At 61.9% G+C, this 113882-nt stretch carries 106 protein-coding genes and 10 pseudogenes (1 of these 116 only partly in view); 52 read left to right on the top strand and 64 right to left on the bottom strand.

Annotated elements, in window-relative coordinates:
* The first annotated feature begins 805 nt into the window (after nt 1–805).
* Nucleotides 806–1942, top strand: a complete 1137-nt coding sequence (locus BB934_RS22610) for a glycosyltransferase family 2 protein (protein ID WP_099511662.1) — start codon at nt 806–808, stop codon at nt 1940–1942.
* A gap of 13 nt (nt 1943–1955) precedes the next feature.
* A complete protein-coding gene (locus BB934_RS47260; protein ID WP_157934276.1) occupies nt 1956–3491 on the top strand; it encodes a hypothetical protein in 1536 nt (511 codons plus the stop codon).
* Between the two features lie 75 nt (nt 3492–3566).
* On the opposite strand, the pseudogene BB934_RS22605 reads toward BB934_RS47260, so the two are convergent.
* The 4 genes and pseudogenes from BB934_RS22605 to BB934_RS47255 all read right to left on the bottom strand — a co-directional run.
* Nucleotides 3567–3971 (bottom strand): annotated as a pseudogene (locus BB934_RS22605) (transposase); the annotation flags it as partial.
* A gap of 27 nt (nt 3972–3998) precedes the next feature.
* A pseudogene (locus BB934_RS22600) lies at nt 3999–4886 on the bottom strand (IS256 family transposase); the annotation flags it as partial.
* Between the two features lie 33 nt (nt 4887–4919).
* Nucleotides 4920–5129 (bottom strand): annotated as a pseudogene (locus tag BB934_RS22595) (IS66 family transposase); the annotation flags it as partial.
* The gene (locus BB934_RS47255; protein ID WP_157934275.1) at nt 5104–5253 is read right to left on the bottom strand and encodes a hypothetical protein; all 150 of its coding nucleotides are present in this window, start codon (nt 5251–5253) and stop codon (nt 5104–5106) included. The gene BB934_RS47255 and the pseudogene BB934_RS22595, both read right to left, overlap by 26 nt.
* A gap of 178 nt (nt 5254–5431) precedes the next feature.
* Here BB934_RS47255 and BB934_RS22590 point away from each other — a divergent pair, with 178 nt between their 5' ends.
* Nucleotides 5432–6508, top strand: coding sequence for an AraC family transcriptional regulator (locus BB934_RS22590; protein ID WP_162299183.1), 1077 nt, complete (start codon nt 5432–5434; stop codon nt 6506–6508).
* A gap of 139 nt (nt 6509–6647) precedes the next feature.
* On the opposite strand, the pseudogene BB934_RS22585 reads toward BB934_RS22590, so the two are convergent.
* Together BB934_RS22585 and BB934_RS22580 are read right to left on the bottom strand one after the other, a co-directional pair.
* Nucleotides 6648–7605, bottom strand: a pseudogene (locus BB934_RS22585) (IS630 family transposase).
* A 99-nt stretch (nt 7606–7704) separates the two neighbouring features.
* The gene (locus BB934_RS22580; RefSeq protein ID WP_099511657.1) at nt 7705–8844 is read right to left on the bottom strand and encodes an IS630 family transposase; all 1140 of its coding nucleotides are present in this window, start codon (nt 8842–8844) and stop codon (nt 7705–7707) included.
* 58 nt (nt 8845–8902) lie between these two features.
* Between BB934_RS22580 and BB934_RS22575 the strand changes: the two genes are divergently transcribed.
* From BB934_RS22575 to BB934_RS50255, 3 genes are all read left to right on the top strand, one after another.
* On the top strand, nt 8903–9181 hold the full coding sequence (locus BB934_RS22575; RefSeq protein WP_099508982.1) for a LexA family protein: 279 nt from the start codon (nt 8903–8905) through the stop codon (nt 9179–9181).
* A 262-nt stretch (nt 9182–9443) separates the two neighbouring features.
* The gene (locus tag BB934_RS22570) at nt 9444–10565 is read left to right on the top strand and encodes a calcium-binding protein (RefSeq protein ID WP_099511656.1); all 1122 of its coding nucleotides are present in this window, start codon (nt 9444–9446) and stop codon (nt 10563–10565) included.
* Nucleotides 10566–10789: 224 nt separating this feature from the next.
* The gene (locus tag BB934_RS50255; RefSeq protein ID WP_257792363.1) at nt 10790–10918 is read left to right on the top strand and encodes a hypothetical protein; all 129 of its coding nucleotides are present in this window, start codon (nt 10790–10792) and stop codon (nt 10916–10918) included.
* Between the two features lie 314 nt (nt 10919–11232).
* Here BB934_RS50255 and BB934_RS22565 read toward each other — a convergent pair whose 3' ends face one another.
* On the bottom strand, nt 11233–12528 hold the full coding sequence (locus tag BB934_RS22565) for an ISNCY family transposase (protein WP_099511638.1): 1296 nt from the start codon (nt 12526–12528) through the stop codon (nt 11233–11235).
* Nucleotides 12529–12933: 405 nt separating this feature from the next.
* Here BB934_RS22565 and BB934_RS22560 point away from each other — a divergent pair, with 405 nt between their 5' ends.
* Nucleotides 12934–13716 carry an outer membrane protein gene (locus tag BB934_RS22560; protein WP_237050057.1) on the top strand — a complete coding sequence of 261 codons (783 nt, stop codon included), beginning with the start codon at nt 12934–12936 and terminating at the stop codon, nt 13714–13716.
* Between the two features lie 102 nt (nt 13717–13818).
* On the opposite strand, the gene BB934_RS22555 is transcribed toward BB934_RS22560, so the two are convergent.
* From BB934_RS22555 to BB934_RS22540, 3 genes are all read right to left on the bottom strand, one after another.
* Nucleotides 13819–14262 (bottom strand): GFA family protein, encoded by a 444-nt coding sequence (locus BB934_RS22555; protein WP_099511654.1) that lies wholly within the window; start codon nt 14260–14262, stop codon nt 13819–13821.
* A 92-nt stretch (nt 14263–14354) separates the two neighbouring features.
* Nucleotides 14355–14708 (bottom strand): hypothetical protein, encoded by a 354-nt coding sequence (locus BB934_RS22550; protein WP_099511652.1) that lies wholly within the window; start codon nt 14706–14708, stop codon nt 14355–14357.
* A 1188-nt stretch (nt 14709–15896) separates the two neighbouring features.
* Nucleotides 15897–16199 (bottom strand): hypothetical protein, encoded by a 303-nt coding sequence (locus tag BB934_RS22540; protein ID WP_157934273.1) that lies wholly within the window; start codon nt 16197–16199, stop codon nt 15897–15899.
* 327 nt (nt 16200–16526) lie between these two features.
* On the opposite strand from BB934_RS22540, the gene BB934_RS22535 reads away from it, so the two are divergent.
* From BB934_RS22535 to BB934_RS22510, 5 genes are all read left to right on the top strand, one after another.
* Nucleotides 16527–16931: a hypothetical protein gene (locus tag BB934_RS22535; RefSeq protein WP_157934272.1), complete on the top strand. Its 405-nt coding sequence runs from the start codon at nt 16527–16529 to the stop codon at nt 16929–16931.
* 140 nt (nt 16932–17071) lie between these two features.
* The gene (locus BB934_RS50620; protein ID WP_335645585.1) at nt 17072–17203 is read left to right on the top strand and encodes a WGR domain-containing protein; all 132 of its coding nucleotides are present in this window, start codon (nt 17072–17074) and stop codon (nt 17201–17203) included.
* Between the two features lie 40 nt (nt 17204–17243).
* A complete protein-coding gene (locus BB934_RS22525; protein ID WP_099511646.1) occupies nt 17244–17429 on the top strand; it encodes a hypothetical protein in 186 nt (61 codons plus the stop codon).
* A gap of 505 nt (nt 17430–17934) precedes the next feature.
* Nucleotides 17935–18141 (top strand): hypothetical protein, encoded by a 207-nt coding sequence (locus BB934_RS22515; RefSeq protein WP_099511642.1) that lies wholly within the window; start codon nt 17935–17937, stop codon nt 18139–18141.
* Nucleotides 18142–18259: 118 nt separating this feature from the next.
* On the top strand, nt 18260–18484 hold the full coding sequence (locus BB934_RS22510; protein WP_099511641.1) for a hypothetical protein: 225 nt from the start codon (nt 18260–18262) through the stop codon (nt 18482–18484).
* 44 nt (nt 18485–18528) lie between these two features.
* On the opposite strand, the gene BB934_RS22505 is transcribed toward BB934_RS22510, so the two are convergent.
* Nucleotides 18529–18855, bottom strand: a complete 327-nt coding sequence (locus tag BB934_RS22505; RefSeq protein WP_099511639.1) for a YnfA family protein — start codon at nt 18853–18855, stop codon at nt 18529–18531.
* Nucleotides 18856–19298: 443 nt separating this feature from the next.
* Between BB934_RS22505 and BB934_RS22500 the strand changes: the two genes are divergently transcribed.
* Nucleotides 19299–20594 (top strand): ISNCY family transposase, encoded by a 1296-nt coding sequence (locus tag BB934_RS22500; RefSeq protein WP_099511638.1) that lies wholly within the window; start codon nt 19299–19301, stop codon nt 20592–20594.
* 192 nt (nt 20595–20786) lie between these two features.
* Here BB934_RS22500 and BB934_RS49255 read toward each other — a convergent pair whose 3' ends face one another.
* A complete protein-coding gene (locus BB934_RS49255; protein ID WP_237050055.1) occupies nt 20787–20924 on the bottom strand; it encodes a hypothetical protein in 138 nt (45 codons plus the stop codon).
* A gap of 1111 nt (nt 20925–22035) precedes the next feature.
* A complete protein-coding gene (locus BB934_RS22480; protein WP_099511633.1) occupies nt 22036–22221 on the bottom strand; it encodes a hypothetical protein in 186 nt (61 codons plus the stop codon).
* Nucleotides 22222–22369: 148 nt separating this feature from the next.
* On the opposite strand from BB934_RS22480, the pseudogene BB934_RS22475 reads away from it, so the two are divergent.
* Nucleotides 22370–23598, top strand: a pseudogene (locus BB934_RS22475) (IS3 family transposase).
* A gap of 665 nt (nt 23599–24263) precedes the next feature.
* Nucleotides 24264–25769: an adenylate/guanylate cyclase domain-containing protein gene (locus BB934_RS22470; RefSeq protein WP_099511630.1), complete on the top strand. Its 1506-nt coding sequence runs from the start codon at nt 24264–24266 to the stop codon at nt 25767–25769.
* Between the two features lie 184 nt (nt 25770–25953).
* Here the strand turns inward: BB934_RS22470 and BB934_RS22465 are convergent, their stop codons facing one another.
* Nucleotides 25954–26160 (bottom strand): hypothetical protein, encoded by a 207-nt coding sequence (locus BB934_RS22465; protein ID WP_099511629.1) that lies wholly within the window; start codon nt 26158–26160, stop codon nt 25954–25956.
* A gap of 200 nt (nt 26161–26360) precedes the next feature.
* On the opposite strand from BB934_RS22465, the gene lhpI reads away from it, so the two are divergent.
* The 5 genes from lhpI to BB934_RS22440 all read left to right on the top strand — a co-directional run bounded on the left by lhpI (nt 26361) and on the right by BB934_RS22440 (nt 34756).
* Complete coding sequence (gene lhpI / locus BB934_RS22460; protein WP_099511627.1) at nt 26361–28076, top strand: cis-3-hydroxy-L-proline dehydratase; 1716 nt, start codon at nt 26361–26363, stop codon at nt 28074–28076.
* Nucleotides 28077–28236: 160 nt separating this feature from the next.
* Nucleotides 28237–28572 carry a DUF6665 family protein gene (locus BB934_RS22455; protein ID WP_099511626.1) on the top strand — a complete coding sequence of 112 codons (336 nt, stop codon included), beginning with the start codon at nt 28237–28239 and terminating at the stop codon, nt 28570–28572.
* A 390-nt stretch (nt 28573–28962) separates the two neighbouring features.
* The gene (gene hemA, locus BB934_RS22450; protein ID WP_237050054.1) at nt 28963–30408 is read left to right on the top strand and encodes a 5-aminolevulinate synthase; all 1446 of its coding nucleotides are present in this window, start codon (nt 28963–28965) and stop codon (nt 30406–30408) included.
* Entirely contained in the window at nt 30318–31658 is a 1341-nt protein-coding gene (locus tag BB934_RS22445; RefSeq protein ID WP_099511624.1) for an efflux RND transporter periplasmic adaptor subunit, read from the top strand. Before hemA ends, BB934_RS22445 begins: the two co-directional genes overlap by 91 nt.
* 29 nt (nt 31659–31687) lie before the next feature.
* Nucleotides 31688–34756 carry an efflux RND transporter permease subunit gene (locus BB934_RS22440; RefSeq protein ID WP_237050053.1) on the top strand — a complete coding sequence of 1023 codons (3069 nt, stop codon included), beginning with the start codon at nt 31688–31690 and terminating at the stop codon, nt 34754–34756.
* Between the two features lie 49 nt (nt 34757–34805).
* On the opposite strand, the gene BB934_RS22435 is transcribed toward BB934_RS22440, so the two are convergent.
* The 11 genes from BB934_RS22435 to BB934_RS22385 form a co-directional block, all read right to left on the bottom strand.
* Nucleotides 34806–35471, bottom strand: coding sequence for a 3-oxoacid CoA-transferase subunit B (locus tag BB934_RS22435; protein WP_099511621.1), 666 nt, complete (start codon nt 35469–35471; stop codon nt 34806–34808).
* Complete coding sequence (locus tag BB934_RS22430; protein WP_099511619.1) at nt 35471–36205, bottom strand: CoA transferase subunit A; 735 nt, start codon at nt 36203–36205, stop codon at nt 35471–35473. Before BB934_RS22430 ends, BB934_RS22435 begins: the two co-directional genes overlap by 1 nt.
* Before the next feature lie 29 nt (nt 36206–36234).
* Nucleotides 36235–37419, bottom strand: coding sequence for a bifunctional 3-oxoadipate enol-lactonase/4-carboxymuconolactone decarboxylase PcaDC (pcaDC, locus tag BB934_RS22425; protein ID WP_099511618.1), 1185 nt, complete (start codon nt 37417–37419; stop codon nt 36235–36237).
* 40 nt (nt 37420–37459) lie between these two features.
* Entirely contained in the window at nt 37460–38308 is an 849-nt protein-coding gene (locus BB934_RS22420) for a 3-oxoadipate:acetyl-CoA acetyltransferase (RefSeq protein ID WP_099511616.1), read from the bottom strand.
* Nucleotides 38309–38331: 23 nt separating this feature from the next.
* Nucleotides 38332–38958 (bottom strand): protocatechuate 3,4-dioxygenase subunit alpha, encoded by a 627-nt coding sequence (gene pcaG, locus BB934_RS22415; RefSeq protein WP_099507824.1) that lies wholly within the window; start codon nt 38956–38958, stop codon nt 38332–38334.
* Nucleotides 38958–39686 (bottom strand): protocatechuate 3,4-dioxygenase subunit beta, encoded by a 729-nt coding sequence (gene pcaH / locus BB934_RS22410; RefSeq protein WP_099513149.1) that lies wholly within the window; start codon nt 39684–39686, stop codon nt 38958–38960. The genes pcaG and pcaH overlap by 1 nt, the downstream gene beginning before the upstream one ends.
* 69 nt (nt 39687–39755) lie before the next feature.
* Nucleotides 39756–41648, bottom strand: a complete 1893-nt coding sequence (locus tag BB934_RS22405) for a bifunctional sugar phosphate isomerase/epimerase/4-hydroxyphenylpyruvate dioxygenase family protein (protein WP_099511614.1) — start codon at nt 41646–41648, stop codon at nt 39756–39758.
* A gap of 95 nt (nt 41649–41743) precedes the next feature.
* Nucleotides 41744–42760, bottom strand: coding sequence for a TRAP transporter substrate-binding protein (locus tag BB934_RS22400; protein ID WP_099511613.1), 1017 nt, complete (start codon nt 42758–42760; stop codon nt 41744–41746).
* Between the two features lie 73 nt (nt 42761–42833).
* The gene (locus BB934_RS22395) at nt 42834–44114 is read right to left on the bottom strand and encodes a TRAP transporter large permease (RefSeq protein WP_099511611.1); all 1281 of its coding nucleotides are present in this window, start codon (nt 44112–44114) and stop codon (nt 42834–42836) included.
* Nucleotides 44111–44716 carry a TRAP transporter small permease gene (locus BB934_RS22390; RefSeq protein WP_099511609.1) on the bottom strand — a complete coding sequence of 202 codons (606 nt, stop codon included), beginning with the start codon at nt 44714–44716 and terminating at the stop codon, nt 44111–44113. The genes BB934_RS22395 and BB934_RS22390 overlap by 4 nt, the downstream gene beginning before the upstream one ends.
* Before the next feature lie 50 nt (nt 44717–44766).
* The gene (locus BB934_RS22385; protein WP_237050052.1) at nt 44767–45735 is read right to left on the bottom strand and encodes a shikimate dehydrogenase; all 969 of its coding nucleotides are present in this window, start codon (nt 45733–45735) and stop codon (nt 44767–44769) included.
* Nucleotides 45736–46101: 366 nt separating this feature from the next.
* Between BB934_RS22385 and BB934_RS22380 the strand changes: the two genes are divergently transcribed.
* The gene (locus BB934_RS22380) at nt 46102–46743 is read left to right on the top strand and encodes a TetR/AcrR family transcriptional regulator (RefSeq protein WP_173909522.1); all 642 of its coding nucleotides are present in this window, start codon (nt 46102–46104) and stop codon (nt 46741–46743) included.
* Between the two features lie 37 nt (nt 46744–46780).
* Here the strand turns inward: BB934_RS22380 and BB934_RS47250 are convergent, their stop codons facing one another.
* Nucleotides 46781–46957 (bottom strand): hypothetical protein, encoded by a 177-nt coding sequence (locus BB934_RS47250; RefSeq protein ID WP_157934270.1) that lies wholly within the window; start codon nt 46955–46957, stop codon nt 46781–46783.
* A 354-nt stretch (nt 46958–47311) separates the two neighbouring features.
* Here BB934_RS47250 and aroQ point away from each other — a divergent pair, with 354 nt between their 5' ends.
* Nucleotides 47312–47767 carry a type II 3-dehydroquinate dehydratase gene (aroQ, locus tag BB934_RS22375; protein ID WP_099511605.1) on the top strand — a complete coding sequence of 152 codons (456 nt, stop codon included), beginning with the start codon at nt 47312–47314 and terminating at the stop codon, nt 47765–47767.
* 149 nt (nt 47768–47916) lie between these two features.
* Nucleotides 47917–48270, top strand: coding sequence for a RidA family protein (locus BB934_RS22370; RefSeq protein WP_099511604.1), 354 nt, complete (start codon nt 47917–47919; stop codon nt 48268–48270).
* Nucleotides 48271–48273: 3 nt separating this feature from the next.
* Here the strand turns inward: BB934_RS22370 and BB934_RS22365 are convergent, their stop codons facing one another.
* From BB934_RS22365 to BB934_RS22355, 3 genes are all read right to left on the bottom strand, one after another.
* Nucleotides 48274–49089, bottom strand: a complete 816-nt coding sequence (locus BB934_RS22365) for a glycosyltransferase family 2 protein (protein WP_099511603.1) — start codon at nt 49087–49089, stop codon at nt 48274–48276.
* 58 nt (nt 49090–49147) lie between these two features.
* Nucleotides 49148–49762: a glutathione transferase GstA gene (gene gstA / locus BB934_RS22360; protein WP_099511602.1), complete on the bottom strand. Its 615-nt coding sequence runs from the start codon at nt 49760–49762 to the stop codon at nt 49148–49150.
* A 137-nt stretch (nt 49763–49899) separates the two neighbouring features.
* Nucleotides 49900–50709, bottom strand: a complete 810-nt coding sequence (locus BB934_RS22355) for an endonuclease/exonuclease/phosphatase family protein (RefSeq protein WP_099511600.1) — start codon at nt 50707–50709, stop codon at nt 49900–49902.
* Nucleotides 50710–50961: 252 nt separating this feature from the next.
* Between BB934_RS22355 and BB934_RS22350 the strand changes: the two genes are divergently transcribed.
* Nucleotides 50962–53487, top strand: coding sequence for a heavy metal translocating P-type ATPase (locus BB934_RS22350; protein ID WP_099511598.1), 2526 nt, complete (start codon nt 50962–50964; stop codon nt 53485–53487).
* Nucleotides 53484–53939, top strand: coding sequence for a Cu(I)-responsive transcriptional regulator (gene cueR, locus BB934_RS22345; protein ID WP_099511596.1), 456 nt, complete (start codon nt 53484–53486; stop codon nt 53937–53939). Before BB934_RS22350 ends, cueR begins: the two co-directional genes overlap by 4 nt.
* A gap of 187 nt (nt 53940–54126) precedes the next feature.
* Here the strand turns inward: cueR and BB934_RS22340 are convergent, their stop codons facing one another.
* Nucleotides 54127–54699 carry a tyrosine phosphatase family protein gene (locus BB934_RS22340; RefSeq protein ID WP_099511595.1) on the bottom strand — a complete coding sequence of 191 codons (573 nt, stop codon included), beginning with the start codon at nt 54697–54699 and terminating at the stop codon, nt 54127–54129.
* Nucleotides 54700–54958: 259 nt separating this feature from the next.
* Between BB934_RS22340 and BB934_RS22335 the strand changes: the two genes are divergently transcribed.
* The 3 genes from BB934_RS22335 to BB934_RS22325 all read left to right on the top strand — a co-directional run bounded on the left by BB934_RS22335 (nt 54959) and on the right by BB934_RS22325 (nt 56471).
* Nucleotides 54959–55690: a L,D-transpeptidase gene (locus tag BB934_RS22335; protein ID WP_099513146.1), complete on the top strand. Its 732-nt coding sequence runs from the start codon at nt 54959–54961 to the stop codon at nt 55688–55690.
* A gap of 109 nt (nt 55691–55799) precedes the next feature.
* Entirely contained in the window at nt 55800–56003 is a 204-nt protein-coding gene (locus tag BB934_RS22330) for a YgaP family membrane protein (protein ID WP_099511594.1), read from the top strand.
* 84 nt (nt 56004–56087) lie between these two features.
* Entirely contained in the window at nt 56088–56471 is a 384-nt protein-coding gene (locus BB934_RS22325; RefSeq protein ID WP_173909485.1) for a DUF1622 domain-containing protein, read from the top strand.
* Here the strand turns inward: BB934_RS22325 and BB934_RS22320 are convergent.
* The 6 genes from BB934_RS22320 to galE form a co-directional block, all read right to left on the bottom strand.
* Nucleotides 56454–57413, bottom strand: coding sequence for a homocysteine S-methyltransferase family protein (locus BB934_RS22320; RefSeq protein WP_099511593.1), 960 nt, complete (start codon nt 57411–57413; stop codon nt 56454–56456). The two genes, BB934_RS22325 and BB934_RS22320, sit on opposite strands and share 18 nt — an antisense overlap.
* Nucleotides 57414–57588: 175 nt before the next feature.
* Entirely contained in the window at nt 57589–58842 is a 1254-nt protein-coding gene (gene tyrS, locus BB934_RS22315) for a tyrosine--tRNA ligase (protein WP_099511592.1), read from the bottom strand.
* Nucleotides 58843–59050: 208 nt separating this feature from the next.
* On the bottom strand, nt 59051–60025 hold the full coding sequence (locus BB934_RS22310; RefSeq protein WP_099511590.1) for a phosphoribosylaminoimidazolesuccinocarboxamide synthase: 975 nt from the start codon (nt 60023–60025) through the stop codon (nt 59051–59053).
* 178 nt (nt 60026–60203) lie between these two features.
* Nucleotides 60204–61286 carry a LolA family protein gene (locus tag BB934_RS22305; protein WP_099511588.1) on the bottom strand — a complete coding sequence of 361 codons (1083 nt, stop codon included), beginning with the start codon at nt 61284–61286 and terminating at the stop codon, nt 60204–60206.
* 105 nt (nt 61287–61391) lie between these two features.
* Nucleotides 61392–61940, bottom strand: a complete 549-nt coding sequence (locus BB934_RS22300) for a DoxX family protein (RefSeq protein WP_099511587.1) — start codon at nt 61938–61940, stop codon at nt 61392–61394.
* A gap of 114 nt (nt 61941–62054) precedes the next feature.
* Complete coding sequence (gene galE / locus BB934_RS22295) at nt 62055–63047, bottom strand: UDP-glucose 4-epimerase GalE (protein WP_099511586.1); 993 nt, start codon at nt 63045–63047, stop codon at nt 62055–62057.
* A gap of 121 nt (nt 63048–63168) precedes the next feature.
* On the opposite strand from galE, the gene BB934_RS22290 reads away from it, so the two are divergent.
* From BB934_RS22290 to BB934_RS22275, 4 genes are all read left to right on the top strand, one after another.
* Nucleotides 63169–63477: a hypothetical protein gene (locus BB934_RS22290; RefSeq protein WP_099511585.1), complete on the top strand. Its 309-nt coding sequence runs from the start codon at nt 63169–63171 to the stop codon at nt 63475–63477.
* A gap of 89 nt (nt 63478–63566) precedes the next feature.
* Nucleotides 63567–63806 carry a YjiS-like domain-containing protein gene (locus BB934_RS22285; RefSeq protein WP_099511583.1) on the top strand — a complete coding sequence of 80 codons (240 nt, stop codon included), beginning with the start codon at nt 63567–63569 and terminating at the stop codon, nt 63804–63806.
* A complete protein-coding gene (locus BB934_RS22280; protein WP_099511581.1) occupies nt 63803–64582 on the top strand; it encodes a sulfite exporter TauE/SafE family protein in 780 nt (259 codons plus the stop codon). Before BB934_RS22285 ends, BB934_RS22280 begins: the two co-directional genes overlap by 4 nt.
* Nucleotides 64583–64678: 96 nt before the next feature.
* Nucleotides 64679–65152 carry a MaoC family dehydratase gene (locus tag BB934_RS22275; RefSeq protein WP_099511580.1) on the top strand — a complete coding sequence of 158 codons (474 nt, stop codon included), beginning with the start codon at nt 64679–64681 and terminating at the stop codon, nt 65150–65152.
* Nucleotides 65153–65155: 3 nt separating this feature from the next.
* Here BB934_RS22275 and BB934_RS47245 read toward each other — a convergent pair.
* The 4 genes and pseudogenes from BB934_RS47245 to BB934_RS22260 all read right to left on the bottom strand — a co-directional run.
* Nucleotides 65156–65365: pseudogene (locus BB934_RS47245) on the bottom strand (TetR/AcrR family transcriptional regulator C-terminal domain-containing protein); the annotation flags it as partial.
* Between the two features lie 22 nt (nt 65366–65387).
* Nucleotides 65388–65957, bottom strand: coding sequence for a hypothetical protein (locus BB934_RS50615; protein WP_335645583.1), 570 nt, complete (start codon nt 65955–65957; stop codon nt 65388–65390).
* Nucleotides 65906–66694, bottom strand: a complete 789-nt coding sequence (locus BB934_RS50610; RefSeq protein WP_335645582.1) for a family 1 glycosylhydrolase — start codon at nt 66692–66694, stop codon at nt 65906–65908. The genes BB934_RS50615 and BB934_RS50610 overlap by 52 nt, the downstream gene beginning before the upstream one ends.
* A gap of 90 nt (nt 66695–66784) precedes the next feature.
* The gene (locus BB934_RS22260) at nt 66785–67309 is read right to left on the bottom strand and encodes a cytochrome P460 family protein (RefSeq protein WP_099511575.1); all 525 of its coding nucleotides are present in this window, start codon (nt 67307–67309) and stop codon (nt 66785–66787) included.
* Nucleotides 67310–67598: 289 nt separating this feature from the next.
* Here BB934_RS22260 and BB934_RS47235 point away from each other — a divergent pair, with 289 nt between their 5' ends.
* A complete protein-coding gene (locus tag BB934_RS47235) occupies nt 67599–67931 on the top strand; it encodes a hypothetical protein (RefSeq protein ID WP_157934268.1) in 333 nt (110 codons plus the stop codon).
* A gap of 400 nt (nt 67932–68331) precedes the next feature.
* The gene (locus tag BB934_RS22250; protein WP_099511573.1) at nt 68332–69093 is read left to right on the top strand and encodes an alpha/beta hydrolase; all 762 of its coding nucleotides are present in this window, start codon (nt 68332–68334) and stop codon (nt 69091–69093) included.
* 492 nt (nt 69094–69585) lie between these two features.
* Here the strand turns inward: BB934_RS22250 and BB934_RS49250 are convergent.
* The 4 genes and pseudogenes from BB934_RS49250 to BB934_RS22230 all read right to left on the bottom strand — a co-directional run.
* A pseudogene (locus BB934_RS49250) lies at nt 69586–69934 on the bottom strand (transposase); the annotation flags it as partial.
* 193 nt (nt 69935–70127) lie between these two features.
* A complete protein-coding gene (locus tag BB934_RS22240) occupies nt 70128–71087 on the bottom strand; it encodes a substrate-binding domain-containing protein (RefSeq protein WP_099511572.1) in 960 nt (319 codons plus the stop codon).
* A gap of 16 nt (nt 71088–71103) precedes the next feature.
* Entirely contained in the window at nt 71104–72501 is a 1398-nt protein-coding gene (locus BB934_RS22235; RefSeq protein WP_237050051.1) for an ABC transporter permease, read from the bottom strand.
* Between the two features lie 23 nt (nt 72502–72524).
* Nucleotides 72525–74141: a sugar ABC transporter ATP-binding protein gene (locus tag BB934_RS22230; RefSeq protein WP_157934267.1), complete on the bottom strand. Its 1617-nt coding sequence runs from the start codon at nt 74139–74141 to the stop codon at nt 72525–72527.
* 358 nt (nt 74142–74499) lie between these two features.
* Between BB934_RS22230 and BB934_RS22225 the strand changes: the two are divergent.
* Nucleotides 74500–75147, top strand: a pseudogene (locus tag BB934_RS22225) (transposase).
* Nucleotides 75148–75491: 344 nt separating this feature from the next.
* Here BB934_RS22225 and BB934_RS50605 read toward each other — a convergent pair.
* The 3 genes from BB934_RS50605 to BB934_RS22215 all read right to left on the bottom strand — a co-directional run bounded on the left by BB934_RS50605 (nt 75492) and on the right by BB934_RS22215 (nt 76958).
* Nucleotides 75492–75653 (bottom strand): hypothetical protein, encoded by a 162-nt coding sequence (locus BB934_RS50605; RefSeq protein ID WP_335645628.1) that lies wholly within the window; start codon nt 75651–75653, stop codon nt 75492–75494.
* Nucleotides 75654–76032: 379 nt separating this feature from the next.
* Nucleotides 76033–76206 carry a hypothetical protein gene (locus BB934_RS47230; protein ID WP_157934266.1) on the bottom strand — a complete coding sequence of 58 codons (174 nt, stop codon included), beginning with the start codon at nt 76204–76206 and terminating at the stop codon, nt 76033–76035.
* Between the two features lie 467 nt (nt 76207–76673).
* Nucleotides 76674–76958: a hypothetical protein gene (locus tag BB934_RS22215; RefSeq protein ID WP_157934265.1), complete on the bottom strand. Its 285-nt coding sequence runs from the start codon at nt 76956–76958 to the stop codon at nt 76674–76676.
* A 425-nt stretch (nt 76959–77383) separates the two neighbouring features.
* Between BB934_RS22215 and BB934_RS47225 the strand changes: the two genes are divergently transcribed.
* Nucleotides 77384–77854, top strand: coding sequence for a hypothetical protein (locus tag BB934_RS47225; RefSeq protein ID WP_157934264.1), 471 nt, complete (start codon nt 77384–77386; stop codon nt 77852–77854).
* A gap of 9 nt (nt 77855–77863) precedes the next feature.
* Here BB934_RS47225 and BB934_RS22205 read toward each other — a convergent pair whose 3' ends face one another.
* On the bottom strand, nt 77864–78493 hold the full coding sequence (locus tag BB934_RS22205; protein WP_210422118.1) for a carboxylesterase family protein: 630 nt from the start codon (nt 78491–78493) through the stop codon (nt 77864–77866).
* Nucleotides 78494–80080: 1587 nt separating this feature from the next.
* Here BB934_RS22205 and BB934_RS22195 point away from each other — a divergent pair.
* Nucleotides 80081–81943 (top strand): C1 family peptidase, encoded by a 1863-nt coding sequence (locus BB934_RS22195; RefSeq protein WP_237050050.1) that lies wholly within the window; start codon nt 80081–80083, stop codon nt 81941–81943.
* A gap of 89 nt (nt 81944–82032) precedes the next feature.
* On the opposite strand, the gene BB934_RS22190 is transcribed toward BB934_RS22195, so the two are convergent.
* Nucleotides 82033–83544, bottom strand: a complete 1512-nt coding sequence (locus BB934_RS22190) for a serine hydrolase (RefSeq protein ID WP_099513140.1) — start codon at nt 83542–83544, stop codon at nt 82033–82035.
* A 494-nt stretch (nt 83545–84038) separates the two neighbouring features.
* Nucleotides 84039–85253, bottom strand: coding sequence for a TAXI family TRAP transporter solute-binding subunit (locus BB934_RS22185; protein ID WP_418294718.1), 1215 nt, complete (start codon nt 85251–85253; stop codon nt 84039–84041).
* A 521-nt stretch (nt 85254–85774) separates the two neighbouring features.
* Here BB934_RS22185 and BB934_RS22180 point away from each other — a divergent pair.
* The 9 genes from BB934_RS22180 (at nt 85775) to BB934_RS22140 (ending at nt 92800) form a co-directional block, all read left to right on the top strand.
* Complete coding sequence (locus BB934_RS22180) at nt 85775–86527, top strand: FadR/GntR family transcriptional regulator (protein ID WP_099511559.1); 753 nt, start codon at nt 85775–85777, stop codon at nt 86525–86527.
* 26 nt (nt 86528–86553) lie between these two features.
* Nucleotides 86554–87456, top strand: a complete 903-nt coding sequence (locus BB934_RS22175) for an NAD(P)-dependent oxidoreductase (protein WP_237050359.1) — start codon at nt 86554–86556, stop codon at nt 87454–87456.
* 16 nt (nt 87457–87472) lie between these two features.
* The gene (locus tag BB934_RS22170; RefSeq protein WP_099511555.1) at nt 87473–88156 is read left to right on the top strand and encodes an amino acid ABC transporter permease; all 684 of its coding nucleotides are present in this window, start codon (nt 87473–87475) and stop codon (nt 88154–88156) included.
* A gap of 7 nt (nt 88157–88163) precedes the next feature.
* A complete protein-coding gene (locus BB934_RS22165) occupies nt 88164–88832 on the top strand; it encodes an amino acid ABC transporter permease (RefSeq protein ID WP_099511554.1) in 669 nt (222 codons plus the stop codon).
* A gap of 1 nt (nt 88833) precedes the next feature.
* Nucleotides 88834–89589 (top strand): amino acid ABC transporter ATP-binding protein, encoded by a 756-nt coding sequence (locus tag BB934_RS22160; RefSeq protein WP_099511552.1) that lies wholly within the window; start codon nt 88834–88836, stop codon nt 89587–89589.
* 34 nt (nt 89590–89623) lie between these two features.
* A complete protein-coding gene (locus BB934_RS22155) occupies nt 89624–90415 on the top strand; it encodes a transporter substrate-binding domain-containing protein (protein WP_418294762.1) in 792 nt (263 codons plus the stop codon).
* Nucleotides 90416–90479: 64 nt separating this feature from the next.
* A complete protein-coding gene (gene rpiB / locus BB934_RS22150; RefSeq protein ID WP_099511551.1) occupies nt 90480–90926 on the top strand; it encodes a ribose 5-phosphate isomerase B in 447 nt (148 codons plus the stop codon).
* A 32-nt stretch (nt 90927–90958) separates the two neighbouring features.
* A complete protein-coding gene (locus BB934_RS22145; RefSeq protein WP_099511549.1) occupies nt 90959–91870 on the top strand; it encodes a ribokinase in 912 nt (303 codons plus the stop codon).
* Between the two features lie 111 nt (nt 91871–91981).
* On the top strand, nt 91982–92800 hold the full coding sequence (locus BB934_RS22140) for an aldo/keto reductase (protein WP_099511548.1): 819 nt from the start codon (nt 91982–91984) through the stop codon (nt 92798–92800).
* 97 nt (nt 92801–92897) lie between these two features.
* Here the strand turns inward: BB934_RS22140 and BB934_RS22135 are convergent.
* From BB934_RS22135 to BB934_RS22085, 11 genes and pseudogenes are all read right to left on the bottom strand, one after another.
* Nucleotides 92898–93314 (bottom strand): annotated as a pseudogene (locus BB934_RS22135) (transposase); the annotation flags it as partial.
* Between the two features lie 10 nt (nt 93315–93324).
* Nucleotides 93325–93555 carry a hypothetical protein gene (locus tag BB934_RS22130; RefSeq protein WP_099511547.1) on the bottom strand — a complete coding sequence of 77 codons (231 nt, stop codon included), beginning with the start codon at nt 93553–93555 and terminating at the stop codon, nt 93325–93327.
* A 26-nt stretch (nt 93556–93581) separates the two neighbouring features.
* Nucleotides 93582–94733, bottom strand: coding sequence for a potassium channel family protein (locus BB934_RS22125; RefSeq protein ID WP_099511546.1), 1152 nt, complete (start codon nt 94731–94733; stop codon nt 93582–93584).
* Nucleotides 94734–94762: 29 nt separating this feature from the next.
* Entirely contained in the window at nt 94763–95923 is a 1161-nt protein-coding gene (locus tag BB934_RS22120; protein ID WP_099513136.1) for an SMP-30/gluconolactonase/LRE family protein, read from the bottom strand.
* 91 nt (nt 95924–96014) lie between these two features.
* Nucleotides 96015–96614, bottom strand: coding sequence for a hypothetical protein (locus BB934_RS22115; RefSeq protein WP_099511545.1), 600 nt, complete (start codon nt 96612–96614; stop codon nt 96015–96017).
* 18 nt (nt 96615–96632) lie between these two features.
* Nucleotides 96633–97808, bottom strand: a complete 1176-nt coding sequence (locus tag BB934_RS22110; protein WP_099513134.1) for a zinc-dependent alcohol dehydrogenase — start codon at nt 97806–97808, stop codon at nt 96633–96635.
* A 145-nt stretch (nt 97809–97953) separates the two neighbouring features.
* Entirely contained in the window at nt 97954–100215 is a 2262-nt protein-coding gene (locus tag BB934_RS22105; RefSeq protein WP_099511544.1) for a PAS domain S-box protein, read from the bottom strand.
* A gap of 341 nt (nt 100216–100556) precedes the next feature.
* The gene (locus BB934_RS22100) at nt 100557–101126 is read right to left on the bottom strand and encodes a hypothetical protein (protein ID WP_099511543.1); all 570 of its coding nucleotides are present in this window, start codon (nt 101124–101126) and stop codon (nt 100557–100559) included.
* Nucleotides 101127–101348: 222 nt separating this feature from the next.
* Nucleotides 101349–101657 (bottom strand): hypothetical protein, encoded by a 309-nt coding sequence (locus tag BB934_RS22095; protein WP_210422116.1) that lies wholly within the window; start codon nt 101655–101657, stop codon nt 101349–101351.
* A gap of 61 nt (nt 101658–101718) precedes the next feature.
* On the bottom strand, nt 101719–104130 hold the full coding sequence (gene lon / locus BB934_RS22090; protein WP_099511542.1) for an endopeptidase La: 2412 nt from the start codon (nt 104128–104130) through the stop codon (nt 101719–101721).
* Nucleotides 104131–104142: 12 nt separating this feature from the next.
* A complete protein-coding gene (locus BB934_RS22085; protein WP_099511541.1) occupies nt 104143–104547 on the bottom strand; it encodes an Hsp20/alpha crystallin family protein in 405 nt (134 codons plus the stop codon).
* A 385-nt stretch (nt 104548–104932) separates the two neighbouring features.
* Here BB934_RS22085 and BB934_RS22080 point away from each other — a divergent pair, with 385 nt between their 5' ends.
* Together BB934_RS22080 and BB934_RS22075 are read left to right on the top strand one after the other, a co-directional pair.
* Nucleotides 104933–107800: an ATP-dependent Clp protease ATP-binding subunit gene (locus BB934_RS22080; RefSeq protein WP_099511540.1), complete on the top strand. Its 2868-nt coding sequence runs from the start codon at nt 104933–104935 to the stop codon at nt 107798–107800.
* A 126-nt stretch (nt 107801–107926) separates the two neighbouring features.
* On the top strand, nt 107927–109123 hold the full coding sequence (locus BB934_RS22075) for a glutathione-independent formaldehyde dehydrogenase (RefSeq protein ID WP_210422115.1): 1197 nt from the start codon (nt 107927–107929) through the stop codon (nt 109121–109123).
* Between the two features lie 93 nt (nt 109124–109216).
* Here the strand turns inward: BB934_RS22075 and BB934_RS50985 are convergent, their stop codons facing one another.
* Nucleotides 109217–109456 carry an FmdB family zinc ribbon protein gene (locus BB934_RS50985; protein WP_099511538.1) on the bottom strand — a complete coding sequence of 80 codons (240 nt, stop codon included), beginning with the start codon at nt 109454–109456 and terminating at the stop codon, nt 109217–109219.
* Nucleotides 109457–109744: 288 nt separating this feature from the next.
* Between BB934_RS50985 and BB934_RS49230 the strand changes: the two are divergent.
* From BB934_RS49230 to BB934_RS22055, 4 genes and pseudogenes are all read left to right on the top strand, one after another.
* Nucleotides 109745–109917: pseudogene (locus BB934_RS49230) on the top strand (aldo/keto reductase); the annotation flags it as partial.
* A 39-nt stretch (nt 109918–109956) separates the two neighbouring features.
* Nucleotides 109957–110268 carry an Hsp20/alpha crystallin family protein gene (locus BB934_RS22065; RefSeq protein ID WP_237050357.1) on the top strand — a complete coding sequence of 104 codons (312 nt, stop codon included), beginning with the start codon at nt 109957–109959 and terminating at the stop codon, nt 110266–110268.
* Between the two features lie 79 nt (nt 110269–110347).
* Nucleotides 110348–110842 (top strand): phosphate-starvation-inducible PsiE family protein, encoded by a 495-nt coding sequence (locus tag BB934_RS22060; protein WP_173909521.1) that lies wholly within the window; start codon nt 110348–110350, stop codon nt 110840–110842.
* Nucleotides 110843–110915: 73 nt separating this feature from the next.
* Complete coding sequence (locus tag BB934_RS22055; RefSeq protein ID WP_099511536.1) at nt 110916–112625, top strand: FAD-dependent oxidoreductase; 1710 nt, start codon at nt 110916–110918, stop codon at nt 112623–112625.
* A 67-nt stretch (nt 112626–112692) separates the two neighbouring features.
* Here BB934_RS22055 and BB934_RS22050 read toward each other — a convergent pair whose 3' ends face one another.
* Both BB934_RS22050 and BB934_RS22045 read right to left on the bottom strand, forming a co-directional pair.
* The gene (locus BB934_RS22050; protein ID WP_099511535.1) at nt 112693–113322 is read right to left on the bottom strand and encodes a hypothetical protein; all 630 of its coding nucleotides are present in this window, start codon (nt 113320–113322) and stop codon (nt 112693–112695) included.
* 193 nt (nt 113323–113515) lie between these two features.
* Nucleotides 113516–113882, bottom strand: partial view of an AraC-like ligand-binding domain-containing protein gene (locus BB934_RS22045; RefSeq protein WP_099511534.1) — the 3' end only. Its footprint extends 590 nt past the window's final position; the window shows 367 of its 957 coding nt (coding positions 591–957); the start codon falls outside the window, past its right edge; its stop codon occupies nt 113516–113518.

Raw genomic sequence — 113882 nt, 5'->3', positions numbered from 1 at the left:
TTGGGGTTGCTCTGGTAACCGCGTCTCGCGCTACCTGCCACTCAAAGCTGAGCATCCAATATCCCTTTGTTCAACTTGCCGGGTTTAGTCTCGGCTTGCCAAGTTGGAACGCGAGGTCCTTGCCCGTACTCTCCGGTCAGTTCGTGGCCGCCCCTCCAGACCTAGCTGAGCAGTATCCCCACCTGAGGCTGGTGGGCTCCGCCAACGACGGTGACCCTCTAAATTAGCACTCCAGCTAGGCCCCGCAGGAGCGTGCGTGACGGCCGCTACTGCCTCCTGAGGGCATCCACCCTGCGCCGCTGAAGCGGCCCCAGCGGGTTCGCTGTCACGCGCTCTCAGGCTCTGTTATCACTGGCCAGCGTATCCCTAAACCGTTGGTCGGAGTTACAGAAACATCTTTACTGGTTCGGCGCCGGATATGGAGCGCATGACGCTGGTATGCCGCCAATGGAGTTTGGTGTAGCGGCGCAAAGAAGATAACAAGACCCTATTACAGGGGCGCCGTCAGATGTGGACATTGGGTAATCGCGACACATAGTCATATGTGGACGCTCCCACTTGGCAAGGAATTTCTCGACGTGTTCGCAAGGCGGTCAGGTGCAGTCCTATTTCAGGAATAGTACTTCTACCTCGTTTGCATACAAGCAAGAATTCAAAACTGGCGTACGGTTGAGGTGAAGTTAAGAGGTTGCTTTGCTTGCGTTAACATGCGGTCGCATGCGAACTCTACCCAAATAGTGATAGGATAAGAGGCAATCATCCCCCCATTGGGCCATCCCCCATTGGGCCTCGAGGAGGCTATATTATGGATGAAATCTCTCAATCTACTACAATTGAACTCCAATCACCGATTGTATGTCCCATAGAACTGAGTTTGGTTGTTCCAACCTTCAATGAGGTTGATAATATCTTGCCTCTTATCGAGAAGGTCGAATGCCTCCTAGATGGGACAATAAATTGGGAGTTGATTTTCGTCGACGACAACTCGCCGGATGGTACGAGTGAAACAGTAAGAGCAATAGCTCAGAGGAATCGTCACATACGCGTTGTGCAACGTGTGGGACGTCGTGGTCTTTCATCAGCCGTCGTAGAGGGAATACTTGCATCGTCAGCCTCAGTTATCGGAGTGATGGATGCCGACATGCAGCACGACGAGAATATTCTTCCACTACTTTGGAAGGCCGTAGCGCAAGATGGCTTCGATTTAGCCGTTGCCTCGCGGTATGCAGATGGTGGCGGGATGGGCGAGTGGAACCAGCGTCGGCAGTCGATCAGCCGAGGCGCAACGTGGCTTGCCACTTTCGTTCTCAAAGTGCCTGTTTCTGATCCAATGAGCGGCTTTTTTGTAATCTCCCGGCAAGCCTTCATGGCATCATTGCCTAAGCTGTCCACAATAGGCTTTAAGATCCTCGTAGATATTTTGGCTTCAGCGCCGCGGCGGCCCAGCATAAAAGAGGTTCCGTACGAATTCCGCGCACGAAAATTTGGTAGCAGTAAATTGGATAGCGCAGTTGAATGGGAATACATCGTATTGCTTACAGACAAACTGTTAGGACGTTTCTTTCCAATAAGATTTATTCTTTTCTCGTTTGTTGGTTCAATTGGGGTAATAGTACATCTATCCGCACTAGGTGTATCTTTAAATCTATTTGGAATGAGATTTATCGTTGCTCAAAGCATAGCTGTATTAACAGCGATGACGTTTAACTTTTTAGTTAACAACTTTCTTACTTACAGGGACCGGCGACTAAGAGGTGTTAAGCTCCTCTATGGGCTATTTTCTTTTTATGTAGTCTGTTTGATTGGAGCAGCAGCAAATGTAGGCGTTGGAGCGTACATCTACAACGCTCAATGGACTTGGTGGCTTGCCGGCATTGCGGGCGCTGCTGTGGGCGCTGTCTGGAATTATGCAGTCTCAGCGGCATTCACTTGGAAGAAGTAAGGCAAGAAAGAAGATGTCCGGCGTGCATCTACAACGGTACTGGATATGGGCTGCGGTTGGGAGCGCAATTAGCCTTGCGCTTTGGCCTCTGACGCTTGTCACATACCCTCCACTGCAAGATTTGCCCAATCATCTCGCACGGATCGCTGTACTGAACGCGTCAGAAAATCACCCTATACTTGAATATTATTCCTCGAACTGGAACGTTTTGCCCAACCTAGCATCAGATGTAATGTTATTAACAGTGAGTTTTGTTTTCTCTCCAGCAGTAAGCTCTAAGCTGTTTGTGGCTATAGCTGTAATTTTATGGATCATATCACCTTTTTTTCTGCACTATGCTCTATATAGGCGGCACTCACCCGTAGCGATCCTCGGCTCAATTACGGTTTTAAATTCGGCTTTTCATAAGGGCTTCCTAAACTTCTTCTTAGGAAGTGGTTTAGTCGTAATTTTATTCTCGATTTGGATCCTTATGTCTCACAAATCCACTTTGTCGCGTATCATAGCTGGCATCGCGATGAGCTTTGCTCTGTTTTTTTGCCACCTCTTTGTATTTGCTATTTTCGCAATATGCGTATTTCTCTGGGAAGCCTTGGACACAACCAACTTTCACGCTTCAAGTCGCAAAATTATAATCCAAAAAGCTTGCTTATTGCTGCCGACGCTTGCTTTGCCAGCACTTGCTTTCTTACTTTTTAGTCCTACAGCCGGTGCCAGTGGGTGGGATGCACAGAAGGGACTCTGGGATGACGGCATTTATCAAGCTTTATTGTTCAAATTCCAGCACGTGAGAACTCTATTCACCCTTGGGTGGCCAGGGATCCTTGCTTCTCTTGCGGTTGTTTCTACGACCTTAGGATTAGCATTCTATCAAGCGTTCCCAGGAATGCTTTGGCGCATGGTTGCAATCAACGCGACTCTGCTTGCTTTCTTTTTCCTACTTCCTCCCAAATTTATGAGCGGAGCAAATGTAGATTGGCGAATGCTAGGTCCACTTTCATTGTTCGTTGCCGGGTCAGCAAGGCTGCCTAAGTCTCCCTATATAGCAGCGACACTTGTGCCAGTGGTCCTATTAATTCTCGGTCCTCAGAGCTGGTATGTCGCTAATCTCTGGCGCAAATCTGAACAGATCTACCTAAATTTCTCGGAGATCTTAGCTTCTATCCCTCGTGGTAGTCGACTGTTCTACTCTACCGTTGGAATGCCGTACTCGGACGTGATCGGTCCTCCGTCCATACTTCACCTAGGCAGCTTGGCTGTTATAGAACGCTCGGCAATCGTGCCTTCGTTATTCGCCTATCCAACTCAGCAGCCGATCCGTGTCAAACCTAATTATTCTCGGCGGCATCAAGCCGTGGCAAACCCATTCGCAAGGACATTGCGCGATATCGATTGGGGCACAGTTCAGAAGGACTTCGATTTCGTTGTACTGGCTTCGTCGTCGCGGCCCGAGAACACAACCGAATTTGACTGGCTTCAAGAGATAGAGACAACAGGCACATTTCACCTCTATCGCGTCGTTGCCACAAGTGGACTTGCTTCACCTTAGATACAGCTGGCGAATTAAATGTTCACGCTTCAGTCGCAGCCAGAAACGACCACTCATGCACTCGTGTTGTGACTCTAACGCTTGTTTCGCGCGGGCGACCTTTTCCAAGATAGCCGAGGCCGGAGCCGTCCAGACAAAGGGTTTGGGATCCGCATTGTGGTGCTCCAGGTAGTCCATGATAGCACTCTCCAGATCGATCACGCTCGTGAAGGCGCCCCGCCGGATGCGCTGCTGCGTGATCAGGGCAAAGAACCGCTCGACCTGGTTGAGCCATGAGGCCGAGGTCGGCGTGAAGTGCAGGTGAAAGCGCGGATGCTTTGCCAGCCAAGCCTTCACCTTCGGGTACTTGTGAGTGGCGTGGTTGTCCACGATCAGGTGCAGGTCGAGGCGCTTGTCGGTGTTGCGATGGATGACGCGCAGGAAGCGCAAAAACTCCTGATGGCGATGGCGCTTCATGCCAGAGCCCGACCGGGGACCGTCAGAATTTGCGTGTACGGGCCGGGTTCATCATCCCAGCCGGAAGCGGCCTTCAAAGAGAATGGCGAACTGGGCTTTCGCCATGCCCCACTCCCGTGGCGGCATCTTCCACTCTTTCTGCATCTGCCTCAAGACCAGGAACAGCAGCTTGAACGCACTCTCATCGGTGGGAAAGTGCCCGCGGGCCCGCACCGCTCGACGCAGTTTGGCATTGAGCGCTTCGATGGCGTTGGTCGTGTAGATGATCCGGCGCACCTCGTCGGGAAAGGCAAAGAACGGGATCACCGCGGTCCAGTTGCGCCGCCAGGCGGCCGCGATGGCTTCATACTTGCGGCCCCAGACGGAGGTCGCGAACGCCTTCAGGGCCGCCTGGCCGGCCTCGGCATCCTTGGCCCGGTAGATCGCCTTCAGGGCTCCCGCGACGGCTCTGCGGTCCTTGTACGAGACAAAGGCCAGTGACGAGCGGATCAGATGCACGATGCAGGTCTGGACCTGGGTCTCGGGAAACACCGCCGTGATTGCCTCGGGAAAGCCCTTCAAGCCATCCACCACCGCAATCAGCACGTCCTCGACGCCGCGGGTCTTGAGCTCGTTCATCACCCGCAGCCAGAACCTGGCGCCCTCGCTCTGCTCGATCCAGAGCCCGAGGATCTCCTTGCCCCCGTCCGGCCGCACGCCCAAAGCCAGGTAGACGGCCTTGTTGCGCACCGTGCCTTCATCGCGCACCTTGACCCGGATCGCGTCGAAGAACACCAGGGCATAGAGCGCCTCCAGAGGGCGGTTCTGCCACTCCGAGATCTCCTCGAGCACCGCATCGGTGACGGCGCTGACCAGATCCGGCGAGACCTCGATGCCATAGAGATCGCGCAGGTGGCCCTGGATCTCGCGCACGCTCATGCCGCGGGCGTACATCGACACGCAATTACCCACGCCCTTATTTCGCACTGAGGTTCAGGCGGACACAGTCTGAAGGATTGTGTTGAACGCATTGGTGGCCGGACCGAGACGAGCCGTGTCAACGACCGTGCGTATGTCCGCTTCGCCCTCGGCGGCCCACATGGAGCGATAGCCGTTGGTCACCTTGCGCTGAATGACGGCGGGTCTGAGGGCGCGTTCGCAAGCGTTGTTGGTCGCATCAACCAGTCCAGGCCAGTGGGCGAAGGTCAGAATAAATCAGGGTTTCCGTGATGGATGGATTGGCCTCGACGAACGCAAAACCAGATCCATTGGTCGTGGACATATCAAAGCCGCACCCAGCAGCGTTCGAGAGGGTGAAGGTCGCCATTTCAGGTCCTTGGGGTGGCAAAGTGAAATTTTTGCTGGAAGCAGCGACCGGTGCCAGACACCCGCTCGCGTGACGGCCCAGTCATAGCGGCCCCGTCCACGTGTCGAATTGCTCACCATTGCCATTTTTTGCGATTTCCTGCCAAAGTATGGGGCCGAACAGCATTGGGGGGCGTCGCATGGGCACCAGCCAAGTCACGGATGCGTCGACTGGCAGTCACAGGCATTCGGCCCGGTCGTTGGCGCGGATGCCAACAGCAAGTGGGGCAATTCTCCGCCTCGCGGCGGCGCGGGTCCGGGATGCTGGCCAGAATGTCGAGGCTCTGCTGAAAGTGAATGATCTAGCTGCACTCGTCCTGGATGATCGGGCCGCCCGGGTCGGTGCCGAAGCCCAGATCAGATTCCTGGTTGCGGTGTCCAAGGCGTTGAAGGATGATTTGCTCGGTTTCCACTTGGCCCAGGACGTGGACCTCCGATTGGCGGGAAGGCTGTACTATGCAGTTGCCTCCGCGGCCCGGTTGGGCGAAGGCCTGGAAAGGCTGCAACGCTACTGTCAGGTAACAAACAAGGCGGTGCAGATAACCTATTCGAACAGCGAAGAATGCTCGATCACGATCGCGTACTCCGGTGTCTCCCGACACCTCGATCGCCACCAGATCGAGTTCATTATGACGCTCTTGCTTGGGATGTGTCGTTCATTGACGGGACGGCAGCTGATCCCGAGCCGAGTCAGCTTCGCGCACCACCGAAAAGGTGAGGCCTCACCCATGAGGCACTTCTTCGGCACCGAGATCGAGTATGACGGCTGGAGCGATAAACTTGCATTCGACGCCAGCGTCCATGAACTCCCACTGGTAAGCGCGGACGCTTATCTGAGCGAACTGATGCAGGAATCCTGCGAAGAGATTCTGGCGCGGCGCGCTTCGAACACTAGTGCGCTACGAACAAGCGTCGAGAATATCCTCGCTCCCATGCTGCCTCACGCGAAAACCCAGAGCCGAGAGGTGGCCCGTCGGTTGGGCCTGAGCGATCGGACCTTTGCGCGTCGCCTTGCGGCGGAAGGGACAACGTATGGCGAAATCCTGGACAAGCTTCGTCATGAACTCGCCATGACCTATCTCGGCGAACGCGATCTGCAGATATCACAAATCGCATGGCTTCTGGGCTTCCATGAGGTGAGCGCCCTGACACATGCGTGCCGACGCTGGAATGGCAAGACCCCACGTGCGGTGCGCGCCTCTCTCATCGCGACCTAAGTTTTTGCTCAGTTTGACGGCAGGGGGAGCGTAGGACGGGTTCTTTCCTCGTCCTTGACGACACAGACACGATGCTCGCCCTCCTAACACCTTCGCCTCGCACTCAGAGGGCTGCAAGGTACGCTAGAGCATCGGACGGTTAAACGGACGCATATCCGGCAGCCTTAAGGTAGTTCCAGCACTCTTGTGGTTCGAACAGGTTGCAGATCTCACCGAGCGCTCGCCAGAGCGCGTCGAACGTTCGGGCCTCGGCCTTGCGCAAGTGCGCTTTGATCTTGGCAAAGGCCTGTTCAATTGGATTAAGATCAGGCGAATAAGCAGGTAGAAACAGGAACCAGGCTCCGCGTTGCTTCAGACACTGAGCGGCCTTCTCGCTCTTGTGGACAGCCAGGTTGTCGAGAATCACCACATCGCCTTTGCGCAGCGTCGGCGCGAGCTGCGTCTCAATGTAAGCCTCGAACGCCAACCGGGTGATCGGGCCATCGATGATCCACGGCGCGCACAACTCGTTGCACCGTAGCCCAGCCAGAAAGGTATGGGTTTTCCAGTGTCCAAAGGGAGCTTTCATGCGTAGGCGCTGGCCCCTGCGGCTCCGCCCGCGCAGGCGCGTCATCTTGGTGTTGACATACGTCTCGTCCAGGAACACCAGCCGGTGCGTCTCCTGGCGCATGCGCGGCTGGCGCTGGGCATGCCAGACCCGGCGCTCATCCCGCACATCGGCGCGTGCGCACTCCGCCGCCATCAGGCATTTTTTTATATGAGAAGCCGTGCCGGCACAGGAAGCGCGAGAGCATCGCGGGAGCCGCAACGATCCCATGCTCAGTCAGCAGCCTTGCGGCCAGCTCGGGCATGGTGATGGCCGGCTCGGCCTCGACCGTCTGGATCAAGAAGCTCTCATAGGGCACCAGCTTGCCGCGTCCGGGCGGACGGCCTTGCCGGGCCGGTGCCGGCGAGCCGAACCGCCGCTTCCGCTGCACCAGCTTGATGGCGAAACTCTCGCTGACGTCAAAGTGCTGGGCTGCCGCCCGGCAGGAATGACCTGCATCGACAAAGTCGGCGACGCGCACCCGCAGATCCAGGGAATAGCAATGACCCATAATCCACCTCCCAGTCCAGGCAGTGAATCACAGCTCGGCCTCGCACAGAAGCCAGGAGTCTCATTTCCGGTCCGAGGCCCTAGATCCTCGGCACAGTGATCATGACCTTTTGGCGAGTGGCTCGAGAGGGCCGGGTTTGGGATAGGCGCGGCCCATTTTGGCCCGGGCCTTTTCGGTCGTGAACATCCAGGTGATGCGTGCGCCGGCGGCGTTACGCTCGCGCTCCCAGGCAGCGATTTCCCGCTCGAGCTCCTCGCGCGTGTCAATACGCCGATCCAGGCACTGGCCCTTGAGCACCCCAATCTCGATCTCGACCATGTTCAACCAACTCGCATGCTTGGGGGTGTAGTGGAACTCCAGATGCTGCAGGAGGCGATGCGCCTCGTCAGGCGGGAAAGCCTGGTAGAGCGAACCGGGCGTGTGCGTCGACAGGTTGTCCATCACGACCCGGATCCGCTCGGCCTGCGGAAAGTCGACATCTACAAGTTCGCGCATGCACCGGGCGAAGTCGCATGCCGTGCGTTGCTCGCTGACCTTGACCCGGCGCCAGGGCCGATGCGCGTCAAGGACTACGAACAGGTTCACCGTACCACAGCGGCGATACTCATAATCGACCCGCTCGATCTGCCCGGGCGTGGCCGGGAGCGGCTGACGCGTCTCGCCGATGAGCTGGACTGGGCTCTCATCAAAGCAAACCACCGGGTGCTGCGGATCGGACGGCTCGGCGTAGAGATCAAGCACGTCCTCCATGCGGGCGACGTATTCGCCATCAATCTTCGGAACGCACCACATCTTCTGCCGCCAGGGCTTGAGCGCGTTCTCGCAGAGTCGCCGGCGCAGCGTCTCCCGCGACAGGCTCTCATGTTGGGTGAGCCGCACGATCTCGCCGGCCAAGAGTTCCAGCGTCCAGCGGGCCCGGCCCGCGGGCGGCTTTGCGCAGGCGGTTGCCACCAGCAGCGCCTCCTCCGGGCCTGAGAGCTTGCGGGCGGCGCCGGGACGGGGCTCCTCGCTGAGGGCCCGCTCCAGGTTGCCCTCCACGAAGCGGCGCTTGGTCCGATACACGGTCGCGCCGCCGACCGCGATACTTTGGGCAATCGTCTCGTCTGGCACGCCAGCATCGGCCGCCAGCAGGATCTGCGCGCGCTTGAGCGTGCGAGCGGCCTGCTTGCCGCCGCTGAGCATCGCCTGGAGGTTGGCACGCTCGGCCTCGCTCAGCTCAACCCGGTAGCATATGTTCATCTCGGCCTCCCGCATGAGAGACCCAGCTGAATCAGCCGATGAATCGAGCGTGTGGCGAATGTCTGAGAAAAGCTTCACTGACAGGCAGGGCCAGTACCTGGCCTTCATTGATGCCTACACCCGCGTCCATGGCCGTCCCCCGGCCGAAACCGACATGCAGAGCCATTTCCAGGTCACTCCGCCTTCCGTGCACCAGATGATCCTGACCTTGGAACGCGCCGGCTTGATCCGCCGTCAGCCCGGAGTGGCGCGAAGTATCGAGGTGTTAGTCGCCCCCGAATGCCTGCCCCTCCTCCGCCATCCCCAACCCGTCAAATCCTCTGGGCCGAGGATCTAGTGGCAGTCAGCACAAAAAGAGTGGCTGATTACGACAAGTCCACGAGAGCCGATCCGCCGTAGATCATTGTGGATTTGCAGGGAACACGCTTGAAAGACGGTTCCCGGCCTCGTCCAGGATTTTCAGCCTATTGCGATGCCGACCAGGCCAAGCGCACCGGCCGGAAGTCCTGGGACGAGGATTGCCTCGACCAACTGCCTTGCGGCTTCTCCACAGACGGCGACGGCCGTTAATCCCCAACTCCCTGATAAGGACTACTCCAATGGCTCATTTCGTTATCGAGAACATCGCTGGCAGAGGCGGTTATGTCCCCTTTGCCAATACCACCCTGGCCGACATGACAGGCAGTTATGCGCTTCCTGACCTGATCGCCGACAACGGTTCCTTCGCCAGCTTCCACATGGTCGGCACCGCTTTCGACATTGGCTCGAACTACACGTGGCACACTGGGTCGACCTATACCTTCCATGACATCGGGGTCTTTTCCGGCGGCACGATTATCGGCGGCATCATCGGTCTCAACATGACCGTCAATCACGCCACGGGCGCAACGATCTCGAACACCGTTGTCAACAGTGGCAACGACTGGTTCGAGGGCAACGACTACGCCGATCTCATTCACGGCGGCGCGGGCGACGACGCCATCGAGGGCTGGGGCGACAACGATTCGCTCTACGGCGACGGCGGCAACGACGCTTTCTTTGGCGGTGCTGGCAACGACTATATCGACGGCGGCATTGGCCTCGACGGCGTCAAGTATCACGGCAGTTCCTCGGACTACTCCTTTGCGGTCCAGGGGAACGGCGATGTCGTTGTCACCGACAAGCGCGGTCTTGCGGGCTCTGACTATCTGACCAGCGTCGAGGTGTTTCAGTTCGAGAACGGCTCGTTCTCGCTCGGTCAGTTGGTGACGCCGTCCGCACCGCCAGTACCGCCAACACCGCCCGCGCAGCCTGTGCTGCCGGTTGAGATCAACGGCACTGGTGGCAACGACTATCTCATCGGCAATGCCCTCGACAACGTCATCGTGGGTGGGGCCGGGCGCGACACGATGTGGGGTAAGGCCGGGCGCGATGCCTTCGTGTTCGACACCTCGCCCAAGAGCGGCAGGGACTTCATCAAGGACTTCCGCATCGTGGATGATACGATCATGCTCGACAACGCCGACTTCACCAAAGTCGGTGGCAACGGCAAACTCAAGGCAGGCGCGTTCCACATCAACCTGACCGGCAAGGCTCACGACGCCAGCGATCGCGCGATTTACGACAAGTACACCGGCAAACTCTATTACGATAGCGATGGCACCGGAGCCAAGGCGGGCATCTGCTTCAGCGACATTAGCAAGAACCTCAAGCTCACCGCCGCCGATTTCTATGTCCTTTAACCAGTTTTTTCGCCGGAGGGCTCGTGCGCTCTCCGGCGGGCAACCCCCGCCCCGGCATTGCAGGCATGATGTCGCGGCCGGTAGATGAAGGGGGGATTGGTATGCCCTTCGTCTTGCACCGCGCCACCCTGCAGGCCACGTTGACCCGCTAAGGTCCGGGATCTGGGCTCGAAGACCGAAATCGGGACGGGCCGGTCCCTTTCCCTTACCAGATGGGCCATCCAATGGCCGAGAACCGCAACGGTTTGGCAGGTTCCAGCACGATTAAATCACAGCGTTTTTCTGCCAACGAGTCGGCCGAGGCGGCAGGCGCGGTTTTTCTCATTCGCGAAGGAGCGGTTTCCATCCCCTGATCTGCCGATCAGAGCAGAAGCGCGGCGGATCGCCAAAGAAGCGCCAGTAGCCGATCCCGGCCTTGGGATTCAGGGTCCAAAACCCCACGGTCAGCGGGACCTCAGGTGGGGTCTCGTCCTCGATCATCAAGAGGATTACGGGCGTGCCGTCGCGCGGCGCGGTGCTGATTGGGGACCAGCCTTCCCTTAGAGGCCCTACCGACATAGTCAGTTGGATCTCTAGCGTGACTGTGGCGTTTGTGTCAGAACTCGTTAGACAAGTCTCTGATTGTCCTCATTAGAGATGTCACCTCCGGGGAGTGACTGCTGAGAGCTCAACCCACCTTGAACAGGCTCTTGCCTTGGCCGCGCCGCCGCGGGGCGCTGTTGCTCCGGCTCATGTCGAGCTCCTTCTGCCGCTCGGCGATATAGGCCAGAACCGGGCCCAGCCGCTTGTTCTCGACGACCGCCGCCTGATCCACCTGCTGACGGCGGTCAAAGGGCCTGTAGGGCAGCTCCAGGCCCTTGTGCTTGATGGCAAAGCGCCCATCCGGATAGTCATAGACGGTCACCCGCTGGCGGGCGAGGGACAGCGTGATCGCGTTCGGCTCGAGAATGAACAGCACCTGGTCGTACTGCAGGGTCAGATTGCGCGAGACCGTCCGCTCCTCGCGCCAGGCGAACACGTCATCCAGCTCATCGTCCTCGCTGAGCGGGCGATGCAGGTCCTTGTCGCTGTAGGGCGCCTTGGCAAAGCGGCGGTTGAAGTCCGCCATGAATGCCGGCAGGAAGGCATTGCCCGCCTCAAGGGTCGAGATCCCAGCCAGTCGCATCTCCTTGACCAGGCGGTCCTGCAAGGTGCCGTTGGCGCGCTCGACGCGGCCTTTGGCTTGGGGCGAGTTGGCGCAGATGATGTCGATGTTGAGCTGATGCAGGGCTCGCCCGAACTGGGTCATGCCGTCACCGCCCACCGCTCCTTTGCCGTTGACGCGGAAGACGGCATGCTTGTCGGAGTAGAACGCCACCGGCTTGCCGTAGGCCTCCAGGTACTCCCGGGTCGATCGGAAATAATCAAAGGTCGACTCGGTCTCGACGAACTTCAGGTGCATCAGCCGGCTGGTGGCATCGTCAATGTAGACCAGAAGCGTGCAGGGTGGGCCGCGATCCTCGAACCAGGAGTGCTCGGAGCCGTCGATCTGGACGAGTTCGCCGACGCAGTCGCGCCGATAGCGCGGCTGGTGCACCCCTTTGAGCTTCTGCCGGCGCTCCTGCCAGAGACCCGCCGCGATCATCCAGCGCCGGATCGTCTCGACACCCAGATCGATGCCGTGCCGCTCGGCGAGCTTCTCGCAGGCGAGCGTCGGGCCGAAATCGGCATAGTTGGCTGTGATCAGCGCCAGCACCTCGGTCCGCAGCGCCGCCGGGTAGGAGCGGTTGCTGGGCTTGCCGCGCCGGCGCGACACCAAGGCCGTGGGACCACCGGTCTGATAGGCCTTGAGTAATCGGAACACTTGGCGCCGTGTGATCCGCAGCAGTTGGGCAGCTTCGCGCACCGTAATTCGCTCCGCCACGACGTCCCGCAGAATGTGAACCCGATCGATCTCCGGCCGGCTCATCCCGATCACCGTCATCAGACCCAATCTCCCCAGCACCATCACCCAGGGAGAGTGACATTTGTAACGGGGAGAGGAGTGACCTTTCTAACGGGGTTCTACACGCGTAATGCCGATAAGGCCGTTTATGGAACTGGGTGGTCGAATCGAGTGTGCCATCAAAAAACCCTGCCCCGGGAAGGGCAGGGTTTTTCGGTGATGTCCTCGCCTTCGGGGGTTACTCCGAGGCCAAGCCAGTAGGCCATGCCACGCCCTGCTTGTCAAATCCGACAAATGTATTCATGGACTGAAAGGCATGTATTCACATCAGCGATACTGACGTAAATAGCAGAAACCAACGAAGTGTTGCATCTTTGCTATAGGCCTTCTTGGCCATTGGTCCATACTCCCCCCGTGTGGATCTTCGCACACAGGGGATTGCTCATGAAAACTCGTATACTTAGTCTACTTGCTGCAACAGCCCTCGCAACGGCGGCTGTCTCCGCAGCTTCCGCTGCCGATCTTCCCAGCCAGGCTCCGCCTCCGGCGCCGATTCTCGCGCCGATCTTCACCTGGACCGGCTTCTATGTCGGTGGCAACCTCGGCGCAGGCTGGCGTGACAGCAACAACGACCCGGTGATCCTGACAGGCCCCGGCATTCCGGGCGGCCTGGAGGGAGGTACACTCATCTTCGGCAATAACAACGACGCCACCTTCACCGGCGGTGGCCAGATCGGCTACAACTACCAGATCGGCTCGTGGGTGATCGGTGCCGAGGCCGACATCCAGGGGATTGATAGCGGCAACAACTCCAATGTGGTGTTCATCCCCGGCCCGGGCTTTGCTGGCGGGGACTTTGTGGCCGGCGAGTTCGAGAACGGTGTGGATTGGTGGGGCTCGGCGCGCCTGCGCGCCGGTGTCGCCTTCGACCGCTTCCTGGTCTACGCTACCGGTGGTCTGGCCTACACGGAGGACAACACCGGCTGGACGGTCGGCGGCGGTGTCGAGTGGGCCCTGCCGGTGAACTGGTTCGGCTCCTCGGCGGTGACCTTCGGCCTCGAGGGTCTGTGGGTCAGCATCGATCAAGACGATGACAGCACTCGCCCCATCGGGACCTTTACTCCGGTTGGCGGAGGGCCGGTCAATGTGTTCCTGCCGCAGAACAATGACGAGCAGGAATTCTTCGTCGCCCGCGCCAAGCTGAACTTCAAGTTCGGCACCTACTAAGATCGCCGCAGCAACAGCTGCACAAGAGGCCCGGGGCAACCCGGGCCTTTTTGCTGCTTGGACAGCAAGAAATGGTAGCCCGCAAAAGTCGCGGAAGGCCGTTTATGGAACACGCCCAGTGACGGTTTGTGAACGCCCATCTGGACCCATTTCATAACGCTCTTGGGTCTTGATGTCGGTGGTCCAGGGCAGGGCCGAACGGCACCAAATCTGCGTTCGTGGCACCAGTTCGCGACGCTGATGGATCGTTCCGACCCGAAGATTGTAGACCTTTGGTCCAGCATCCTCCGACGTCGAGTAGATGGGCGATCCGCATTCGGGGCAGAACCCGTGACGTCGTCTCGCTCCACTCGTTCCAATCTTCACGTAGTTCTTCACCTCGCCCGAGCGCAGTGTGAATGCACCCTGGCGTGTAGGAACCGTAGCGCGGAAGGCTGACCCCGAAAGCGTCTGGCAATCGGTGCAGTGGCAGAGCCGCACCTCCTCCGGATCGACGTCAGCCTCAAAGGTGATGAAGCCACAGTGGCAGCGCCCATTAATCTCCATGGCATATCTCCTAAACAGACGACGATCCTACTCCTGGTTCAAACTCATGTCGCGCGCGTGGAAAATCGTCCGCGAATTGCGCGTAAGCCCCTTTATGGGGTAGCGGCTAAGTCGTTGAACTTGCGTTGGCCGAGGAGGTCCTCGTTACAAAGCTCTTCGGCTCCATCGACAGCAGGCAGGAAATCCGCCGGATCAATCTCCGGCGGTGCCAATGTCCCGGTCGCATCGACGCAGCCATCCCGGTCACCGTCAAGGAAGAACTCGTTGGAACGGAAGTCCATCATCAGAAACGGTTTCCGTTCGAGGAGCCGATCACAGGCCATGTAGAAGGCCGCCATGGCGTTCATCCCTTTCGGGACCTCGGCGTAGTAGAGGCCCTTGATCAGGCGGCCGGTCGCGAACACGCGTGGGCTGCTGCGCAGGATGAGCGCATTCAGGTTCGGCATGGGCTGCCGTCCTGAACGGCATGATTGTGAGGCCACTGGATAGCGGAGGGGACGGGCCAGACAGACGCTTGTCAGCATCAGGAGGACTGGAAGGCAGAGTAGGACTGCAAACATCACAGCCTCCTCTCAAGGTCAGCCAGTATGCGCCTCCTCGGATCCGAGGGTTAGCTCTTTGTGCGGTAGCCGCGAATTTCGCATAACGCCCAGTATGGAACTGGTGTAGGCGAGGCGGGGCAGCCGCGATCTGTGAGACCGCTCGTCCTGAAACATCCCATCTTGGCAAAAGAAAGCGCCCTCTCTTCCCACGAGGGCGCTTTAAAGGTTCGGCCCGTAGGGATAAAAGTAACGGTGCCGATCCCACCTCACTATCCGATCTGATCCGCTGTGTCTGCTCGGGCAATCCCTACGTACATCTCCGCTTTCAGCGCCCTCATGTTCCAGCATATCTAACTCGCAGGGGGTAAATGCTAAGGTAAAGCATAAGAAATGCTGCTGAACGGGTGAAAATATGCTTTGTCATAGAGGAAAAAAGGTGGTCGGGGTGTCGGGGGCGGATCGGAGGACTGATCGCAAGCCATCCGATCGTCGGGCTGTCGCCGAAACCTTGATTGCGGAGGCGCAGGCCGCACGGGTCAAGGCTCATGTTCAAGTCATGCTCTCCCACTTGAAAGCTCACCGCCAAACTCAACTCAAGCAGGCTGCGTAATTCGCCTAAGGCGCAGTATGGAATGAGGGGATGTAACTGGTTAGTAGCTTCTCGGGCGCTGGCGAATTAGCGGTAGCGTGCTTGTGCTCAGGTGTTGGTTCGAACGAGCTTTCTCTGCGTAGGCGTCCCGCAAAGCCACGAGGACAGACACTATCAGCACTAGGGCACTTCCCCCGAATGGCGCGCCAGCAAGCGCAATGAGCCACCCAAAGGGCCAGAGTGCAATGGCTGTTATCAACCCGCCTACCCAGGCAGCTAGCATCAACACGATTACCATTTAGGGGCTCTGCTTTGGAGAGGTTACAGCAGTTACACTTATAGCCGCTGCACGCGAAGGGTGCGCTCGAATGGATTAAGTTTTCAGCCTCATCGTGGCCGCCCTGGAGGTGATTCCCAGGACCATCAACCGATGGCGCAGTGAACTCATCGGTGCCGAAGGTGTCGGGCAGTTTTGCCAAGGGAATCTCGTTTTGGCGGTGGGGTTAGAAGCCGACGATGGCGAAGTAGGCGATGACGTAGAGGGCAGCGGCGAAGACGGCAAAGGCCATCATCGTGTCCAGGAGGAATCTGATCCTCCGGGACTGCACTGGGGGGCGCGTGTTGTCGGTGAAAAGGGAGTAAACCTGGCCGATGACGCCGAACAGCATCCAGCCGCAGGCGACGAGGCCGAAGGACCAGAACAGCAGGCCGGTCATCTTGGTTAGAAAAGCGCCATCGTCGGCATAGTCCCATGGGAATTGATAATCGAGTACGGCATTGCCGATGTCGCGGAGAGTCGCCATCACCGCTTGTCTCGTTCGGTCGAGTAGCCCAGGGGAAGCTGGTGCAGGCAGTCGGCGTCCCACGAGGGGCGGCGGTTGCGTTTGGTCTTGGCGGATGGCGTACCCTGACGGCCGCCGCAAATCTTGTTGCGACCCGCCAAACAGTTGCGGTTCCCGGCCATCCTTCGACCCCGATCCGACTCCTCTTCCACATCCGATGCCGGGACGGCCCGGACGCCTTCATGGCCTACGAAACCACGCGTCAGAGCCTTTGAAAATGGCCAGTGGCTGGCCCCTCCCTGCGGCAAGGGAAAGGTACTGGCCCGTCTCGATTTCGGTCTCCGAGCCGCGTTGGAGCGGCTGCGGAGCGGGGTTTTCGGCAAAGCCGGGGCGGATGAGGGTAGGACAGAGTTAGATTCTGAAAACAACATCCACAAACAGGAGCGAGTGATGCAAACCATTGAGATTGCTGGCCGGCCGACAGTTGTTGTTTCCGGGAGCAAGGACGACGTTCAAGGTCTCCTCGATGATGAAGCATTCTTCGAGGATCTTCTGATTTTTGAGACAGAGGGAAAGCCGCTCTGGTCTGGCGATCGAAAGGACCTGTTTGTCCGGGGTGCGTTCGAGGACGAAATCTCGAAATGGGAAAAGACATTTGCCCAGGCTCGCCTAGACGGCGATGCGACTGACGAGGATCGGGACAGCTATATCGTGTTCCTGGTGCCAATCACCGACCCAACCGAGGACGAGGACTAGCGCCTGCTCAATCCGATGAAGGACGATGAGCGTTCGCCGGTGCAGCACCACTTGGTGCTGCACCGGATCGACCCGGAGCAGGGAATGCGGCGCTTCTACGCGCTGATGATCGAGCGCGACTGTTCGGGACGATCCGGTTAGTGCGCAACTGGGGAAGGATCGGCACCAACGGGCAGGAGAAGGTTGAGGAGTTCGCCAGCGAGATCGAGGCCGGAAAGGCGCTGGCGGTCGTCGCCCGGGCCAAGCGGCGGCGCGGCTCTCAGGAGCCCTGATCGTCAAGGATTGGCCCCATTGGGCGTGTAGCCCAGGATCATGGCTGAACAGAACACACAATCTCTCGATGCGGCGGTTGAGAAGGCGACGGATCTGGCCCATCAGGCCATCGAGCAGACCCGCGCAGAGATCGCCCGTTCGCAGGCCTTGAGCCAAACCGAAGCCGACCTTGCGCAAGCCATCGAACAGATTGCCGAGGAACACGGCGCTCCTGCTGACGAGTGATCAGGAAAAACCATGAGTGGTGGCTGGTCCCCGATCAGCACCGTGCCACGCGACGGCACGCCTGTGATCCTTTGGGTGGCCGAGGACGATGTCCCGCCTGTTCTCCCGCTGACTGTGGGGTATTGGACGGTCAATCCCAAGGCAGGTCTCGGCTATTGGTGGATCTTTGGAGATCCGCCGCATTTTTGCTCCGACAGGCAAATCCGCGGATGGAAGCCGCTTCTTCGCGATTGAGATGATCATCGCATAATTCCGATGGCCGTGTATGGGATGCGCAAGCAGACCTCGCCGCAAAAAAAGAGCGCCCGTCTAAACAGAGGGCGCTCTAGGAACGGTTCCGTAGGGGCAGATGGAACCGGGAAGATGTATTACCGAGTTAAAGCTTAAAGTCATTAACATATGTAATTATTAATCTGCGGTTTTATGATGCTTATACAATGGCATTATTTTAAGAAGCCAAAAATATTTGCACTCAGGGGAACTTAAATCTTACAGGAATGTTCTGATGTTGGTTCAGGGCGAGAAAGCTTCGATGGCCGATTCAAACAACACTATGGTCCTGATCAAAGAGGCTCAGGCCGCTCGGGTGAAGGCCCATCTCCGCGCTATGGTCTCCCGGCTGCTGGCTCGCACGCGAAAGGTTAAGAACCAGACCGCGAATTTCGCAGAGTTGCCTTTTAGGGAACTGGGGAACGGCGCAGAGGTTGCTTGACCGACTGAGACGCGAAACTCCCCTCACGAGGATTTGAAGCCTTCCGCTGACGTAAGCTAAGCCTCCCGATCATTCCTTGGGGCATTGACCTTATGGGACATGCAACCCTGAGCGTCTGATGCCTAAGCCGAACGGTCAACTATCCAGATGGGTGCAAAAAGAGGCGGCAAAGCACACCACTCCCGAAAGCATTCGGCAGCGAATTGCCTATGAGGAAAAGCAGATCAATGCCTTAGCGGGCACCAGTCTCGGTCGTGAGATGGAACAGGCCCGGGCGGCCCATTTCGAGTTGATCCAGGTTCTGTCGGAACGCCTCGCGCGCGCAGGAATGCAGTCTTCATAATTTGCATAACCCCCAGTATGGAATGACGCACAAACCGTTCCGCCCTAGACGGTTCGCGGGCTCCACAGGATGATTGCTGCCCCTGTCAGGCAGACGGCAGCTCCGATCAGGTCCCACCGATCAGGCCGTACTCCCTCGACGGCCCAAAGCCACACCAGTGAAGCCGCGAAATAAATGCCTCCATAGATCGCATAGGCGCGTCCGGCCTGCTCGGCAGGAACCAAGGCCAGAAGCCAGCCGAAGGCCGCCAGCGAAACCATCCCTGGCACTAGCCACAGGATCGACTTGTCGAGCCGGAACCACGCCCAGAAGGCGAAGCACCCAGCAATCTCGGCCAAGGCCGCTGCCGTGTAGATCGGGATCGTGCGCATCGTTCCCTTTTGCACGGCTCAACCCGTCCACGCTACTTCTCGTGCGCGCATGAAAAAGCGGCCGCGCAATTTCGCATAAGCCGCAGTATGGAACGAGCGCTGCAGGCTTGGGGCTGAGGCTTAGCGTTCATCATGGCTGCGACTATTGGAACGCAAAGCCAGCAGGAGTACCAAGGCCAAGACCAGCAAGCTTGCCCCAAATGGTGCTCCAAGAAACGCCACGAGTGGTCCGTATCGCCACCAGAGTATCGGGGCCGTGATCAACGCGCCGATGATCCCGACAAGAACATAAACCGCCACCATGGAAGCCCCCAGTCGAGGCAGGCGTTCCCTAATAAGGGACTGGCGGCATACAAACTGTAGAACCCCGTTAGAAAGGTCACTCCTCTCCCCGTTACAAATGTCACTCTCCCTGGGTGATGGTGCTGGGGAGATTGGGTCTGATGACGGTGATCGGGATGAGCCGGCCGGAGATCGATCGGGTTCACATTCTGCGGGACGTCGTGGCGGAGCGAATTACGGTGCGCGAAGCTGCCCAACTGCTGCGGATCACACGGCGCCAAGTGTTCCGATTACTCAAGGCCTATCAGACCGGTGGTCCCACGGCCTTGGTGTCGCGCCGGCGCGGCAAGCCCAGCAACCGCTCCTACCCGGCGGCGCTGCGGACCGAGGTGCTGGCGCTGATCACAGCCAACTATGCCGATTTCGGCCCGACGCTCGCCTGCGAGAAGCTCGCCGAGCGGCACGGCATCGATCTGGGTGTCGAGACGATCCGGCGCTGGATGATCGCGGCGGGTCTCTGGCAGGAGCGCCGGCAGAAGCTCAAAGGGGTGCACCAGCCGCGCTATCGGCGCGACTGCGTCGGCGAACTCGTCCAGATCGACGGCTCCGAGCACTCCTGGTTCGAGGATCGCGGCCCACCCTGCACGCTTCTGGTCTACATTGACGATGCCACCAGCCGGCTGATGCACCTGAAGTTCGTCGAGACCGAGTCGACCTTTGATTATTTCCGATCGACCCGGGAGTACCTGGAGGCCTACGGCAAGCCGGTGGCGTTCTACTCCGACAAGCATGCCGTCTTCCGCGTCAACGGCAAAGGAGCGGTGGGCGGTGACGGCATGACCCAGTTCGGGCGGGCGCTGCATCAGCTCAACATCGACATCATCTGCGCCAACTCGCCCCAAGCCAAAGGCCGCGTCGAGCGCGCCAACGGCACCTTGCAGGACCGCCTGGTCAAGGAGATGCGCCTGGCTGGGATCTCGACCCTTGAGGCGGGCAATGCCTTCCTGCCGGCATTCATGGCGGACTTCAACCGCCGCTTTGCCAAGGCGCCCTACAGCGACAAGGACCTGCATCGCCCGCTCAGCGAGGACGATGAGCTGGATGACGTGTTCGCCTGGCGGGAGGAGCGGACGGTCTCGCGCAATCTGACCCTGCAGTACGACCAGGTGCTGTTCATTCTCGAGCCGAACGCGATCACGCTGTCCCTCGCCCGCCAGCGGGTGACCGTCTACGACTATCCGGATGGGCGCTTTGCCATCAAGCACAAGGGCCTGGAGCTGCCGTACAGGCCCTTTGACCGCCGTCAGCAGGTGGATCAGGCGGCAGTTGTCGAGAACAAGCGGCTGGGTCCGGTTCTGGCCTACATTGCCGAGCGGCAGAAGGAGCTCGACATGAGCCGGAGCAACAGCGCCCCGCGGCGGCGCGGCCAAGGCAAGAGCCTGTTCAAGGTGGGTTGAGCTCTCAGCAGTCACTCCCCGGAGGTGACATCTCTAATGAGGACAATCAGAGACTTGTCTAACGAGTTCTGACACACAGATCCCGGTAGCCCTGCCGCCGTTTCTCTTGAGCGAAGGCTTCCAAGGCTGTACCAGCCTCATCTTCGCTGGCGAACTCCTCGGCTTTCTCCTGCCCTTGGTCCCGATCCGGCACTAGTTGCGGACCAGGCGCACGGTCCCGAACAGATCCCGCTCGATCATCAGGCTGTAGAAGCGCCGGATCCCCTGCTCCGGGTCGCTCCGGTGCAGCACCAGGTGGTGCTTGATCGGCGAGCGCAGGTCGTCAGGCATTCGGCAGTCGAGGCAGTGGCATCCAGTCGCGGATGTGCTGATCGAAGTAGTTGGGGGTGCCATAATGGTCTGCGAAGATACGCCAGCAGCTTACTCCCGTGATGTCGTTGGTTTCCCAGACGCCAACTGTGACCGGATAGGTTGGTGGGGCTTTCTTATCCTCAACCCATAGGATCACGGGTGTACCGTTACGCGGCGCGGCACTCACATCAAGCCACCTGATCACTCTTGTTCCTCCGCAGTTTTAGAATCCAACTCTGCCCTACCCACAACCGCCTCGGCCCAGCCCACTCAAAACGAGCGGTTCTTCCCTGTGGGGCGGTTTCGGTAGATTTGCTGCATCTTCTGCAAACTGTCCTCGCGGGCCTTGCTGGCGAGCTCGTTTTGCACCTCATCAAGGCTCCCATGCTGTCGGCCACACTGGGCGCACCGCACGATGCCTGCGGCTTCGATCTTGGGCGGTAGGATGGCCTGCCCGGCTCCGCATTTCGGACACGGTTCGAGGCCCTCTCTGGGAGCCAATCTCTTCGTGAGCATCACTTAAACTTACCGCATCAGTTTAAGGACAGTCTCGTGAGGCAGGACTGGAGCGCCGCATCTTCGAGCGTGGAAATCCATCGCTCTGCCGTTGAGCTCCTCCCCTACAGCGAGGGAGGGAGAGATGGAGCGGGTGGGCCGGTGCTGCCCCGCCGCCGTTCGAGGGGGAACCTCGCCGTCGCCTGCTTCACCCGCAATGCGTTCAGGTTAGCCGCAAATTACGAAACGTGAGGCCGCCTTCCGAGTTAGCACGGGTGGATTTTCGAGGTAAGTCTTGCCGAAAGCGTGTGGTTGTAGCGCGGTTCCATACACGGCCATCGGACATTCGCTGACGATCTTCTCATTCGCGAAGGAGCGGTTTCCATCCCCTGATCTGCCGATCAGAGCAGAAGCGCGGCGGATCGCCAAAGATCCGCCAATAGTCGACCCCTGCCATAGGATTGACGGTCCAAAACCCTACGGTCAGTGGGAGAGAGGGCGGAGCCTCGTCCTCAGCCATCCAGAGGATCACAGGCGTGCCGTCGCGTGGCGCGGCGCTGATTGGGGACCAGCCACCACTCATGGTTTTTCCTGATCACTCGTCAGCAGGAGTGCCGTGCTCTTCAGCGATCTGTTTGATGGCTTGCGCAAGGCCGGCTTCGGTTTGGCTCAAGGCCTGCGAGCGGGCGATTTCGGCGCGGGTCTGCTCGATGGCCTGATGGGCCAGATCCATCGTCTCCTCAACCGCCGCATCGAGAGATTGCGAGTTCTGTTCAGCCATGCTCCATGGGCTACTCGCCCAATGGGGCCAATCCTTGGCGATCAGAGACCTGTAGAAGCGCCGATTCCCTGCTCCCGGTCGATCCGGTGTCCTCTGCCCTACAGTTTCCTGAGACACCCTGTAAGCGGACGGGATCCGCAGAAGGGTGATGACGATGACAGAGATGATGAAGGATGCGGCCGGTCTGGGCCGTGGCGGGCGCATGTCGCGCCAGCGCAAGCGTGAGGCGGTTCTGCGCCTGCTGCGCGGTGAGGATCTGGAGACGGTCTCCCGCTCCCTGGGCGTGACGGCCGCCACCCTCAGCGACTGGCGCGAGGCCTTCCTGGCCGCCGGCGAGGCCAGTCTCGCCACCCGCCCGGCCACCGGCGAGACCGTGGAAACCGAGCGGCTCAAAGCCCGGCTCGGCGCAATGCTGCTGGAGCGCGAACTGCTGGAGGCCAAGATTGCCGTGCTGGAGAGCGGCCGCCCTTTAGCCCAGAGGAGGTCGAGGCGATGAGCCGGGCCCTCTCGCCGAGCAACGGCCAGCCCTATGGCCTGGCCCATGTCTGCCGGATCTGGCGCATGGCCCGGGCGAGCGTCTACCGGCATCGTAACCCGCAGCCGGACCGGCAGCGCCGGGGCCCGGTCGGACCACTGCCGGATCTGGAGCTCACCGCTGAGATCCGCGCCGTTCTGGCCGCCAGCCCGTTCCATGGCGAGGGCCACCGGAAAGTCTGGGCGCGTCTGCGCGTGAAGGGCATCCGCACCTCACTGCGCCGGGTATTGCGGCTGATGCGCGAGCATGACCTGCTGGCGCCATCCCGGACAGGCTCGCCACGCGGACCACGCAACCACGATGGCACGATCATCCCGGACACCATCGACACCCTGTGGGGCACCGACATGACCACCGGCTGGACCGCCGAAGGACCCGCCGCCGTGTTCGTGGCGGTGGATCACCACAGTGCCGAGTGCGTCGGCCTTCATGCCAGTCGCCATGGCACGCGTTTCGAGGCTCTCGAGCCGCTGCGCCAGGGGGTGCGCGAGCACTTCAGCGGCTTTTCCCAAGGGATTGCTTCAGGCCTGTCGGTTCGGCACGACCATGGCAGCCAATACATGTCGCGGGCCTTCCAGGAGGAGCTGCGCTTTCTCGGGATCGAAAGTTCGCCTGCTTTCGTGCGGGCGCCGGAAGGGAATGGCTGTGCGGAACGCTTCATCCGCACGCTGAAGGAGAACCTGCTGTGGGTGCGCCACTTCGAGAACCTTGAGGAGCTGCGGCAGGCGCTGCTGGCTTTCCAGGAGAGCTACAATTCCACTTGGCTGATCGCCCGGCACGGCTTCCAGACGCCGAAAGCCGTCCGGCACAACCAGCTCCCATCCGCGGCCCTCGCCGCGTAGGCTTCAAGTCGGTGTCTCAAAAACTGCGGGCGGTACAGGTGCAGCGCGGGCGATCGTTCCCTATTGGGCTATCGACAGGAGATCTCATGGCGAAACTGCCCGACAACGTCAGCACCAACGAGTTCGCCTTGCCATCGCTCGATGGTTTTGGGAATCACCTCCGGGCGACGTGACGCCGCACCGTGGCGGGGCGAATGGCGGGGCGCATTCGATCGACATGAGACAAAGCATAGTGTCCTCAGTGGCTTGTCATAGATGTTCGGCGGACTCCGTCTCCGCCAACTACTTCCATCAAGTTTTTGAAATCATTATAAAATTTCCGGTTTGTTCTGAATTTGACCTAACACAGGCCCAACAGTGGAGCTTGGGTCGGATTGCCTAGATCCCCAATCTAGCCATCCCATCTCCAGATCGGCCTACCCCGGCATCTAAAGACCGAGTAGCCTACGAACGGGATTTGGAATCGCGAGAGAACCGCTGAATGGAGCGTGTGGCTCTTCCGACTGAGAGGTAGGCGCGGCCGAAGTCGGCACTGGAGCCGATGAGCTCGTCGTCCTGCATGCCCAGGTTCCCGGTATCGCGCGAAAATGGGTCAGCAATCGAGGATTAGGTTGTCATGGGGCCGGTCGAATAGCTTCGTCAACAGCGGACGGAGGATAGTTGCGATGAACCAGTCGTCTCCCGTGAACGAAAACCTCTTGAAGCGGCGCCTGACCGAACTCGAGGCAGCAGGGAGCTGGGCGCCGGATGTTCTCCCGGGGCTTGAGCGCTTTATCCGTACGGCCGACGACTATGATCTCTTTCGCGTCAACCCACTTCAATACGCGAGCGCTAACGGCCTCGGTGAAGAGGACGGAATCGAACTGTTCGTACACGCCGCCAAGGCGGGCCTGTTCGAGATGGACTGGCTGCTCATCTGCGCTTACTGCCCACAGGTCGCCGGCAGTTTTCGCGAGCTCGATCAGGTCCACCCACGCTTCCAATGTGCGTTCTGCAACGCGCTCAACGACGTGGCGCTCGACGACTACATCCAGGTCGCCTTTACGGTCTCGAATGGCGTCCGCGACATCGCATTCCGTCACCCCGAGAGGCTGTCCGTCGAGGACTATTACCTCCGCTATCACTTCGCCAAGGGCTTCAGGCCTCCGCACGGCCTGACACGCGAGCAGATCGTGGCGGCGCTCTCACGGGGATTTGCCGACATAGAGGCTCAGCAGCAGCAAAGCTTCGAATTCGATGTGACGGCCGGCCGCTTCGAGGTCATGGATTTGAGCCACAAGCTCCTTCTGGTCTTCTTCGTGGGCGGAGAGCAGGCAGAACCGCAAAGGACCCTGGTTCACCTCGAGTCGGGCCGCTTCGTGGTGCTGGACCGACCGACGGAACCGAGAGACATGGTGCTCGGCGACGGGACCTTCTCGTTTCGGCAGACGGCCGATCTCAGACCGGGCAAGCACACCGTCGCGATCGAGAATCGCACGGGCGATCCCGGCCGCCTCTGGTTCCTCCAATACCCATTGGGGTTCGAGGCTCATCGTGTCGAGTACGAGCCGTTTCTGTCCGGCAAACGGTTGCTGCTGACCCCGAGCTTCGGCGAACTCTACAAGACGCAGCTGGTGGACGAGGCGGAGAGCCTGACAATCTCCGACATGACTTACCTGTTCACCGATCTGAAGGATTCGACGCCGCTGTATGAAAGCGTCGGTGACGTGAACGCATATTTCCTCGTGCGCCAACACTTCGACATCTTGAACACGATCATCCGGGAGCGAGCCGGCACCATCGTCAAGACGATCGGCGACGCGGTCATGGCCGGCTTCGAGCATCCGCAGGACGCTGTTCGCGCCGCGATCGAGATGATCGAGGAACTGTCGAAATTCAACCAAACGGCCTCGCGGCCGTTGGGGCTCAAGGTCGGCGTGCACAGAGGGCGGGCCATCGCGGTCAGGCTCAACGACCGGATCGACTATTTTGGTCAGGACGTGAACATCGCCGCCCGCGTGCAAGGTCTCGCCGACGTCAACGAGGTTTGCATCACCGAAACCGTGATGGAGGCGCCGGGCGTCCATGAAAGCGTCGCGAACCGCGTGGTGTCACGCGAATACGAGAACCTGAAGGGCATTGGCCAGAAGATGGAGATCCATCGGCTGGCAATCTCCCAAATGCAGGAGTGAACGGCTGCGGAGTTGCGCGAAGCGGAGGCGGACGGATTCGTGGCGACAGACCGAAAGCATCCGCTCAGGGCCAGGGGCGGTCTATAAGCTTGACCTTGCAAAGGCCCACTTCGCTCTCCGCTTGCAGAAGTTGCCGAGCGGTCGAGTACGATCCCGCCCAGGAGCAACCCCACCAGGTTGGCAGTCACAAGGTCGAGCCCTTGCGGGCTTTCTCCTCTCGAACCAAGTCCAGCAGCAATTGATGGGCCAGCGCCTCATGGGCCGCCCGCGGACTGATCTCGGCGGCCTTTCTCCCATAGGTGGTCGTGACGGTCAGAATCTTGCGGTCAACCACGAAGGTTCCGGAATAGGTTCTTCCATCGACTTTGATATGTATCGAACGGCCCGACATGCCAAAACCCTCCGCGCCACGGCAGAGAGGCCCGCAGGCTCTTTCCACACGCATTGGCGGGATGATGTTACCGCAGCAGGTGTGCTATGTCGCGGTCAAGTTGGTGATACGGTTATCCGGGCCTTGCAACGCCTCCTCGTGGAGCTCGATGCTTCCCTGGTTAGGGCATCTGAACACCCGTCGGGTCAGGAGGCGATCGCATGGAGCTCATCAGTCACGGCAGGACATTGGTGGCGGGCGATGCAATGGGCGAATTGCTCAGCGCCACGGTGGGGCTCAGCTTCTGGGGCGGTGTCGATCCTCGAACGGGCGTCGTCATCGACCAACACCATCCTCTGTGCGGTGAAAGCCTCGCCGGGCGTGTGCTCGCGATCCCGAGCGGACGTGGATCGTGCTCCGGAAGCGGCGTGCTGCTCGAACTGATCCTGAACGGCCATGCGCCGGCGGCCATCGTCCTCTGTGAGCGCGAAGAGATCCTCACCCTCGGCGCGCTGGTCGCCGAGGAGGTTTTCGAGCAGTCGATCCCGGTGCTGAGGGTGGAGCGGGAGGTGTTCGCGCGCCTCGATGAGTACCGGTACGCCAGAGTGGCCGGATCGAGCCTTCGGCTCTTCCACGAGCCACCCATCGCGGACCGGCTGCCCGAAACGGCGCAGCACGGGAGCAACGAGGACACGACAATCCGATTGGACGCGGTCGACCAGGCGTTTCTCTCGGGCCGGCATGGCAAGGCGGCGCAGGTCGCCATGCGCCTGCTGCTCCGGATGGCCGCGATTCACGAGGCCGAGGCCTTCATGGATGTCTCCCAGGTACACATCGACGGCTGCATCTACACAGGTCCGGCAAGCTTGCGCTTTGCGCAGATGCTGACCGGGTGGAGCGCGCGCGTGCGGGTGCCGACAACGCTCAACGCCATCTCCGTGGACAAGCGACGCTGGCGTGTGCAGGGCGTGGCGGAAGACCTGGGAGCTCCGGCGAGCGCCCTTGCCGATGCCTATCTTGCCATGGGTGCCCAGCCAAGCTTCACCTGTGCGCCGTACCTGCTTGCGAGCGCGCCCCGGTTCGGCGAGCAGGTCGGCTGGGCGGAGTCGAACGCGGTGGTCTACGCCAACAGCGTCATCGGCGCGCGGACGATGAAATACCCCGACTACCTGGACATCTGCATTGCTCTGACGGGACGGGCTCCGCTCGCCGGCTGCCATCTTGATGCCGGGCGGCGGGCGACGCTCGCGCTGGAGGTCGAGATGCCCGCAGGAGCCGATGACGCCTTCTGGCCGCTGCTCGGATATTGCTGCGGCTCCGTCTGCGGCACCGAGATCCCATTGATCCGCGGGCTTGAGATGAGCGCCGCCGGGCCGGACGAGTTGAAGGCCTTCGGTGCAGCCTTCGCCACGGTTGCCGCCGCACCGATGTTCCACATCGCTGGGATCACGCCGGAAGCGAATGAGCAAAAGCCGGAGCGCCAGGTGCGCATCGGCTTGGGCGAACTGCGGCAGGCATGGGAGGTGCTGAACACGGCCGCATCGCCGGAGGTTGGGCTTGTCAGCCTCGGCAATCCCCACTTCTCCCTTGATGAATGCGCGCGACTGGCAGCTCTGGTGTCGGAGCGAACCAAGTCAGCGGACGTTGCGGTGGTCGTGACCTGTGGCCGGGCCGTGCACGACGCTGCCTCGCAGGCTGGTCATGTTGCGGCAGCCGAGGCCTTTGGCGTGCAGTTTGTCACCGATACATGCTGGTGCATGCTCGGCGAGCCGGTGATCCCCCCGGCTGTGCGAACGCTGATGACCAACTCCGGGAAGTACGCGCATTATGCGCCTGGCCTCGTCGGGCGTGGTGTCCGGTTCGGCAGCATGGCTGAATGCATCGAGGCCGCCTGTAGCGGCAAGACGCAACAGGAGCCGCCCGCCTGGCTATCGTAGGTCTGGATCGGGTCATTCAGGGGACCTGCCTTCCTTCGAGGAGGGTCCGGAGTTCAGCCTGGTTCGGGCTTGCGCCAGGGTGTCGCGTTCCCACTTGACGATGACGATACCATCTTCTGCCGACTCGGAACCGTTCTGGAGACCCGAAATTACAGTTCGCATGCCCCAGAGCTTCTCAACGGGCCTCATGCGGGAAACCGGCTGGAACGTGCTCGATTACGAGCTCCGGGAGCAAAAAGCGCAGACCTTGGGAGCCGTGGCCCGCCAGGTCGAGCAGGCTCTTGCGGTGTTACGGGCATTCGATGCCGGGGATCCCGGATCGGACAGGGAAGATCGGCGCAGCGCATTGCTGGACGAGGCCGCTGACCGAGTCTGGGCCTTCATGATTCAGCGCGAGTTGTGCGGGTTCCGGAACTGGGAAGCCGTGGTGAGGGATTACCGCATCCCCCGTGAGGTGTTGAATCGGGTGGGGCAAGTCAGACCCAAGGCGGACTAGGCAGCTTCCTCACCACGGGACTCGGCCCGCGAGCCGCCTGAGCCGTTACACTCATGGACCAGCGCTCGACAGGGTTGAAACGAGCGGAGCCAACAAAGGCTTGCTTGCCGGCCGAACTCGGACATTCGGCTCAAGTCCGCCCCGCGCCATCGTTGGACGTTCAGCAGTCGCTCGAGCGCCCTGCTCTTACACACGCCTCTTCAGTAATACGGCTTTGGCAGGAAATGAGGTCAGCTGCTCCTCGCGCAGCAGAGTCCCGATCAGACCAAAGTCGCCTCGGACCTGGGACCTCAGTCCAAATTGAACGCTTCACCGTCTCTGCCAGAATGATGCCGTAGATGCGTCGGGTGATGACGCCTTGAGGCCACGAGAGCTCAGGGGGAGGCTGCAATGGGCATGGAACGGCACTGCCACAGCGATGCACAGTTCCCGCGCTGCTTGGCGAAGCTCACGGAAACATTCGTGACGGACGGCAGGTGCGAGACGGCGGCGGCATTGCTGGCGCGCCCTCCCCTTTCATTCAGAACCACCCCGCAAGCGCCGAAGCCGATCTGGAAGGCTCCCGCGACCAGGCACTACAACCGCTATTTCGATGCCGCCATTGCACGGCTGAAGGCCGAGCGGCGCTATCGCTCCTTCGTCGATCTGGAGCGTATCGCAGGCCGCTTTCCGGCAGCGATCTGGCATTCGCCCCAGGGCCAGCGCGAAATCACGGTGTGGTGCTCCAACGATTATCTCGGCATGGGACAGCACCCCGCCGTGATCGAGGCGATGACCGACACTGTTATCCGCCATGGAACGGGCGCCGGCGGCACCCGCAACATCTCGGGCAACAGCCATCCTATTGTGGCGCTCGAAGCCGAGCTCGCCGATCTCCACGGCAAGGAAGCGGCTCTCGTCTTCACCTCGGGCTACGTCTCGAACCAGACCGGCATCTCGACGCTGGCCAAGCTGATCCCGAACTGCCTGATCCTCTCGGACGCGCTCAACCACAACTCGATGATCGAGGGCGTGCGCCAGTCGGGCTGCGACAAGGCGATCTTCCGCCACAACGATCTCGAGCATCTGGAGGACCTGCTCCAAACCGCCGGTGATCGGCCCAAGCTCATCGTCTTCGAGAGCGTCTATTCCATGGACGGCGATGTGGCTCCCATCCGCCAGATCTGCGACCTCGCCGAGCGCTACGGCGCCATGACCTATATCGACGAGGTCCATGCGGTCGGCATGTACGGCCCGCGCGGCGCGGGCCTGGCAGAACGTCTTGGGGTCATGCACCGGATCGACGTGATCGAGGGCACGCTGGGCAAGGCCTTCGGCGTCATGGGCGGGTACATCGCGGGCGCCGCTTCGGTCGTCGATGCCGTTCGCAGCTATGCTCCGGGCTTCATCTTCAGCACGGCCCTGCCGCCGAGCGTGGCAGCCGCCGCCACGGCTTCCGTACGGCACCTCAAGACGTCGCCGGTCGAGCGTCGAGGGCAGCAATGTCAGGTGGCTCAGGTGAAGGACGCCCTGATCCGAGCGGATCTGCCCCTGCTCGCCACGCCGACCCATATCGTGCCGGTGATGGTGGGCGATGCCGAGGCCTGCAAGGCGGCCTCCGACCGGCTGCTGAACAAGCACGGCATCTATATCCAGCCGATCAACTACCCGACCGTGCCGCGCGGCACCGAGAGGCTGCGCATCACGCCTGGACCTCTTCACACCAACGACCATGTCGAGGTGCTGACACAGGCCCTTGTCGAAACATGGCAGGCCCTCAGCCTTCCCTTCGGCGGATTGGTGCTCGAGGCTCGCGAGCGCACGCTGACAGTTCGGCGGATGGAGCGTGGACAATGATCCGTACTGCGCTTCTTCTCCTTGCAGTCATGTCTGCGGGAGGTCTCTGGTACGCGTTGGCGGGCGCGGAAGGACACGCATCGGCTCCAATCCCGTCGGTCGGTTTGCCGGGGACCTCAAGTCTGCCCCCTGAGCCTCCAGCATCCGTTCGGACCGCCCTCTCGCAGAAGAGCACACCCCCGGTCGCCGTCATCACCGCTCCTGTCCGGGCAAAGACGATGCCCATCACACGGACTAGCATCGGCTGGATAGAACCAACGGCGCGAGTCACCGTGCGGGCTCGCATGGATGGCACCATCGTCGAGCGGCACATCCACGACGGTGCGGACGTTGTGGCCGGAGATCTCCTGTTCCGCCTCGATGACCGCGAGCTCCAGGCACAGATCGCCCGCGGACAGGCCATCCTGGCCCGCGACCGTGCCCTGCTGGGCAAAGCACAAGCCGAGCTCAGGCGAACCCAGGAACTGCTGGCCCGATCCGTCTCGACCCATGCCCAAGCCGAAGATGCTGCCGCCGGGGTCAGGATCGCCGCCGCCAATGCCTCGGCGAGCGAGGCGGCCCTGGTCATGGATCAGACCAGGCTGGAGCATACGAGGATCACCGCACCGATCAGTGGGCGTGCCGGCATCGTGCACGGGAGTGAAGGTCATGTGGTGCGCGGCTCCGATCCTTCGGGAGAGGGACTGGTCACCATCACGCGGATGTCGCCCATGAAAGTTGCGTTCTCTCTGCCGGAACGCGATCTTCCTCTGCTGCATGCAGCCCTCGCAGGCCCCGAGGGCAAGGGCTCCGTGCGGGTTCTCACCAGTCAGGATACCCCAGTTTCGACAGAGGCGGACCTGACATTCATCGACTCGTCGATCGACGCTGGTTCCGGCACCATTCTCGCCAAAGCCACTCTGAATTCCAACGAGGGACTATGGCCAGGTCAGTATGTTCGCGTCGAGCTGACGCTCGGCATGCACCCCGAGGCAGCGACCGTGCCCCTCATCGCACTGCAGATGGGACAACGTGGCCCCCATGTCTTCGTCGTCCGACCGGACGAGACCGTCGAGATGCGCCGTGTTCGGCACCTCGATGGAATCCATGATGAAGTCATCGTCACCGAAGGACTCGCTCCCGGCGAGCGCGTGGTGATCGAAGGCCAGGCACGCCTGCGCGACAGCATGTCGATTGTGGAGACGGCCTCGGCCCCGATCCCGATGGCGCAGGGCTCCTACGCCGCCGATGCCCGATCCGTGCGCCGATGAATGTTTCGGCGCCCTTTATCAGACGGCCGGTGGCCACACTCCTGCTGACTGCGGCCCTGACTCTCGCGGGCCTCGTTGCCTATCGGCATCTTCCTGTTGCGGCCCTGCCCCGCATTGATATTCCCACCATCTCCGTCGCGACCTCGCTTCCCGGCGCCAGCCCCGAGACCATGGCGAACACCGTCTCGACACCGCTGATCAAGGAGTTTTCGACCATCCCATCCGTTCGGGAGATCAACGCGACCAACGTTCAGGGCGCATCTTCGATCACCCTGGAATTCGCGCTTGAACGCGACATCGATATGGCAGCGACAGATGTCCAGGCCGCCATCGCCCGCGCACAGCCGCAAATGCCGAAGGAGATGACGGCACTCCCTGTCTACCGCAAGCTCAACCCGGCGGATGCTCCCGTCGTCCTGATCGTGCTGAGAAGCGATACGTTTCCCCTCTGGCAGCTCGATGCGTTCGCTCGCACCGTCATCTCGCCACGCTTATCCGCCATCGCCGGCGTCGCTCAGGTCACGCTATCCGGCAGCCAGAAATATGCGGTGCGCATCCAGCTCGATCCTCTGACCCTGGCGGCTCGTGGCATCGGCGTGGACGAGGTGGAGCGTGCCGTCCGCGCCGCCAACGCCCAGACGCCTATAGGCGCCCTCACACGATTGGACCAGAAGCTCATCATCGAGGTCTCGACCCAGCTCGGTGACGCACAAGCCTGGCGCGATCTCATCATCGCGAACCCCAAGGGGCGGCCCCTTCGCTTGGGCGACGTCGCCAAGGTGATCGACTCGGTTGAGGACAATCAGCGCGCCAGCAGTCACAATGGCTCACCCGCGCTGGTTCTGGCGGTGCAGCGCCAGCCCGATGCGAACACAATCGAAGTGCTGGACAGGGTTCGGGTCGTCCTGCCTCAGATCCAGGAAGAGCTTGGGCATAACGTATCTCTCACCACGATGAACGATCGCTCTCTTTCGATCCGCACAGCCATCGAGGACGTCACCTTCACCCTGGTGCTCACCGTCGTCCTCGTCTGCGCAGTCCTCTATGTCGGCATCGGCCGTCTTGCCACGACGCTGATCCCGAGCGTCACCATTCCCGTTTCCATCGTGGCCACCTTTGCGGCCATGCATGCCCTCGGCTTGTCCCTCGATAACATCACCCTGCTGGCCCTGACCCTCTCGGTCGGTCTCGTGGTGGATGACGCCATCGTGGTGACCGACAACATCGTACGACACATTGAGGCTGGAACGCCGCCCCATGCAGCAGCCCCGAAAGGAGCGAAGGAGGTTGCCTTCACGGTCATATCGATGACCGTGTCGCTCATAGCAGCATTCATTCCGCTGCTTCTCATGGACGGCGTGGTCGGACACATCCTAAGCCCCTTCGCCATCACGGTCTCAGTTTCGCTGGCGATCTCCGCTCTGGTCTCCTTGAGCCTTGCTCCAATGCTCGCCGCCCGCCTGCCCGGTGTCAGGCATCGGGAGGCCGGCCGCCACAATATGGCGGATCGCGCGATGTCGGGACTGACGAAATGCTACGGCATTTGCCTCGACTTGAGCCTGCGGCTCCGTCCTCTGATGCTGATCCTTTTCCTCGCCAGCCTCGTCGCCTCCGGCTGGCTGTTCAGGATCATACCGAAGGGCTTCCTCCCGCAGGAAGACATCGGACAGATCACGATCTCGACCCGGGCACGCCAGGATATTTCCTTCCCGGCGATGGTCGAGTTGCAGCATCAGGTCGGGCAGGCGCTGCGCACCTCGCCTCATGTGGCCGAGGTGGTCTCGGAGATCGGTGCTACAGGCACCACAGGCCTCAACGAGGGGCGATTGTTCGTAGAGCTGAAGGCCAAGGCCGAGCGGTCGCCACTTGCGCAGGTGCTGACGGATTTGCGCCGGGATCTGGATCGACTGCCCGGAATCGAGAGTCTTGTCACCACAGCCCAGAATGCCCGGATGGGAAGCCAGTCCGGCCGAAGCGCATACCAACTTACGGTGCAAGCCCAGACTCTTGCCGAGCTGCAGAATTGGTCGGCGCGTTTGGCTCACCGCATGAGCCAGGATTCCACGTTCATCGACGTTCGCGCCGACGGGCAGCAGACGGCCTTGCAGGCCACCATCCGCGTCGATCGCGACAAGGCGCGACAGCTCGGGGTTTCGTCCGAGCAGCTGCGCTCGATCCTTCATACCGGCTTCGCCACACGGCAGGTAGCGGCGATCTATGGCGGTGCGGACAACTATCAGGTTCTGATCGAGTTTGATCCCCTCTTCGCCCAGACGGCGGACCCGCTCAATCTTGTGACCGTTCGGTCGGCAAGCGGCGTTCTGGTCCCGCTCTCATCCTTTGCCACCATTGAACGGACGGTGAGCTCACGCTCCATCTCTCAGCTGGGGCAACGGCCGGCCATGACGATTTCCTTCGATACGTCCGCTGGCACATCGCTTGGCGAGGCCGTCGATCGAATCAATGCTCTCAAGCTCGAAGAAGGGTTTCCTGCAACTGTGACGGCCGGATTTACCGGAACCGCTCGCGTCTTCCAGGACATGGTGCACAACCAGCCTCTGCTGCTCGCGGCGGCAATCCTGACGATCTACATCGTCCTTGGCATGCTCTACGAGAGCTTTATCCACCCCATCACGATCTTGGCGGGCTTGCCGGCCGCCGCCATTGGAGCGGTCGCCGCCCTCCACCTTCAGCAGATGGAATTGAGCATCATGGGGCTCATTGGCGTCTTGTTGCTGCTCGGGATCGTGAAGAAGAACGGCATCATGATGGTCGATCATGCGATCGTCCGTCAGCGCGAAGGCCTCTCGCCATCCGCTGCGATCCGGGAGGCGTGTCTGATCCGCTTTCGCCCGATCATGCTGACGACAGCCGTGGCGTTAGCTGGCGCCGTTCCGATTGCCATCGGCTACGGCGCCAGCTCCGAGCTGCGTCAACCGCTTGGGATAGCGGTCATCGGGGGCCTGATCGTGTCGCAGCTGCTCACCCTCTTCGTTACGCCTGTCCTGTATCTTTACCTGGAGAAACTCTCCGGGATCGGATCGCGGCTGTTCTGGATCGGCAAACAACACTCTGCTCAGCACGAATCCGATATCTGACATCGGCGCGTCCATGTCGGACGAACGAGGAGCGTTATCCGGCGTTTGACTAGCCTCCGTTGAGGTCGACCGTGAAGTCGGCTTGGGTCTTGGCCCTGATCTCGTCCACGCTCACGCCCTCAGCCAGCTCGATCAGGGTCATGCCGGTGCCGCCCTTCTTGTCGATGGCAAACACGCCAAGGTCCGTGATCACCAGATCGACCACCCCGGTGCCGGTCAGCGGCAGGTTGCAGCTTTGAAGCAGCTTCGGATCCTCCGAGCCGTCCTTGGCCTTGGCGACATGCTCCATCACCACCACGACGCGCTTGACGCCCGCCACCAGGTCCATCGCCCCGCCCATGCCCTTGACCATCTTGCCCGGGATCATCCAGTTGGCGAGATCGCCGTTCTCGGCCACCTGCATCGCGCCTAAGATCGACAGGTCGATATGGCCGCCGCGGATCATGCCGAAGGAATCGGACGAGGAGAAATAGCTCGTCGTCGGCAGTTCGGTGATCGTCTGCTTGCCGGCATTGATCAGGTCGGCATCCTCCTCGCCCTCGAGCGGGAACGGGCCCATGCCGAGCATGCCGTTCTCCGACTGCAGCTGCACGCGCATGCCCGTCGGAATGTAGTTCGACACCAGCGTCGGGATGCCGATGCCGAGATTGACGTAGAAGCCGTCGCGCAGCTCCCTGGCCGCACGCGCAGCCATCTGGTCACGGGTCCAGGCCATCAGACTTCCTCCCCTGCGCCGGCGGGCGCGGCCTCGGCGCGCTTGCGGGTCGTGCGCTGCTCGATATGCTTGACCGGGTTCGGCACATGCACCATGCGCTTGACGAAGATGCCCGGGGTGTGGATGCAGTCCGGGTCGATCGAGCCGGCCTCCACCAGATGCTCGACCTCGGCGATGGTCAGGCGCGAGGCGGTCGCCATCATCGGGTTGAAGTTGCGCGCGGTCTTGCGGTAGACGAGGTTGCCCTCGGTGTCGCCCTTCCAGGCGTGAACGATCGAGATGTCGGCGAACAGGCCGGTCTCCATGACATAAGCCTCGCCGTTGAAGTCGCGCACCTCCTTGCCCTCGGCAATCAGCGTGCCGACCCCGGTCTTGGTGTAGAAGGCCGGGATGCCGGCGCCGCCGGCGCGGATGCGCTCGGCCAGCGTGCCCTGCGGGTTGAACTCGAGCTCGAGCTCGCCGGAGAGGTATTGCTGGGCAAACAGCTTGTTCTCGCCGACGTAAGAACTGATCATCTTGCGGATCTGGCGCGTCTCGAGCAGGCGGCCGAGCCCGATGCCGTCCACCCCGGCATTGTTGGAGATGAAGGTCAGGTCCTTCGCCCCCGAATCACGAATCGCCTCGATCAGCGTCTCCGGAATGCCGCACAGCCCGAAGCCCCCGGCCATGATGGTCATCCCATCCCGAACCGATCCAGCCAGCGCCAAACGCGCATCGCTGTATACCTTGTCCATTAGCTTGCCTTTCCTGATGGGGTCCACTCTTACGCCAGATCATCGCCGAGCACGTCACTCGCCCAGCGGAACGCCGCATTCGCAGCGGGAACGCCGGCATAGATTGCGCTCTGCAGCAGAAGAGACTGCAGTTCACCGGCCGTCACGCCGTTCTTCAGGGCTGGTCGGACATGGAGCTTGAACTCCTCCTCCCGGTGCAAGGCCACCATCATGGCCAGCGTCACCAACGAGCGCGTCTTCCACGGCAGGCGCGGATCCCCCCACACCTCGCCCCAGGCGGTACGAGTGATAAAGTCCTGCCAGGGCTGGGCGAAGGTCCCGGCCTTTGCCAATGAGCGTTCCACATGCTCCTCACCCAGCACGTTCTTGCGGTTCAGAAGCCCGGTCTCGAACGGCACCGCGCCGAGAGATCCTTTGCCCTCTGACTCTCGATGCTGGTCCAGGAACGAGACCAGATAGGCCGCGACTTTCTCGGCCTGTTCGACCGCCAGCAGGTGCGCGGCGCGCGGAAGAACAATCATCTCGGCGCCGGGAATCTCGGAGCGGATCTCCTCCGCCATCGGGACGGGCGTGGCCGGGTCATTCGCTCCCGCGATCACGAGGGTCGGTGCAGAGATTTTTCCAATGACAGGTCGCAGGTTCATACGCCCGATCGCATTGCAGCAGACGGCATAGCCTACCGGATCGATACCGATGAAGGTCTCATGCACGGGAGAGACCTGCTCCGGTGCCTGGGTGGGGTAATCTGCCGTAAACCAGCGGCCCATCGTAGCCTCGACAATGGCAGCCGTGCCCTGCGCCCGCACGAGGGAGGCGCGCTCGTCCCACGATTGCCGGCTCGGCATATAGGCCGCAGTCGCCATCAAAGTCAGGCTGACGACGCGATCCGGATAGCGGCTCGCCAGCGCTTGACCTGTCATGCCGCCGAGGGACAGCCCGACCACATGGGCCCTTGCGACTCCGAGGCCATCCAGAAGTCCGAGAAGGTCGGAGGCCAGGTCATCGATGGTGATAGGAGCGTCCACCACCTGGGAGCGACCATGGCCGCGCGTGTCGTAACGCAGGACGCGATACCGACCCCGCAGGGCCGGAACAATCCTATCCCACATGGCGAGCGTGGTGCCGAGCGAGTTCGAGAAGGCGACCGTTGGCGCACCGGTCGGTCCGCTCAGCTCATAAAAGAGTTCGACACCGTTCACTTCGAGCATGGGCATCGGTCGCATCCGATCGCAAACAGGGAGGTACGGAGCTCGATCAGGCCGCCTGTATGCCTCGAGCGGGCTTGATCCCGAGAAGCGCACGGGCCTCATCGGCGGTGGCGATGCGCCGGCCGTGGCGACGCACCGCGTCAGCTGCCAGGGATACCAATTCCGCATTCGAGGCGGCCAAACGATCTTTGGCGATCCGGACGTTATCTTCGAGTCCGGTGCGGATCGCATCGGCCCCGCGGGCCAACGCCCATTCCATGACCTGGGCCTGATGGCGGCCGATGCCGGCAGCCGTCCAGGTACAGGCCGGGAACAGCCTCCTGGCTTCGTTCAGCAGGATATCGAGCAGCCCTTCCTCGGCCGGCAGAGCATTCTGCACGCCCATGACGAACTGGATGTGCGGACGCTCGTCGAGCAGACCCTTATCCGCCAGACGCCGCGCCCCGTGCAGGTGCGAGAGATCGAAGATCTCGATCTCGGGTCTGACGCCGAACTCCTTCATTTTGGCGGCCATCTCTTCCACGAGAGTGGTGTGGTTTTCATAGACGATGGTCGGGAAGTTCACCGATCCTGTGGAGAGGGAGGCCATATCAGGTCGCAGGTAGAGCGCAGAGCTGCGCAGAGACGGGTCGCGTCCGCGCCCTCCGGTGGAGAACTGTACGATCATCCCCGGGCAGAGACGGTTCACCCCATCCTGCACCTGTCGGAACCGCTCCGGATCGGATGAGGAGGTCTCGTCATCGTTGCGGACGTGAATGTGCACGAGCGTCGCTCCGGCCTCATAAGCCTCCCGCGTGCTCTCGACCTGCTCAGGCGGCAGGATCGGCACCGCTGGATTGTCCTTCTTGCGCGGCACGGAGCCGGTGATAGCCACAGCAATAACAACGGGATTCATCGCAATTGGTCCTGGAATTGGGGTCAGATATCGAAGAACACGGTTTCCTTGTCACCCTGCAGATGGATGTCGAAGGTGTAGGTCGGCATGCCGCTCTCCTCGCTGCGCGCGGCGATCAGGGTGGCGAGGCGGACCTTGTGCTCGATGCGCGCCAGAACCGGGCATTCCGCATTGGCCGCCTCCTCGTCGCCGAAATACAGCCGCGTGTGCAGCCCGATATTGATGCCCCGCGCCACGATCCAGAATGTGATGTGCGGCGCCATCGGGCGGCCGTCCTTGTACGGCACGCGGCCGGGCTTGATCGTCTCGAAGCGGTACTCGCCGGTGGTCCCATCGGTCGGCTGGCGGCCCCAGCCGACGAAGTGCGGGTCGGCCTTTCCGCGCTTCTCCTCCGGGCTGTTGTAGAGCCCGTCCGCATCGGCCTGCCAGATCTCGACCAGGGCGTCCTTGATCGGATGGCCGCTGCCGTCGAAGATGCGGCCCTTGACGAGGATCCGCTCGCCCTTGGTCTCAGGGTCGACCAGGACGAGGCCGAGGTCCTCGTCCCACACGCCGGTGATCTCGACCCAGTTCGGGGTCGCGCCGATATGGATGTAGGGGCCGGCCGTCTGCGAGGGCGACTCCTTGAGCGTGGTCAGCGTCTGAAACATCAATTCCCCTCCATCCGGTTCTCGAACATGGTCGAGCGGCGCCCGCGCAGCACGATGTCGAACTTGTAGGCGAGCGCGTCCATGGGCAGCGTGGCGTTGCGGTCGAGGACGGCGGTGAGCTGGTCGATCGCCGCCTTGTCCGCAATCGTCGAGACGATCGGGCATTGCCAGATCATCGGATCGCCCTCGAAATACATCTGCGTGATCAGGCGCTGGGCGAAGGCATGGCCGAAGAGCGAGAAGTGGATGTGCGCCGGGCGCCAGTCGTTGACGCCGTTCGGCCAAGGGTAGGCGCCGGGCTTGATGGTGCGGAACCAGTAGCGCCCGTCCTCGTCGGTGATCGCGCGTCCGCAGCCGCCGAAGTTCGGGTCGATGGCGGCGAGATAGGTTTCCTTCTTGTGCCGGTAGCGACCGCCGGCATTGGCCTGCCAGAACTCGACCAGGGCGCCGGGCACCGGGCGGGCGTTCTCGTCGAGCACGCGGCCATAGACGATGATGCGCTGGCCGATGGCATCGCCGGTCTTGGCGAAGTTGCGGATGAGGTCGTTGTCGAGCGGGCCGATCTGGTTGTGCCCGAAGCGCGGGCCGGTCATCTCCGAGATCGTGTTGTCGAGCGCGAGAAGCGGGTATTGCGGCGAGCGCAGCACCGAGGTCTTGTATTGCGGCGTCAGCGCCGCCGGATGCCAGCTCCGGTCCCGCTGATAGAAACCGCCTTCGAGGTTCATCATCTGCTCCTGGCGGGGCTCGCTCACTTCGCTTGGGGTGGCTTTTTGCTGCATGGGAATCCCTCCAACTCGTCAGAACTGCGGCGGCGCCGCGGAAAGCGCCAGACGCGTTTGCGCCGCAAGGCGGATCGGAGCATTCACGGCGCCGAAGCCCTCGTACCCGCGACGCTCTACAATCTCGAAGAAGAACCCATTCTCCAGCGTTTTCGTGTAGACCTGGAAGAACTCGGCGGCGCCCTCGCGATCATAGAGAATGTTACCGGCCCGTAGCCGCTCGATTTCGTCCTCTGAAAGATCCGTGCGCGCCTCGAGGTCTTCGTAGTAGTTCTCGGGGATCGGAAGCAACTCGACCCCGCTCGCCTTCAGCCGTTCGACCGTCGCGGAAATGTCCGCCGTGGCGAGCGCGATATGCTGAATTCCCGAGCCGAACATATCGGTCAGAAACCGGGATGATTGTGTCTGACGACTCTGAGAGGCATTGAGAATGAGGCGTACTGCTCCGTCTTCGGTCGCCACCACCTGACTTTGCACCACGCCGCCCGGATCGATCACGTTCTGGACCGGCGTCTTCCGCACATCGAGCAGGGAAATGTAGAAGAGAAGCCATGTCAGCATCTCCTCATAAAACATCGATTGGGATACATGATCGACGCTCGTGAGCCCTGCGCCCGTAAAGTCGCCGGCGCCGTCGGCCACGGGCTCGAAATCCGTATCCCACAGGCGGTCGAGGCCGGTCTTGTGATCGACGAAGTAGATCAGGCTCCCGCCCAAGCCTCGCACCGCTGGGATGTCCAACTCACCTGGGCCCACCGCCTGTGCAAACGGCTGATCCAGGAGCTGCACGGCTCGCTCGATCGTCGCCGGAGCATCATCGACCCGCAACGCGATGGCACATACCGAGGGCCCATGGGTGATATTGAAGGAATGGGCGAAGCCCTCTTTGTCGCTGTTCACGACAATGTTGATGTCACCCTGACGCCAATGGGTGACGTCCTTGGAGCGATGCTTGCCCGCCTTGACAAAGCCGAGCCCCGTCAAAACTTGCTTGAAAGGCTCGGCACTTCTCTCGTCCATGGCGAACTCGACGAACTCGACCTCGTGGCAAGCGGCGCGAGGAGGAAGCTTGGGCAGATCCGGGACCCGAACACCTGTCCGTCGCTGAAGCTGATCCAGCGTGACGAGCAGCGAGCGCTGACCGTCGAGCGCAACGCTGCGCGCGGATCCTGCCCGGAAGCGGTCGTTGAAGATCTCAAGCGAGAGCAGGCCGTCGAAACCGGTTGCCTGGAGGGCATCCATGAAAGCGTCGATCGGCAAATCCCCCTGGCCTGGGAAGCAGCGGTAGTGGCGGCTCCACGACAAATAATCCATGTCGAGTTTCGGCGCATCCGCCATCTGGACGAGGAAGATCTTGTCTTTTGGGATGGAGCGGATTGCCGCCAGGTCCGTCCCTCGCGCGAGAATGTGGAACGAATCGAGGACGAGACCGACCGCCGGGTGATTGGCGCGGCGGACAACCTCCCAGGCATCGCGGTAGTCATTGACGTGGTTCCCCCAGGCCAGCGCCTCGAATGCCACCCGCATGCCGCGCTTTGCCGCCCGCTCTCCGAGCTCGTAGAAGTCCGCCGCAGCCCGGTCTATGCCTCCAAGGCTGTCGGGCGAGACATTGCTGCACACCATCAGGAAGTCGCAGCCAAGCTCCTGCATGACGTCGAACTTGCGCTCGGCGCGTGAGAACACCTTGGCGCGCTTCGGCTCCGGCATGCCTTCAAAATCGCGGAAGGGTTGGAACACGGCACTGACGAGGCCAAGGCCCTCGACCATACGGCGCACGTCCGTCGGCGTTCCATTGAACGACAACAGGTCGTTCTCGAAGATCTCGACTCCCTTGAACTGGGCTGCCGCGATAGCCTGGAGCTTTTCGTCCAATGTACCGCTGAGACAAACAGTGGCGATGGCGGTTTGCACGGCTTTTCTACCTTCATTCTGCGAGATGCTGGCGACTGCGATGGGTGTGCCGGCGGCGTTCGTCCGCCAGCACGAATATTAGTAAAGCAGGAAACTCAGCGCGCTGCGCGGGCCTTCTCGATCTCCGCAAAGAGTTCCTTGGAAGCGGCCTCGTTTGCTTCCTTCGCGAATTTCTCGGTGACCGGCTTCACCTTGTCCCGCAGTCTTGCAACCTCCTCCGGAGACAACTCGGTCAGCTGCATGCCCTGAGCCTTGAGCTGCTCAACCGCCTTGGTCTCGGCATCACGGGAGACTTGGCGTTGATAGGCCTTCGCCTCCGCGGCAGCCTCTTCGACGAGCTTCTTCTCTTCAGCGTCATAGCGATCCCAGACGCGTTTGCTGAAGATCACGATCTGCGGATTGTACACGTGCCGGGTGAACGTGAGATACTTCTGAACCTCGGCGAACTTCGATGTCTGAATGACCGTCGCGGGGTTTTCCTGGCCGTCGACCGTCTTCTGCTCCAGAGCTGTGTAGAGTTCCGGGAACGGCAGCGGGACCGCGTTGGCTCCGAGCGTGTTGAACAGATCGATGTAGAGTGGCGACTGCACGACGCGAACCTTGAGGCCTTGAATCTCCTCGAGCTTCGTCACAGGACGCCGGCTGTTCGTGAGATTACGGAAGCCCAGATCCCAATAACCGAGGCCGACAAGGTTCTTGGGAACGAGCGTCTCTGAAAGCTTCTGGCCGAAAGGACCGTCTACGACGGCGTCCGCCTGCTTCGCACTGTCAAAGAGGAACGGCAGATCGAAGAGGCCGAACTCCTTGACCTGGCCGACGAGAAGGCCGGCGTTCAGAACCGTCATATCGAGGGTACCGCCCTGGATTGACGAGACGGTTTGCAGGTCGCCACCCAGCTGGCCGCTTGGGAACAGACGGACCTTGATCTTGCCGCCGCTCTTCTGCTCGACCAGTTCCGCGAACTTCTTGGCGCCCTGCCCTTGCGGATGCTCCTGCGCGTTCTGGAACGCAAATCGAATGGTGCGCTCTTTGATCTCGGCGTTTGCCGATCCTGGCAGGAGAAACACGCTGCTCAGCAACGCACTGCCGATGACCTTACCGAAATGCTTCATGACTCTGATCTCCCTAACGTTTTTTCAGGATGGTTTGTCGGTGCTCGGCACCGTGTTCGTGAACTGTCGCCGGCTATCCTCCGATCAATTTGGCGGGCCACATGACAAGCTGCGGGAACAGCACCATGAGGAACAGCACGACGAGCTGTGCCAGCAGAAAAGGCCAGACACCCTTCATCAGGTCTTCCATGCTGATGCGCGAGACGCCGGCCACGACGTTGAGCACCGTTCCGACCGGCGGCGTGATCAAGCCGATCGAGTTGTTCACGATGAACAGCACGCCGAAATAGACCGGGTCGATGCCGGCCGCCTTGACCACCGGCATCAGGATCGGCGTCAGGATCAGGATCGTCGGCGTCATGTCCATGGCCGTGCCGACAATGACCACGAGCACCATAATGGCAATCAGCAGCAGCGTCTGGTTGCCCATGAACGGCTGGAGCAGGTCGACCACGGAGGTGGCGATTTCCGATACGGTGATCAGCCACGCCGAGACCAGGGCTGCGGCCACCAGCAGCATGACGACGGCGGTTGTCTGAGCCGATGTCACGAAGACTGCAAACAGCTCCGAGATCTTGAGTTCGCGGTAGACGAACACCGCCACGATCAGCGAGTAGACTGCCGCCACCACCGCCGCTTCGGTCGGGGTGAAGACACCGAACTTCAGGCCGAAGATGATGATGAAGGGCAGGATCAGAGCCCAGATGCCCTCGCGCAGGGCGCGGCCGATTTCGCCTGCCGACTTCTTCGGCGGGCTGACGATGGTTTCCTTGCGCACCTCCCACCACCAGGCGAAGGCCAAACCGAGACCGAGCAGAATCCCAGGCACCAGACCGGCCAGGAACAGCTTGGTGATCGACACACCACCCACGACACCGAACACCACAAAACCGATGCTGGGTGGGATCACTGGCCCGATCACGCCGGATGCGGCGATGAGCCCACCGGAGAGCGATTTGCTGTGGCCGGCTTTGACCATCATGGGCACGAGCAGAGCCGAGAGAGCCGCAGCATCGGCCACGGCCGAGCCGGACAAAGCCGAGAGAATGCAGGCGGCCAGAATGGCCACATACCCGAGGCCGCCCTTCACGTGGCCCACCAGCGCCAGGGCAACGTCCACGATGCGCTTGGACAGGCCGCCCGTGTTCATGATCTCGCCGGCCAGCATGAAGAACGGCACCGCCAGGAGTGGGAAGCTGTCGGCCCCGTTGATGACGTTCTGTGCGATGATCTGTGCGTCGAACAGATCCATGTAGTACATCAGGGCGATGCCGCTGATGAGCAGGGCGTAGGCGATCGGCATTCCGATCGCCATGGTGCCGAGAAGAGAGCCGACGAAGATCGCGATGGTCATGACTGCACCTTCCCGGGTGTGGGTGCGGGGGTGGCGAGCCCGCTTTCGCGGCGGTCGCGCTCGGCCAATTCGTGCTGGAGCGCCTCGAGCTCTCCCTGCTCTTCCGACTCCTTGACCATGACAAGCTCCTCATCAGAAAGCTTGCCACTGACCGTGCGGTAGAGATCGGCGATCAGGATCAGGCCGGTCGAGACGCCGAAGACGATGCCGACCCCATAGAACCAGCCGGTCGAGAGGCCGGAGGCCGGCGCTGCCACATCCCAGTTGATCATGGTCTGCTCCCAACTGCCCTGGAGCAGCAGCCAGGTGGCGTAGAGCATCAGGATCTGAGTGACGATCAGGCAGGCCCGCTTGCCCGCATTCGGCAGGCGTCGGACCAGGGCATCGACACCGAGATGGCCATGCTGGCGCAGGGCCACGATGGCGCCCAGGAAGGTCAGCCAGACGAAGAGCCAGCGCGAGACCTCCTCCGAGACCGTAATGCCGGAGTTGAAGGCGTAACGCAGCACCACGTTGCCGAAAACGAGAACGACCATGATCGCCAGGAAGAGGGCAATCAGGATCTTTAGCAGCTTGAAGTAGCCTTCAACGATCATGTGCATCGGCGTTTCCTGTATCTGGCGTCCTTATTGTTGTTTTTGGAGCGGACGCGTTACATCGATTGAAAGTGTTGCCTCATTCGTTCGGGATCCGGTTCAACTCCGGTGAACAGACGGAAGGCTCCAACGGCTTGAAAGACGGCCATTCCTCCGCCCCCCATGGTGCGGCAGCCCATGCCGCGCGCTGTCCGCAGCAGTTCAGTCTCAAGGGGGAAGTAAATGATGTCGGCAACCCAGAGAGCGGGATGCAAAAGGTGCGCGGGCAACGGCATGCCGGGATACTTCGCCATGCCGACCGGCGTGGTGTTGACCACCCCGTTCGCGTCCGACAAGGCCTTTTCGAGATCGCCTTCCGGGATCGCGCGCTCCGAACCGAAGCGTGTACATAACTCAGTCGCAAGCCGCTGGGCGCGGCTCGCATCCGTATCGACGATGCGGAGCTGGCCTACCCCGAGAGTCAGCAGGGCGTGAGCCACGGCGGCGCCTGCGCCGCCGGCTCCGAACTGGATCACCCGATCGCGGGCAACGTCGGCCAGCTCGCGCTTGAAGCTCTCGGCAAAGCCCCACCAATCGGTGTTGCAGCCGATGCTGCGCCCGTCGCGGAACACGACTGTGTTGACCGCACCGAGCGCTTGGGCGTCGGGCGTCAACTCATCGAGCAGCGGAATAACAGCCTGCTTGCAGGGATAGGTAATGTTCAGGCCGGCGAAGCCCATCCGCCGCGCTGCTGTGACGAGCTCGGGCAGAGCTTCCGGTCCGATCCGAAGCTCGTCGAGATCGATCAGTTTATAAATGTACCGCAGGCCCTGCTCAGCCCCCTCGCGCTCATGCATAGCCGGCGTGCGGGAGGCCTGGATGCCGGATCCAATCAGACCGACGAGGACGGACTTGGCGCGGGCGTACTCTGCCGCAGGGCTCAGGCTGGCAGCCCCGGCGTTAGGAGCCTCTGCAGGCTGGAAACAGACGCCACCTGCATGAAGCAAGGAGTCAGCATGTCGGATGCCTTCAGTGGGCATGACCATGACGTCCCTCTCGGTAATCCGACGCGCAGTCGGAGCTTTTCCTCATTCTTGCCCAGGATCGCGGCATTTCTCTGCTCGATCGCTTGCATCCGGCGGGCAGTGGGATTAATGTACGAACTAGTTAGTATAGTCAACGGGGGTGATCGGTGTTTTTTAACTGCGCCTCTACGCCTTTAGACGAACAAAGCTTGCGTTCCCTTTGATTGGGCCCTTTGGAGCTTTCACGTTGACGCCTAATCCGCCTTGCCCACGAAACGGGTTCGTGCTGAGCCATTGCCCGGAAGAAGATCCAGGTGACGAGAGGATTGTCCATGACTGGGCGTGAAGGATGTCCCCGCGATGCATGACGTTAAACCCTCCCGTCACATTACCAAGCGGTCGACCTCCGGCCGTGGCGGTTACGATCCTGAACTGACACGGCAGAACATCTTGGCGGTCGCAACCAGGGAATTTGCCGAGAAAGGTTATAGCGGAGCGCGGGTGGACGAGATCGCCGCCCAGACGAACACCAGCAAGCGGATGATCTACTACTACTTCGAGGATAAGGAGGGATTGTTCGTTGCGGTGCTCGAAGACGCTTACCGGCGTATCAGGCAGATCGAGGCGACATTAGATCTGGTCGATCTGGAGCCGGAGGCCGCAATCCGGGCTCTTGTGGGCTTCACATTCGATTATCAGAACTCGAATGAAGACTTCATTCGCCTCGTGATGGTCGAGAATATCCACCAAGGGGTTCATCTTGCACGCTCGCGAGCGATCCAAGACCTGAACGTGTCCGTGATCAACACATTGCGTGAGATCTACGAGCGAGGCGTCTCGGATGGTGTCTTCCGTGAAGGCATCGATGAAATCGACCTGCACATGACGATCAGCGCCTTGTGCTTCTTCAATGTCTCCAATCGCGCAACGTTCTCCCAGATCTTCAAAAAGGATATGTCGTCCCAGGAAATGCTGGCGAAACGGCGGGAAACCGTAATCGATACGGTTATCCGCTATTTGAAGAAGTGACGTTGACGCGAGACAGGGGGCGCAACGACGCGGGCGGTCAGCCGAGAAGCGCCGCATATCGTTGGCGGCGAGCTGCGTGACGGGTTTCGGTCGCGTCATCGACAAGCTTAGCCATTTTCGCAAAAAGCCGACCGAACAGTTGAAGCCATGAGCCTGTGCGGATTGCTGCCTTGTGGTTGGGCAGGTCTTCGATAGGGAAATGAACGTTGGCCATGAGAGGATCTTTCTCGGAGAGAACGTGACCTCAGGCGTTTCCTTCTTGGTATTTTTGCAAGATATGGATCCTTGAATCCCTGCGTACCAGGGGAAATGGGACATAGTTCATCCGCAACAGATGCATACCAAAAGCAAAATCGATTCAATAACATGCGCCCAGCGCAGACTTTTGTCTCACATGCAGGGGGCTGTCCCAGGGCGTATCCGTTGAGCGGAGACGTTCGGCACCATTGGTTCGGACTGACGGATGTGACCCAGACAACTGTCCAGAGCAGACCTTGGATTGGGCGTTCTCGGCGAAACGACAAACTTGAGACAGACGCAACCAATCGCAACAGGAAGGAAAGTCATCATGAGCCGCATCGTCTACGTCCTGAATGGCCCCAATCTCAACCTTCTCGGGAAGCGCCAGCCTGCGATCTACGGGTATGAAACCTTAGCGGATGTGGAGGCGGATTGCCGCCGCGTTGGCGGTGAGCTCAAGCTCGAGATCGAGTTTCACCAGAGCAATGCCGAGTACCAGATCATCGATTGGATCCACGAAGCCCGGGAACGTGCAGGCGGCATTGTGATCAACCCAGCTGCCTTCACGCATACCTCAGTCGCCATTCTCGACGCGCTGAATACCTGCGAGTTCCCGATCATCGAGGTGCACATCTCCAACGTGCACAAGCGCGAATCCTTCAGGCACCATTCCTATGTGTCCCTTGTGGCCTCAGGAGTGATCGCCGGCTTCGGCACGCAAGGGTACCAGTTGGCCCTCCAGCGCCTCGCCCGCCTGATCGATGAGGCCCAACCTTCTTCCTGAAGCAGATCATCGAGCGGTCCGGCGAACGCGACGGGCCGCGTCTGCGCTCCCCTCGAACATCACCTGCCCGCCAGCCGTATCGCCGATGGCACGGGCAGGCAGTACTGTGATACGAGGCTGACCGAAGCCTCAGGCGAGCGGAGACCATCGTGACAGACATTCGGCGCATCGGCGTTGCCGCACGCTACAGCGATCTCGTCATCCTCGGTGATACGGCTCACTTCTCGGGCTATGTCCCCGAGACTACCCTCGGCCTCTCGGTCGCCGAACAGACCCGGGACATTCTCGCCCAGATCGAGCAGTCGCTTGCGGAGATCGGCAGCGACAAGTCCAGGCTTCTGCGCGCGACCATCTGGCTGGCGGATATCGCGTCCTACGACGAGATGAATGCGGTCTGGGATGCCTGGGTGCTGCCCGGTCAGGCTCCGGCGCGGATTTGCGTCGAATCCCGGCTTGCGGACCCGGACTACGCGCTGGAGATCCAGGTCGTCGCTGCGCTCTGACCTTCAGCCGCTGATCGTTTCCTTGCGCTCGCCAGTCCTGGAATTCGCCTTGGCAAGCGCGCTCAGGCGCTTGCGCTCATAGTGCTTGGCCAGGCGCAGATGACGCCAGGTGGCGTAGTTCATGGCGATCAGGAAACCATAGGTGCCGCGCAGGAAATGCAGCCGCCCGAAATAGGCCTTCAGGAAGGCTGCCGGAAACTCGAAATAGACCCGCCAGGTCGGGATCGAGACGCCTCTGACTTCGAGATCGACGGCCTGCTGGTCCGTGTAGCTGTTGAGCTTAGCAAGCTGGTCGCCGAGGGAGCGCACGGAGCGATGGTGCACGAGGCCCTTCAGCTTGCCGATCTTCGTCCCCGGCGCCAGGTCGACCCGGTCGTGCACGAGGGAGGAGGAATACCGGCCGGCATCCCGGCGGTACAGCCGGACGGGCGCGACCCGGTAGGCCAGAGGATGCGGCTCTCTCTCGCCGGGAAACGTCTCGGCAATGCGGATGCCATAGGCTTGGCAGGGCGGCTCGCCCTGGGCGAAGAGGGCCTTGATCTCCGCGAGCAGCGCCGGAGAGACTTCCTCGTCGGCATCGAGGTTCAGAAGCCAGTCGTGCCGGCACTGATCCTCGGCGAAGCGCTTCTGCAGGCCATAGCCCGGCCAGGGATTGTAGACGACGCGGGCGCCGAGTTCTTCCGCCACACCTTGAGTCCCGTCCGTCGAGCCGGAATCCACCACCACCAGATCGTCCGTCAGGCCGCGGACGGCGCGGATCGTCGGGCCGATCCGGTCGGCCTCGTTCTTGGCGATGATGAAGACGGAGACAGGAAGCATAGCAACGGGTGCCTAGCTGCCTTGCCGTTCCCTGGCAAGGCCCTTTGGCACCGCCTCGTCACGCCTGCACGAGCAAACCCTCCGCAGCCAGGGCCTGCTTCACCATCGGGCGGGCCGAGACCCGGGCCATGTAGTCGACGATGGCCGTGTGAGCGGAGAGGTCGACCCGGTGGAAGCGGGCCCAGCTCAGCACGGTGAAGCAATAGGCATCGGCGACCGTAAAATGCTGGCCCGCCAGATAGGGGCGTCCCCCGAGGCTCTGGTTCAGGTATGCGAACCGTCGCTGGAGATGATTGACGGCCAGCTGCCGCGCCTTCGGAGGCATGGGCGCGACCCAGAGCGGGTCGAAGCCCTTATGAAGTTCGGTGCCGGTGAAATCGAACCATTCCTTGACCCTGTAGCGTTCGAGCGACCCGAGCTTCGGCAACAGACGGGCGGCCGGCGCCTGATCGGCGAGATATTCGAGGATGACGGGCACCTCGGCCAGGATATCTCCGTTGCGCAGGACCAGGGCCGGCACGTATCCCTTGGGATTGATCCGGATGAAGTCACGACCCGACGCTGTGGTCTGCGTCTTGAGATCGACCTTGTCGTATTCGATCTCGAGGCCGGCCTCGCAGGCGATGATGCGGGGCGCAAGCGAACACGCTCCGGGGGTGTAATACAGCTTCATCGCGCTCCTTCCTCCCGCGCCCCTCGGGAGATGAAATATATAACGTAACACGATGGCTCATTACTACGTCACAGCGTGGCGCTTTCAAGGCGCATTAGACTAATTGATACTTTGTTTCATTAAATCGGTTGGGAGTCTCAGAACAGCACACCCTCTTTCGCCTTGCTTCCCACAGCCACAGCAGGCTTCTTCCGGACGCGCAGTTCCGCAAGGAGAGGAAAGTGATCCGACGCCACCCGGGTCAGCGCGTTCCGCACCGGCCCGGCATCGACCACCTCGATCGATTTCGTGACGAAGACGTGATCGAGGCGCAGAACGGGCGCCCGCGTGTGAAATGTCGGCTGCGGCTCGCCGAACGAATTCGACAATTGTGCATCCTGCATCCGATGGGCGATCATCCTGTAGGAGCGTGAATAAGGCGGCGCATTGAAATCGCCTAGAAGCACCGCGGGTCCGGTGCAATCGGGGTGGCCGATCCATTCCGGCCCGATCAGGGCCGCAGCCTGCGTCCGCCGCTCGCCCGAGCGCAGGGACAGGTGTGCATTGATGACCTGGATCGTCTGGCCCTCAACCTCGACCTCGACCCAGAGGGCGCTGCGCTTCTCGAAGGATTGCCGCGTCGACTGGGTCGGCAGGCGCCCGCACCGGACGATCCTGGAGGAGTGACGGGCGAGAACGGCAATCCCGTACTGCTCGCCGAGAATGCGGATCGTGGGCTGGAAGTGCAGATCCATGCCCAGCGCAGATGCCACCGAGGCCGCCTGGTCGATCTCGCCCGGCCGGACGCGCCCAACGCGAACCTCCTGCAGAGCCACGATGTCGGGATTACAGGAGGCGATGACATCGGTGATCCGGTTCGGTGAGATCTGCCTGTCCGTGCCAAGCCAGCGATGGACGTTATAGGTCAGGATCCGAAGGGTTCGCCCCTGTTTGTCGCTATGCTTCAAAGGTCAGTACCGGCTCAATCGTTCGTGAAAAGCTAAAAGCACCGCAGCATCCGGCACAAGCGGGAAATCGCTCGTGCCCGCCTACCTGCCGAACGTGTCGGATCAATGACCCAGGCGTAGGCATGGTTCCTACCGGGCGATGCAGGGGCCCGTTCGCCGGCAAAGCCGGAAATGGCTTTTATGAGCCCGCTTGACCTTCCCATCATTGGAAGGATTACACCCTGTTCCCATATGAGGATCAGGAGATTAACCATGGCCGCCGGCAACCTTGCCCCCACCGATTCCATCGACATTCCGATTCAGGGGATGACCTGCGCTTCCTGCGTCGGCCGCGTGGAGAAGGCGATCCGTTCCGTCGCTGGCGTGACGGCCGCCAATGTCAACCTGGCGACGGAGCGGGCGCATGTGGAATTCGCCCCGGCTACGGCAGACCCGGTCGCCGTGGCGGACGCGATCCGGGCGGCGGGCTATGAGCCCTCGGCCCAATCGCTCGACCTGACGATCGAAGGCATGACCTGCGCCTCCTGCGTCAACCGGGTCGAGAAGGCGTTGGAGCGCGTTCCCGGCGTGATCGAGGCCAATGTCAATCTCGCCACCGAGCGGGCGTCGGTCCGCTATCTCGGCGGCTCGGACGTGGCGGGGCGGCTGATCGCTGCCGTCGAGCAGACCGGCTACGGAGCCAAGCTGCGCCAGGACAGCACCGTGACCGACCACGAACGGGCGGCTCGCGAGGCCGAGATTGCCGGCCTGCAACACGCGCTGCTGCTCGCGGCGGTCCTCACCCTGCCCGTCTTCATCCTCGAAATGGGCTCGCACTTCGTCCCGGCGATCCACGATTGGGTGATGGGCACGCTCGGGCACCGGACGAGCTGGTACCTGCAATTCGCCCTGACCACCCTGGTCCTGTTCGGTCCGGGCCTGCGCTTCTTCCGCAAAGGGATCCCTGCCCTCCTGCGACGCGCGCCCGACATGAACTCGCTCGTCGTTCTCGGCACCAGCGCCGCCTATGCCTATTCGGTGGTGGCCACCTTCCTGCCCGGTGCCCTGCCCGCCGGCATGGACAACGTCTATTACGAGGCCGCCGCGGTGATCGTGACGCTGATCCTGCTCGGGCGCTATCTCGAAGCCAAGGCGAAGGGCCGCACCTCCGAGGCGATCAAGCGCCTCATGGGGCTGCAGGCCAAGACCGCCCGCGTCCTGCGCGACGGTGAGGCCCGCGAGGTCCCGCTCGATCAGGTGCTCGCCGGCGACATCGTCCAGGTCCGCCCCGGCGAGAAGATCCCGGTCGACGGCGAGGTTATCGAGGGCTCCTCCTTCGTGGATGAGTCGATGATCACCGGCGAGCCGGTGCCAGTGCAGAAGATGGAAGGCGCCGAGGTCGTCGGCGGCACAATCAACAAGACCGGCAGCTTCACCTTCCGCGCGACCCGCATCGGCGCCGACACTGTGCTTGCCCAGATCGTCCGTATGGTCGAGCAGGCCCAAGGCTCAAAGCTGCCGATCCAGGCCCTGGTCGACCGGGTGACCGCGTGGTTCGTGCCGGCCGTGATCGCGGCCGGCGCCCTCACTTTCCTGATCTGGCTGATCTTCGGCCCAGAGCCGGCCATGACCTTCGCGCTGGTGAATGCCGTGGCGGTGCTGATCATCGCCTGCCCCTGCGCCATGGGACTTGCGACACCGACCTCGATCATGGTCGGCACGGGCCGCGCGGCGGAACTCGGGGTGCTTTTCCGGCAGGGTGAGGCTCTGCAGAGCCTGAAGGAAGTCGATGTCGTCGCCCTCGACAAGACCGGCACCCTGACGCTCGGGCGTCCGGAGCTGACGGACTTCGTCACCGCCGAGGGATTCGCGGAAGCGGACGCCCTGCGGCTCGTCGCGGCCGTGGAAAGCCGCTCCGAGCATCCGATCGCGCAGGCCATCGTTGCGGCGGCCGAGAAACGCGGCCTGTCGCTTCCGTCGACGGAAAGCTTCGAGGCCGTGCCCGGCTTCGGCGTCTCGGCACGGGTCGAGGGGCGCAAGGTCGACGTGGGAGCCGACCGCTTCATGACAAAGCTCGGGCTCGATGTATCCGCCCTTTCGGGTGCGGCCTCCCGTCTCGGGACCGAGGGCAAGAGCCCGCTCTATGCCGCCATCGACGGCAGGCTCGCCGCCATCGTTGCGGTCGCCGACCCGGTCAAGCCCTCGACGCCGGAGGCGATTGCATCGCTCCATGCGTTGGGCCTCAAGGTCGCGATGATCACCGGCGACAACCGCAGGACTGCCGAGGCCATCGCCAAGCGGATCGGCATCGACGAGGTGATCGCCGAGGTTCTGCCCGACGGCAAGGTCGACGCCCTGAAGCGGCTGCGTAATACACATGGCAGCATCGCCTTCGTCGGCGACGGCATCAACGATGCGCCTGCGCTCGCGGAAGCCGATATCGGCATTGCCATCGGCACCGGCACCGACATCGCCATCGAGAGCGCCGACGTGGTGCTCATGTCCGGCGACGTGCGCGGCGTCGTGAATGCCATCGCCCTGTCGAAGGCGACGATCCGCAATATCCGGCAGAACCTGTTCTGGGCCTTCGCCTATAACGTGCTGCTGATCCCGGTCGCCGCCGGCGTGCTCTATCCGCTCGACGGCACACTGCTCTCGCCGATCTTCGCGGCGGGTGCGATGGCGCTCTCAAGCGTCTTCGTTCTCGGAAACGCCCTGCGCCTGCGTCGCTTCACGGCGCCGGTCAGGACGATGCCGGAAGCTGCTCCCGTTGCTCGGACCGCCGGAGGTGTCGCATGAATATCGGACAGGCAGCTGCCGCCTCGGGCGTCTCGGCCAAGATGATCCGCTATTACGAATCCATCGGCCTGATGCCGAAGATCGTGCGGACGGAATCCGGCTACCGGGTCTATTCCGAGCATGACGTGCATACACTGCGCTTCATCCGCCGCGCGCGAGATCTCGGCTTCTCGGTCGAGCAGATCGCCGATCTCGTCTCGCTCTGGCAGGACCGGGAGCGGGCGAGCAAGGATGTGAAGACGATCGCGCTCGAACATGTGAGCGTGCTCGAACGCAAGATCCGCGAATTGCAGGAAATGGCGTCGACCCTGAAGCATCTCGCCAGAACCTGCCACGGCGATGGGCGTCCGCAATGTCCGATCCTGGAGGAGCTGGCGAACGACGATGCGACGCCTGCGCCAGCAAAGCCCGACGCGAAGTTCGGAGCGCTGGGCAAGACTTCAACGCGATAGACTTCCCCGAACGGAGACTCCCTCCTTAGCCCTCATCCTGAGGGCCGCCGATGGCGGTGTCTCGAAGGATCAGGGCGTCTCCAGCGCTCTCTGAATCCTCCTTCGAGACGCAGCTGCGCTGCTCCTCAGGATGAGGGGGAGAAATCAATGAACCGAATATTGTAAAGGATCAGAGTTTCACGGCCCGTCAGGCCGCCATGTCCACCTCGCGGCCCCGTCCGAGATCGTGCATCACCTGGAGGTAATTGGGCATGCGCCGGAGCTGACGGCCGTAATGGCGTCGCAAGGCAGCGGTCAGGCGGCCGTCGCGGGACAGAAGCTCGTCGGCAAAGCCGATCATGAGCGAATTCGGCCAGGCCTGCGGCCTGATCTCTGCGAGTCGCTCGAAAAGACTGTCCTCGCTCTCCTGCGGGTTCGACTGGGCGAGCAGCGTCAGCATTGCGGCTGTCGAACGCGACACGCCCATGTGGCAATGGACCAGCAGATGGCCCTCGGCGGCCTGCCCTTCCCCCACCTCGTCGCCGAAGCGCAGAATGGCCTCCACATGCTCCGGTGCAGGCAGGATCATGCCGGGAATCGGGTTGATGATGTCGTGAAAGCGCAGGATCGTCCTGTGGTGGCGCTCGTAAGCTTCGAACGCCTCCGGATCGGGGTGATCCGGATCGAGGATCGAGAGAACGTGGGTCACGGACCGCTCGCGCGGGTCCGACAATTCCGAGATGCCGCAGATCGTCAGCATCTGGATGGGAGGAGATTGCATCAATTCTCTCGCTCGAAGGCTGGCATGGGACGGGAACCTTACCGAATCTTGCCGGGAAGTTAACTCCCTACGTCGAGATTGGATCGCGGCCGTTCAAAATACTGTGTCTTGCAAACCACAGCGCGGCGTTGCCACATTTCCGCCACCCGAGATCCACCTTGTCGTCACTGCCGAGGCTATGTCTCTTCGGAAGTACCGCCGCGCCTCGTAAGAGACGGCGGATGAAGCCAAAAACCAGAAAATGCAGGTTACCCAACTGATGTTTGCTGTGCCGGTTCCCAGCCCGTCTTCGTTACGGACGATTCTTCGCTTCGCCACACTTCTGCTTCCAATGGCGCTTGCCGCCTGCGTGTCCACCCAGGCGCCTTCGCAACAGGCCGTGCGCCGCATCGACCCCACCTATGTGGCGATGTACGGAGCACGCCCCGACGAGCCGTATCCCCTGCCCGCGACCGATATCACCGAGGTCGATCCGCGCTTCCTGCGCCGCGAGGTCGCCTATCACGGCCGCGAGGAGCCCGGCACCATCGTCGTCGACACAGAGTCCCGCTATCTCTATCTCGTGCGCGAGGGCGGCCGGGCGATCCGCTACGGCATCGGCGTCGGCAAGGAAGGCCTTGCCTGGGCCGGCCGCGCCCGGATCGGCCGCAAGGCCGCCTGGCCGCGCTGGACCCCGACCGCCTCCATGATCCGCCGCGAGCCGGAGCGCAATGCGCGCTGGGCCGGCGGCATGGAGGGCGGCCTGAGCAACCCGCTCGGCGCACGCGCGCTCTATCTCTACAACAACGGCGGCGACACCATGTACCGGCTCCACGGCACCACGGAGCCCTGGTCCATCGGCCAATCCGTGTCGAGCGGCTGCATCCGTCTGTTCAACCAGGACATCATCGACCTCTACAGCCGGGTTCCTGTCGGCTCGCCGGTGGTCGTGCTGAACGGGCAGCGCCTGTTCGATGTCGAGGACGAGATGCGGGTATCGTCCGTCCGCTGAGCGCATTAAGATGGCTTTCGAAAGGGCTGGCACCGAGTGGCCAGCCCTTTTGCTTTGGCGGCCGGTCACGCTTTGATGTAGGATTGCCAAGTCTCTTGGAGGCACGGCCATGACCGTAGAACGCGCGATTCTTCTCACCGTCGGCGGGCTCATCATTCTCAGCGTCCTGCTCGCTGTTTACGTCAACATCAACTGGCTCTGGCTCACCGGCCTGCTCGGCGCCCATCTGGTGCAGGCCTCCTTCACCGGCATGTGCCCGGTGGTGATGATGTTCAAGCGCATGGGCCTTCCGAGCAAGCCCGGCTTCACTTGAGGCCCGGATCTCCTGCCCGGCCTCTGGTGGTCCGCCCCCGCTGTCCTATGAATCTATGTCCATAAGGGTTGCGAAGGATCGCCCATGGACGACTGGTTTCCACCGGCACTGAAACTGATGACGCGTGCCATCGAGGTCGGCGGGATCGCGATCATCGTCCTGGGCATTCTCGGAGCGAGTCTCGCCGTCCTCTGGCAGGTGCTGCACGGCCGGTCAGGATCGGACGCCTTCACGCTCTATCGCGCGAATGTGGGCCGCGCCATCCTGCTCGGGCTCGAGTTCCTGGTCGCCGCCGACATCATCAATACGGTGGCGATCGAGCCGACGCTTCAGAGCCTACTCATCCTCGGCGGCATCGTTCTCATCCGGACTTTCCTCAGCTTCTCGCTCGAGGTCGAGATCGAAGGGCGCTGGCCCTGGGCCCGGCACAAGAGCGACGAAGAGCGCCCGTCAAACGGCACGGCCTGAGGCCGGAAGGCAGGCTTCGCAGATCGCGGCGATATGCCGGTGATCCGTCCCGCAGCAGCCGCCGAGCACGGAGAGTTGCGTCATGCGGTGGCGCAAGTCCCGGTAACGCCGGGCAAGATCGACCGGATCGCCGGGATCGAGCTCCGTCGATTCATCGAGCTCCGCATGGCTCTTTGCGGAGGCATTGGCACGCAGGCCGCGGATGCGCCGCGTCCACGCTTCGCCTTCGGGCAGCGCGTCGTCGAAATGAGTCGGATGCGCACAGTTGATCATGTAGTAGACCGGCGAATGGCCCGTCTCCCGGTCCGTGCGCTCGATGGCGGATCGGAGCGTCTCGCCGGAAGCCAGTCTGCCATCCGTCTCGACCGTGAACGAGATCACCGCGGGCAGGCCCAGCGCCTCCGCGGCGCGGGCGATGCCGATGGCCTCTTCCGCATAATTCATGGTGACCGCGCTCACCATATCGGCATCTGCTTCGCGGAAGGCCTCGACCTGCGGCGCGTGATAGGCCTGGGCCTCTTCGGCCGACATCTGCGCATCGACGCGGTAGCCGTCCCCACGCGGGCCGACGACGCCGTTGATCAGGACGCGCTCCCTGTCGTCGGACAGCCTGTCGCGAAGACCGGCCGCCCAGCGCACGGCATCCTGGTTCACCTCCGCCAGCGCCTCCGGCGAGACATCGAGCTTCGCCCCCCAATCGGGATTGGCGCGCCATGTGGGCGTATCGAGAATGAAGCCGACATCGCGCTCGACCGCAGTGCGGATATAGGGCTTGAAATAGTTCTCGAGTTTCATGCGCCCCTCCTCGCTCTGCAGCAGAGGAAACGAGGCGAAGCAGGGCAGATCGACACCATCGAGGAATACCAGCGTCGTCTCTAAACCGCCATCGGTGAGGAAGACCGCATCCTGTGAGGGTGGAAAGGCAAATCGGCCGCCGGACATGAAAGCGCCTCCCGCATCGTGCGAAGCCCCCGCCTCTCTTTTAGGCCGGCACGGCACGCAGGACAGTGTTTCCGCACACATCGGAAGAACGGCGGCTCCGCTTAGAGCCGCCGCTTCTCATTGCTGCGAGGCGGGTGAGCGGTTGCAAAGCTGCGCGCATCCGGTCGCGTGAGCCTCAATCGCTCACATGAACCAGCACATGCCGCTTCTTGCCCGCCGTCAGCTTCAGCGCTCCGTCGGCGAGATCCGCGGTGCCGACCTGCGCATCCGCGTCCTGCACGAGCGCTCCGTTGAGCCGCGCGCCATTGTTCAGAACGAGGCGGCGCGCCTCGCTCTTCGACGGCGAAAGGCCCGCGCGAACGAGAAGCTGCGCGATGGTGACGCCCGTATCCAGTTCGGCCTGGGACAGGCCGATGCTGGGCAGGCCTAAGGCATTCTCGCCATCCTCGAAGGCGCGCCGTGCCGTGTCGGCGGCTTCGCGCGCCGCCTTCTCGCCATGGGCCAGCCTCGTCGCTTCCATCGCGAGAATCCGCTTCGCTTCGTTGATCTCCGAACCCTGCAGCTCTCCGAGGCGATGAACCTCGTCGAGCGGCAGCTCGGTGAAGAGGCGCAGGAAGCGCGCCACATCGTCGTCCTCGATATTGCGCCAGAACTGCCAGAACTCGTAAGGACCGAGCTTTTCCGCATTGAGCCACACGGCGCCGGAGGCCGTCTTGCCCATCTTGGCGCCTGCCGACGTGGTGAGCAGCGGCGTCGTCAGACCGAAGAGCTGGCGCTGATCGATGCGGCGGGCGAGCTCGATGCCGTTGACGATGTTCCCCCATTGGTCCGAGCCGCCCATCTGCAGCACGCAGGCGTGATGGCGCGACAATTCGAGAAAGTCGAAAGCCTGGAGCACCATGTAGTTGAACTCGAGCAGCGTCAGCGGCTGCTCGCGCTCGAGCCGCTGGCGCACGCTGTCGAAGCTCAGCATCCGGTTGATGGTGAAATGAGTGCCGAAATCGCGCAGGAAAGGGAGATATCTAAGCGGATCGAGCCAGAGGGCATTGTCCACCATCACCGCATCCGTCGGCCCGTCGCCGAAGGCGAGGTAACGGGAGAAGACCTGCCTCAAACCCGCGGCATTCCTGGCGATCTGCCCATCGTCGAGCAGCGGCCTGCTCGCATCGCGAAAGCTCGGATCGCCGATCTGCGTGGTGCCGCCCCCGATGAGCACGACCGGCTTATGGCCGCACTTCTGCAGCCAGCGCAGGGTCATGATCTGAACGAGGCTGCCCACATGCAGGCTGTCTGCCGTGGCATCGAAGCCGATATAGGCGGCGACGGGCCCGGACGAGAGTTGCGCGTCGAGCGCCTCGAAGTCGGTGCATTGATGAATGAAGCCGCGCTCGACGAGCGTCTTCAGGAATTCGGATTTCGGGGTATTCATCGTCTGTCTCCTTGGGGTTTGGCTAAAGCCGCTGCCCGGAGACCCGATCACCAAATGAAGATGCCGCCGGAGAGCGGCGGCATCGAACGTCTGGTCGCAACCGAACGGAGCCGCCCTATGGGGACGGCGTAAAATAATTCGTGAAAGTGGTGCGACCGGTGATCATGGAGCGCAAAATACGGATGCGAGGCGGAAACGTCAACCAGCTTCAGAAAAACGCCCTCAAATTCCCCCGCACCCGCTCCAGCACCGGCACGTCCGGATCCGGCAATGCGAAGGTCTGTCCCGTGATCCGTTCGAAGGCGTCGATATAGACCCGCGAGGTCTCGAGCACGACGTCCTGTGGTATCTCGGGAATGTCGTCCTTGTAGGGGTCGCAGCGGGCGACGACCCAGGTGCGGACGAAATCCTTGTCGAAGCTCTCGGGCCGCTCGCCGGCCTCGAAGCGCTGTTGGTAGCTCTCCAGGAACCAGTAACGGCTGCTGTCCGGGGTATGGATCTCGTCGGCGATCATGATGGTACCGTTTTCGTCGATGCCGAACTCGTATTTCGTGTCGACGAGGATGAGGCCGCGCTCGCGAGCCACTGCCCTGCCCTTGGCGAAGAGCGCGAGGGCATAGTCGGAAACCGTCTTCCACTGCGCCTCGCTCAGCAGGCCCTGACCGACGATCTCGGCAGGCGTCAGCGGCTCGTCATGGCCGCCGTGGAAGGCCTTGCTCGTCGGCGTGATGATGGTCTCAGGCAGCTTCTCGTTGTCGCGCATGCCGTCGGCCAAGCGGATGCCGTACATCTCGCGCTGGCCGGCCTTGTAGAGGGATAGGATCGAGGTGCCGGTGGTGCCGGCGAGATAATCGCGCACCACGATCTCCACAGGGAGGATGGTGAGCCTGCGGCCGATCAACACGTTCGGATCGGGATATTCGATCACGTGGTTGGGGCAGATATCGGCGGTGGCCTCGAACCAGAACTTCGCCGTCTGCGTCAGCACCTGACCTTTGAGCGGAATGGCGGCGAGGTTGCGGTCGAAGGCGCTCAGGCGATCCGAGGCGATGATAATCCGGCGGACGTCCGGCAAGTCGTAATTGTCGCGCACCTTGCCGCGGTAATGGTTCGGCAGCTCCGGGATGGTCGCGTCCTCGAGGACGTAACCGGCATAGGCTCCAAGGGCTGCTTTATCCACCATGCTCACCTGCCAAGGATTTCGGATGCCGCCCCGACGGCGACTGGCGGTGTTCTAGACCGAATTCAGCAGCATGCCAGCCCAATTCAGAAAAAAGCTGCGATCTTCAGATCGAGATGGCCGGCACAAGGCCGGCCATGACGAGGGGTCGAGAGCGCTGCGATCTTAGAGCGCTGCGATCTTATTGCGTCGCCCTGGCGTCTCGGCGGTAGGTGGCGTTGAGACCAGACAAGGTCACGGTGGTCTCGTAGCCCTGGGCATCGATGATGGTCCATTGCCTGAGCGCATTGGCCCGGCTGTCGAAGCGCAGGGTGATTTTGGAGGTGCCACCGAGGGTAGCACTGTCGTCGAAGCGGACGGTGACGATACCGTCGCGGCCCACCTGAACGTCGCGCACCTTGGTGTCCCGCGACAGGTCGATATTGTCCTGCACCAGGAATTTCAGGGGCGTCTGGCCGACCGGATAGACATCGTTCGTGCCGAGCTTCTTGTCGCGGATCGCCACGTTGCGCCCGTCGGAGATTACCTCGAGCGTGCTCGGCGGGGCATAGGCGAAGTGGAACTGGCCCGGGCGGCGCATGGAGAGCGTACCCTCGGCCTGCTGGCCGTTGGGGTTCCTCTGCACGAAATAGGCCGACATCACGTCGATGCTGTTGAAATAGGCATTGACCCGGTCGAGCGCCTCCTCGGGCGATTTCGGCCCGGGCGGCGAAGTCGGCGTCGGAGTGGAGGCCGGCGCCGCGACGGCGGTGGGAGCCGGGACCAGCGAGGCCGGAGTCGCGCGCGCAGGCTTCGGTGGCTCGGCCACCTTGGCCGGGGTTGGAACAGCCGGCTTTTGCTGTTCCGCCGTCTCGGCTGGAGGCGGGCTCGCGGGTTTCTGGGGCTCGGGGGCAGCCGGCTTGGCCTCGACCTTTTCGGGAGCCGGCGGGCGGGGCTGCGGCTCGGGCTTCGCGGCAGTCTGGGGCGCGGGCTGAGTCTGCGGTTTCGGCTGGGCGGCCCGCTGCGGAGGCGGCGTCTGCGGCTTCTGTGCGGCAGCAGCGGGTTTCGGCGCCGGAGCCGGGCGGGCCTGCGGGTTCGATGCCGCCGGTGCCGCGGGCTGGGCCGGCGGTGCGGCCTGGGGAGCGGCAGCGGGGGCCGCAGGCTTCTTGAAGATGCCGTCGAGGAGCCGCGTCAGCGGGTCGGGTGCCTGCTGGGCGGCGACTGGAGAGACGCACACAAGGGCGGCAGCCAGACCAAGAATGCAACGCGAAGACGAATTGAGCATGACGCCACTGCTAACCTGAAAAATCACCCATGCCGGTGCGTAAAAGCACGGCCCTGCAAGGCTTTATGGTCTGGATAAGAGGCTGAATGAAGGCGGGGGAAAGCCTCACGCCGCATCGGCCATCTCGTCGTCGTCCTCCATCGGCTGCCGGGCCGGCGCGGGCCGCGGACGGGGCGCCGCACGGGGACGGGACGGCTGCTTCCTCTTGCCCTTCGCAGGCTTGGCCTTGCCGTTGAAGCCGCGCCACCAGGCCTGCCAGCTCCAGGCGCCGGGGCCCGTGAGGGCATAGAAGAGAAGCCCGGCAAGAACGCCGAGATGAGACAGGAACAAGGCCTGCTCCGCCTGCCGGTTCAGCCCGCCATATTCCCAGAAGCGGTGCAGGGTGCCCGTCGTCACCGCCAGCGCCCCGATGAGGACGGAAGCGCTGAGGCGCGGCGCCAGGCCGAAAATCAGGGCCAAGGGGCCGAAAACCTCGGCAAGGACGATCAGGGTCGCCACCACATCGCCATAGGGAACGCCCTTCATGGTGAGCGTGGCGGCGAAGCCGGAAATGTTCGTGACCCGCCCGATCGCCGCCGGCAGGAAGCAGCCTGCGAGCAGCAGGCGATTCAGCAGCAGAATTCCGTTGATCCCTGCTCCCCTGCCCTCAAACATGGTCCTACCTCCGGCTTGCCGATCGCGGGCGGCCGGGAATCGCCGGCCGCCCGACAAGCATTTGAGGCAGAGGTTCTTAACCCGCCCTTACAGACGGGCGCCGATCCACGGTTATCAGAGCTTGAGGTTGCGCTCACGGAGCATGGTCTCCCAGCGCAGGGAATGCTCGACGATGGTGGCAAGATCGTCGAGGCGCGGCTCCCAGCCCAGGCGGGTGCGGATCTTGGTCGAATCCGCCACGATGGTGACCGGATCGCCGGCCCGGCGCGGGCCGATCTTGGCCTCCACCGGCTTGCCGGAGACCTGCCGCACGGTTTCGATGACCTCGGACACGGTATAGCCATGGCCGTAGCCGCAGTTCATGACCAGGCTTTCCCCGCCCCCGCCGAGATGGTCGAGCGCCTGCACATGCGCCGCGATCAGGTCGCTCACATGGATGTAGTCGCGGATGCAGGTGCCGTCCTTCGTCGGATAATCCGTGCCGAACACCTCCATGTGCGGGCGCATGCCGAGCGCAGTTTGGATCGCCACCTTGATCAGGTGGGTGGCGTTCGCCGTCGATTGCCCATGGCGCATGGCCGGGTCGCAGCCGGCCACGTTGAAATAGCGCAGCACCACGTAGCGCATGTTGTGGGCGGCAGCCACGTCGCGCAGCATCACCTCGGTGAGCTGCTTCGAGCTGCCATAGGGCGACAGGGGCGCGAGCGGCGTATCCTCGTCGATCGGCCTGTCGGAGGTGTTGCCGTAGACGGCGGCCGTCGAGGAAAAGACGAACTTGTCGATTCCTGCGGCGACAGCAGCCGCCATGAGCGAGCGGCTCTTCACCGTATTGTTGAGATAATAGCCGAGTGGATCGGAGACCGATTCCGGCACCACCAGCTTGGCGGCGAAATGGGCGATGGCGTCGATGCGGTGGGTCTGCAGGGTGCGCAGCACCAGCTCGTAGTCGCCCACATCGCCGACCACGAGCGGCACGCCCTCCGGCACCGACCAGCGGAAGCCGGTCGACAGATTGTCGAAAACCACGGGGCGGTGGCCCGCATCGAGGAGGGCCAGAACCATATGGCCCCCGATATAGCCCGCGCCGCCGGTCACTAATACGTTCATGAAATCCTCTGGAAGGCCTGCAAAAAACTTTGGCCACCCTGACCTAATTGGCTCTGGATTTCCAGATCAAGGTGCCCCCAATACCCGTGAGAGTTGCCTCCGATATTTGAAAGAGTGCTTGATGGACGATCGCAGGGAATACTGGTGGGTTAGCTACAATGCCACGGTTCAGCCGGCCGAAGTCGGCTTCGTGGGCGGGATTCCGGTGCGATTCAGGTTCATTGGAATGGAGGGCACCATCCCGGCCGCATCGGCCGAACTGATCGAGCGCCTGCCCGTACCGCCCGCGCCGGTGATCAGGCCGCAGGCAAGCGAATACCCAGCCCCTCAGCCCAGGCGGCGCAGCGGCTCCTGGCTGTGGTTCTTCGGCGTCCTCCTCCTGATCCTCGTCGCCCAGTGCTCGGGCCAGCTCTACGACATGATCAAGTGAAGATAGTCTGCCTCGTGGCGTGGAGCATTCTGCCGACATCAACCCGATTGTACCTGGCATTGCTGCGGAGCAAGCACTGGAGATCAGACATGTCCGCAACCCTTTCGACCATCATCCATCCAGCCGGAGCGTCGAGGACCGGCGCAGGCCTTCTGACGGTCACCGCCTCTTGGAAGAGGATCAGGCGCCATTTCGCCCGTCGTGCGGCCGTTGCACACCTCCGCGAGCTCGATGACGAAGGACTCCGGGACATCGGCCTCGCGTATTCCGAGATCGAGGCTGCGGTCCACGGCTTCATGACTGCTCCTAACCGGGCGAGGATGCGATGATCGCCTCCCCGGCCGCGCCGGAGCTGACAGCAGTCACGATCCTGGTCGCGTTTGCCGGCGTCTTCCTGATCTGCTTCATGAAGGGCGCGTTCGGCGGCGGGTTCTCCATCGTGGGCATTCCGCTGTTGTCGATTGTGATGGATCCGGTGACGGCCGGCGGCCTCCTCGCACCGTTGCTGGTGGCGATGGACCTGTTCGCCTTGCGCTACTGGAAGCCTTCGACATGGTCGAAACCGGACCTCGTGCGGCTGTTGCCGGGGCTCGTGATCGGGATCGGGTTTGGCTATCTGCTGTTCCGCGTTCTGGACCATCGCGCCATCGCGATCATGATGGCGGCGATCACCTTGGTCTTCGTCGGCCTGTGGCTCGTGAGCGGCACGAACGTGACGATCCGCCCGCGTTCGTCGCCGAAGGCGGTCGCTGCCGGCCTCGCATCGGGCATCAGCACCATGGTGGCGCATTCGGGCGGACCGCCGCTCGCGATGTATCTGCTGCCACTCGGCCTCAGCAAGGACGTCTATGCGGGAACGACGAGCCTGTTCTTCACCGTCGGCAACGCGACCAAGGCGGTGCCGTGGCTGCTGCTGGTGAGACCGGCGGGCAATGACTGGACACTGATGGCGGCCTGCCTGCTCGCCATTCCCAGCGGCGTGTGGTTGGGTTGGCGACTTCACGGAAGGCTGGACCAGCGTCAGCTCTATCGGGCCTGCTATGGATTGCTGGTCGTGACGGCGTTGAAACTGTTGTGGGATGGTGTTTCCGGCTATCTCGCGTAAATTTAGACTGTGTATGTCTGCTGTTGGTCGTGCCTCTGTGACATCAGCGTCACCCTGCGGGCACCTTGATCCTGATCATGTAGGGACCCGGCTCAAATGGTTAACGAAACACGGAATTATCTGTTTCTGGACGATCTGCACGTTGGCCAGACCTTCACCAGCCCGTCGCATAGACTGGATGCCGAACAAATCAAACGGTTCGCGAAAGAGTTCGACCCGCAGCCCTTTCATCTCGATGAGAATGCCGCCGCCCAATCGCTCTTTGCCGGCCTCGCCGCCAGCGGCTGGCACACCGCCGCCCTCACGATGCGATTGCTCGTGAACGGTGGCGCGCCCATCGCCGGCGGCCTCATCGGCGCGGGAGGCGAGATCGCGTGGCCCAAACCAACCCGTCCCGGCGACGAGCTGCATGTCGTCAGCGAGGTCATGGAGATCATTCCGTCCCGCTCAAAGCCGGACCGGGGCATCGTGGTGTTGCGGAGCGAGACCCGGAACCACCGCGGCGAAGTCGTTCAGGTGCTGACGTCGAAGCTTGTGGTTCCACGGAGCCCGTCCACTTCCGTGTCCTGAGCATCACCCAATCGAGCGGCAACCGTTCAGGAACAAGCGCGCGCACATGCTGGCCCGCGCCGCGATCTCTTCCGCATCGGGCGCGGGACGTTGGCCCAGCATCACGGCTCGCTGCGGCTCCATGATCATCATGCCGCGCAGCATATCGGCGGCGACACCGGGATCATCGAGCGCGAGCAGACCCTGGTGGCATTGCCGCCGCAGCCAGCCCTCTGTGCTGTTGCTTGCATTGATGCTAGCTGGACATCAGGGGCTCGCTGGGCGTTCTCTCGCAGATCCACTTCATGGACTTTCGCACACGTTCGGCGAACGGCTCGTCGAAGTCTTGCGGCTCCCTGATCAGCAGTTGCAGACAGACGCTCTGGGCCGGTAGCACTTGGCACCAGTCGTGGATCAGTTTCCGATAACTCTGCCCGACCGCCCGGATGTTACGGTCCAGGTCATACAGGCCGAGCGGGTTGACAGTCCCATTCTCCTCCCGCAGGGCAGTGTCCCAGTCGACCTGGTAGGTGAGCGAGTACCATGTGAAGCCGATCATCGGCACGCCGGAGTTGCGCATACGCAGGACATTGGACCACTCCTTCCAGAGCCACTTGACCGCCTCGTCTCCGCGCGGCCCCTCCTTGACGTTCGTCTCCGAGTGCATGACCGGCAGCCGGTAGCGGTCGTGGTATTGGCGGGTGATCTCCGCATAGCCGAAGACCTCGTCGGATGCGCTGCTGTGTCCGTTAGCCGAGACGAGGTGCTCGTTGGTCACGTAATAGTCGTTGCCCATGACGCAGTGCCGCTTGAGATTGGCGCGCATGAAGAAGTAGTACTCTTCCCGGTCATGCCGTTGTCCATGAGATAGACGAACATGTCCGAATCCACCCGCCGGCCGTAGTTGAGATCGAGCGGAAGAAAGCGGCGGGCGTTGCAGAACTCGGCGAGCGGAATCGCATTCGGGCAGTCGGGGTGGAAGTGCTCCGAGGACTCGCTCTGGATGAAGATGGCATCGGCGCGGACGTCGAGGATCATACCCATGGCCAGCACGTTGGCCTTGACGATGTGCTTCAGGGCCGTGACGAAGGCCTGGTCGCTCGCAAGCTGCTCGTTCCACCAGCCGTAGGCCGCCGAGAATGCGGCGCAGACGAACATCTCATTGACCGGCGTGTAGAGCTGAACCCAGGGAAAACGCTCGGCAAAAGCCTGCGCATACCCAGCAAAGAGCTCGGGAAGGTCGGGGTTCTGGAAGTTGCCGATCCAGTCGGGCACCCCGAAGTGGCAGAGGTCGACGATCGGCACGACATTGCGGCGATAGAGTTCACCGAAGGTCTGGTCGCAGAATTCCCAGTCGTAGCGTCCCTGCCCGAGCCACGTCGTGTGGATTGGCGGGCCGTACCGCAGCACCCTTATGCCGACGTCGTCGAGTAAATCGAAGTCCGTCTTCCAGAAGGTGTAGTGCCCGCACTTTTCCATCTGGTCGATGCGGGTTCGGCCACTATTGATGGTCGGATAGCTGTTCTCGATCCCCGTGGCGAACAGAAACGTCGAAGCGCTCATGACAGACCTCCGTTATGATGAAACGGCGCGGATCGGGCCCCCCAAAATTCGGGATGGTGTATATCTAGCGGCCATGCGGAAATCGCTGTTTCAACGCTTCTGGTACGGATGGAAGATGTAGTCCTTCGCCTTCACTGCCACGTGGCATGCGTGTCCGCAGTCCGAAGGGCTAGGATCGGCCGTGAAACTGTCGGACGCGGGCTCATAGTTGAACAACGCATAACCCCATCCGCCGCTGTCTGGAAACCGCTTGCTGTCCTTTTCGATGACGAACGCCTGCGAGAACACGTCCGGCACGTCCACGACGAAGGGGGCCTCTGTGCTCTTCTTCGGCTTCCACTGGAGCTTTGCGATCCTGGAGCCATCCGGGAACGGCTGGCCGTTGCCCGGTACGCCGGCCTTGTACGCCTCGATCATGGTCGGATTGGCGACGATCACCTTGAGCACCTCATCGGTCCGCGCGGACGAGACCACCGCCCAGTCCTCATATCCCCTGAAGTCGGAGAACGCGATCCCACTCAGCGATGTCAACGCGTATTTGTCCTGCGCGTAAACGGCTGTGCCCAGGATCAGCACTACCGCGGCTGCGGGAAGTGTCTTGGCGCGGGTGTTCATTGTCCTTCCTTCCTAATTGCCATCAGATCACGGAAGACGTGAGATCCAGTCGAGCGCCGAAAGGCTCGGCATGAACAGATACTCGCCGCCGCGAAGGACGTTGAACGTCTCGATCCCGTGGACCCGTCGGCGGACAGGATCCCTCGGGATTGTGAAAACCCCATTGGCCGGCTGCAATGACCGCTACCCTCTCCGAAGACCTCGACGAGATTCTCCGGCTTCTTTCGGTCCTGATGATTGAGTTGGTGGCGCAGGATCGACGACAGGCGGTACACTTCCTTGCGGGCGCATGATGCTGCCCAGAGGCCGGTGCTCCTCGGTCACGCACCACGGCGACATTGAGGTCGCATCCATCCTCTCGAGATTGTCGTCGCCGCGGATGTCCTGCTGCGGCAGGCGGAGTTTCGCGACGGTCACGAACGGCGACAGGCTCTCCGGCCACCGCACCGTCACGTCCTCGATCGGCGTCTGGTACAGGTTCGTGCAGAAAGCGGACCATGGCCTCGTGACGGCCGGGCTTGGCGTAGATGCCCTGCGCATGCTCGGGCGGAAGGTTAGCGAGGATCTCGACCTCGCCACGCGTGAGACCGTAGTCTTTCGCATGCGCGTTGCGAATGGCTAGGCCTTGGCCCTCCACCCTGGGCGAAGCCGTTACCTGTTTCCTGAGATCGTCGAGGACGACCTGAAGGGCCGTGTCGAAGTTGGGGTCTGGGGCTTCGATCCCAGGGCTGTAGCGGACGAACTCCATCATGAGGCGACTCCTCGCCTGTGCCGGGTTCAACTCCACTGCTAAGGCCTCGATCTTAGCACACAAGGCCGTGGCATGGGAGCCCGCGCGATGAAAGGCATCCTCCTGGCGGCCGAAGTGACGCCGCCGGAACGGCGGTGTCGAGGGCGAACCGATTGGCTGAGGCTGCGCCTGTCAAACCGTCTTTCCCCCATCAAGGGTTTGGAACAAGATACTGCGCGCAGGTATCCTCGACGCATCCAGCATCGACTCGCCACTAATGGGAGATAAGCAGATGATCAAGAGCCTGATCACCGCCGCTGCCGTGCTCGGTTTGGCCGCGACCGCTCTCAATCCCGTCCACGCCCAGCCTGCCAGCATCAGGAATATTGTCCTTGTCCACGGCGGCTTCGTCGACGGCTCGGGGTGGCAAGGCGTGTACGCGCTTCTGAAAAAGAAGGGCTACAACGTCAGCATCGTCCAGAACCCGACCCTCGCGCTTGCCGATGATGTCGCCGTCACCAAACGCACGCTTGCCCAGCAGGATGGCCCTGTCGTTCTCGTCGGCCATTCCTATGGCGGTGTCATCGTCAGCGAAGCCGGCACGGATGAGAAGGTGAAAGCCGTCGTCTACATCGCGGCCTTCGCTCCGGACAAAGGCGAGTCGGTTTCGTCGTTGATCGCCAATCCGCCGGCTGGCGCTCCCGTGCCGCCGATCCTGCCGCCAGCAGATGGCTTCCTGTTCCTCGACAAAGCCAAATTCGCGGCCTCCTTCGCCGCCGATGTCGACCCCGAAACGGCGTCCTTCATGGCCGACTCGCAGGTTCCGTGGGGCGTGGAGGCTCTGTCCGGTGCCGTCACCGCTCCGGCCTGGAAGAGCAAACCGAGCTACTATCTGGTTGCCGCGGACGATCGCATGATCCCGCCTCCTGCGCAGCGCATGATGGCTCAACGCGCCGGATCGACTGTTGTGGAAACGCCTGGCAGCCACGCGGTGTACGTTTCCAAACCCGAGGTAGTCGCCGCGCTCATCGAGCAGGCCGCGACCGCCAAGTAAACATGCGATTTTCCGATACTGGAGCGTAGCTTACGCTCCAGCGTTCCTTTGCCGAACGTTCAAGTTGCCTTCCCAGGAGCGAAGGAGCTGCCGCTGAGCAAGCTGTTCTCCTCCCTCCGGCTTCGGGGCGTGACCGTCAGGAACCGCCTCGTCCTTGCCCCATGTGCCAGTATTCGGCCTCGGACGGGATCGCTAGCGACTATCACTTGGTGCAGTTGGACCGCTTTGTTGCAGGGATCGGACTGTGAGCGGATTGAAGGCCGACAAGCGCGCATTCAAGCGACGCGGACGGACTTTGGGCGTCCAAGCTCAAGCATGCGGTTGAGGGCGTAAATTGCTATGACGACCTCGGTCTTGCGGTGTTGATCTATCTGCGAGCGCAAGCCGTCTCCCATCACTCGTTTGAGGCGCCTCATGGATGTTTCCACCAAGGCTCGTCGCGTGTACCCGGACCTCTTCTGCAAGCCCATGCGTCCATGCTCTGCGATGCTTTGGAACCTCCAGCGTCCCGGCGCGGCGGCTCAGGGTCGAGTGATCGGACACAGCCAGATCCAGACCGAGGAGCTGAAGGATCGAGCCGATCAGTCCCTCAGTTTGGCGCAGCGCCAGACGGAACACGGCTCGCAGCGTCAACGCCGTCCTGATGCCAAAGCCGAGTAGTGGGCTTGACCACCGCGTGTTGTGCGAGGCTCAGCCCGCCAGGCCGCGATCACGCCGTCCGTGAACCAGACAGTCAGACTTCCGCGCTGACGCAGGGCTGCATCGTACTCGGAGCAGTTCGTCAGTCGGTACCGCTGCTTAGGAATGTGGTGCCGCGAGCTGCATTGGCCTTGAAGGGCACGGCACATGTCCGACAGGAGGGGCGCAGTCCTCCTATGTCGCTCGGTTCCGGTTACCAGCTCGCCTATTCGTGCGACAACGCGGCGTGTCACCCTCAGTCTGCCAGCAGGTCGGCTCATTGAGCCAGTGCATGATCAGCTTCTGATGAAAAGAACGACGCGGTGCGGGCATTACCCGCACCGGTGAGAGGTGGCCTAGCCGAGGCCGTTCTCCTTGAGAATCTGCATAGCATTGCTCTTGTCGACCGTGGCTGTCGGCAGAGTTATGGTCTTCGGCACCTTCTCGCCTTTAACAATCTTGAGCGCCTGACGAACACCCTCCGCACCAGGGGTGGCATAGAGGAATGTTGCAGTTAGCTGGCCTTTGTTCACCCATTGAACGCCCTCGTTTGGAATCGCGTCAACACCGAGGAACTTGATGTCCTTTTCTCGACCAGCATCCTTCGCCGCGAGGTAGGCACCGTACGCCATGGGATCATTGTGGCCGTAGACCAAGTCAATCTCCTCGTGAGCCTTGAGCAGGTTGGCCATCAGATCGTAGGCCTTGTTCTGCTTCCAGTCGCAGTCGATCTTCTCGTTGACGAGCTTGATACCTTTTTCCTTGTCGGCAATCTCATGAAAGCCATTCGAGCGGTCATGTGAGGCTTGGGTTCCAAAGCCACCCCAGATTTCCACAACATTGCCCTTCGCTTGACCAGGACCGCCTAGCACCTTTACCGCGTATTCGCCAACCGCTCGCCCAATCAACACATTATCGCCACCAATGAACTGGGTGAACTTGTCGGTATTCACGTTTCGGTCGAGGACAACCACAGGAATGCCGGCTTCGATTGCCTTCAAGGTCACACCCGTAAGGCCAGCTGACTCCTTGGGTGAGATCAGGAGCACGTCAACACCCTGCCGGATGAAATTCTCGACGTCTGCGACCTGCTTCTCGGTCTTGTCCTGGCCATCTGAGATGAGAAGCTCAACCTCGGGATGCATATCGGCCTCCCGCTTCATGTCCTTGTTGAACTGAACGCGCCACGGCTCGAGCGTTGTCGATTGCGAGAAGCCGAAGCGGTATTTCTTCGCCTGTGCGAATGCAGAGCGAAGCGGCGAAGCGGCCATGATAAGCCCGCTGGCAGTAATTTTGAGAAAAGTCCTACGTTCCATGGTTTACTCCCATCACTTAGTTCGAGTCATGTTTCGCATTCGATGGCTGTAGATGCTGTCCTGATCCTCCCTTATGTAATGGATGGTCGATCAACTGCCTCTCGGTTGCCGATGCCGGTGTTACAGTTTGCTGCGGTGAGAAGTCATGGTGGGCGTGTGCGGCTATGGAGTGATCCGGACGCCAGCTGAACAGGTACTTGAGGCCGAGGAGATCGCCGAGAGATCGTTCCTGCACCAGTACGGCAGCAAGGATGATGCCGCCTTTCAGAACCAGTTGCGTGTTGCTGTCGATGTTGTTGAGCTGGAGAATGTTGCTCAGAAACCCAAATATGAGCACGCCGACGAAGGTACCGGCAATCGAACCCTTGCCACCCATCAGACTCGTACCACCTATCACCACGGCCGCGATGGCATCGAGTTCCATTCCAACCCCAGCATCAGGCTTACCTTGCCTGTATTGGGCCGTGTATAGGACTCCGGCTAGGCTCGCGAGGAAGCCAGAGATCGCATAGACCGCGATCTTCACCCGGTCGACTTCCACCCCCGAGAGGCGTGCCGCTTGCTCGTTGCCGCCGATGGCATAGACATATCGTCCGAAGGTGGTGACTCGCAGTAGCGTCGCGGAGAGAACGACAACGGCAAGAAAGAACAGGCCCGGGACCGGCACAATGCGGTAGAGCAGGGAGCGGAGGATGTCGAAGTCCTCCGTTGCATTGGTGCCTGTATAAACCGGGTGCACCGCTGCGTCCTGACCAGCTACGACCCTGGCGATCCCGAGTACGCCCACCATCATTGCAAGCGTCACGATGAAGGGTTGCAGGCGGCCTTTGGTGATGATGAGTCCGTTAAACCACCCAAAGGCGAGGCCCACCGCCGGCACGACAATGAGGACGCCAATGACGCCGAACTTGCTCTGCACCTGCGCGGCTGCAAGCCACCAAGCTCCAAGCGCTGCCACCAGCCCTGCGAGCCCCGTGGCGAGTGCGCGGTGCGCGCTTGACAACTTCGTGCCAGCTGCGTGATCACGCAAGCCCATCAAGTGGGAGGCGCCCCAGGCTGTACAAAAAGCGCAAACCGCGGCAAGAACCGGAAATGACAGGAGGGTGGCGCTCGTCCGCTCATCGTGTGTGAGCAGCATGGCGCAGAGCACCGAGCCAAGCGCCATGATCGAGCCGACGGAGAGATCAATGCCGCCGGTGAGGATCACGAGTGTCATACCCACTGCAACGATCCCATTGTTCGACACCTGCCGCAGCACATCTGACAGATTTCCGGTGCTCAGGAAAATGTTGACGCCCTTGGAAGACACAGGTGATGTGATGATGCCTACGGCGAGCAGGATCAGGAGGCTCCAGTACAGCTTCGTTCGAAGCAGGAAAGTGCTGAGCACTTCCGCGTAAACTCGCGACCCCACGGGCTCCTCCAATCGTCGTTCTTCTAGACGCCAGCTCTGCGACCGGCCGTGATTCTATCTGCGGATTCGGCTTCAGGAGCGTTTCCTGCTACTCCCTGGAACACCATCTGCACCGCGCCACCCGGCGATGCGTAGTCCATGATAAGGTCGGGCGAGAATTCGATTTTCTTCAGGAGAGCGGTGGGTTGCCCTTCCCGCAACACCAGGATGCGGTCACTCAACGCCATCAGCTCCGGCAATTCCGAACTTGCCAAGACCACCGCGAGCCCGCGTTCTTTCAGATCCTGGATTAGGCGGTAGATCTCCGCCTTCGCGCCCACGTCGATGCCGCGTGTAGGCTCGTCGAGCAGCAGAACGCGTGGACTGGTTTCGAGCCATTTGGCTAAGACCACCTTCTGCTGGTTGCCACCACTCAATGTTCTCGCGGCCTGGCGCGGGCTTCGGACCCGGATTCCGAGAGATCGAATCTGCCGCACAGCGAGGTCGTTCTCAGCTTTTCGAGAGACGAACATCGCCGCGGAAAGCTGCTTCAGCACGGGAAGGGCAAGGTTGAAATCGACCCCTGCGTCGAGCACAAGCCCATCCCTTTTCCGATCCTCCGTCACGAGCGCAAGCCCAGCTTGCTTTGCCTCGGTCGGGGAGCCGATCGTGACCAGTTGTCCATTGATCCTGATCTGGCCGCCGGACGCCATCGTCTGGGCGCCAAAGATGGTTTCAAGCACCTCGCTGCGTCCAGCACCCATCAACCCGGCAAGTCCGAGCACCTCGCCGTCGGCGACATCGAAGGACACTCCATCGACGAGTCGCGGGCGGCTCACCGTGGGTTTCGGATGGGTAAGCCAGAGATTGCGTACCGAAAGAACGGGAGGCTTCAGGTCTAGATCCGGCTCTCGAGCCACTTCCTTGCTGCGGAGACTCAGAAATTCCTGAACGTCACGTCCGACCATGAGGCGGATCAGATCGCGGCGAGAAACGCCGGCGGCGGGGAGGCTGCCTGCGACCGCGCCGTCACGCAGGACGGTGATTGTCTGCGCTAGGTTGAACACCTCTTCCATCCGATGTGAGATGTAGACAATGCTCGCTCCCTCCGACGAGAGACGGCGGATGATGGCGTGCAATCGCTCGGCCTCCGCTACCGACAGCGCAGAGGTCGGCTCATCCATAACGAGGATGCGTGCATTCTGCGCCAGCGCCTTCGCTACCTCGACGAGTTGCTGCTCGCCGATACGCAGACTGCTCACAGGTGCGTGGGGAGAGGCCTGGAAGTTGAGTGTGTTGAGGATGCGCGCGGCGGCGCGTGCCTGGGCCTTCCGGTCAACGAGAAAAGGTATCCCGCGCACCTTCTCGTACCCGAGGAAAATGTTCTCAGCAACTGTCATGGCAGGGACAAGATTGAGTTCTTGGTGGATCACGGCAATCCCAACCCGGGAGGCGTCCCGCGGGCTGGCGAACCGCACTGGTTCACCGAAAACCGCCATCTCGCCGCGGTAATCATGATAGATCCCGCCAGCGATTTTCATGAGTGTGGATTTTCCAGCTCCATTCTCACCCATAAGGGCATGGATTTCGCCGGCCCGAAGGTCAAAATCAACGTTCCGCAACACGTCGATTTTGCCAAATGTCTTGCTCACCCCTTGCATGACCAAGGCGCTGACAGAGGGGTCGATCTGATCTTCTCTTTCCTGAGCAACAGACAGGATCGCCTCCTAGAACGGAGCCGCTTTGGACGGAGTTACCAAGGCGTTTGGCGAGACCACCGTTAGTATCAGTAACATGTTAGGCTGATTTTGGCACCGAGCAAGAGTCCTAGGGAGGTGCTCAAGTCCCAAACTGTTTGTAATACGAGATGTTTTTTATAACATCTCAAGAACAGCCACTCCTCTTCCCGTTGCAAATGTCACTCTCCTTGGGTGAGACGTTGGTGCGTTATCCGGCCTGAGGTGTCGTGCTTAACGCAGGGGTGAGGTATAGAGGCGCTTGTCTGAAGCCGAGAGCTGCATGCCCTACAAGATCAATCAAGAGCGCCGCCACAGGATTCCAAAGGCTCGCTACCGTGCAAAGAATTGGCGCGACTATGATGCGGCACTGTGTCGGCGCGGCGACCTGACGGTGTGGGTGACGGCTGAGGCGCTGACGCGTGGACCCCGGCAAACACGGGCCGGCGTGGTCGACCACGGCGATACTCCGAGATGGTCGTCGAAACTGGCCTGATGCTGCGGCTGGCATTTGGTCGGCCCTGGCGCCGGCCCGAAGGCATGCTGGCCTCGATCCTGCGTCTGCTTGATGTTAATCTCCCGGTCCCCGATCACACCACCTTTTCGCGCCGCAGCGTCGACCTGCCGTCGCCAAGGCAGTAAGAACAGCAACTGATCCAGTGAACGTGGTGATCGACGCCGAGACGGCGCGCGCAGCGCGACCGGCACTTCCAGATAATCCAGGAGCGTGGTCGGCGCGGCTGGCAAAAGGCGGTCAACTACGGCCGGCGGTCCTTTGGGCGAGGTGGCGATAATGCGCTACAAGACCCTGATTGGCCGCCGCCTCCACGCCCGGACTCTGCCAACACAGAAGACCGAAGCCGCTGCTGGCTGCAAGGTCCTCAATGTCATGACCCGACTTGGCATGCCCGTGTCCCAGCGCATCACCTAAGCTCCAGCGCCAGGGAATGAAAGCAGCCCACGTCTGAATTGTGCACCAAAGCCGGTCCAAGCGCGTCTGGTGCAGAGCCGAGGGGCGAACCACGGCGTCATGTTTCTGGAGAAGGCACCGACAGACGAGATCGCCGAGCGCTCCCTAACCTATGTTACGGATCACCGCCGATTTCCTCCCTAGAAGAGATCTCGGGGGGAGATCATGAGGCGGCTGCCAGAGGATTTCGTAGAACACTTTTTTCGGTTCATCGTGGGCGTGAGCGGCATCATCACCACGATACTACTCATCACTGCAATAATCCGGTTGTTAGACGCAGATCCGGGCGAGCTGCCTCAACACCCCTAGCCTCTTGGCCGCTCGCACATACAGATGGCAGCTGACCGATTTCCATATCCCTTCTGAACGATGCTTAGGGGACCAAAGTCAACACCGCAGTCGACGCCTTCCACGAAGCTGTCCTGGTTGATGCGGTCCTTCATCCACGATGAAAAGTCCTTGCCCACTTCGAGGAAGCGGTGCAGGTCACGGGCGTTTCCCGTTGGAACCAAGATACACCCTGTGGCGCCTTACAGGCCTATTCATCTGTCGTGAGAGTGGGTTTGAGACTCAGCTCCGTCCCGGCTCCATCAACTCGTCGGCGAGGGAGCTTTTGCGTGGGGAGGGAGGGGCCAGAAATGGCACCATCGCCGGCCCCTCCCCGCCTGGAGAAGGAGCAATGGGGGCAATGCTCCAACGATCCAAGCCGAGAGACCATAGCTGGCTTCAGGGAGGCCCGCTGGGACGAAATCACTGTACTTCGAGTGGAGCTGCTGCCTTCAGCGCAGGCAGTGGTGCGATCATCGGGTTGTCGGCGCCGACCCACGCAATCCGCATGAGAGAATGTCAGAGAAGGCCAAGCCTGATCGCCATGATTTCAGCATAGCCCGCCACGGCAGCGGCTGAAATGCCATCAGCGATCGCTTCCAGGGCGGCTCCCGGCATGACAAACCACCACAGGGCCGCCGTTCCAAGCACGGCACTACCGACATGCGCAAGGAGGAGCGTCCGCGTGGTCATGCCGGGTGAGATCCCGCCGAATGAGGTTGGTCTTGCAAGACTTAGCACTCCTTCCTGAAACAACGAAGCAGGCCAAAGGGAGCAAGCCATGAAGGGGGCACGGGGACCGGCTTGGCCGTATTGGCAACCAACCGTCACTCCTCTACGTTGTCCGCGATGTGAGACGCTCGGAGGGTTCAAACGTGCCCTGGAAGGATCGAGTTGCGGTCTGTGGCCGGATTGGATTGGTGCTCGCGTCGCTGATCATCATTGGCAGCGTCATTGCCGAGCCCCTCCTCCGGCCGTTGTGGACCTCACAAGTGACTGTCGCCCAGCGGTAAGTGCCGTTCGACCTCTCTCTGTCGATCGCGAGCCGCTTCCCGGCCGACCTCGCTGTCTCACCGTTTGAAGATGCCCTTGAAGACCTGGGCCAGCTTCTTGTGCTTCTTCTTGCGCTCCACATCCGCAGCCAATTCCCTTTTTGGAGCTTACAGACCGGCGAGAACTCCGGCGGCTTTTGCAAGAGCGGCAAACATGTCGCGAGCGTGCTCGACGGTCGCGGGATCGGGCTGCTCGTGCGCCCGGGCTATAGCGGAAGCCGTCACGAGCCAAATTCCAGGACTGATGACACGAAGATCACTCAGAGGCCTGAGCTTGTACCAGCGCATTGCGGCCATGGCTTTGTAGAGGTCCCTGATCGGGTACTGACGCTTCTGCCCGGGGGCGGTCTCAAGGGTCACGACAACAGGCGAACTAAACGAGTGTCGGTTCATCGGCTCAGTCCAACAATCAAGGCACCAAATGCGTGGCAGCTTATCGGCCGCTCCCACCCCATACATCCACTTGTTTTATAGAGTTCCGATACTGGACGAGGGCATCTCTGTCTGTCGGATAGCAGACACTCCTGGGAGAAATTGTTAAGCCTGTCAGCCAGAGGCCGCATTACTGAACGGCGAAGGTTTGGGACCAGTGTGCCGGCTTTCTCTCATGCTATTGAGAGGTTAACGCAACAGGGAGATTGGGGTAGAATGGCATGTCGCATCACGACAGGAGGTTAGCCATACGACGGCTTTGCACTCTCGCGTCGGTTGCGTTTTGCGTTGTCGCAGTCTCCTCATCGGCCTTGGCCCAGCACAGCATGAAGCCCATGAGTGACGAGTAGGCCATCAAGAGCGCCATGGAGGCGGCCCCGCCCGCGGTGGCCAAGAACGCCACCATCATGGTGGCCAACGAACATGGGGAAATGCGCACAGTCCGTAAGGGCACGAATGGGTTCACCTGCATCCCCGACGATCCGAACTCTCCCGGACCGGACCCGATGTGCGTCGACGCCAATGCGCTCGCATGGGTGGCCGCCCTGATCGGGCGCAAGGACCCACCGGCCGGGAAGGTCGGCTTCATGTACATGCTGCGCGGCGGCACGGACACGAGCAACACCGACCCCTTTGCAACCAAGCCCGAGCCGAACAACAACTGGATCGAGACGGGATCGCACTTGCCGATCCAGCTCCGGACCGGGGTTCGCAATTGTGCTGTAGCCCACGGCATCCTCAATTTGACAGGTTTTGCTTGCTTTTCGCGGATTCGGGTTCGAGGCAGATTACGCAAATTCAATGGCCTGGAGTTGAGACTGTCAAAAAGCTCTTATGCGCTTAAGTTGACAGCTTGACCGATCCCATCACCTAAGGTGAGAAACACTGGGCGCCTGCCGTTTCTGGTTCAAAAACCAATCAAGAAGGGCGGGATTGTTGTAGGTCGGTGTCCAAGAATCGTGCCCGGCATCGGGATAGATTGTAAACTTCGCTGCGTTTCCAACCTCCCTCAAGGCATCAACCATCTCCTGGCTCGCCTGGAGCGGGACAAGGTCATCTTTGGCGCCATGAAACACCCATGTTGGAATTTTCGCGAGTCGCCGGGCCGTGCTGGGATCCCCCACCCCACAAATCGGCGCTGTAGCAGCAAAGCGCTCCGGGTAAGCTGAAGCCAACCTCCAGGCTCCAGCACCTCCCATGCTGACACCGGTCAGATAGATCCGGCCTTCATCGACAGCGTAGTGGCCGACAATCTCGTCAAGAAGCGCATTAAGCGCGTCCGGATCCCAGGTGGTGCGCTCCGGAGCCTGTGGAGAGACAATGATGAAGGGCAGTTCCTGGCCTTCTGATACCAGTCTGGGTGGACCATAGGCTTTGACCTTTTCGAGATCGGAGCCGCGCTCTCCGGCTCCGTGGAGGAACAGGATCAACGGCCAGCGCATGCTCGTGTCCTGCCCGTATCCTGACGGAACGTAGAGGAGGTAGTTGAGGGTCACGGACTTGCGGATTTCCTTTGTGAAGGAGTGAGGCTCCTGGCTGCCAGTAGTAGCAGCGTGCGCGTTTGGGAGCCGAAGCCCGGCACTGGCAAGCATTAAGCCCGATATCAAGGCTAAGCTCAGCAGTGTTGGTGAAACTCGCCTATGCTTCTTCATTGGCTTCATTCCGCAAGATCTTCACGCTGGCACATCGGCCATGGCGGCTCGCAAGCGCCTGTAGGCACTGGCCAGATCGTGCAGCGCTGCGACCGCATCGCCAACATAGGATGACGCTGCCGTGAAAGCTTACCACATTCCGCGTGCGGTGTTGAATCGCATTGGGCCGGTCAGGCGCAAGGCGGACTAGACACGTTGGGAGCCTCCGTACCCAGCCTGTGGGCTGCCCGGGTTCGCGTTGTAAAGCGGCTCAGAGACATTGATCCGGACCAGCATGAGCGCACCCTGTTGATGATGCGAAGCAACCGCCGATACCAGTGGGGTTACAGGCGGAGCATGTCGTAACCCTCCTGGTTTGAGCACAAGCCAAACGCTTCTGAGACGTTGAGGCCGAGTACGTGACCGGGTCTGGGGTTCAGGCTGAATTACAGCCAAGCGGCCGAACCTGCCTCAGATCCGATGATCCGGCGTCACAGCGGGTAGCTCCGATCTCGGCTCGACGGTCCTCGCGCTCGGTGAAGCCGAGGCTGATTGAAGATCGGTTTGTCCGGATGCCAGTCGTTTCTCCAAGGCAGCAACTTGCCGTGCCAGATTGTCGATAGCTGCTTTAAGAGCGAGAATATCAGCCGCATCTGGAATGGTCGAGATTGTGGTTGCCGCCTGCGGCTGGGCTGCCTCATGGGGGCTCGTGCGAGGCGCGGGTTGCGCTTGAAGATAGGGCTCTTGCGTCTTTCTGCGGAATGACCGGAGCCGCCGGAGCGCCTGCCAGATCAGCCACAGGACACAGAAGGCGAGGAAGAGTGCAAGCAACGCCGAGGGCAGATTGTCAAACATACTTGTCGTCATCCCTGAACGAGCGGGTTGTGGTTTGAGATAATGTCCAAGCGATGGTTGCCGTTCCGGTGGTCTGAATCCGAGGCGATCCGTTCCTCATTGGATCAGATTGAAGCCTATTCTGAGCTGGCTTGTCGGCAGATCTTTGCCTCAATGCGGCCCGACGATGCCGTTCATCGATTTGCTAAGGAACAGACAAACGAACGGTGTGATCTATGTCCGACAGGCCTGATCCCGACATTCCGCCGCTGCCACCGTCAGATATTCCTTATCCGGCCCACACCCGATATTCCGCCGCCAATCTCCGTCGAAAACCAGGTTCCCCCAGTCGACGGCTACCCTGGGGCGTGAGATGATGTTGCGGGGGCGATCGACTGCTGCGGTGACTTCATGGCGCGAGCAAGAGCCCAATCGAACTCCGGGAAAGGATCGCGGAAGACTAGCCGGTCCGATGTTTCCTCCTCCCGGCCGGCCACGATCCGCAACGCCCCACGGTCCGCGCCCGCAGCGGTCCCCGACAGCGTTCCCACCGATGCAAGCACATCGACGACGCCGATTACGACAGGGATCCAAGTTGGCAATCGCGCGTTCGCCGGTGTGAGCAAGAAACTCGGGGCCCATGTGCTCGACATCCTCCCCGACATGCCCGACATCCGGGATCGCATCTATCTTCCCCACCTGAGATCCCTCCATCCCGGCATCTACCCGCGAATTGCATTTCCCGTCCGGGACCAAGGCAAGGACTCAAGTTGCACGGGCTTTGCCTTGGCGCATGTGATCGACTTCCTGCGGTGCCGGGAAATCGGTCCCGACCGGCCGGAGCCGGTGAGCTCGCGCATGCTCTACGAGATGGCGAAGCGCAACGACGAATGGGAGGGCACGGCCTACGAAGGATCGAGCCTGCGCGGAGCGATCAAGGGTCTTTACCAGAGCGGCGTTTGCACCGATGCCACCGCGCCGGACAAGCCCGGGATCGAAGATTGGGCGCTCACCTATGTCATGGCGAAGGAAGCTCGGGAAACCCGGCTGGGCGCCTATTTCCGGCTTCAGCCGGATATCAGCGACTACCATGCGGCGCTCAATGAGATCGGCGTGATCTACGTGTCCGCGCAGATCCATTCGCACTGGGAGAACCCGAAGGACGATCTCATCGAGCCCGGCGGCGATTCCGTCGGAGGCCATGCCTTTGCGATCGTGGGATACGACGACACGGGCTTCTGGGTCCTAAACTCCTGGGGGCCGGACTGGGGCGTGAACGGCGTTGCGAAGTGGATCTATGCGGACTGGGCGAACACGATCATGGACGCGTGGGTGCTGCAGCTCGGTGTCCGCGCCCCGGCGGCATTCGGGGCCGCTCCAGGCGCAACGCCAACGAGCACAACGGGTCTCTTCGGTTCCAACGAGCCAACCCGAGGCGACATCGTCGGCCATTTCGTCAACATCGATGACGGGCTCCTCGTCACGGCGGGCAAGTACGGCTCGCCGACAGCGACCGAGATGCAGGAGACCGTCGAGCGCCTGACCAAAGCCGACGCGAATGACAATCTCGGCTATGAGCACCTCATCATTTATGCGCATGGTGGCCTGAACCCGCTCGGGGCCGAGGCCCAGCGCATTGCGACCTGGAAGCGGAACAATATCTATGGCCGGAACCGCCTCTACAATTTCCATCTGATGTGGGATTCAGGGTTCATCGATGAGGTGTTCGGGCAGCTGTCCCGGTCGCCTGCCGTCGGCCGCATCGGCGGCGCGTTGTCCGACTGGTTCTTTGAGGCCGGCATCGGAAAGCAGACCGGTTCATACGCCTGGCGAAACATGAAACAAGATGCGCTGATGTCCTTCAGCCGCAGATCCGAGTACGATGGCGGGTTCAAGGGATTGTCGCCATTGCTGTCCGGCCTCGACAAAGCGCCTCGGCGCCCGAAGCTACATCTCGTCGGGCACAGCGCCGGTGCAAATGTGCTCGGATACCTGCTCTCCGCCTTGGGACGGTTCAACCTGAGCAAGCTCGAGCTCGGAACGATCCAGCTGATGGCGCCGGCCTGCACGGTTGCGTTTTTCAAGGAACATTATGAGCCCTATCTGACCGGCAAAGGCGCGTTGAAGTTACAAGACCGGATCTACCTATACAATCTGACGGACCAGTTGGAGCAGGATGATACTGTTTCCGCCAACGTTCCCCTGCTGCCGTCCTACAGCCGCTCCCTGCTGTATCTGGTCTCGCGTGCCTATGAGCAGATGCCGAATACGCCGATTGCCGGAATGCAGACCTATGTGCGGGAGCTTCCCTCCCACTCGAAGCTTGAGGTCGCTTACTCGACGGGCATCGGTGGCAAGACCGCATCTCGCTCGCATGGCGGCTTCGACAACGATGCTGCAACTCTCGGGACAATCATGTCGAGGGTTCTCGGACAACCCGTGCCCCACCCACCGAAGGCCGATGAGCTGACCGGTTATTAGCGGCCTGAATGCGAGACCTCGCCCGTGTACGACGAGCCGCGGCGAGGCTGGGCTCTGCGTAGCGAACGCTGACAGGCAGGTGGGCTCGCTTAAGGAGCCCGCCGCAAGGTGCCAACGCCGCTTCCGTCTAGGAAATCGATCGTCACCGCCGTCGCTCGGCTGTCTGGGCCGATTGAGAACCGGACCTCCGAGGGCATTTCGGGCATGTCTGTGCCGGGATAGGTGAGGAACAGATCGCGATCGAAGTGATGCAGGGCAGTGGTTTGCCCCTCTCCCGGCCCGACCTTCAGCACAAGACCTCCTGCCTCGCGTTTCACGATGGCCTCACCAACGTAAGGATTGGCATAACGCCCTTCATAGGCCTCGGGCGCAAGGGGGGGACTTCGCGGTACCGGAGGCTTGGCATAGGTTGCCTTCGCCGCCCCGATCGCCGGCCCAAACAGCCCGGCATAAGCCTTATCCCAAGCTGTCACCCAGTCCGTGCTGACCTCCCCGTCAAAGACCATGTCGGCAAAGCTGTCGCTCACACCTTCGGGAACTCCAGTCGGGAATGCATTGGAAAGCACCACGATCCCGAGGCCCGATTTCGGATAGAGAGTGACGAGACTGCGCGCACCCGTACTGAAGGCCCCCGCATGCCCCCATGTCAGTCCATGCCGTCCGAACTCCACATTCCAGCCAAGCCCGTAGAATGATTGGGCCTGTGTGACCGGATTAGGGCCACGAGACATCAGAGGCTCGTGGGTTTGATCGAGGGCATTAACGGCGATCAGGCGCTTCCCGTCGAACATTCCGCGGCCGAGTTCCAGGCGTGCCCAGTTTGCCAGATCGCCGACCGTGGAGCTGACTCCGCCGGCCGGCGCCTGCGGGTCCGGATTGCGCCGCACCTTCGCAGCCCAACCGCCATTGTCCCTGATGTGCAAGGCAGCCCGATCCGGTCGCGCGAGAAAGTCCGCATGCCTGGAACTGGTCGACGTCATCCTAAGCGGTCGGAAGAGTTTCTCCTCGGCGACATCTTCCCAGGATCGGCCCGTCGGCTTCGCGGCCGCTACCGCCCCGGCCGTGAGACCGAAGTTGCTATAGGCGTACGCTGAGCGAAAGCTGGAGGCCGGGCGCAGCAGCCTCAGACGCTGAAGGATCTCGTCACGACCGTAACCGATCTCCTCGAGGTCGTCGCCGGCGCCACCCGGAAGTCCACTGCGATGGGCGAACAGATCGCGGATCGTGATCATGCTCGTCGGGTAAGCCTCAGCCAAGCGGAAGGCAGGATCGATATCCGCGAGCCGGCTGTCCCACGAGATAATCCCTTCACTCACCAGCGCCGCCACGACGGTCGAGGACACGGGCTTCGACAGGGATGCGATCTGGAACACCGTGTCGGCACCGACCATGTCGGGTTTGCCGATCTCGCGCAGGCCGAAACCCTTGCGGTAGACGACCTCATCATCATGGATGATGGCGATGGACAAGCCCGGCACCTCTTTGGCCGCGATGATCCTGTCGATCATGGCCTCGAGTCTGGGCAGCGCGTTCGTGATCCTCTCTCGCTGGATGGTTTGCGCCTCGGCCACTCCTGGCAGAAATGCCATGCCTGCCGCCATCACGAACAACCGGCCGCGCCGTAGAACCAAGCCAGTCCAAGTCCGCATTGATGAACTCCTCGTGAAACGATGACCCTTGCATGTGTAGTTTGAGTTTCTGGACCGGAAAGTGCAACATACGGATTATTGCTGAGGGATATTCTTTGGCGAGTATCCTTTGGAACTCAGCAAAGAGGCGCCGCCTTAGCATCCCCTGGCTCCGTCCTGCTAGGCTTTGTCGGCAAGCTGCTTGAGCACATCGACGAACACGTCGAACCGCTCCTAACCTCCGGCGACCATTCCCGTCGCAGTCGGCGAAGATCCATCGTTCAGAGGTCTCGAATGCATCGGGGAGCTTTGCAGGGTTATGGCCGACATTGCTGAACGTACCCCAATAATTCACAAACCTCCGGTTTGCCTCCTGAACTGAGGGTACTGCCTCCTGCCGGAGTGTTTGCTGAGGGGTCAGGCACCCCCTCATATCTTCTGTTGATCTCTCCAGCGGAGCGCGTTTGTCATCTCATGTCAGAACCAGCAGAGCTCGGATCTTGTCCGCGGGCCTTCCGCCACGCCAGAAAGTCGTTGTACAGGCGCTCGCGCGCTGCTGCGTCCGGCAAGGGACAAGTGCCTTGTGCCCCCGTAAACTCCTCAAACGCACGATGCTCTTCAGCCTGTTGGGCTCTACGCGCGAGCAGGATCTCGGTCGGCCGGAAACGTTTCCAACCAAGCGCCTGCTCGGCCGGATTGGTTCCGTTGTCGGCTGACTTCAGAAACCCTTCGAACAAATAGGTCGAAAGAGCCTCGTTGAAATCAGCGAGACGCTCGTAATGGGCGTTTCCCTCAAGCCAGTTGCGGAGTGCAAGCACACGACTGACCGCGATCGTGTCGGTCGGGTGGCCGTGGTCGACAAGATTAGGATATTCCTCGGCCGTAAACTGGCTTGGAGCATAATGGACAATAAGCTCTTCCAACGGAGAAGCGATCGTCTCAAACGAGATGGGTACGAGGTGATAGGCTCCACCAGGTTCAAATGCGAGAACCTCCTTCGACGTTTCCGAGGTGAGAAGAACCATCCCCTGGATCGTGTTCGAATGGAGGTGCTGAAACGCCGTGGCCTGATCGGAGGTCGTGAATTCCGGTTTGATCCCAAGCTTGTCGAAGATGAGGCGCGCCGTCAGATAGCTGCCGCTGCCTGGCTGGCCTATGTCGATCTTACGCCCGTTGAGGTCATAAATGTTCGTGATGTCAATTCGGGCTAAGATGTGCAGTCGCTGACTCGGAACCCGGAAAAGGTAACGAAGGCGCTCATGAGCACCTGCTCGCACTCGGCGAGGCAGGGACTCGATGGCATCCGTTGGAATGAGCGCGACATCTATATCGGGATTGTTGAGGAGCGTGAGAAGGTCTCGCTCAGGTCCCTTGCTCCTCTCCAGCCGGAGGTGGAGGTGATTGCGCTCAAGGGCTGTGGCAAGGTTGGCAACGAGAAGGTCATCGGCGAGCCCATCGCCACCCGCAAGGACGATGAACGGGGACTTCTCGCGTGTCGGTACTGTGGCCTGCTGCGATACCGTGGCCTGCCGGGATGGAACCTTTGAAACAGGCGGGGCATGCGTGGGAGCAGCCGCCGTGGTCTGCCCGACAGCCGCCACGGTGCGAGGGACCTCGTTGGAGCACCCCTCCAAGCTCAAACAAAGACCTGCCGCCACGAGCAGCCATACGGGACGAAACATGACAGTGCCCTCGGTGGTCCCCAGCCCTGTCGCATGCTCAGGAGCCATGTTGATCAGCGTGGGCGGTGCCGTCTACGACGCTGGACCACTTGAAAGGCAATCTTTCACTTCATGGTTAATTTGGTGGAAGTGCAGACACTAACGCTGAGCACTCCCTCAAAGGTCAGCTTGGGGTCATCCGAGGAAATTCACTGCTCGGCAGGAACGTCCGGTGCTCCCTGCTCGAGTGGACATTCGGTTTACTTCCGCGTCGTGCCAAAACTCGAGCTTCACAATTGAATGACAGGTCGCGGACGGTCCTCAGCAAATTACTGTGCGGGACACCCTCATAGACTCAATCGCGTTCGTGATGCGTAAAGGCTAGTCGTAAGATACGACCGATTTCGGGCCCACTTAGTAACTTTATTTTATTACATATGCCAAACGGGAAATTCTCTTAGATCAATCGCAGATCCACCGAGGCATTCTGCGCTTGACCACATGATCTTGGTATGTATTCTGGTCTGACCAAGGTAAGATGAATGACCGCTGATCTGGAAATCACGCGGCTTAGGGAGAGTGGCGGCAAGGGGTTCGAGAAGGTCTTCGCCTTCTTGCGCGAGCGTTTGCTTGCGGGCTCATTGCGACCGGGTGACCGGCTGATCCCTGAACGCGATCTCGCTGCGCAGCTCGGTGTGAGCCGACCGATCCTGCGCGAGGCACTGCGCGCCCTGACGGTTCTTGGCGTCGTGGAAATCCGCGACCGGGTCGGAACAATCGTTCGCCGCCCGGACCCGTCCGTTCTCAACGACTTCTTCACCTTCGCCTTCGCGCAGCAGTCTGACGTCGTCGACGACGTGATGCAGGCGCGCATCGCGATCGAATGCCAAGCCGTCCGGCTTGCCGCCGAGCGGGCCACCGTGTCCGATTTCGAGAGGTTGCAGCAGGCGCTCGCACGCATCGTCGAGACCATCGACGATCCCGACGGCGGCAGCGCAGCCGATTTCGACTTCCACCGCGCTGTCGTCAACGCAGGCAAATCCGAGACGCTGATCGTGCTGCACAACTCGCTGTCCGGCATCCTGATGCGCTCCCATCGCGGTCGCCGGGAGCTTCTTCAGGTGTTCGACTCCATGAAAACCTACCTGATCGAGGATCACCGCCGCATCTTCGACGCCATCGTCGGCCGAGACCCTGAGCATGCCGAAAGGGTCCTGCGAGAGCATTTTGCGATCGGCGACGATTTCCGTCGGCGCGCCGCGATCGGCGAATCCGAAGCCCGGAGCGCCTCATGACACATGTTCAAAAGCGAGAAGACACGATGGGACGAAACGATCGCAACGCAACGGTCGGCTTTGTCGGCCTAGGGACGATGGGGCGCGAGATGGCGCTCAACCTGCTCAAGGCCGGATTTGCAGTCTGCGCCTATGACGTGCGCAAGGAGGCCATTGACGACCTCGTTGCCCAGGGTGCTACCGGCGCCCAAAGTCCGGCAGACGCAGCGCGGGACGCGGACATTATCATTTCGATGCTCCCCGACACGCCGCAGGTCGAGGAGATTGTCTATGGCGAAGGCGGCCTGCTGAGCGCCCTGCCACGCGGCCGGCTTCTCGTCGATATGAGCACGATCTCCCCCGTTGCCGTCCGCCGCATGCATGCTGACCTCAAGGCTGCGGGCGTGGCCTTCCTGGATGCACCCGTGTCCGGTGGGCCGGTCGGCGCCAAGAACGCATCTCTTTCGATCATGGCGGGGGGCGACAAGGACGCTTTCCTGCGTGCCGAGCCGTATTTTCGGGCCATGGGCACGACGATCACTCATGTGGGCGAGGCCGGAGCCGGGCAGACGGTCAAGCTCTGCAACCAGCTCATCTGCGCCATCAACCTCCAGGCCATTTGCGAGGCGCTTGCGCTCGGCCGCGCCTCCGGCGTGGATCTTGACCAGCTCCGCAACGTGCTCCTGGGCGGCTCGGCCGCGTCCTGGATGCTCGACAAGCTCGGGCCAGCGATGATCGCGGGCGATGCCTCTCCCGGCTTCCGCATCGACCTGATGCTCAAGGATTTGCGTCTCGTGCAGGAGCAGGCGCTTTCACTCTCCGTCCCGCTGCCAGGAACGGCCCTGGTGACCAGCCAGTATGTCGAGGCGCGCGCTCACGGAGAAGGCACGAACGGCAATCAGGCTCTTTTCCGGGTCTACGACCGAATGACGAACCAGGCTGCGACCTAGCCCCGGATCAGCTGCGATGAACCTCAACCTGGATTTTGCCGCGATCCTCGAACGATGGCCAGCCTTCCTGGAGGGAGCGCTGCTCACCCTTCAACTCGCCTTCATCGCAACCGCACTGGGCTCGGCTATCGGCGTTCTTGGCGCCATCGGACGACGCAGCAACCATCCGATGATCTCACGCATTTGCGGCATCTATGTCGAGGCGATCCGCAACACGCCGCTTCTGGTCCAGATCTTCCTCGTCTATTTCGGCCTCGCCAGCCTGGGATTGAAGTTCTCCGCCTTCACGGTCGCCGCAGCGGCGCTCACCATCAATGTCGGCGCATACACGACCGAGATCATCCGCGCAGGTTTCGACGCTATTCCCCGCGGTCAGATAGAGGCTGCCGAAGGTCTGGCATTGTCCCGCGCCCAGATCTACTGGCATGTGGTCATGTTGCCGGCGATCGAGAAGGTCTACCCGGCGCTGACGAGCCAGTTCGTGCTGCTGATGCTGGCCTCGTCCGTGACGTCCCAGATCTCGGCCGAGGAGCTGACGGCGGTTGCAAACTACGTTCAGTCCGACACCTACCGCGCCTTCGAGACCTATATTCTCGTGGCTCTCGTCTACATCGTCCTGTCGCTGGTCATGCGGGCCGGGTTCTGGCTTCTCGGCCTCGTGATCTTCCCGCGTCGTCGACGCCTCGGCACCCCTTTGTGAGGAGAAGATGGGCGGTTCCCTCAATGTCAATCACCTGATGTTCCTTGGCTACGGAGCGCTGTGGACCATCGGACTGTCGCTCATCGGCCTGCTCGGCGGGGGCTTGGCCGGCTTCATCATCGCCCTCTGCCGCATCTCGCCGAGCCGGATCGTGCGGCTTCTGAGCGCCGGCTATGTCCAGCTCATCCAGGGCACGCCACTTCTCGTCATCATGTTCCTGACCTATTTCGGCCTGCCGGCGCTCGGCGTGACCGTCTCTCCCCTAATGGCGGCGGGCGCCTCGCTCACGATCTACGTCAGTGCCTATCTCGGCGAGATCTGGCGCGGCAGCATCGAGTCCGTCCCGAAGCAGCAGTGGGAAGCAGCCGAGGGACTCGCCCTCAGCCGCTCCCAGCGGATGATCAAGGTCATCCTGCCGCAAGCCGTCCGGATCGCCACGCCTCCGACCGTAGGCTTCATGGTGCAGATCATCAAGAATACGTCGCTGGCGTCGGTGGTCGGCTTCGTTGAGCTCGCGCGATCGGGTCAGATCATCAACAACTCCCTATTCGAGCCCTTCCTGATCTACACCATCATCGCCGTCATCTATTTCGCCCTCTGCTACCCGCTCTCGCGGTTCAGTCACCGATTGGAAACGCGGGGCGGCCCGGCTCGCATCGAACTTGAGACTGCCTGACATGCACAAGATCACCAGAACAGATACCGCTTCATCGGTCGTCGGCCTTTCGAACGTGCACAAGAGCTTCGGCGCGCTCAAGGTGCTCAACGGGGTGAGCTTCGAGGTCAATCGCGGCGAGGTTCTTGTCCTCATCGGCCGCAGCGGCTCGGGCAAGAGCACTGCCCTTCGCTGCATCGACCGCTTCGAGACGATCGACAGCGGCGAGATCGTCGTGTGCGGCCATCGCGTCAGCGACCCAAAGCTCAATCTGAGAGCGCTGCGCCAGGATGTCGGCATCGTCTTTCAGAGCTATAACCTGTTTCCTCACCTGACTATAGAGCAGAACATCACGCTCGCCCCCTGCTCCGTGAAGGGGACCCCGAAGTCCCAAGCGAAGGAGCAGGCGCGGCGGGTCCTTGCCCAGGTCGGTCTGGAGGACAAGCTCCACCAATATCCCGAACAGCTTTCCGGCGGCCAGCAGCAGCGTGCGGCGATCGCCCGCTCGCTCGCCATGCAGCCCAAGGTCATGCTGTTCGACGAAGTGACCTCGGCCCTCGACCCGGAGCTGACCGGTGAGGTTCTGAAAGTCATTGAGGCGCTCGCTGCGGACGGCATGACCATGGTGATGGTCACGCACGAGATGGGATTTGCCAGGGGTATCGCCAACCGGGTGGTGTTCATGCACCACGGCAAGGTCCATGAGACCGGGCCTGCCGCGATCCTGACATCGCCTGCAACTCCGGAACTCGCCCAGTTCGTTGGCACAGGGCTCTAAACCACAACCAAGACCTAGGGAGATAATGACGATGATGAAGCGCCCGCTCTATGCTGCCGCAGTCGCAATGACCTGCATGGTAGCGCTCGGCACCACAGCTGCACATGCTGACCTTCTCGACGACATCATGAAGGCGAAGAAGATCCGCATTGCGACCGACCTGGCGATTCCACCATCCGGCATGATGGATGCCAATCTTAAGCCGACGGGATCGGACGTAGAAACCGCCCAGCTTCTCGCCAAGGACCTTGGGCTCGAGCTCGAGTTCATCCAGACCACCGGCGCGACGCGGATCCCGAACGTCCAGACCAACAAGGCGGACATCATCATCTCGACCCTCTCGGTCACGCCCGAGCGTGCCAAGGTGATCGATTTCACCAAGGCCTATGCGGCCTTGCAGTCCGTTGTTGGCTGCCTGAAGACCGTTGAGGCAAAGGGCTGGGACGACCTGAAGGGCAAGACGATCGCCGTCTCCCGCGGCACGACGCAGGATACCGAACTAACGAACATGAAGGATCGCAACCTCACCCTCGCCCGCTTCGACGACGATGCCACGATGGTGACAGCTGCCGTCTCGGGTCAGGCCGACTGCGTCGCAACGTCCGCAACGATCGTGAACCAGATCGGAGTCAAGAACCCGGCCCGTGCATTCGAGCCAAAGGTGCTCATCCGCACCTTCGATCTTGCCATCGGTGTGCGCAAGGGTGAGCCGCGCTTGGTCGAGAAGCTCAATGAATGGATTTCGATCAACTTGAAGAACGGCAAGCTAAACGAGATCTACAAGAAGTTCCATGGTAGCGAACTCCCTCAGGAAATGCGGAGCTGAGCTTAGAAGAACCCGAGTGGTGCCCCGGCACCACTCGCCTGCAATCAAAAAGAAAGGTTTCCCAATGCGCGTCGTAATCGGGTCGGATCATGCCGGATGGCCCCTCAAGAATGCAGTGGTCGAACATGTCCGCTCGCTCGGACATGAGGTCATCGACGTCGGCTCCTTCGATGACAAGCCTGTCGACTTTCCGGACATTGCCCGCGCACTGACCCAGAAAGTCAAATCCGGCGAGGCTGAGCGCGGCATCATGGTCTGCGGTACGGGCGTCGGCGCGTCGATCGCCGCCAACAAGGTCAAGGGCATCCGCGCTGCCGTTTGCCACGACATCCATTCGGCACACCAGTCCGTTGAGCATGACGACGTCAACGTGATGTGCATCGGCGCCAAGATCGTCGGCTCCTGGCTCGCACAGGATCTCGTTGAGTCGTACCTAACGGCGGAATTCTCCACCGACGAGGACTGCCGCCGTCGCGTGGAAATGCTCCATGCCATGGATGCCGAAGGCTGAGTCCGATCGACTTGGGCAAAGGAGCGCGCGACATGATCCTTGTTTTTGGCTCGATCAACATTGATCTTGTCGCCCGCGTGGCCTCAATCCCGCGCCCGGGCGAAACTGTCCTCTCGCCTCGCTATGAGACCTTGTTTGGCGGGAAGGGTGCTAACCAGGCGATCGCTGCCGCGCGGGCCTCTTTGCCGCGTCGGGTGACGATCGCAGCCTGCGTCGGAGACGATGCCTTCGGCCGATCTGCGCGCGACAACCTCAACCGCAATGGTGTGGGGGCTGATCTCGTCACCAACAGTACTGAGCCGACCGGATGTGCCTTCATCACCGTTGATGAGCACGGCGAAAATGCGATCACCGTTGCTAGCGGGGCGAATGCTACGCTGACGGAGGCATCAATCCGCAACTTCGGGATCGATGCCTCCACTGTTGCTGTTCTCCAGATGGAGGTCCCCTTCCCTGGGTCTCTCAGCGTCGCCCGGCAGGTTCGCGCTGTCGGCGGCCGCGTCATCTGGAACCTCGCACCGGCTCCCTCAAAATTCTCGGCGACGGATCTCTCGGATCTCGTCAATGCGACCGATATCTTCGTCGTCAATGAGCACGAGGCTCTCGCAGCGGCGGCACTCCTCGGGCGCGCGACGGCCGCATTTGAAGAGGCCGGAAGCTTTCTGTCGCGGACCGGTTGCATATGCGTTGTGACGGCAGGTGCACGCGGAGCCTTTGTGTTTCACCCGAATGGGTATCGCGAGACTATCGAAGCGAAGCCGGTTCAGCCCGTCGACACGACTGGGGCGGGCGACACTTTCGTCGGCATTCTGGCCAGTAGCCTCGATGAGGGACTACCCGTCACGACAGCCCTTGAGCGAGCCTGCCGCGGTGCCTCGCTGGCCTGCCTGGCTCACGGTGCTCAGACGGGCATGCCGATACGGGAGCAACTCGGAATTGCGTGAGCCGGCTCGGTAACAAGTCCGGCTTGGAGCGGGACCGGTCGAACCACCCCCTGTCTATGATCCCAATCTGCGCAATGCTGTAAGCAGGATACGTTGAACCCGGAGTTTCTCATGGTCTCTGTTCCTTCCGTGATGCTCAATCAATCTGTTTCCATTCCCCAACTCGGATTTGGGGTCTGGCAGATGGATAACACCGATGTGGTTCGTTTAGTGAAGCTTGCGTTCGATGCCGGTTACCGCAGCTTTGACACGGCATCCCTCTACGGAAACGAGGAGGGCGTCGGACGAGCCATCGCCGAGAGCGAGTTGACCCGAGCCGAGATTTTCGTGACCTCGAAGCTGGACAACGCGAGCCACGGATTTGATGAAGCACGCAGGGCCTTTGATGAGGCGTCTAGGCGGTTGGGGCTCGATGTTGTCGATCTCTATCTGATCCATTGGCCGCTGCCGAAACTCGATCGCTATATCGAGACTTGGAAAGCGTTGGAAACGCTCCGGAGCGAGGGGCGGATCCGGGCCATTGGCGTTTCCAACTTCCAGATCAACCATCTCGAACGACTGCTCGGCGGGACAGGGACAGTGCCAGCCGTCAATCAGATCGAACTCCATCCCACATTCCAACAAGAGGAGCTTGCTGTCTTTCACCGAAGGCACGGGATCGCAACTGAAGCCTGGAGTCCCTTAGCGAAGGGTGCGGTCGATGAACCCACTATCTGCGCAGTTGCGGAGAAACATCGGAGAAGCTCTGCTCAGGTGATCCTGCGCTGGCACATGCAGAAGGGCAATATTGCAATTCCAAAGTCGGCAACCCCTTATCGCATCGTTGAAAATATTACAATTTTTGACTTTGAGCTGGATAGCTCCGATATGCTTGCGATCGATGCTCTCGACCGCGGCAACCGGTCGGGACCGCATCCGGATCTACGCTGAACTTGGTGCAAGGGGCCGCTTGAGCCCATGACTTCAGCGTCTAAGCTTCCAGCGCATTGGAGCTGGACATTGGACATCTCGATGCGACAGATAGCCCCTAGGACAACCGGCGAGCCAAGGCAACACGAGCGTTCCGCATGGTCGAGTGCCGGGCGATGCCCAGCGCCCATTCTTTGAGAGCCAATGCGCCGCGGTAGCGCGTCAGCATCACGTTGGCGGCCTCGCACAACAGGGTTCGCACCCGACGGCCCCCACATTTGGAGATGCTGCCGACATAGTCGATTTCGCCGGATTGGAAGTGCCTCGGCACCAGACCGAGATAGGCTCCCACATCACGCGAGCGGCGGAAGCGCTCCGGAGCATCGATGGTGGCGACAAAGGCCAAGGCTGTCAGTTGACCCACACCCGGGATGGTCATCAGCCGGTGGCAGGCTTGTGACGAGCGGGCCAGCAGGCGCATGTCACGGTCGATCGCCACGACCGCTTCCAGAACGGCCTTGCGGGCTGCAGCCAGAAGAAGAACCTCATGCAACGCCACGATGGATCGCGTCGAAGCCAAGGTCTGTCAGTTCGACCGTCCCAGCGTCCGGCACGGTCACGTATCCAAGCTGCTTCAACTCGGAAATGGCCACTGCAACAGCGGGATCTGTCCCGAAGTGCGCATCCAGTGTTGCCATTGTCATGCGGGCACCGGGTTTTCGGTGTGTCTCACGAAAGAACCCGAGGATCTCGCAGGCCAGCTCGCTGAGCGGCATTCTCGCCTCCATCGGATCAACTTCTGCTATTCGGCCACGTGTAGGCGGAGCCCGGGATCGTTCGGGCTGTGCTTCGATCCTAAACCGCTCATTGCCGTGTCGATCTCTTCCATGGTGTAAGCCATTGAGGGGGCCAGGTTCGTGATGTGATGGTCCCATTGCATTCGGCAGGAGATGTAGGCCTCGGCACCGGCCTGCCCGTCAGCCGTGATCTCGATCCCCGCCTGCCGAAGCCGAAGCAGGGCAGCGCGGTAGCGTGCTCGCCAGCGCTCTCGGGTCTGCTGGTCCGGTTGGGCCTCCCGGTCCGGTGCGCCATGGGGAAGGAACGTGTTCTCCAAGGTGGTGACCAGCATCATTGATGCTTCCCAGAGCTGCGTGACGGCTCCTGCCTCCTTCAGCCAGCGGTCCTTTTGATCATCCAGGGCGCTCTTGATCAGGCTCACCGTGTCCAATGCGACCAGCGTGGAACGGGACACGGAGTGGTATGGGTCACTGAAGCGGAAATAGAACAGTACCGGGTAGAAGTGATGTGCCTCCTTGGCCATGGTCATCTCGACACCGAGTTCCGACAGGTTGGTGTAGCCACTACTGAACTGCCACTGAGGTCCGAGACGTGCCAGCAATTCGGCGGCATCGCCTGTGCACCCCGAGAGGAAATGGATGTTCATGGCCAGCACGTTGCGCCGCTGGAGCGCTGTGTAGACCTGCATCAGGTAGGTCAGCGTCAGCGACATCACCGACATGCCGATCAGCGAGTTGAGCAGGAAGAGCAACCGTGTCGGGCCCGTGTGCGGGGTGAAGTCGCTCGCTCCGACGATCGCCATGCTGGTGCCACCGGCATACATCGCGGTGACGAAGTCGGTGGGCGTCTCGCCGTTGGTGGCGCGGACGGACGTGCCGAGTTCCGGGTGCATGATCAAAGCTGCCCCGAGCGTCAGCCCGAGAGCCCAGACCCCAACCAGCAGCACGAGGATGACCGGCCCGCAGAAGGACAGAACGGCTCCTTGTCTAGGGCCAGAAACCTTTGAGGCTTTGACGAAGGAGGCCCAGATCAGCCGCCCGACCCTGGATCCGATGATGCTGGTGCCGATCCGGGCGTAGAGCACGGTCAGAAAGATATCGAGCAAGATGATCAGGATCAGCAGTATTCCAAGGCCCTGCTCCAGTCGCCCCATCATGGCAGCCTCCTGTCATCCCAGCTGCTCCGTCAGGGTCGTTGGGGTTGCCCGGCCGAGCCGGTCGCCTCCCCGTTCTGTCCAGGCTCGATGCGCCACAGCTGCGTCTCAAGGCGCGGGCCGGTCTCGGGCTTGAACCAGCTCAGGTCCTGGATGCGGGAGCTGGTGACGTAGATGGTCCCGTCGGGTCCCTCCGAAAATGTATCGGGCCAGCGCAGCCGCTTGTCCTGTACGAGGATGGTGATGCGATCCCCATCACGAACCTTCACGGCATCCTGCTCAATCGCGCTCAGATAAAGCCGCCCGCGCCCATCGATCCAAAGACCGTCCGTCGGCTCGGTTTCGGCGACTTGCTCCACACGAGCCTCGAGGTCCTTCTCGGACAGACGCGGGTTCTCCAACGCATCCGTCGTGATGCGATAGAGGGTCCGGCCGGTCAGGGCTTTCCAATAGAGCGTGCGCCCATCGGGAGAGAGCGCGATGCTGTCGGCGGCAAATTCGACCCCGCGCCCATCGGGCCGGCGCAACTCCTGCCCGTCCACCTTCACCACCACGTCCTTTTCCGGCTGGGTGCTCGGGTGGCCGTCAAGGACACGTCGAGCCTTGCCATTCTGTAGATCCACAACAACGAGAGCACCCTTGGCCCCGGCATCGGTCAGATAGGCATGCCGCCCATCCGGCGAAAACCGCACGTCGTTCAGGTAGCTGCCCTGAGGGGCCACCGTCTCGTCGAAGCGGATCACCTGCGCAACCTTGTTCGTCTTCAGGTCGATCCTGACGAGCTTGGGCCCACCCTGCACAACAGGTGCAGTGGCTGGCGCAGCCGGGTCGACGACCCAGAGATTGCCGTGCGCATCGGCCACGACGCTCTGGACGCACACGAAGTGATCGCCGGCCGGCATCTGGTTCTTCTTGGCGTTGCGCCAGGAATTCCACTCGTCATCCGGGTAAGGTTTGATCTGGCCATCGCGCGTTACCTCGGCCACCGAGATCGGTGCATCCTCCGTCCAACGCGGGAAGTTGACGAAGATGCGTCCATCCTTCGAAACGGTCACTCCGGTCACCTGGTGTTCAAAGCTGGCGACCTGCTGCAATTGCGCTGGACCCTGAGATGGTGCTGCACTCTGCTGGGCCATGGATGGGGTGGCCAGGAGCGTTCCGAAAAGCAGGGTCACCGTTGCGAGCCTGAGCATGCTCACCTCCATCGCGTGGCAATGATCGTGTGGGATGCGGCTGCCCCTCACAGCGTGAACGCCGTTCGAACGCAGCCGTATCGTCGTTCGTTCAGTGAGGACGTGCCCTCTCTTGCGGGGCACGATCGGACACCGCTGCGAGGGCTGGTGCGGCCCGCATGTCCGGAGGCACCTGGAAGTCCTTGGCGGCGCCTCGTGCCGCCTGGACACCCTGCGGGAAGCCTGTCCGATTCCGGTAGGAGCGTGGCCGGCCACGGGGGCGGCTGTGGCGGGCCGTGACTCCTTGTGCGCCAATGATGTCGAGCAGCGTCACCCCCAGCACTGCCGCAAGAGCAATCCCAACATTGTCGCGCTTCGGATTGTCATGCCGCATGGCCGCCATCAGGGTGGCGATGTCGAGCCCGTCTCCGGCGACGCGGCTCCACAATCCGAGAGGCATGTCGGGGGAGAGCGAGACGATGCCGTGCCCGAGTTCGCGGACGCCATAGGCCCGCACAAGGGTCTCCTTGCCCTCCATGCCAAGCGCCCGGGTGAAGCGCTCCGGCGCGACCAGCTCCGCTACGCCCAGACCGATGCTGAACCAACCCAACGCTTTGGCCAGGCGGTCAGCGGCCCCCAGTGAGCTGGGGCCGGAGTGGAGGACTTTCGGGTCGCCCTTGGACCGGGCAATGTTCGAGATGTAATAAGCCATGTCTTCTCTCCCGGTCTTTTAGGGCTTCAAAACCACCTTGATGCAGTTGTCCTGCTTGTCCCGGAACACCTTGTACATCTCGGGCCCCTCATCGAGGCTGACCGTGTGGGTGATGACAAACGATGGGTCGATCTGCCCCTCCTCGATCCGGTGCAGGAGATCGTCGGTCCAACGGTTGACATGCGTCTGGCCCGCCCGGATGGTCAGACCCTTGTTCATCAGCTGGCCCATCGGGATCTTGTCGACCAACCCGCCATAGACACCTGGGATCGAAATCACCCCGGCCGGGCGGCAGACGTAGATCATCTCGCGAAGGATGTGCGGCCGGTCGCTTTCGGCTCCCAGCATCTGCTTGGCGCGGTCGTACACCGTATCCGGCATGGAGGGCGACACATGGGCTTCCATTCCGACGGCATCGATGCATTTCTCCGGGCCTTCGCCGCCGGTGAGCTCGTTCAGGCGCTCGACCACGCTCTCCTCGTCGAAGTTGATCGTGATGGCGCCACCGGCTTCCGCCATTTCCAGGCGCTCCGGCAAATGATCGATGGCGATCACCTGCTTGGCACCAAGGAGGACGGCGCTGCGGATCGCCATCTGACCGACGGGACCGCAGCCCCAGATCGCTACCGTGTCCGTCGGCTGGATGTCGCACTGGACAGCGGCCTGCCATCCGGTCGGGAAGATGTCACCGAGGAAAAGAACCTTCTCGTCCGGGATACCATCCGGCACCTTGATGTGCGTCGCATCGGCAAAGGGAACGCGGAGATATTCGGCCTGCCCGCCCGGATAGCCGCCGGTCAGATGCGTGTAGCCGAACAGGCCTGCGGTCGCGTGGCCGAATACCTTGTCGGCGAGATCCTTCTTGCGGTTGCTCCGCTGGCAGACTGAGAAATTGCCGCGCTTGCACTGATCGCACTCGCCGCAGATGATTGTGAAGGGGACAACGACCCGGTCGCCGACCTTGAGCTTGTGCTTGGCCTCAGGCCCGACCTCGACGACCTCCCCCATCATCTCGTGTCCCATGACGTCGCCGGGCAGCATCGCCGGGATGAAGTTGTGGAACAGGTGCAGGTCCGAGCCGCAGATGGCGCAGCTCGTCACCTTGACGATGGCGTCGCGCGGCTGCTCGAGTTCGGGATCAGTGACGGTGTCGCAGCGGATGTCTTCCTTGCCGTGCCAAACCAAGGCTCGCATGCTTTCCTCCTTCATCCTGCAAAGGTACCGAGGCCTGCGCTTCCGGGAATGCTTCGGACCGAAGGGCATGTCTCTGCGGGGGTGGTTTGTCGGATTCAAACCCTCAAACGTGAGCGAGCCTGACCACGTTCCTAGGGATGGTTCCTCAGGGAACCTCCGCGCAGGAATTCCTCACTCCATCAGTTGACCGCTGCGGCGCCTGCACGCCAGCTGATGCGGCAATCCGCACCGCGTCAGGCACAGTCTTGGCACCAAGCCGCTGCATGACATGGGCCCGATGGGTCTCCACCGTGCGCGGGCTGATGCCGATATCCCGCCCGATCTGCTTGTTAGTCTGGCCGGCCAGAAGGCCTGTCAACACCTCCCGTTCCCGCTCCGACATCTCGGCAATGTGAGCCCGGGCCCAGCTGGCCTCGTTGTCGTCCCCTTCAGTCTGACCAATGTCAGCCGCGGCCGATGCAACAGCGGCGAGCAGGTCATCGGTACGATAAGGCAACGGCAGGAAATCCACAGCGCCGGCCTTCATTACATGCACTCCGAAGGTTACATCGCCTCCGGCATCACCCAAAACGATCACTGGCAGGCCAATCCGCCGAGCCTTGAGTTCTCTCGGGATGGTAAGGCCACCCGCGTCAGGCTGATGAATGTCGAGCACGACGCAGCCTGATACTAGCGCCGGTGCCGACTCCAGAAAGGCTTTGCCGGATGGGAAGGCTCTGACGTCATAGCCGGCCTCCCGGAGCACGCGTGAGAGGCTCTGGCGAGAGGTCCCATCTGCGTCGACGACATACACGAAGCGCCCCTCATGGCGCGTAATGTCCTGGGCAATGCCACCGGTGCGCCGGATCTGGCCTTGTTCGTCACGGATGGGGAAGAAGGTGTTGCTGATCCAACGCAACGCCCCGTCGGATCGGATAATGCGGAACTCCTCCACGGAGACCACACCGAGCGCAGCCCTGTCGAAGGCCTCAACGACGCGGACGCGGTCATCAGGATGAACGACCTCGATCCACTGGCTCATGTCCTGCCGGAAGGCGTTTTGCGCTGTACCGAAAACCGTCTCGAAGGCCGGGTTGAGGTATTCGAGCGTTCGGTCTCCCGTGTTGACGATCCAGAACACGTTCGTGGAATGCGCTGCGAACTCGCGGAAGCGCTCCTCGGCCTGCTTCTCACGGTCGATGTCCTGCACCACGAAGACCGCGCCCAGGCTCTCCTGGGCGGCATTGCGGAAGGGCGCAGCGCTCACACGCGTCCACGCCTCCCGCCCATCCGGTAAGGTGAAGATGAAGTCGATGCCGGGAACGACCGTTTCGCCCCGCAGCGCCCGCGCGCTTGGGTAGTCCGAGGGGCTGAGAGGCTGGCCCTCGGGGGTGTAGGCCCGCCAACGCCCGGCTTGCTTCGGGTCTCTGGAGGGGATTTTGTTGAGGGCGTATTGCTCAAGCATCTGGTTCCCCAGCGTGATGTTTCCCTCTTGGTCGGCAAGCCCCACACCGACCGGCAGCTGGTCCAGGATCGCTGCAAGCCGGACCTCGCTCTCACGCAGGGCCGCCTCGGCCCGCTTGCGCTCGGTGATCTCAAGCGCAACACCGGTGAACCCCACCGGCTGGCCATTTTCGAAGGTGGTCCGGCCATGGGTGGAGACCCAGCGCTCAACCCCATCCTCAATCCCGATGACGCGATAGTCGATGTGGTAGACACCATCGCCTGTGGGATCGACACAATAGGCAAGCGCGGCTTCGACCTGAGCTCGGTCCTCAGGATGAATGCCAGACATCCATACATCTGGGGAGACGGGCTTATCCGGGGACAGGCCCCACATTGCCCTCAGGCGAGCATCCCAGTCCAGCACACCGGTTGCCAGGTCCCAGGTATAGGGTGAAACATCGACGAGATCGATGGCGGCCCAGAGCCGCGCCTCGCTCTGGCGCAGGGCAGTCTCGGCATGGACACGCTGGGTGGTCTCATGGAAAGTGCACAGGATCCCGCCAACTCCGCCCGTCTCATCCCGAATGGGGCTGTAGGAGAATGAGAACCATGTTGCCTCGGGATAGCCGCGGCGCATAAGCGTCAGCGGCAGGTCCTCGAAGTAGCTGGCCTCGCCGTGCATGGCCCGCGTGGTGATCGGACCGATAGTATCCCACACCTCCGACCAGACCTCAGGGAACGGCCGCCCAAGGCCGTTCGGTTTGTCACCCATGATCGAAATGTAGGCGTTATTGTAGAAGCTCGTCAGTTCCGGCCCCCAGACTAGGTAGGTGGGGAAGGCGGAGTTCAGCATGATGCTCAAGGCGGTGCGGAGCGACTGCGGCCAAGTCTCCGCTGGCCCAAGGGGCGTGGCAGCCCAGTCGTGGGTTCGCACGCATTCGCCCATGATGCCGCCGTTGGGGAAACCTTCCGCCGTGCTCATTTCATTCCCCTTTTTGGAAAAACATCATGAGGGGTCTGTCGACAGGTCTTTACGATTGTGGGGGCGGCTTGCCAAACGGATAAGGGCTGCGCGTATTCCCAGCCGATGCGTCCCACACCATTTCATTACAGGAACCCAAAGCCCCTTTGATGGATCCATTCGACGGCCGACGATTATGTTCGCGAGGTACCAGGCGTGCGGGTCATTGGCGGCAGCAATCCACACCGCATCACGATCGAGGCGTCAGACCTCGCCGCGGCTGAGCTTGAGCACCGTTTCGGCAGTTCGGAGCCTGCGCCTAGCCGCCTCGCCGGTGATCCTCTGGTCTTCGCCCCAGAATGCTATCTGGTTTCCCGAAGAACGCGGGAGCCGACGCGGTTGTCCACCGGCTTCACCACCTCCATTGGGTCCCCGCGGGTCGGCGCCTTCGCCACGTCGTCGGCAACAAGCTTTAGCTGCTGATACCAGTCCAACAGGTTGATCAAAGGATGCTGGTCCACGATCGCGGCGATGCCGCCGGAAATGGTTGTCTTGCCGGCGAGCCGGAACTGGCGCGCCAGCCGCTCCGCCGTGTCGAACAGGTGCTCGTGCCCTTGCCTGGTTCCGAAAATCGCGGCGACCTCCTTGAATAGCTGACGCCTGCGGCGGGAGCGCTCCTCAGGCACCGAGGGCCACTCGTCATAGTAGCCCTGCTCGATCCGTTTCCGAACCTCCCAATAGAGACCAAGCCTTGGCGCAGTTGGGGCGAGCCCATAGATGTTGTACGGGCTGGTGTCGAGAACCCTGGTGCCGGACGGGAATTCATACTGGACAGCGGCTACGAACTCGGCCTCCTCGCGCGTGCCGGCCTCGACGATTACCGACGACGTGCCGCAGTTCTTCGGCAGAAGATAGTGGACACGGAATTCCAACCTGTTCTCCATACATGTGGGCGCAGTTTCAAAGCCAGACTCGTTCACCCCTTTGCCATCCTCTTCCACTGCGATCCTGCCACCCAAGGAGTGACGGCGGCAATCCGGCGGCGCAGCAGGTGCAAGGTCATGAGAAGATGCCGCTGCGGCGCCCCTTTACGGCCAGGACGAGCACCTTGTTGAGCGAGTCTCCTTCCGTGTCTCCCGACCCATTGCAGAGTCCTAGCGATCACTCTGCGACTGCTCCAGGTCTGCGGAACCCTGACCACAGCGTGTTCGGGGATGCGACGCGGGCCGCGATCCTCCATCCTGAGCGGTGCCGTCGTTCACCAATGTTCCGATCAGACGAAGCAACTCCTGCTGCTCCGGGCCGCGCCCGGAGCCCAGGAACGTCCCAATCTCGATGAGGGCCACATGGCCTCCCGACGCCCGGTTGGCTTCGTGCCGCACGAAGACCTCCCCCGACGCATCCCGGATCAGATACCACCGGTCACCATTGGGGCTGCAATAAAGCTTTCGTGCTTTCGCCATGCGTGGCCTCCCGCCTGGAGGCGTCAATAAAGGAGGGTGCCTGATGTCCGGCAAGACACGGCTACTCGGCAGCATCCGGCACATCCGTCGGCTTGTCCTCCAGGGCGGACGCGATGGCTTCGTCGACCCGCTCCAGCCAAATGAACTCAAGCCGGGCCCGCGTATCCTCGGGGATGTCCTCGAAGTCGCGCCGGTTGCGGGCCGGGAGCATCACCCGGGTGAGCCCCGCCCGCGCGGCCGCCGTGACCTTTTCCTTGATACCACCCACCGGCAGGACAAGCCCGCGCAGGCTGATCTCCCCCGTCATGGCGGTGTCGCTGCGCACCGTCCGGCCCGTCAGAAGCGAGACAAGCGCCGTGAACATGGCCACGCCCGCACTTGGGCCATCTTTCGGAGTGGCTCCCGCAGGAACGTGGATGTGGATGTCGCTCTTCTCGAATAGGGCGGGATCAATGCCGAATGAAGCGGCGCGGCTCTTCACCAGGGTCATCGCCGCCTGTGCGCTCTCACGCATAACATCGCCGAGCTGCCCCGTGAGAATAAGGCCTCCCTTGCCTGGCGCACGGCTGGCCTCAATGAACAAGATGTCGCCGCCCACCGGCGTCCACGCCAAACCTGTGGCGACCCCTGGCACGCTGGTGCGCATCGCCACCTCGTCCTCAAAGCGGACCGGACCGAGGATTGCGGCGAGATCCCCGGCGTCGATGCGCACGTGCTCGGCGCTGCCCTCCGCGATCCGCACGGCGGCGTGGCGCAGGGCCCGGCCGATCTCGCGCTCCAGGTTCCGGACGCCGGCTTCGCGGGTGTAATCCCGGATGATCCGGCGCAAGGCCTCGTCGCTGATCTCGGCCTGCTCGGCCTTAAGCCCGTTCGCTTCCAGCTGGCGCCGAACCAGGTAGCGCCGGGCGATCTGAAGCTTCTCGTCCTCGGTGTAGCCAGCAAGGGTGATGATCTCCATGCGGTCGCGCAGGGGACCCGGAATGGTGTCGAGCATGTTGGCGGTAGCGATGAACGCCACGCGCGAGAGGTCGAACGGAACGCCCAGATAGTTATCGCGGAAGGTGGCGTTCTGCTCAGGGTCAAGCACCTCCAGCATGGCCGCGGAGGGATCGCCCTGGACGCCGCGTCCCATCTTGTCGATCTCGTCCAGCATCATCACGCAATCGCGCGCGCCAGCCTTCCTGATCGCCTGGATGATGTTGCCCGGCAAAGCGCCCACATAGGTGCGCCTGTGGCCGCGGATCTCCGCCTCGTCGTGGACGCCGCCGAGGCTGACCCGCACGAAGGGCCGCCCCATGGCGCGGGCAATCGACTGCCCAAGGGAAGTCTTGCCGACGCCGGGTGGGCCAGCAAAGCACAGGATCGGCGCCTTGCCGTTCGGGGCGAGCCTACGCACGGCGAGGTACTCGATGATGCGTTGCTTGATCTTCTCAAGCCCGAAATGGTCCTCGTCGAGGATGCGGCGCGCCTGCGCGATATCGATGGGCTTCTCCTCGGGCAGCGCCCAGGGCAGTTCGACCAGCCAATCGAGGTAGGTCCGGATCATCCCGGCCTCCATGGCGCCTTCCGGCATGCGCTCGTAGCGGTGCAGCTCCCGGCGGGCCTGCTCCTCAACCTCCGGCGGCATGGTGGCTTTCGCAATCTTCTCGGTGAGCTCCTGGACCTCCTGGGCGCGCCCGTCGCCCTCGCCCAGCTGGCGCTGGATCGCCGCCATCTGCTCGCGCAGGATCACCTCGCGCTGGCGTTCGTCCAGGGTGGCCCGGGTCTGACGGCCGATCTCCTGCGTCAGGCGCAGGACCTCGATCCGTTCCGCCAGCAGGCGGGAGACCTTGTCGAGCCGCGTGGTGTGATCAATGGTTTCCAGAAGCTCCTGCTTCTGGTCAGCACTGACATCGAGATAGGCCGCAACGAGGTCCGCCAAAGTCCCGGGCGTGGCGGCGGCCTGCACGGTCCCGACAAGCTCCTGCGGCACCTGCGGCAGGAGCTGCAGCGCCTCAAGTGCCTGCTGCCGGAGGTGAAGAAAGCGGGCCTCGATGTCCGGTGTCAGCATCCCCGGCTCCTCGATCCGGAGAACCCGCGCCACGATGAACGGCCGCTCCTTCACGAACTCGGTGACCCGGAAGCGCTGCTCGCCCTGGAGGACGACATGGTGCGTGCCGTCGGGCGCATTCACATAGCGCAGGATGTTAGCGATGGTGCCGGTTCTGTGCAGATCAACCGCGGCCGGGTCGGCCACCTCCGCGTCCCGCTGCATCAGGAGGCCGATCTGACGCTCTTCCCTCACCGCCTGCTGGGCCGCGGCGATGGAGCGCTCACGGCCAAGAGCAATGGGGAACACGGTTCCTGGGAACAGGACCGTGTTGCGCACGGGTACGATGAGAAGGCCAACCGGCGGAAGAGCGTTCGCGGAGCCTTCCGAACCAGGGCTTGTGCCGTCCTCGACCGCGCGCGGGAGATCATGTGAAGCGATCATGACGGATGCTCCTCAGGGCGCTTTGCGGAGGCTGATAACCAGGCACCCGTCTCCGGCGGCACGCCGGACGGCGTCGTAGCGGCCTGGCGGCAGGGGAATACGCCGCTCGAACCGGCCCTGCGGCAGCTCCAGCCGGTGGATCACGGCGGTGCGCAGTTGCGGCGGCAGAACGCGGCGGCCGGCGACCACGAGGGTTCCCTCCTCGATCGCCGCCTCGACCTGGTCCGGCGCCACGCCGGGCAGAGCAATGAGGACGAGAACCTCCTGCTCGGTCTCAAGCACGTCGACGGGGGGTTCCCAGGCGGGTCGGCGCGTCGCCGAGGGCGGTTGGAATATCTGCCGGTGCAGGCGCTCGGCGCGGGCAAGGGCCTCAATTGCTTCCGAGAGCATCCAGTCCGCCGGATCACGCATGGCCACGCGTACCTCAGCTTGTGGTCCGGACCCGAGGCCTGTTCTTCCGCGTCAGCGTCGCGGACGCTCCGGGGACAAGACCGATTGGAACATGCAACTTCGTCAATGCATCGGCAGGCCGTTTAGTTCGTGATTGCGAAACGCATGAATCCAAATCGATGTCACGAGCATGCTGTCGATGAAGGCGTTCGCCTTGATGGGCGGATGGGGGTCGGCCTGCGCGTTTGGTTCGCAGCCACGTACCTTTCCTCAGGAATCGACCGGTATGCGTATAGGCCCTCGCAACTGCTACCCTCCACGAATCGCGCTGAAGCAGTGTGCTGCGGCGAGCGTCTGCTGAAATGACAGAACGCCCGTCCGGGGCGCGGGATAGCCAGCATGGAGGCATGCCATGGCAGACGGATTGTGTGACATCTGTGGTGTCCGGCCTGCGACCGTTCGAGCGCAGGTGGCCAGCAACGGCCAGCGCCAGACCATGGAGCTCTGTGACGTCGATTACCGGCGTTTGGCGCGGCAGCAGCGGCCGAGTTCGCAGCTGGAGTCCCTCTTCGGCGGGCGCGGCAGCCTGTTCGACGACTTCTTCGGCGGCGACTTCTTCGGCGAGAGCCCGCGCAGCAGCGCAGGGAGACTTGCCGATGAGCCTTCCGACACCGGGGATGGCGGCACGCCCATTCCGGTCCGGTCCGGACGTGGACGCGGCCGCGGCGCGGCAGCAGGCGTGGCGGACCGTCTGAGCGAGCATGCTGAGGAGATCCTCCAATCGGCCGCTCAGCGGGCTGGCGACTTCGGCCGCCGCGAGGTCGACACCGAACATCTCCTGCTCGCTCTGACCGAAAGTGACGTCGTCCGCACCATCCTCGACCAGTTCAAGGTCTCGCTCGATGACCTGCGTAACCAGATCGTCCAGGAAAGCCCCCGGGGCGATTTCAATCCGGAGGAAGGCGGCGAGATCGGCGTCTCGCCCCGGGTGAAGAGCGCCCTCTCGCGCGCCTTCTCGGTCTCCGGCGAGTTCGGCCACTCCTATGTCGGCCCCGAGCACCTGCTCATCGGACTGGCCGAGGAAGGGGAAGGCATCGGACCCGATGTCCTGAACCGCTATGGCCTCACGCCGCAGGCCATCCGCCAACAGGTCACCAAGGTGGTCGGCCGCGGTGCCGAGGAAGGGCGGGTCGACACGCCCACCAACACGCCCAATCTCGACAAATACTCACGCGATCTCACCAAGCTGGCCCGTGAAGGCAAGCTCGATCCCGTGATCGGACGGGCGCAGGAGATCGAAACCGCCATCGAAGTCCTCGCACGGCGCAAGAAGAACAACCCAGTCCTCATCGGCGAGCCGGGTGTCGGCAAAACCGCCATTGTCGAAGGTCTTGCTCAGCGCATCGTTGCCGGCGAAGTGCCGGAGAGCCTGCGCGACAAGCGCCTCGTTGAACTCTCGATCAACTCCATGGTGGCCGGCTCCAAGTATCGCGGCGAGTTCGAGGAACGCGTTCAGCAGATCCTCAAGGAGGTCACCGAACGCGAGGACGAGCTGGTCCTGTTCATCGACGAGATCCACACCATCGTCGGCGCGGGCCAGGGCGGCGGCGAAGGCGGCCTCGACATCGCCAACGTGTTCAAGCCGGCGCTCGCCCGCGGCGAGCTCAACCTGATCGGCGCGACGACGCTCAACGAGTACCAGAAATACATCGAGAAGGACGCGGCCCTGGAGCGCCGCTTCCAGCCGGTCTTCGTGCCGGAGCCGACGGTTGCCCAGACCATCATGATCCTGCGCGGCCTGCGCGATACCCTGGAGGCGCACCACAAGGTCACGATCACGGACGAGGCCATCATTGCAGCGGCGGAGCTGTCCGACCGCTACATCACGGGACGCTTCCTGCCCGACAAGGCCATTGATCTGATCGATCAGGCCGCTGCGCGCGTAAAGATCTCGGCCACCGCCCGGCCCGTGGACGTGCAGGACATGGAGGCTGAGGTGCGTCAGCTCAAGCGCGAGCAGGATTACGCCTCGTCCCGCAAGCACTTCGATCGCGCCTCGGAAATCCAGGCCAGGCACGATGCCCGCAGCAAGGACCTCCAGGACGCGACCGAACGTTGGCGGCGGGAACGCGGCTCCGCCTCGACGGAAGTGCGCACCGAGCATATCGCACAGGTGGTGTCCAAGCTCACCGGCGTTCCGGTCAACGAGCTCACGAGCGAGGAGCGCCAGCGCCTCGTGAAGATGGAGGAGCGCCTGCACAAGCGCGTCATCGGCCAAGAGGAGGCGGTGAGAGCGGTCAGTGACGCCGTGCGCCTGGCGCGCGCTGGCCTGCGGGAGGGGCGCCGTCCCATCGCGACCTTCCTGTTCCTCGGCCCGACCGGCGTCGGCAAAACGGAGCTGGCGAAGGCTCTTGCTGAAACCGTCTTCGGCGAGGAGGACGCGATGATCCGCCTCGACATGTCGGAGTACATGGAACGCCACGCGGTCGCCCGCCTCATCGGTGCGCCTCCCGGCTATGTCGGCTACGAGGAAGGCGGACAGCTCACCGAGCGCGTGCGCCGGCGCCCCTACTCCGTCGTGCTGCTGGATGAGATCGAAAAGGCCCACCCGGATGTCTACAACGTGCTGTTGCAGGTGTTCGACGACGGGCGACTCACCGACGGCAAGGGCCGCGTGGTCGATTTCACCAACACCGTCATCATTGCGACGAGCAATCTCGGCTCTGATATCATTCAGCGCCATCTCAACCTGCGCGGCACGGCCGAAGACGATCAGGCCCGTCTCAAGCGCGAGCTGATGGACGTGCTGCGCGGCCATTTCAGGCCGGAATTCATCAATCGCATCGACGAGATCATCGTCTTCCATGCCCTGGCGCGCAGCGAGATCCGTTCCATCGTCGACCTCCAGCTCGAGCGGGTGAAACGCACCGCCCATGGCCAAGGCGTCGAGCTTGACATCGACGGCAGCCTTGTCGACCACCTGGCGGCCGCCGGCTTCCGGCCGGAGTTCGGAGCCCGCGAGCTGCGGCGCCTCATTCGCTCCGAGCTGGAGACCCAGCTTGCCCGCGCGATGCTGGCAAACGAGGTTCAGGAAGGTGACCGGGTACTCGCGCGCTGGGACGGAGACCAACAGAGGGTAGTGCTGGAGCCGCAACCCGCAGAAGCGCAAGCTGCGGAGCCGGCTGAGGGCGGCACAAAGGAAGAGCCTCGCAGCGCCGTCGAAGTCGAGCGGAAAGCACAGCGCGGAACGGGCAGCAGGGGACGCACGGCTGCCGAGTAGGAGGCGCCGGGGCCGAGCCCGGCAATAGGTCTGAAGCTGACCCAATACGATCGGATCGGCACCAAGAGCAGTATTGCGTGCGGGGATCACCTTTGGCGACGGGATCGCATGACAGGAGATCATGTAATGGCAGGCAATCGAGCGGTCACATATATCGCGCCTCGCAAGCTCGAGGTGAAAAGCTACGATTATCCGAAACTGGTCGGCCCCAAGGGGCAGAAATGTGATCACGGCGTCATTCTCAAGCTCATCACGACCAACATCTGCGGCAGCGATCTCCACATCTATCGCGGGCGTTTCCCGGCTCCCAGCGGCATGATCCTCGGGCACGAGAACACCGGCGAAGTCGTCGAGGTCGGCTCTCATGTGGAGTTCATCAAGAAGGGCGACATCGTATCGGTCCCGTTCAATGTCGCCTGCGGGAAGTGCCGCAACTGCAAGAACGGCCACACCGACACCTGCATGAATGCGAACGACGAGGTGGACTGCGGAGCCTATGGCTTCAATCTCGGCGGCTGGCAGGGCGGCCAGGCCGATTTCATGATGGTCCCATGGGCTGACTTCCAGCTCCTGCCGTTCCCCGACAAGGACCAGGCGATGGAGAAGATCAGGGATCTGACGCTTCTCTCCGACATCCTGCCGACTGGCTTTCACGGCTGTTTCACTGCAGGCGTCAGGCCAGGGTACACGGTCTATATCGCCGGTGCGGGCCCAGTCGGCCGCTGCGCTGCTGCTTCAGCCCAGCTGCTTGGGGCGGCAGTGATCATCGTCGGCGACAACAACAAGGAGCGCCTCGCGCTGGTGAAGAACGCCGGCTACGAGACCGTCGACACGTCGAAACCCGAACCCGTAGCGGACCAGATCGAAGCGATTCTCGGGGAGCGGGAGGTTGATGCCGGCGTCGATGCGGTGGGCTGGGAATGCCACGGCTACGGCCCCAATGCTCCCGAGGACCCGACCGCGGTTCTCAACACGCTCTTCCAAGTAGTGCGCGCCAACGGCGCCATGGGCATTCCGGGCATCTATACGTATGGCGACTCCCAGGCCCGGAATGAGGAGGAGAAGCAGGGCAAATATCCCATCGCGTTCGGCCAAGCGTGGATCAAGTCGCCTCACCTGACGGCTGGCCAGTGCCCCGTGATGCACTATCATCGCGAACTGATGATGGCGATCCTGAATGACCGGATGCCATACCTGACCCCACTCCTGAACACCCAGTTCATCTCCCTCGATCAGGCAGTCGAGGCCTATCAGGAGTTCGATCAGGGCGCGCCGGTGAAGTACGTCATCGATCCGCACGGCAGCGTGCCGAAAGCTTCATAGCGGCAGTACTCTGTGTTAGAGCCGCGACGGATTCATCCAATAAATGGCCCCATTGTTGAGTCGGCCCATTTTTAGGCTGCTGGACTGCAACCGTTACCGTCCGAGGCAGCACGCGCAGCCTGCGGGGTGGCGCATCAGTCTGCGTCCGGGGTCATCCGCGACGAAGGTGCGGTTCTGGACGGAAGCGGTGCCGGCGATCGTCGGTGCCTTCAGGATCGCGCGCGGTGCCGCAGCGCCGCAGATCGGACACGGGGACGAGTCGCTGAATTCCGCCATCGGCCGCAACACCGTGAACGGCCCGCATGCGTCACAGAGATATCCATAAAGCGGCATGGTCTTCGTCCCTCTCCTGCAGTTTCCGTGCGAGCAAGAGGCGGCGCGATCTGCAGTATCGGCGGGCAAATGCTGCGACATGCTCGTCCGTGATCGATAGGCTCGCAGAATTCCGGACGCCCTGATCCAGGTCAGGCTGGCCACATCGCGCGCAGGCCCCGGAACACGCATTGCCGATCACGGCTTTTCGCAATGGCGATCCGCGATCGGGCTGATGCGGATCAGTGTACCATTCGCAGCCTTTCCTAGTCTACAACGGCACGACAGCGGCAACCCACCTGGAGGCCCATGCGACACCATCCATTCGGACCGGGGGAAGCGCCCGGTTCCCGTCATCGGCCAGGGAACGTGGGACATCGACGAGGGCGATCGGGCCCTCGCCATTGCTGCCCAGCGCCGCGGCCATCGATCTCGGCATGACCCACATCGACACGGCGGAGATCTACGGCGATGCGGAGCCGCATCATGACCTTCCGCCCGCTCTACGACCGCGGTGTGGTGTGCCTGGTCAAGGCCGAGAAGAAGGACCGCGTCCACGACGCCATGCACGCCACCAAGGCCGCCGCGGGCGGTTGCCCTTCCCAGTGGATCCGGATCGGGTGCAGGCAAGCTTCGAGAACGGCGTGCTCACCGTGACCGTGCCGAAGACCGGGCAACAGGAGCGCTCCCGCCGCATCCAGGTGCAGGGCCGCAGCTCAGGTGGCCAGGCTTCTCAGGGCGGTCAGGGCGCGTCAGGCGGCACCGGTGATGGAGGCAGCCGAGGCGGACAAGGTGGCGCACCGGACAGCACACCGGGCGGCGCCAGCAGCTGAAGCCAGAGGATCACACATGAGGCAGCCATCCGACGAGGGGGGCCACCCCCGGGCCGAGCGAGACAACCCCCGCTCCACGATGCGAGCTGGCCACGCCCTGCGCGAGACCCGCGAGGCCTGGCCCGGCCTGAGCACCTACGAGCGTTTCGAGCAGGTCGTCTCGCTGGTGCTGACCGGCCTCATCGGGCTGGTGATCGCAGCCGCAGTGATCCACCTGAGCTTCCGCATCCTCATGCTGGTGCTGTCTGGACTGCTCGACCCGGCGGAGACGGGTGTGTTCCAGGCGGTCTTCGGCATGATCTTCACGGTGCTGATCGCCCTTGAGTTCAACCATTCGATCATCGGCGTCCTTCACCGCAAGGAAAGCATCGTGCAGGTGCGCACAGTAGTGCTGATCGCCCTGCTGGCGCTGGTGCGCAAGTTCATCATCCTGGATGCGAGCAAGACCGACCCGCTTACCATCCTCGGGCTGGCCGCGGCTATCCTGGCACTCGGCTCGGTCCATTGGCTCGTGCGCGACCAGGACAGGAAGGATGCCGCCGAGCAGGATCAGGCCCAAGGGACTGCCGACTAGGCCGGAGCAGCTCCTGAATTTCAGTGCCGCCACCCGGCCCGATCATCTCATACCGTGAAAAGCAAGGTGTCCCATGGCAGCCATTGATCCCCGCGATGAGCAGATGTTTCCGAAATTTCGGACTGCGGACATCGACCGCCTGCGTCGCTTCGGTGAGGTCCGACGTCATGTGACAGGTGAGCCGCTCTTTGTCACTGGCGATGTTGCTCCGGGTATGTTTGTCCTCATCACCGGCTCGGTCAGCGTCACCCGACGTGACCCATGGGGGCGTCTGTCACCCATCGTCGAGCTGGGACCCGGCGACTTTGTCGCCGAGGTGGGGCAGTTGTCAGGCCGGCCAGCGCTCGTCGATGCTCATGCCATCGACGGTGTGGAGGCGCTGCTCATTCCGCCCGAAAACCTGCGGGCCTTGATGATCGCCGAACCCGCATTGGGCGACAGGATCATGCGGGCGCTCATTCTCAGGCGCGTCGTGCTGATCGAGACGGGCGCAGGCGGCCCGGTCCTGATCGGTCCCGAAACCCATCCCGACGTGGTCCGTCTGCAAGGCTTCATGGCCCGCAATGGCTATCCATGCCAGGTGCTCGATCCCGCCCGCGACCGGGATGCGGCGACCCTCGTCGAGCGCTATGCGCCGGACCCGAAGGATCTCCCCCTCGCCGTCTGTCCCAAGGGGACAATTCTCAAGAACCCGACCGAGCGCGCTCTGGCGCAGGCGCTCGGCATGGTGCCCGTCGATGAGCCAGATCGAGCCTATGACGTTGCGATCGTCGGAGCGGGGCCCGCTGGTCTCTCGACGGCAGTTTACGCCGCGTCGGAGGGGTTGTCGGTCATCGTCCTGGATGCGGTTGCTTTTGGCGGCCAAGCCGGTGAGAGCGCCCGGATCGAGAACTATCTGGGGTTTCCCACCGGCATCCCCGGCCGGGAGCTTACGGCGCGCGCTTTCGTCCAGGCGCAGAAATTTGGCGCCGAGATGGTGATCCCGGCCGAAGCCGTCGGCCTCGATTGCTCGCAAATGCCATATGGGATTCAACTCGCTGACGGCCGGCGGGTCAAAGGCTCCACGGTGGTTGTGGCCTCGGGCGCCCGCTACCGGCGGCCTGACATTCCTCGCCTACGGGAGTTCGAGGGACGCGGCGTGTGGTACTGGGCCTCGCCCATCGAAGCGCGCCTGTGCCGGAACGAAGAGGTTGCCCTTGTGGGCGGCGGCAACTCTGCCGGGCAAGCGGCGGTGTTTCTGAGGGACTTTGCCGCGAAGGTGTGGATGTTGGTCCGAGGCCCCAGTCTCGCCGAGAGCATGTCGCAATACCTGATCGACAGGATTGCGGCTGCGGACAACATCGAAGTGCTGACCGAAACCGAGATCACCGCCCTCTCGGGTTCGCCGGAGGGGCAGCTTGAGCGCGTCCAGTGGCGCAACCGCGTCACCGGAGGGGAGACGGAGAAGCCCATCCGCAACGTTTTCATCTTCATCGGCGCAGATCCGGCAACGGGCTGGCTCAAGGACTGCGGCGTGGGCCTGGACGCCAAAGGCTTCGTTCGGACAGGTGCGGCTCTCACGGCCCCCGGCACGAAGGAAAAAAGCGGTTCAAGACGCCCCCTTCCGCTGGAAGCGGAAGTCGCCAATGTGTTTGCGGTCGGTGATGTTCGGGCGGGGTCGGTTAAGCGCGTCGGCGCCGCGATTGGTGAGGGAGCGGCGGCGGTAGCTCAGATCCACACCGTTCTCTCAAATTCATCTGTGCCGCCGCCTACGACAAGGGAGCGGAGAGCGCGAGGCCGATGAACGCCAGCTTGCCCCAGCTGATCGCACAGGCACAATTGCCGGGCCGTTGTGAATATGTCCAAAGGCCTCACATGAGACCATTGCGGCGCGTTTTATGGCGCTCCTCGATCAGGGGACGGCAAGTCTGCTCGATGGCCTTCACCGCCAGATCGAGCCGCCTCCTGAGAATGTCACCGTCCCCTTCGCCCCAGCCAATCGCCGCTTCCCATTGGTTGCGCCTCGCTTCCGCCGAGCCTGTCTGCTCTTGGCCGTAGGTGCGGATCAGGTTGTGGGCTGAGTCGATGACCTCGCTGTGAATGGCCCGGATCTCCTCGAAGGGCCGGGCGGCCTCCTCCCCGAAATAGGCCATGAAGCGGTACCGACTCGCTTGGAGCTCGGAAAACACCTGGCTCTCCTTGGTCAGGCGGTCAACGGGCGTGAAGATCTCGCCCCGTTCAAGCTCTTCGTCCACCGGTCCCCCTCCAGGGTGATCATCCTCCCCATCGTGGTAGTCATCCGAAGCGGGAAAGCGCGCCCATGTTAGGATGTCCCTGACCCGGTAGAACCCGGCTAGCACCTCCTCGGCGAGCTCAGTCTTGCGGCGGCCGACCATCTCGGTCCGCCAGGCATTGAGCCCGCGGACGCCGGCCCAGCCGGCGACGACGGCCGCTAGGCCTGTCATGAGATTGGCCAGCGCCGAGATCCAGTCAGGCGACAAGATCGCCTCCGTCAGGGACTAGGAAGAGGTGGCTCCAAAGCCACTTCGGTGCGACACCTCCAGGGGCCCCCAAGCTAGATGGCGTGGGATGGGAGCCGGGCAACCCGCCAGACTTCGGGAGACCGTGACAGCAACCCTATCACAGTACGGCCTGCCGGCCTCGTTGGGGGCGCATCACCAGCTTGCAAAAGAATCAATTTTGCTTCGAGAGCCTGCGGAGTTCACTTGGAAGAACACCGTAAGCCGCTTTGAAACGGCGGCCGAAATGGGTCATGTCCGAGAAGCCCCAGCTCGATGCGATCTCAGTCACGGTTCGATGAGCCTGAAGCGGGTCCTTCAGGGCCTTGTGGCAGCGGTCCAGCCGTCGGGATTGGACAAGACGGGCAATCGACGTGCCTTCTTGGGCAAGCAGCGCGTTCGCGTACCGTACGCTCACGCCGGCCGCAGTGGCAACCATCTCGGCATCGAGCCGGGGATCGGCGAGACGCGCCTCTATGGCGGCACGCACGTTTATCAGGGCCGATGCCTTGGCCGACGAAAGATACGGCCTCGGCCCCTCC

The organism is Microvirga ossetica (genome assembly GCF_002741015.1).
Taxonomy (GTDB): Bacteria; Pseudomonadota; Alphaproteobacteria; order Rhizobiales; family Beijerinckiaceae; genus Microvirga; species Microvirga ossetica.
This window is presented reverse-complemented; position numbering and strand designations above follow the sequence as displayed.

Coding starts and splice junctions, on each gene's coding strand:
- BB934_RS22060 (WP_173909521.1), top strand. CDS start 110,348: ATGCGAGCTGGCCACGCCCTGCGCGAGACCCGCGAGGCCTGGCCCGGC.
- BB934_RS22125 (WP_099511546.1), bottom strand. CDS start 94,733: ATGATGGGGCGACTGGAGCAGGGCCTTGGAATACTGCTGATCCTGATC.
- pcaDC (WP_099511618.1), bottom strand. CDS start 37,419: ATGCCCATGCTCGAAGTGAACGGTGTCGAACTCTTTTATGAGCTGAGC.
- BB934_RS22215 (WP_157934265.1), bottom strand. CDS start 76,958: ATGAACCGACACTCGTTTAGTTCGCCTGTTGTCGTGACCCTTGAGACC.
- BB934_RS22470 (WP_099511630.1), top strand. CDS start 24,264: ATGAACCAGTCGTCTCCCGTGAACGAAAACCTCTTGAAGCGGCGCCTG.
- BB934_RS22260 (WP_099511575.1), bottom strand. CDS start 67,309: ATGAACACCCGCGCCAAGACACTTCCCGCAGCCGCGGTAGTGCTGATC.
- BB934_RS22430 (WP_099511619.1), bottom strand. CDS start 36,205: ATGGACAAGGTATACAGCGATGCGCGTTTGGCGCTGGCTGGATCGGTT.
- BB934_RS22120 (WP_099513136.1), bottom strand. CDS start 95,923: ATGCTCAGGCTCGCAACGGTGACCCTGCTTTTCGGAACGCTCCTGGCC.
- BB934_RS22130 (WP_099511547.1), bottom strand. CDS start 93,555: ATGCCGCTCAGCGAGCTGGCCTGCGAGATCCTCGGGTTCTTTCGTGAG.
- BB934_RS22250 (WP_099511573.1), top strand. CDS start 68,332: ATGATCAAGAGCCTGATCACCGCCGCTGCCGTGCTCGGTTTGGCCGCG.
- BB934_RS22185 (WP_418294718.1), bottom strand. CDS start 85,253: ATGTTTCGTCCCGTATGGCTGCTCGTGGCGGCAGGTCTTTGTTTGAGC.
- BB934_RS22455 (WP_099511626.1), top strand. CDS start 28,237: ATGCCCCAGAGCTTCTCAACGGGCCTCATGCGGGAAACCGGCTGGAAC.
- BB934_RS22590 (WP_162299183.1), top strand. CDS start 5,432: ATGGGCACCAGCCAAGTCACGGATGCGTCGACTGGCAGTCACAGGCAT.
- BB934_RS22565 (WP_099511638.1), bottom strand. CDS start 12,528: ATGACGGTGATCGGGATGAGCCGGCCGGAGATCGATCGGGTTCACATT.
- BB934_RS22395 (WP_099511611.1), bottom strand. CDS start 44,114: ATGACCATCGCGATCTTCGTCGGCTCTCTTCTCGGCACCATGGCGATC.
- BB934_RS22420 (WP_099511616.1), bottom strand. CDS start 38,308: ATGAATCCCGTTGTTATTGCTGTGGCTATCACCGGCTCCGTGCCGCGC.
- BB934_RS22280 (WP_099511581.1), top strand. CDS start 63,803: ATGATCGCCTCCCCGGCCGCGCCGGAGCTGACAGCAGTCACGATCCTG.
- BB934_RS22340 (WP_099511595.1), bottom strand. CDS start 54,699: ATGCAATCTCCTCCCATCCAGATGCTGACGATCTGCGGCATCTCGGAA.
- hemA (WP_237050054.1), top strand. CDS start 28,963: ATGGGCATGGAACGGCACTGCCACAGCGATGCACAGTTCCCGCGCTGC.
- BB934_RS47235 (WP_157934268.1), top strand. CDS start 67,599: ATGATGCTGCCCAGAGGCCGGTGCTCCTCGGTCACGCACCACGGCGAC.
- BB934_RS22300 (WP_099511587.1), bottom strand. CDS start 61,940: ATGTTTGAGGGCAGGGGAGCAGGGATCAACGGAATTCTGCTGCTGAAT.
- BB934_RS22500 (WP_099511638.1), top strand. CDS start 19,299: ATGACGGTGATCGGGATGAGCCGGCCGGAGATCGATCGGGTTCACATT.
- BB934_RS22055 (WP_099511536.1), top strand. CDS start 110,916: ATGGCAGCCATTGATCCCCGCGATGAGCAGATGTTTCCGAAATTTCGG.
- BB934_RS50255 (WP_257792363.1), top strand. CDS start 10,790: ATGGCCGAGAACCGCAACGGTTTGGCAGGTTCCAGCACGATTAAATCA.
- BB934_RS22365 (WP_099511603.1), bottom strand. CDS start 49,089: ATGCTTCCTGTCTCCGTCTTCATCATCGCCAAGAACGAGGCCGACCGG.
- BB934_RS47250 (WP_157934270.1), bottom strand. CDS start 46,957: ATGGCCAACGTTCATTTCCCTATCGAAGACCTGCCCAACCACAAGGCA.
- BB934_RS22275 (WP_099511580.1), top strand. CDS start 64,679: ATGGTTAACGAAACACGGAATTATCTGTTTCTGGACGATCTGCACGTT.
- BB934_RS22145 (WP_099511549.1), top strand. CDS start 90,959: ATGATCCTTGTTTTTGGCTCGATCAACATTGATCTTGTCGCCCGCGTG.
- BB934_RS22170 (WP_099511555.1), top strand. CDS start 87,473: ATGAACCTCAACCTGGATTTTGCCGCGATCCTCGAACGATGGCCAGCC.
- BB934_RS22160 (WP_099511552.1), top strand. CDS start 88,834: ATGCACAAGATCACCAGAACAGATACCGCTTCATCGGTCGTCGGCCTT.
- BB934_RS22290 (WP_099511585.1), top strand. CDS start 63,169: ATGGACGATCGCAGGGAATACTGGTGGGTTAGCTACAATGCCACGGTT.
- gstA (WP_099511602.1), bottom strand. CDS start 49,762: ATGAAGCTGTATTACACCCCCGGAGCGTGTTCGCTTGCGCCCCGCATC.
- BB934_RS22320 (WP_099511593.1), bottom strand. CDS start 57,413: ATGTCCGGCGGCCGATTTGCCTTTCCACCCTCACAGGATGCGGTCTTC.
- tyrS (WP_099511592.1), bottom strand. CDS start 58,842: ATGAATACCCCGAAATCCGAATTCCTGAAGACGCTCGTCGAGCGCGGC.
- rpiB (WP_099511551.1), top strand. CDS start 90,480: ATGCGCGTCGTAATCGGGTCGGATCATGCCGGATGGCCCCTCAAGAAT.
- BB934_RS22465 (WP_099511629.1), bottom strand. CDS start 26,160: ATGTCGGGCCGTTCGATACATATCAAAGTCGATGGAAGAACCTATTCC.
- BB934_RS22555 (WP_099511654.1), bottom strand. CDS start 14,262: ATGGAGATTAATGGGCGCTGCCACTGTGGCTTCATCACCTTTGAGGCT.
- BB934_RS50985 (WP_099511538.1), bottom strand. CDS start 109,456: ATGCCGCTTTATGGATATCTCTGTGACGCATGCGGGCCGTTCACGGTG.
- BB934_RS22330 (WP_099511594.1), top strand. CDS start 55,800: ATGACCGTAGAACGCGCGATTCTTCTCACCGTCGGCGGGCTCATCATT.
- BB934_RS22155 (WP_418294762.1), top strand. CDS start 89,624: ATGAAGCGCCCGCTCTATGCTGCCGCAGTCGCAATGACCTGCATGGTA.
- BB934_RS22480 (WP_099511633.1), bottom strand. CDS start 22,221: ATGGCTGAACAGAACTCGCAATCTCTCGATGCGGCGGTTGAGGAGACG.
- BB934_RS22305 (WP_099511588.1), bottom strand. CDS start 61,286: ATGCTCAATTCGTCTTCGCGTTGCATTCTTGGTCTGGCTGCCGCCCTT.
- BB934_RS22180 (WP_099511559.1), top strand. CDS start 85,775: ATGACCGCTGATCTGGAAATCACGCGGCTTAGGGAGAGTGGCGGCAAG.
- BB934_RS22525 (WP_099511646.1), top strand. CDS start 17,244: ATGGCTGAACAGAACACACAATCTCTCGATGCGGCGGTTGAGAAGGCG.
- BB934_RS22510 (WP_099511641.1), top strand. CDS start 18,260: ATGCCTAAGCCGAACGGTCAACTATCCAGATGGGTGCAAAAAGAGGCG.
- BB934_RS22385 (WP_237050052.1), bottom strand. CDS start 45,735: ATGGTCATGCCCACTGAAGGCATCCGACATGCTGACTCCTTGCTTCAT.
- BB934_RS22610 (WP_099511662.1), top strand. CDS start 806: ATGGATGAAATCTCTCAATCTACTACAATTGAACTCCAATCACCGATT.
- lhpI (WP_099511627.1), top strand. CDS start 26,361: ATGGAGCTCATCAGTCACGGCAGGACATTGGTGGCGGGCGATGCAATG.
- galE (WP_099511586.1), bottom strand. CDS start 63,047: ATGAACGTATTAGTGACCGGCGGCGCGGGCTATATCGGGGGCCATATG.
- pcaG (WP_099507824.1), bottom strand. CDS start 38,958: ATGTTTCAGACGCTGACCACGCTCAAGGAGTCGCCCTCGCAGACGGCC.
- BB934_RS47230 (WP_157934266.1), bottom strand. CDS start 76,206: ATGACCACGCGGACGCTCCTCCTTGCGCATGTCGGTAGTGCCGTGCTT.
- BB934_RS22140 (WP_099511548.1), top strand. CDS start 91,982: ATGGTCTCTGTTCCTTCCGTGATGCTCAATCAATCTGTTTCCATTCCC.
- BB934_RS22350 (WP_099511598.1), top strand. CDS start 50,962: ATGGCCGCCGGCAACCTTGCCCCCACCGATTCCATCGACATTCCGATT.
- BB934_RS22570 (WP_099511656.1), top strand. CDS start 9,444: ATGGCTCATTTCGTTATCGAGAACATCGCTGGCAGAGGCGGTTATGTC.
- BB934_RS22435 (WP_099511621.1), bottom strand. CDS start 35,471: ATGGCCTGGACCCGTGACCAGATGGCTGCGCGTGCGGCCAGGGAGCTG.
- BB934_RS22240 (WP_099511572.1), bottom strand. CDS start 71,087: ATGGAACGTAGGACTTTTCTCAAAATTACTGCCAGCGGGCTTATCATG.
- cueR (WP_099511596.1), top strand. CDS start 53,484: ATGAATATCGGACAGGCAGCTGCCGCCTCGGGCGTCTCGGCCAAGATG.
- BB934_RS22175 (WP_237050359.1), top strand. CDS start 86,554: ATGGGACGAAACGATCGCAACGCAACGGTCGGCTTTGTCGGCCTAGGG.
- BB934_RS22080 (WP_099511540.1), top strand. CDS start 104,933: ATGGCAGACGGATTGTGTGACATCTGTGGTGTCCGGCCTGCGACCGTT.
- BB934_RS22115 (WP_099511545.1), bottom strand. CDS start 96,614: ATGGCTTATTACATCTCGAACATTGCCCGGTCCAAGGGCGACCCGAAA.
- aroQ (WP_099511605.1), top strand. CDS start 47,312: ATGAGCCGCATCGTCTACGTCCTGAATGGCCCCAATCTCAACCTTCTC.
- BB934_RS22445 (WP_099511624.1), top strand. CDS start 30,318: ATGGCAGGCCCTCAGCCTTCCCTTCGGCGGATTGGTGCTCGAGGCTCG.
- lon (WP_099511542.1), bottom strand. CDS start 104,130: ATGATCGCTTCACATGATCTCCCGCGCGCGGTCGAGGACGGCACAAGC.
- BB934_RS22515 (WP_099511642.1), top strand. CDS start 17,935: ATGTTGGTTCAGGGCGAGAAAGCTTCGATGGCCGATTCAAACAACACT.
- BB934_RS22400 (WP_099511613.1), bottom strand. CDS start 42,760: ATGAAGCATTTCGGTAAGGTCATCGGCAGTGCGTTGCTGAGCAGCGTG.
- BB934_RS22190 (WP_099513140.1), bottom strand. CDS start 83,544: ATGGCGGCAGGCATGGCATTTCTGCCAGGAGTGGCCGAGGCGCAAACC.
- BB934_RS22165 (WP_099511554.1), top strand. CDS start 88,164: ATGGGCGGTTCCCTCAATGTCAATCACCTGATGTTCCTTGGCTACGGA.
- BB934_RS22505 (WP_099511639.1), bottom strand. CDS start 18,855: ATGCGCACGATCCCGATCTACACGGCAGCGGCCTTGGCCGAGATTGCT.
- BB934_RS47260 (WP_157934276.1), top strand. CDS start 1,956: ATGTCCGGCGTGCATCTACAACGGTACTGGATATGGGCTGCGGTTGGG.
- BB934_RS49255 (WP_237050055.1), bottom strand. CDS start 20,924: ATGCCTGACGACCTGCGCTCGCCGATCAAGCACCACCTGGTGCTGCAC.
- BB934_RS22285 (WP_099511583.1), top strand. CDS start 63,567: ATGTCCGCAACCCTTTCGACCATCATCCATCCAGCCGGAGCGTCGAGG.
- BB934_RS22575 (WP_099508982.1), top strand. CDS start 8,903: ATGTCTGAGAAAAGCTTCACTGACAGGCAGGGCCAGTACCTGGCCTTC.
- BB934_RS22560 (WP_237050057.1), top strand. CDS start 12,934: ATGAAAACTCGTATACTTAGTCTACTTGCTGCAACAGCCCTCGCAACG.
- BB934_RS22335 (WP_099513146.1), top strand. CDS start 54,959: ATGTTTGCTGTGCCGGTTCCCAGCCCGTCTTCGTTACGGACGATTCTT.
- BB934_RS22580 (WP_099511657.1), bottom strand. CDS start 8,844: ATGAACATATGCTACCGGGTTGAGCTGAGCGAGGCCGAGCGTGCCAAC.
- BB934_RS22095 (WP_210422116.1), bottom strand. CDS start 101,657: ATGGCGAAAGCACGAAAGCTTTATTGCAGCCCCAATGGTGACCGGTGG.
- BB934_RS22105 (WP_099511544.1), bottom strand. CDS start 100,215: ATGAGCACGGCGGAAGGTTTCCCCAACGGCGGCATCATGGGCGAATGC.
- BB934_RS22075 (WP_210422115.1), top strand. CDS start 107,927: ATGGCAGGCAATCGAGCGGTCACATATATCGCGCCTCGCAAGCTCGAG.
- BB934_RS47255 (WP_157934275.1), bottom strand. CDS start 5,253: ATGGCGACCTTCACCCTCTCGAACGCTGCTGGGTGCGGCTTTGATATG.
- BB934_RS22550 (WP_099511652.1), bottom strand. CDS start 14,708: ATGCCGAACCTGAATGCGCTCATCCTGCGCAGCAGCCCACGCGTGTTC.
- BB934_RS22110 (WP_099513134.1), bottom strand. CDS start 97,808: ATGCGAGCCTTGGTTTGGCACGGCAAGGAAGACATCCGCTGCGACACC.
- BB934_RS22325 (WP_173909485.1), top strand. CDS start 56,088: ATGGACGACTGGTTTCCACCGGCACTGAAACTGATGACGCGTGCCATC.
- BB934_RS50610 (WP_335645582.1), bottom strand. CDS start 66,694: ATGAGCGCTTCGACGTTTCTGTTCGCCACGGGGATCGAGAACAGCTAT.
- BB934_RS22390 (WP_099511609.1), bottom strand. CDS start 44,716: ATGCACATGATCGTTGAAGGCTACTTCAAGCTGCTAAAGATCCTGATT.
- BB934_RS22230 (WP_157934267.1), bottom strand. CDS start 74,141: ATGCAAGGGGTGAGCAAGACATTTGGCAAAATCGACGTGTTGCGGAAC.
- BB934_RS22310 (WP_099511590.1), bottom strand. CDS start 60,025: ATGGTGGATAAAGCAGCCCTTGGAGCCTATGCCGGTTACGTCCTCGAG.
- pcaH (WP_099513149.1), bottom strand. CDS start 39,686: ATGATGAACCTCGAAGGCGGTTTCTATCAGCGGGACCGGAGCTGGCAT.
- BB934_RS50615 (WP_335645583.1), bottom strand. CDS start 65,957: ATGCGCGCCAATCTCAAGCGGCACTGCGTCATGGGCAACGACTATTAC.